Consider the following 111,443-nt stretch of genomic DNA (forward strand, 5'->3'; position numbering starts at 1 on the left):
GCCAGCAATGCCAGTGACTTGCTGTTGGCGGCAATGCCGACGCCCAGCGTGAAGTATTCGGGGTTGGTGGTGGCGCCCAGTTTCAGGCCCGCCCAGAGAATCAGCGGCACCGCCAGGCTCATCAGCAGCAGGAACAACGGCAAGCCCCAGCTGGCGCTGACCAGCGAACGTGGGTTGAGGTTTTCGGTGAAGGTCATGTGGTACATGTGCGGCATTACGATGGCCGAGGCGAAAAACACCAGCAGCAGCGTGCGCCATGGGCCTTCCTGCAATGGCGTGTGCAGCGCGGCCAGGGCGGTCTGGTTTTGCAGCAGCCACAGTTCCAGCTGTTGCGGGCCGTCGAATACCCCGTAGAGCGCATACAGGCCGACGCCGCCGATGGCGATCAGCTTGATCACCGATTCAAACGCGATCGCGAACACCAGCCCTTCATGTTTCTCACGGGTGGCGATGTGCCGTGAGCCGAAGAAAATCGTGAACAGGGTGATCAGCGCGCAGAAGCTCAAGGCCACGCGGTGTTGCACCGGCTCACGGGTGAGGATGCTGATGGAGTCGGCCACCGCCTGGATCTGCAACGCCAGTAACGGCAGCACGCCGATCAGCATGAAGATCGTGGTCAGCGCACCGGCCCAGGTGCTGCGGAAGCGGAACGCAAACAGGTCGGCCAGGGACGACAGCTGATAGGTGCGGGTGATTTTCAGGATCGGATACAACAGCACCGGCGCCAGCAAGAACGCCCCGGACACCCCGAGATAACTCGAAAGAAAGCCGTATCCATACTGATAGGCCAGGCCCACCGTGCCATAGAACGCCCAGGCGCTGGCATACACGCCCAGGGACAAGGTGTAGGTCAACGGATGGCGAATGATCGCCCGCGGAATCATTCCACGTTCACTGATCCAGGCTACCCCGAACAGCGCGGCCAGGTAGGCGGCGCTGATCAGCAGCATCTCGGTCAGGCTAAAGCTCATCGGCATCTTTTTGGCTCTGCAGGATGAAAGTCACGACGATCAGAATCAGCCAAAGCAGATAGGGCCGGTACCAGGCGCCTGTGGCGTCGATCCACCAATCCATGATGGCAGGAGAAAACAGGTAGATCCCGACGACCAAAAGCAGGACCAATCGATAGATGTACATGTTGGCCTCTGATTGAAAAACTGCGGCGATGGTAACGGATGGCTCGCAAGCTGCAAGCGCCTTCAGCGCAATTGCGCTTCGGCCAGCGTGAGTGTGCGCGGGATCTGTGGAGCATCCCAGTGCGCAATGCCCCAATCCAGCAGTTCCCGTGGGCTGGCGTGGTTCAGTTCGTCGCCCGCTGGCTGGCCCAGGGCGCGCAGTGCTCTTAACAGCAAAGGCGTGGCCTGGTCTGTGGTCAAGGGGGGGGAACGGTAGGATTTGCCCAGCTTGTTACCGTCCGGCTGGATGATCAGCGGCACATGCAGGTAACGCGGTTGGGGCAGGCCCAGCAGTTCCTGCAGATACAGTTGGCGCGGCGTGGAGTCGAGCAGGTCGGCGCCACGCACGATGTCGGTCACACCTTGCCAGGCGTCATCGAGCACCACTGCCAGTTGGTAGGCATAAAGTCCGTCGCGGCGGCGGATAACGAAGTCGCCTACATCACGACCCAGATGCTGTCGGAATTCGCCTTGTACACGGTCGGTAAAGTGGTACTCCAGCTCCGGCACCCGCAGGCGAATGGCGGCATCTTGCTGGTCGTGGCCGGCATTGCGGCACAGTCCCGGATAAATCCCGTTGTAGGGTTCCAGTTGCTTGCGTGAGCAGGTACAGGCGTAGGCCAGGCCGTGATTGAACAGTCGGTTGAGCACTTCTGCGTAGGCATCGTGCCGTTCGCTTTGTCGGACCAATTCCCCGTCCCATTCGAAGCCGTAACGTTCCAGGGCATTGAGGATTGCGGCCTGGGCGCCGGGCTCTTCCCGTGGCGGATCGAGGTCTTCCATGCGCATCAGCCAGCGGCCTTGATTGGCGCGGGCGTCGAGGTAGGAGGCGAGGGCGGCGACCAGGGAACCGAAGTGCAGGTGTCCGCTGGGCGTGGGGGCGAAACGCCCGATATAGGAGGAGGCAGTCATGGGGCGGATATTACGGGAAAACCAGCAAACGCCAGAAACAAAAATGGGGCGTTCGCACGCCCCATTTGTACAGCCCGGCGATGATTACTTGCCGACCTGTTTTTCCTTGATTTCAGCCAAGGTCTTGCAGTCCACGCACAAGTCGGCGGTAGGACGCGCTTCCAGGCGGCGAATACCGATCTCGACGCCGCAGGACTCGCACCAGCCATACTCTTCGTCTTCGATGAGTTGCAGGGTCTTGTCGATTTTCTTGATCAGCTTGCGCTCGCGATCACGGGCGCGCAGTTCAAGGGCGAACTCTTCTTCCTGGCTGGCACGGTCTGCCGGGTCCGGGAAGTTGGCCGCTTCGTCCTTCATATGGTCAACGGTACGGTCAACCTCTTGCATCAAGTCCTGTTTCCACTGCTTCAGGATCTTGGAGAAGTGTTCGCGCATGGGCTTGCCCATGTATTCCTCACCCTTCGATTCGACGTAGGGTTGGAAGCCGCTGATGCTCTGTTGCTTTGCTTGGGTGGGCATGAATGGACCGCCTCTCACTCTTCTAATCCATTGCGCAGGATTGCAACATCACCGACACCTGCCGGCCCTGCGGCTGCAAGCGGGCGAACTTACCAGATAGATTCGGGGTGCGCCACTCCCGGTTGTCGAGGCACCGTCTCCTGAGGGTTGCAAACCGCCGCAGGCCCCAGCAGGGCGGGCTTGTACGGTCTCGAATGTTGATTTTAGCTGTTTTGCAGGTAGTTGCTCGCCGTGCTTGCTACATGTCTTCGGGCAATAGAGCAGGTTTTGCGCGGCGGGTTGGGTAGAATCGGGGTTTGTCCTCACAGTTAAGGAAGGCTAATGGCTCAGCCCTACAGTGCGCGCAGTCGCGCTATCGAACCTTTCCATGTCATGGCGTTGCTGGCGCGGGCCAATGAATTGCAGGCCGCCGGTCACGACGTGATTCACCTGGAAATCGGCGAGCCGGACTTCACCACCGCCGAGCCGATCATCAAGGCCGGACAGGCGGCGCTGGCCAATGGCAAGACCCGTTATACCGCGGCCCGCGGGTTGCCGGAGTTGCGTGAGGCTATCAGCGGTTTGTACCAGCAGCGTTACGGGCTTGGCATCGATCCTGAACGCATTCTGATTACCCCCGGCGGTTCCGGTGCCCTGCTGCTGGCGAGCAGCTTGCTGGTGGACCCCGGTAAGCATTGGCTGCTGGCAGACCCCGGTTACCCGTGCAACCGTCACTTCCTGCGACTGGTGGAAGGCGCGGCGCAGTTGGTCCCGGTCGGCCCCGACGTGCGTTATCAACTGACCGCCGACTTGGTGGCTCGTCACTGGGATCAGGACAGCGTGGGCGCGCTGGTCGCTTCGCCCGCCAACCCTACCGGCACCATCCTGACGCGCGATGAGTTGGCAGGGCTGTCGAGCGCCATCAAGGCGCGCAACGGGCATTTGGTGGTGGATGAGATCTATCACGGCCTGACCTACGGCACCGATGCCGCCAGCGTGCTGGAAGTCGACGATGAAGCTTTCGTTCTAAATAGTTTTTCGAAGTATTTCGGAATGACCGGCTGGCGCCTGGGTTGGCTGGTGGCACCACCGGCGGCCGTGGGTGAATTGGAGAAGTTGGCGCAGAATCTCTACATCAGCGCACCGAGCATGGCACAGCATGCGGCCCTGGCCTGCTTTACCCCGGAAACATTGAATATTCTTGAGGATCGCCGGGCCGAGTTTGGCCGTCGTCGCGACTTCCTGCTGCCAGCCCTGCGGGAGCTCGGCTTCGGCATCGCTGTCGAGCCGGAAGGTGCGTTCTACTTGTACGCCGATATCAGCAAATTCGGCGGCGATGCCTTCGCCTTCTGCCGACACTTCCTCGAAACCGAGCATGTTGCGTTCACTCCAGGCCTGGATTTCGGTCGCTATCAAGCCGGTCACCATGTGCGTTTTGCCTACACGCAAAACCTTGATCGCCTACAGGAAGCCGTCGAGCGGATTGCCCGTGGCTTGCGGAGTTGGCAAGGCTGATGCGCTTTAATCCTCCCCTCGAAGAAGGCCGGCTGATCCGCCGCTACAAGCGTTTTCTCGCCGATATCGAAACCGTTACCGGCGAGTTCCTGACCATTCACTGCCCGAACACCGGCTCGATGTTCAACTGCATGCTGGAAGGTGGTCAAGTCTGGTTCAGCCGCTCCAATGACCCCAAGCGCAAGCTGCCCGGTACTTGGGAAATCAGCGAAACCCCGCAAGGGCGCCTGGCGTGTGTGAATACCGCGCGGGCCAATCAGTTGGTGGAAGAGGCGCTGCGGGCCGGGGTTATCACGGAACTCAATGGTTTTACCGCGTTGAGGCGTGAAGTTGCCTACGGTCAGGAAAACAGTCGGATCGATTTCCGTCTGGATTACCCAGCGGGCCCGGCGTATGTCGAAGTCAAAAGCGTCACCCTCGGTTTTGACGGGACCTCGACGGCGGCATTCCCCGATGCAGTGACCCAGCGCGGGGCCAAGCATTTGCGGGAGTTGGCGCATCTGGCACGTGAGGGTGTGCGGGCGGTGCAGTTGTATTGCGTCAACCTCTCGGGGATCGATGCGGTGCGTCCTGCCGAAGAAATTGATGCCGGTTATGCGGCCGCGTTGCGTGAGGCCAAGGCGGCGGGCGTCGAGGTGTTGGCCTATGGCGTGAGGGTGACGTCAGAGGAAATCTGCGTCGAGCGTCGCCTGGAAGTATTGCTCGGCGGTTAGATTTCTACCCAAAGACCCTGTTCGTCCTCGCGGCCGGGCAGGGCTGTCAGGCTCTGGCCGGCACAAGGCCCGGCGACGCACTCTCCGCTCTCGATCAGGAACAGCGCGCCATGGGTGGCGCACTGGATCAGGCTGGCGCTGGGGTCTAGAAACTGGTGCGGCTGCCATTCCAGCGGCACCCCGCGATGTGGGCAGCGGTTGATATAGAAGTAGGCAATGCCTTCGCGACGTACGGCAAACAGGTTGCGGCCGTCGATATCGAAACCGAGGCTGGCGTTGGGTGCGAGTTCGCTCGAGGTGCAGAGAAACTTCATGTCGATCCTTAAGTACCGTCGTTGGCGGGCTGCAAGGCTATCCTGATTTTACCGAAGAGCCCGGCGCTTGACGTGCAAATGCAAACAATTATCAAATGCCGGCTTCGCCCGTTAGCTGACTGGGCGCTCTGTACGATGTCAGGCAGCCTTGATCTGTCACATTGCGAGTGTTTCAGCGGGCTCACCCCTTGGAAGGAAACCCTTTTATGCGCCTGAGTGCCAGTGCTATCGCGCTCGTTGTCGGACTGCTGGTCAACGCTGGGGCCCAGGCCTCTGAACTGCCACAACGCTGGGTCAGTGCTGGTGGTGCGTTGTCGGAATGGGTGACGGCCCTGGGCGGTGAGTCAAAGTTGGTGGGCGTGGATACCACCAGCCAGCATCCGGAATCCCTCAAGGCGTTGCCGAGCATTGGTTACCAGCGGCAGTTGTCGGCGGAAGGCATTCTGAGCCTGCGTCCGCAGATCCTGGTGGGCACCGAGGAAATGGGCCCGCCGCCGGTGCTGGCGCAAATCCGCAACGCCGGTGTGAAAGTGGAGCTATTTTCGGCTGAGCCGGATTTGCCGACCCTGCAAGGCAACCTTCAGCATCTGGGCAAGTTGCTGGGCAGCGAAGCGAAGGCTGCCGAGCTGTTCAGCGACTATCAACAACAACTTGATCAACAAAAGAACTGGGTGACCAAGGCCCAATCCACACAAAAGGCACCCGGCGTCTTGTTGTTGCTGGGACATGCCGGCGGAAAACCGCTGATCGCCGGCAAAGACACGGCGGCTGACTGGATGTTGCAGCAGGCTGGTGGCCATAACCTGGCGACCCACAAGGGTTACAAACCTTTTTCCGTCGAGTCACTGGCGGGGCTCAATCCTGAGGTGCTGGTGTTTGCCGATCGCGCCTTGACCGGGGATGCGGCCCGCGCCGCGTTGTTCAAGGAAAACCCGATCCTGGCTTCGACGCCAGCGGCCAGGAGCGGACGCGTCTATGAACTGGACCCGACGCTCCTGGTGGGCGGGCTTGGGCCGCGCTTGCCGCAAAGCCTGGTGAAGCTGTCTGCCGGGTTCTATCCGTCTCAGGCTAATACCGCCCCATGACCACTCTGGTTAAACCGCGAACCCTGTTTATCGGCTTGAGTCTGCTGTGTGTATTGGCGATCTGGTTGTCATTGGCCCTGGGGCCGGTGAGTTTGCCGTTGATGGACACACTGCGGGCAGCCTTACGCTTGATGGGTGTGCCAATCGAGGCCCAAGGCCTGGAGCAGGCGGAGTTGATCCTCGGGCAGATTCGCCTGCCGCGTACGTTGCTGGGCCTGGCCGTCGGCGGGGTTCTGGCACTTTCCGGCGTCGCAATGCAGGGGCTGTTTCGCAACCCCTTGGCTGATCCCGGGTTGGTCGGGGTGTCCAGCGGTGCGGCGTTGGGCGCGGCGATTGCGATTGTCGGTGGTTCGTTTTTTGGTGGTTTGCCGGACGTCCTCGGGCCTTATCTGCTGTCGTTGTGTGCCTTCCTCGGGGGGTTGGGGGTAACAGCGCTGGTCTATCGCCTGGGTCGACGCAACGGCCAAACCAATGTCGCGACCATGTTGCTGGCGGGGATCGCCCTGACGGCGCTCGCCAGTTCGGCGGTGGGCCTTTTCACCTACCTGGCGGATGACGCCACCTTGCGCACCCTGACGTTCTGGAACCTGGGCAGCCTGAATGGCGCCAGCTACTCGCGGTTATGGCCGCTGCTGCTGGTCAGCGCTGGCGTAGCACTGTGGCTGCCGCGCCGGGCCAAGGCGCTGAATGCACTCCTGCTGGGTGAGTCGGAAGCCAGTCACTTGGGCATTGATGTTGAAGGCCTCAAGCGCGAACTGGTGTTCTGCACTGCACTGGGGGTAGGCGCGGCGGTGGCAGCGGCGGGGATGATTGGCTTTGTCGGGCTGGTGGTGCCGCATCTGGTGCGCCTGCTGGCGGGGCCGGATCATCGGGTGCTGCTGCCAGCCTCGGTGCTGGCGGGGGCGAGTTTGCTGTTGTTTGCCGATCTGGTAGCGCGACTGGCCTTGGCGCCGGCGGAATTGCCGATCGGCATTGTTACCGCGTTTATCGGTGCGCCGTTTTTTCTCTACCTGTTGTTGCGAGGGCGCGCCTGATGCTGCGAGTAGAAGACCTGCAGGTCCGCCGTGGGCGCAAAACCGTGTTGGCGGACGTCACCCTGGACCTGCTGCCAGGTGAAGTGCTTGGCGTGTTGGGCCCCAACGGTGCGGGGAAAAGTACGTTGCTCGGTGCGTTATGTGGTGAGTTGCAGCCCGACGAAGGCCGTGTGTGGCTGGATGAGCGTGAGTTGAAAGACTGGGGCGGAGCGCAGCGTGCCCAGCGCCTTGCGGTATTGCCGCAGACCTCAACCCTGGACTTTGCCTTTCGCGTCGAAGAAGTGGTGGGCATGGGGCGCTTGCCTCATCAGACTGGCCGGGTGCGTGACGATGAAATCATCAATGCTGCCTTGCAGGCTGCCGACGTCGGCCACTTGAGCGGGCGCAGTTACCTGGCATTGTCGGGCGGCGAGCGTCAGCGTGTGCACCTCGCGCGGGTGCTGGCGCAGCTATGGCCGGGTGAGGCGGGGCAGACCTTGTTGCTGGATGAGCCGACGTCAATGCTTGATCCGCTGCATCAGCACACGACCTTGCAGGCGATCCGCAGCTTTGCCGACCGGGGTGCTGCGGTGCTGGTGATCCTTCACGACTTGAACCTGGCGGCGCGCTACTGTGATCGTATCCTGTTGCTGGAGGATGGTCGGCCCCATGCGTTGGATACACCGGCACAAGTGTTCCGGCCTGAGCCACTGAAGGCGGTATTTGGGCTGGATGTGTTGGTGCAGCCGCATCCGGAGCGCGGCCATCCGTTGATCATTGCACGCTGAAAATCGCCGCAGCTTTTTATGGGCAAAAAAAGACCCGGCAGAGCCGGGTCAAATAACCGTGATTAGCCTGATGAGGAGATAATCTGAGAGTCCGAACCAATGGTCTTTCAGTTATCGGCTGATCTCGCGACCAGTTGTGATAATCATAACGATTCTCATTTGAGAGTCAACATTTGTTTTTGCGCCTCTCCAAATTTCCTCAAGCATTTGTTTGGAATCCCTGGAAACGTGAGTGCAGGTTGCCGTCTCAATTCTTTTGGCGTGCCGAAAGAGCGTCCAGCTGACGGTTTAAAGCTTCCTTGCGTTCAACGGGAATGTCATTCCAGTGCACATCCATCAGCGCGCCTTCAATGGCATACAACAACACTTTGGATGCCCTGAAACCGCGGGTGCGTACGGCACGGTACGCGTCGACTGCCCCCAGGCGGCGTAGGTCGGACGCACTGTGGATGCCCACCGCATGCAGCCATTGCGCCGACGTCTTGCCAAGGTTTTTCAGGTGTTGCAGCTCATCATTCATCAAGCCTCCTTGCGACGGCCGAATGGTTCGGTGGGTATCGTGACCAGGCAAGCCTGAAAGGAGTGTAGCGCTCAGTAGGAAAAGCGTAGTTCTTTGGTCGGCAACGACCTAAAAGCTTCTAAGGCAGGCGGGGATTTTGGCGTAGGAAAGGGTGAAGCCCCCCGGTACGCCTTGTGCGTAGCCGGGAGGCGATGCAGCGGTTTTACCGTGTGCGGTAGCGCAAGCGCGTGCCGAAATTGACGGACATCAGTATCTCGTCAGCGCTCAACTCAGGTGGGAAATAGGTGCCGGAGATCTGGGCATGCGCCAGGCTCGCGCCTTCCAGTGGGCTGTCACGTAAATCCAGGCCACGCAAGTCGGCGGAGCGGAAATAAGCGTCGGTGAAATCCACGCCTTCGGCATTCAGGTCGCGCAGGTCCAGGCCGCGAAAGTCGCCACCGCGCATATCGATGGTGCCGTCTTTCGGGCGCTCCTGGTTGAAGCCGCGGATGTCATCTTTATGCAGAAGCGCGTACAGCGGGGTATCAAGTAGCTTCGGATGGCTCACAATGGCGACTCCCGTGTTGGAATTATGACGCCATTATAGTGCCACTATTGCTCGGCCGTGAGCCCCGGAAGGCTACACGACCAAGAAATATTTCTTACAGGCCCGGCAGGCGCTGGCGAATATGTGCCACCAGTGCGTCCAAGGTTCCGCTTTCATTGGTTTCCACGCGTTTGCTCAGCAGTAGCTCTTCAGCACCGAGTGGGTCACGGGTGGACTGCTGCTCTTCGATGATGTTCAGGGTGGCGTCGGAAGGATCGTTCTTGTCCGCCTGACGCTGTGCCAGCCAAGCGGCAATAACAGCCTGTGGCGCATTGCAATCGAGGATCAGGAACGGTGCGCCGGTGGCCTCGGCGATCTTGGCTGCAGCGTCGCGTTGTTCACGCTTGAGGAAGGTCGCGTCCAGTACCACCGGGAAACCGGCGCGCAGTACGGTGTCGGCGATCTCGTTCAGGCGTGCGTAGGTGGCGGCGCTGGCGTCTGCGGCGTAGATCCCGGCCTGCGGCGTGTTCTCGACCTTCTGCTCGCCGAACAGGCGTTTGCGCTCCACGTCCGAACGTAGGCGAATCGCCCCCAATGCTTCTACGAGGCGCATGGATACATGGCTTTTACCCACGGCTGATACGCCGTGGGTGATGGCCAAGAAGCGCGATGGGATGGTGCTGTAGCTTTCCGCAAGGTTGGCGTAGTTGCGGTACTGGCGCAGGGTGGTAGCACGCTGCACGGCGTCCGCCTCGGAAGGCATGCTGAACAGCGCGACCTTGGCGCGTACCAGGGCGCGGTAGGCTTTATAGAAGTTCAGCACTTCCAGGCCTTGATAGTCGCCGGTCAGCTCCAGGTACTGGCTGATGAAGCGTCGCGCCAGGCTTTTGAGGCCACGGTCTTCCAAGTCCATCGCCAGGAAACCGGTGTCGGCATATACGTCGGTGAAGCGGAATGGCTCGTTGAACTCGATGCAGTCGAAGATCACCACGTGGCCATCAATCATCGTGGCGTTACCCAAGTGGATATCACCGTGGCATTCGCGGGTGAAACCATTGAGCTTGCGTTGTTCGAACAGTGGCTTGAGGCGCTCGAAGCTGCTTTCGGCCCAGGCCTGCAAGGCATCCAGTTGAGCCAGGTCGGCCTTGTCGCTGAGGAACGGGCGGATCTGCTCGAAGTTCTGCAGCACTGGCGCCATGACGTCGTGCGGGGTGCCGGCGGAGTGGGTGGCCGGCACTTTCGGGGCGTTCAGGTGAAAGTGCGCGATCTGCCTGGCCATTTCGTCGATGTGCGCGTTGGTCAATTCGCCGTTGGCTTGCAAGGTGCTGAGCAGTTGGCTCTGCGGGAACTGGCGCATTTTCAGCACGTAGTCGACCACCGGCCCGTCGCCACCCAATTGCGGTGCTTCGGCGCTGCCGGTGATTGGCAACACTTCAAGATACAAATCATCGGTCAGGCGCTGGTTGAGGCGCAGCTCCTCATTGCAGAAATGGCCGCGCGCTTCCAGGGTGGTGAAGTCGAGGAAGCCGAAATTCACCGGCTTCTTCATTTTATAAGCATAGGGCCCGGTGAGCAGGACCCAGGAAATATGGGTCTCGATGACTTGGAACTGATCCACCGGATGGGGAAACAGGGCCGGGTTTTGCAGGGCTGCAATCAGGGACTGGCTCACGGGCGATCCTTCAGAGTCTGGGAAAATTCATGGCGGGCATTATGGCTGCTACAGACGGTCGTGCAAACCGCTGTCCGGCTCATGTTGGTCATCAATAAAGTGCGTATAATCCGCCGCCATGACTCGTACCCGATCTCCCCGTTCCCGTAAAAAACCTCCTTCCCGCGGCCTGCGCCCTTGGCTGGGCTGGGCGCTTAAGCTCGGCCTGGTAGGGCTTGTAGTGATCGCCGGCTTCGCGGTTTACCTCGATGCTGTGGTCCAGGAGAAGTTCTCCGGCAAGCGCTGGACCATTCCGGCCAAGGTATACGCGCGCCCGCTGGAACTGTTCACTGGCCAGAAGCTCAGCAAGGAAGACTTCCTCACCGAACTCGATGCCCTGGGCTATCGCCGAGAGCCCGTGAGCAACGGCCCAGGCGCCGCTGCTGTCAGCGGTAACACCGTCGATTTGAACACCCGCGGCTTCCAGTTCTATGAAGGCCTGGAAAAACCCCAGCCGGTACGCGTGCGTTTCTCTGGCGACTATGTGGCCGAGCTGTCCTCGCTCAACGGCTCGAAGTTACCTGTGGTGCGCCTGGAACCCTTAATGATCGGTGGGATTTATCCGAAAAACCTGGAAGACCGCATCCTGATCAAGATCGATCAGGTGCCGCCTTACCTGCTGGATACCCTGATTGCCGTAGAAGACCGGGATTTCTACAGCCACTGGGGCGTATCACCCAAGTCCATCGCTCGCGCCGTGTGGGTCAATACCTCCGGCGGAAAGATGACCCAGGGCGGCAGTACGCTGACGCAACAATTGGTCAAGAACTTCTACCTGACCAACGAACGCAGCCTGACCCGTAAGCTGACCGAAGCCATGATGGCGATGCTGCTGGAGCTGCATTACAGCAAGCAGGAAATTCTTGAGGCGTACCTCAATGAAGTGTTCGTTGGCCAGGACGGTCAGCGTGCAGTGCACGGTTTCGGTCTGGCCAGCCAGTTCTTCTTCGGCCAGCCGTTGTCCGAGTTGAAACTGCATCAAGTGGCGCTGCTGGTGGGCATGGTCAAGGGGCCGTCCTACTACAACCCGCGTCGCAACCCGGAGCGCGCGCTCGAACGGCGCAACCTGGTACTTGATGTACTTGAGCAGCAAGGCGTCGCCACTCCTGAACAAGTCGCTGCCGCGAAGAAGATGCCACTGGGTGTGACTACCCGCGGCAAGCTGGCCGACAGCTCCTTCCCGGGCTTCATCGACCTGGTCAAACGCCAGTTGCGTGAAGACTACCGTGACGAAGACTTGACCGAAGAAGGCCTGCGGATCTTCACCAGTTTCGACCCGATCCTGCAAATGAAGGCTGAAGCTTCGGTCAATGACACCTTCAAACGCCTGGCAGGCCGTAAAGGCTCTGACGACGTCGAGGCGGCGATGGTGGTGACCAACCCGGAAACCGGTGAGGTCCAGGCCATGATCGGCAGTCGCCAGGCCAGCTTTGCCGGGTTCAACCGGGCGCTGGACGCGGTGCGGCCGATCGGCTCGCTGGTCAAGCCGGCGGTATATCTGACTGCTTTGGAAAAACCGAGCAAGTACACGCTGACCAGTTGGCTGTCCGATGACCCGTTGTCGGTCAAAGGTGCTGATGGCCAGATGTGGACGCCGCATAACTTTGATCGTCGCTCCCACGGTACGATTTTCCTGTACCAGGGCCTGGCGCATTCCTACAACATCTCGACCTCCCGTCTTGGCCTTGAGCTGGGCGTGCCGAATGTTCTCAAGACACTCGGTCGGCTGGGCATCACTCGCGAGTTCCCAGCGTTCCCGTCGATGCTGTTGGGTGCGGGTGCAATGAGCCCGATGGAAGTCGCGACCATGTACCAGACTCTGGCCAACGGTGGTTTCAATACGCCGATGCGCGGGATCCGCAGCGTTTTGACGGCTGAAGGCGAACCGCTCAAGCGTTATCCGTTCCAGATTCAGCAGCGCTTTGACCCGGCTTCGATCTACCTGATCCAGAACGCCATGCAGCGCGTTATGCGTGAAGGTACCGGACGCTCGGCCTACAACGTGTTGCCGGCCAATCTGACACTGGCTGGCAAGAGTGGTACCAGTAACGATTCCCGGGACAGCTGGTTCGCTGGTTTCAGCCAGGACCTGCTGGCGGTGGTCTGGCTGGGGCGCGACGACAACGGCAAGACGCCGTTCACCGGTGCCACCGGCGCATTGCAGGTGTGGACCAGTTTCATGAAGAAGGCCGATCCACTGCCGCTGAACATGCCGCAGCCGGACAATATCGTTCAGGCCTGGATCGATCCGCATACCGGGCAGGGTTCCGATGCCAACTGTCCGGGCGCGGTGCAGATGCCGTATATTCGCGGCAGCGAACCGCCACCCGGTGCAGCGTGCGGTGCCAGTGCACCCGCGAGCGCTGAATCGGTGATGGATTGGGTCAAGGGCTGGATGAATTAAGCAAAGAGGGTTTCACGTGAACAAGTTGTTGATTCCAGCTATTACAGTTTTGGCATTGCTCGGTGGTTGCGCCAGCGTGGAGCGTGGCTCTATTCCAGTGGTGGATTCCAGTACAACGGTGTCCAACAACGACCGGATCTCGGCCAATGGCGGCTTCCGTCAAACCGTCACCAACCGCCCAGTCCAGGCTAAGGCGCAAGCCGTGCCTCAGGATTCGGGCGTAGTGGTGATGATCCCGGGCGCCGGCGCAGCTACCTCGGCACCGATCAGTACTCAGCCGTGGACTCCAGGCCCGAGCACCTCGGGCCCGGCGGACTCTGCGCCGATTCAAACGGCGCCAATCAATCAGGGCACGTACAACATGCCGTCGACGCCAAGCGGGATTCCGTCCGCCAGCAGCGCCGGTGGCTTGTCGGCCGATGAGCAGTTGGACGGCCCGGTTCTGGCGTTGCTGACTACTGCTCAACAGCAGCAGTCGGGTGGCGACTTGAACGGCGCATCGTCGAGCCTCGAACGCGCCCAGCGCGTAGCGCCTCGCGAGCCGCAAGTGCTTTACCGCCTGGCTCAGGTGCGCATGGCCCAAGGCGATGCTCCGCAAGCAGAACAATTTGCCCGCCGTGGCCTGACCCTGGCCAATGGCCGTCCTGATCTGCAGGCCAGTCTGTGGAGCTTGATCGGTGACGCCCGTGAGAAGCAGGGCGATGCCGCAGGCGCTGCCCAGGCTCGGCAAAAAGCCAAGGTAAGCCTCTGATGGATGCACGCTTTCCGGCGATTGCCGAACAGTTGTTGTTGATCGAGCGCGAGCTGCGCTTGCAGGGCTGGTGGGACGAAGTGTCCCCCAGTGCTGAAGCCTTGAGCAGCGTTGAACCCTTTTCCGTTGACACCCTGGACTTTCACCAGTGGCTGCAATGGATTTTCCTGACACGGATGAAGCAGATCCTTGAACAGGACCTGCCATTGCCCAATACGTCGGGGATTCTGGAAATGGCCGAGATGGTTTACGCCGATCGTCCGCTCGAGAGCGTTGGCCTACGGACTGCGCTGAAAAAGTTCGATCAACTGATCGTCGACGCTCGTTAATTGCCTGGCTGCCGGTTTTTCCGGCAGTCTTGCGCATATTTCTACCGCTTTGCGCCATTCAGGCGAGTTTTATCCCTCCTCAAGCCGCTTTCTTCTACGTTCTCATGCGCTTAGTTGGAAAAAAGCGCAATTATTGCTTGACTTGGAGAGGCTGAAACAGAAGAATCCAAAGTCCGCTGTAGAGGGACTGCCAGAAGCAGACCCACTCAGCAGATCATGAGGCGCACACCCGCGCCGACCTGTTACACCCGCAACGCGTTACCTCGCGCTGGGTGGGAAAATCCCGCAACACTTGGGACGCTCCCAATACTTGCTCAGTCAGTGCTGACGTAGTCGGCGACCACCGTCGCTCATGCTCTGCTGAGAAGTAAACCTATTAAGACCCGTCGGTTTTTAACGGACGGTATTCTGGCGTTTTAGAGGTGAACAACGTGGAGCTTTTATCTGGCGGTGAGATGCTCGTCCGCTTTTTGCGTGACGAAGGCGTCGACTATATCTACGGGTACCCAGGCGGTGCTCTGCTGCATGTCTACGACGCACTGTTCAAGGAACCGGCTGTTACCCACATCCTGGTTCGTCACGAACAAGCTGCTACCCATATGGCTGACGGTTACGCCCGTGCCACCGGTAAAGCCGGTGTAGTACTGGTGACTTCCGGCCCTGGCGCGACCAATGCCATCACCGGCATCGCGACGGCTTATATGGACTCCATCCCGATGGTGATCATTTCCGGCCAGGTGGCGAGCACCATGGTTGGTACCGACGCATTTCAGGAAACCGACATGATCGGTATCTCCCGGCCGATCGTGAAACACAGCTTCATGATCAAGCATGCCTCGGAAATCCCGGAAGTCATGAAGAAGGCGTTCTACCTCGCACAGTCCGGTCGCCCGGGTCCTGTGGTGGTCGATATCCCGAAAGACATGACCAACCCGGCTGAAAAATTCGAATACATCTTCCCGAAGAAAGCCAAGCTGCGTTCCTACAGCCCGGCCGTTCGCGGGCACTCGGGGCAAATCCGTAAAGCAGCAGAAATGCTGTTGGCGGCCAAGCGTCCGGTGCTCTACTCGGGTGGTGGCGTGATTCTGGGCGGCGGTTCTGCACCGCTGACCGAGCTGGCCAAGATGCTCAACCTGCCAGTTACCAACACGTTGATGGGGCTCGGTGCTTTCCCGGGTTCGGACCGTCAGTTCGTCGGCATGCTCGGCATGCACGGCAGCTACACCGCAAACCTGGCCATGCACCATGCTGACGTGATCCTCGCCGTCGGTGCGCGGTTCGATGACCGGGTGATCAATGGCGCGAGCAAGTTTTGCCCGAATGCCAAGATCATCCACATCGATATCGACCCGGCATCCATCTCCAAGACCATCAAGGCCGACGTGCCTATCGTAGGTCCTGTGGAAAGCGTGCTGACCGAAATGGTCGCTGCGTTGAAGGAAATCGGCGAAGCCCCGAACAAGGACTCCGTTGCCAGCTGGTGGAAGCAGATCGACGAGTGGCGCGGTGATCGTGGCCTGTTCCCTTACGACAAGGGCGACGGCAGCGTCATCAAGCCACAGACCGTGATCGAAACCCTGTGCGAAGTGACCAAGGGCGATGCCTTTGTGACTTCCGACGTGGGCCAACACCAGATGTTCGCGGCGCAGTACTACAAGTTCGACAAGCCTAACCGCTGGATCAACTCCGGTGGCCTGGGCACGATGGGCTTTGGTTTCCCTGCGGCCATGGGTGTGAAGCTGAGCTTCCCGGATACTGACGTTGCGTGCGTCACCGGCGAAGGCAGTATCCAGATGAACATCCAGGAACTGTCGACCTGCCTGCAATATGGTTTGCCGGTGAAGATTGTCTGCCTGAACAACGGCGTGCTGGGCATGGTTCGCCAGTGGCAGGACATGAGCTACGGCAGCCGTCACTCCCATTCCTACATGGAGTCTCTGCCTGACTTCGTCAAATTGGTTGAAGCCTATGGCCATGTCGGCATGCGCATCACCGATTTGAAGGATTTGAAGCCGATGATGGAAGAGGCGTTCGCCATGAAGGACCGCCTGGTGTTCCTTGATATTCAGGTCGACACCAGCGAGCACGTCTACCCGATGCAGATCAAAGACGGCTCCATGCGCGATATGTGGCTGAACAAGACGGAGCGTACCTAATCATGCGGCACATTATCTCCCTGCTTCTGGAGAACGAACCGGGCGCTCTGTCACGTGTGGTCGGCCTGTTTTCGCAACGCAACTACAACATCGAAAGCCTGACTGTGGCGCCGACCGAAGACCCGACCTTGTCGCGCCTGACGTTGACCACCGTTGGCCATGATGAGGTGATCGAGCAGATCACCAAAAACCTCAACAAGCTGATCGAAGTGGTCAAGCTGGTCGACTTGTCGGAAAGTGCCCACATCGAGCGGGAGCTGATGTTGGTTAAAGTCAAGGCCACGGGGGCCCAGCGGGCCGAGATCAAGCGCACTACCGACATTTATCGCGGGCAGATCGTCGATGTGAGCGCCAGTGTTTATACCGTTCAACTGACCGGTACAAGCGACAAGCTGGACAGCTTCATCCAGTCGATCGGGACGGCCTCGATTCTGGAAACTGTACGCAGTGGCGTCACCGGGATTGCTCGTGGCGACAAAGTACTCAGCATCTAACTCAAATTTAGCGAATGGCCTTAAACGGCCTGGATATATAGAGGAACCTCATGAAAGTTTATTACGATAAAGATTGTGACCTGTCGATCATCCAGGGCAAAAAAGTCGCCATCATCGGCTACGGTTCCCAGGGTCACGCTCAAGCCTGCAACCTGAAAGATTCCGGCGTTGACGTGACTGTTGGCCTGCGTAAAGGCTCGGCCACTGTTGCCAAGGCTGAAGCTCACGGCCTGAAAGTGACTGACGTTGCTTCCGCTGTTGCTGCTGCCGACCTGGTCATGATCCTGACCCCGGACGAGTTCCAGTCCGCGCTGTACAAGAACGAAATCGAGCCGAACATCAAGAAAGGCGCCACCCTGGCCTTCTCTCACGGCTTCGCGATCCACTACAACCAGGTTGTGCCGCGCGCTGACCTCGACGTGATCATGATCGCGCCGAAAGCACCGGGCCACACCGTGCGTTCCGAGTTCGTCAAAGGCGGCGGTATCCCTGACCTGATCGCGATCTACCAGGACGCCTCGGGCAACGCCAAGAACGTTGCACTGTCCTACGCTGCCGGCGTTGGTGGCGGTCGTACCGGCATCATCGAAACCACCTTCAAGGACGAGACTGAAACCGACCTGTTCGGCGAACAAGCCGTTCTGTGCGGCGGTACTGTTGAACTGGTCAAAGCCGGTTTCGAAACCCTGGTTGAAGCTGGCTATGCGCCGGAAATGGCCTACTTCGAATGCTTGCACGAACTGAAGCTGATCGTTGACCTCATGTACGAAGGCGGTATCGCCAACATGAACTATTCGATCTCCAACAACGCCGAATACGGCGAGTACGTGACTGGCCCGGAAGTGATCAACGCCGAGTCCCGTCAGGCCATGCGCAACGCCCTGAAACGTATTCAGGACGGCGAATACGCCAAAATGTTCATCAGCGAAGGCGCAACCGGCTACCCTTCGATGACCGCCAAGCGTCGTAACAACGCCGCTCACGGTATCGAAATCATCGGCGAGCAACTGCGCTCCATGATGCCGTGGATCGGTGCCAACAAGATCGTCGACAAAGCCAAAAACTAAGTCGTACGTATCAAGGGAAAACGCGGCTTAGGCCGCGTTTTTTCGTTTGCGGGGCAGGTTCTGGTATAAAGCTGCATCGTTTGCGGGCGAACACTCGCCGCAAGTTTCTGTCGAAATTTTTCACACCGTTGCAAGGTAAAGTCCATGAGCGAACGTCCCGAAGAGCCAAACCAGGCCTCTGACGCCGAAAGCCTGCTACCGATCGATGAACATGTCGAAGAGGGGCACGATGCTGAAGGCCGTAAAGTCCGGCATCGTGGCATCTATCTTCTGCCCAATCTGTTCACCACTGCGAATCTGTTCGCGGGGTTCTACTCCATCATCAACTCCATGAGTGCCCAGAGTGCGTTGGCGGCCGGTGATGCTGCCGGGGCCAGCAAGTACTTTGGTTTTGCCGCGATTGCGATCTTCGTCGCCATGGTCCTTGATGGCCTGGATGGGCGTGTGGCACGCATGACCAACACCCAGAGTGCCTTCGGGGCCGAATATGACTCGTTGTCGGACATGGTTGCCTTTGGTGTGGCGCCGGCGTTGCTCGCATTCGCCTGGGCGCTGGGTGACATGGGCAAAGTCGGCTGGATGGTCGCCTTCATCTATGTGGCTGGCGCGGCGTTGCGTCTGGCACGCTTCAATACCCAGGTAGGGACTGCCGACAAGCGCTACTTCATTGGCCTGGCCAGCCCGGCTGCGGCGGGGGTGGTGGCCGGTATTGTCTGGGCATTCAGCGACTATGGTATCCAAGGCTCCAAGATGTCGTTCCTGGTGGCCCTGATGGTCGCGGCGGCCGGCATGTTGATGGTCAGCAACATCAAGTACAACAGCTTCAAGGAGCTGGACCTCAAGGGGCGCGTGCCGTTTGTAGCCATCCTGGCGGTCGTGCTGGTGTTCGCCGTGGTCTTCAGTGACCCGCCGCGAATCCTGCTGTTGGCGTTCCTTGTCTATGCCGCGTCCGGCCCGGTGCAGTACTTGCTGCATCTTCGTCAGCGCAAAACGTTGCCTTAATGTAATTTCCCCCATACTCCGCAGTCTATTGGTGCATCTGTCCTCCAAAGCTGCGGAGTTACCATGTTAATCAAGTTTCCCAAAGCGTCTGATTGCCAAGAATCGGACGTCACGCCTGAATCCCTCTATTTCTCTCGCCGCAGCTTGCTCGGTGGTGCGCTTGCCGGCCTTGCTGCCAGCAGCTTGCCGCGTTGGGCCAGTGCGGATGATGCTGCGCGATATGCGGATGTCGAACCGGGCAAGGCGCCCGGATGGTTTGCCGAAAAGCTGCCGAGTACGAAATGGCAGGCGGTCACCGTCAAGGATGAGGCGATCACTCCGTTCAAGGACGCGACCCACTACAACAACTTCTATGAGTTTGGTACGGACAAGGGCGATCCTGCGGCCAATGCCGGTTCGCTCAAGACCGAGCCATGGAGTGTGGTGATTGATGGTGAAGTCGCCAAGCCCGGGCGTTACGCGCTTGAAGACTTCATGAAGCCGTATCAACTGGAAGAACGAATCTATCGACTGCGCTGTGTAGAGGCGTGGTCGATGGTCATTCCGTGGATAGGATTTCCTATTTCGGAATTGCTCAAGCACGTCGAGCCGACTTCCAAGGCCAAATACATCCGCTTTGAAACCCTGCAAGATCCCAAGAGCATGCCGGGGCAGCGCTCCAACTTTGCCTTGATCGATTGGCCTTATGTCGAAGGGCTGCGATTGGATGAGGCGATGAATCCCCTGGCGATCCTGGCGGTAGGTATGTATGGGCGGGAGTTGCCAAATCAGAATGGTGCTCCGTTGCGGTTGGTGGTGCCCTGGAAGTATGGATTCAAGAGCGTGAAGTCGATCGTGCGCATCAGCCTCGTCAGTGAACAGCCGAAAACCACCTGGCAAAGCATTGCGGCAAGTGAGTATGGTTTTTATGCGAACGTGAATCCCACTGTCGACCATCCGCGCTGGACCCAGGCGCGGGAGCGTCGTTTGCCCAGTGGGCTGTTCAGTCCCAATGTGCGTGAGACGCAAATGTTCAACGGCTACTCCGATGAAGTCGCCTCTCTTTATACGGGCCTCGATCTGCGGAAGAACTATTGATGCGCTACCCGGTCTGGCGCATCGGCGTCTTTATAGCAGCGGCGGTGTGGCCGCTGTTCTGGTTGTACGAGGCCTGGAGCTTTGCGCTTGGGCCTGACCCTGGGAAAGTGCTGATGGATCGGCTTGGGCTTGGGACCTTGATTCTGCTGTTGATCACCCTCGGCATGACGCCGCTGCAGAAGCTCAGTGGTTGGGCGGGGTGGATTGCTGTGCGACGGCAGCTGGGGCTGTGGTGCTTTGCGTATGTGGTTTTGCATCTTGCGGCTTACTGCGTGTTCATCCTGGGGCTTGACTGGTCGCAGTTGGGGGTCGAGCTGCGAAAGCGACCTTACATTATCGTTGGCACCTTGGGGTTCCTTTCTCTATTAGTGCTCGCAGTCACTTCTAACCGCTACAGCCAGCGCCGCCTTGGTGCGCGCTGGAAGAAGCTGCATCGCTTGGTTTATGTGACTCTCGGGCTTGGCCTGCTGCACATGTTGTGGATCGTGCGGGCAGATCTAAAGGAGTGGGCTATCTATGCATCTGTAGGAGCGCTACTTCTATTGCTGCGTGTGCCGCCTGTAATGCGGCGGATTCCCCGTCTTATTGCTAAAAAACCATCTTCTGCAACAAAAGCGTAATTAACCCTTGACGGCAGATTCTGGAAGTCTATAATTCGCCCCACTTCCGGCGCAGTCGAAACGGAAAACTCCTTGGTAAACAAAGAGTTATGTAGGTTTCGACAGCGAGCTGCTTCAGATCATCGAAGCCCAGAAGGAGTTGATAGAGTCGTGTAGTTTGGCTCTGTTGACGGTTCGATCTTCTCGGTCGAAAGCGGAGAAAAAGAGGTGTTGACAGCAGCGTGTAACGCTGTAGAATTCGCCTCCCGCTAACGAGAGATCGGAAGCGCAAGTGGTTGAAGTTACAAAGGAAACTTTGAAAACTTCTTAAAAAAACCGCTTGACAGCAACAGAGGCTGCTGTAGAATGCGCGCCTCGGTTGAGACGAAAGATCTTAACCAACCGCTCTTTAACAACTGAATCAAGCAATTCGTGTGGGTGCTTGTGGAGTCAGACTGATAGTCAACAAGATTATCAGCATCACAAGTTACTCCGCGAGAAATCAAAGATGTAACCAACGATTGCTGAGCCAAGTTTAGGGTTTCTTAAAAACCCAAAGATGTTTGAACTGAAGAGTTTGATCATGGCTCAGATTGAACGCTGGCGGCAGGCCTAACACATGCAAGTCGAGCGGTAGAGAGAAGCTTGCTTCTCTTGAGAGCGGCGGACGGGTGAGTAATGCCTAGGAATCTGCCTGGTAGTGGGGGATAACGTTCGGAAACGGACGCTAATACCGCATACGTCCTACGGGAGAAAGCAGGGGACCTTCGGGCCTTGCGCTATCAGATGAGCCTAGGTCGGATTAGCTAGTTGGTGGGGTAATGGCTCACCAAGGCGACGATCCGTAACTGGTCTGAGAGGATGATCAGTCACACTGGAACTGAGACACGGTCCAGACTCCTACGGGAGGCAGCAGTGGGGAATATTGGACAATGGGCGAAAGCCTGATCCAGCCATGCCGCGTGTGTGAAGAAGGTCTTCGGATTGTAAAGCACTTTAAGTTGGGAGGAAGGGCAGTAAATTAATACTTTGCTGTTTTGACGTTACCGACAGAATAAGCACCGGCTAACTCTGTGCCAGCAGCCGCGGTAATACAGAGGGTGCAAGCGTTAATCGGAATTACTGGGCGTAAAGCGCGCGTAGGTGGTTCGTTAAGTTGGATGTGAAATCCCCGGGCTCAACCTGGGAACTGCATTCAAAACTGACGAGCTAGAGTATGGTAGAGGGTGGTGGAATTTCCTGTGTAGCGGTGAAATGCGTAGATATAGGAAGGAACACCAGTGGCGAAGGCGACCACCTGGACTGATACTGACACTGAGGTGCGAAAGCGTGGGGAGCAAACAGGATTAGATACCCTGGTAGTCCACGCCGTAAACGATGTCAACTAGCCGTTGGGAGCCTTGAGCTCTTAGTGGCGCAGCTAACGCATTAAGTTGACCGCCTGGGGAGTACGGCCGCAAGGTTAAAACTCAAATGAATTGACGGGGGCCCGCACAAGCGGTGGAGCATGTGGTTTAATTCGAAGCAACGCGAAGAACCTTACCAGGCCTTGACATCCAATGAACTTTCTAGAGATAGATTGGTGCCTTCGGGAACATTGAGACAGGTGCTGCATGGCTGTCGTCAGCTCGTGTCGTGAGATGTTGGGTTAAGTCCCGTAACGAGCGCAACCCTTGTCCTTAGTTACCAGCACGTCATGGTGGGCACTCTAAGGAGACTGCCGGTGACAAACCGGAGGAAGGTGGGGATGACGTCAAGTCATCATGGCCCTTACGGCCTGGGCTACACACGTGCTACAATGGTCGGTACAGAGGGTTGCCAAGCCGCGAGGTGGAGCTAATCCCAGAAAACCGATCGTAGTCCGGATCGCAGTCTGCAACTCGACTGCGTGAAGTCGGAATCGCTAGTAATCGCGAATCAGAATGTCGCGGTGAATACGTTCCCGGGCCTTGTACACACCGCCCGTCACACCATGGGAGTGGGTTGCACCAGAAGTAGCTAGTCTAACCTTCGGGAGGACGGTTACCACGGTGTGATTCATGACTGGGGTGAAGTCGTAACAAGGTAGCCGTAGGGGAACCTGCGGCTGGATCACCTCCTTAATCGACGACATCAGCTGCTCCATAAGTTCCCACACGAATTGCTTGATTCATTGAAGAAGACGATAAGAAGCAGCCCGAAATTGGGTCTGTAGCTCAGTTGGTTAGAGCGCACCCCTGATAAGGGTGAGGTCGGCAGTTCGAATCTGCCCAGACCCACCAATTTTGTGTGGGAAACGCCTGTAGAAATACGGGGCCATAGCTCAGCTGGGAGAGCGCCTGCCTTGCACGCAGGAGGTCAACGGTTCGATCCCGTTTGGCTCCACCACTACTGCTTCTACGTTATGAAAGCTTAGAAATGAGCATTCCATCGTTGTGATGGTGAATGTTGATTTCTAGTCTTTGATTAGATCGTTCTTTAAAAATTTGGGTATGTGATAGAAAGATAGACTGAACGTTACTTTCACTGGTAACGGATCAGGCTAAGGTAAAATTTGTGAGTAATTGCGAATTTTCGGCGAATGTCGTCTTCACAGTATAACCAGATTGCTTGGGGTTATATGGTCAAGTGAAGAAGCGCATACGGTGGATGCCTTGGCAGTCAGAGGCGATGAAAGACGTGGTAGCCTGCGAAAAGCTTCGGGGAGTCGGCAAACAGACTTTGATCCGGAGATGTCTGAATGGGGGAACCCAGCCATCATAAGATGGTTACCTTACACTGAATACATAGGTGTATGGAGCGAACCAGGGGAACTGAAACATCTAAGTACCCTGAGGAAAAGAAATCAACCGAGATTCCCTTAGTAGTGGCGAGCGAACGGGGACTAGCCCTTAAGTGGCTTTGAGATTAGCGGAACGCTCTGGAAAGTGCGGCCATAGTGGGTGATAGCCCTGTACGCGAAAATCTCTTAGTCATGAAATCGAGTAGGACGGAGCACGAGAAACTTTGTCTGAATATGGGGGGACCATCCTCCAAGGCTAAATACTACTGACTGACCGATAGTGAACTAGTACCGTGAGGGAAAGGCGAAAAGAACCCCGGAGAGGGGAGTGAAATAGATCCTGAAACCGTATGCGTACAAGCAGTGGGAGCAGACTTTGTTCTGTGACTGCGTACCTTTTGTATAATGGGTCAGCGACTTATTTTCAGTGGCGAGCTTAACCGAATAGGGGAGGCGTAGCGAAAGCGAGTCTTAATAGGGCGTCTAGTCGCTGGGAATAGACCCGAAACCGGGCGATCTATCCATGGGCAGGTTGAAGGTTGGGTAACACTAACTGGAGGACCGAACCGACTACCGTTGAAAAGTTAGCGGATGACCTGTGGATCGGAGTGAAAGGCTAATCAAGCTCGGAGATAGCTGGTTCTCCTCGAAAGCTATTTAGGTAGCGCCTCATGTATCACTGTAGGGGGTAGAGCACTGTTTCGGCTAGGGGGTCATCCCGACTTACCAAACCGATGCAAACTCCGAATACCTACAAGTGCCGAGCATGGGAGACACACGGCGGGTGCTAACGTCCGTCGTGAAAAGGGAAACAACCCAGACCGTCAGCTAAGGTCCCAAAGTTATGGTTAAGTGGGAAACGATGTGGGAAGGCTTAGACAGCTAGGAGGTTGGCTTAGAAGCAGCCACCCTTTAAAGAAAGCGTAATAGCTCACTAGTCGAGTCGGCCTGCGCGGAAGATGTAACGGGGCTCAAACCATACACCGAAGCTACGGGTATCATCTTCGGATGATGCGGTAGAGGAGCGTTCTGTAAGCCTGTGAAGGTGAGTTGAGAAGCTTGCTGGAGGTATCAGAAGTGCGAATGCTGACATGAGTAACGATAATGGGTGTGAAAAACACCCACGCCGAAAGACCAAGGTTTCCTGCGCAACGTTAATCGACGCAGGGTTAGTCGGTCCCTAAGGCGAGGCTGAAAAGCGTAGTCGATGGAAAACAGGTTAATATTCCTGTACTTCTGGTTATTGCGATGGAGGGACGGAGAAGGCTAGGCCAGCTTGGCGTTGGTTGTCCAAGTTTAAGGTGGTAGGCTGGAATCTTAGGTAAATCCGGGATTCTAAGGCCGAGAGCTGATGACGAGTTATCTTTTAGATGACGAAGTGGTTGATGCCATGCTTCCAAGAAAAGCTTCTAAGCTTCAGGTAACCAGGAACCGTACCCCAAACCGACACAGGTGGTTGGGTAGAGAATACCAAGGCGCTTGAGAGAACTCGGGTGAAGGAACTAGGCAAAATGGCACCGTAACTTCGGGAGAAGGTGCGCCGGTGAGGGTGAAGGACTTGCTCCGTAAGCTCATGCCGGTCGAAGATACCAGGCCGCTGCGACTGTTTATTAAAAACACAGCACTCTGCAAACACGAAAGTGGACGTATAGGGTGTGACGCCTGCCCGGTGCCGGAAGGTTAATTGATGGGGTTAGCTAACGCGAAGCTCTTGATCGAAGCCCCGGTAAACGGCGGCCGTAACTATAACGGTCCTAAGGTAGCGAAATTCCTTGTCGGGTAAGTTCCGACCTGCACGAATGGCGTAACGATGGCGGCGCTGTCTCCACCCGAGACTCAGTGAAATTGAAATCGCTGTGAAGATGCAGTGTATCCGCGGCTAGACGGAAAGACCCCGTGAACCTTTACTATAGCTTTGCACTGGACTTTGAATTTGCTTGTGTAGGATAGGTGGGAGGCTTTGAAGCGTGGACGCCAGTTCGCGTGGAGCCAACCTTGAAATACCACCCTGGCAACTTTGAGGTTCTAACTCAGGTCCGTTATCCGGATCGAGGACAGTGTATGGTGGGTAGTTTGACTGGGGCGGTCTCCTCCTAAAGAGTAACGGAGGAGTACGAAGGTGCGCTCAGACCGGTCGGAAATCGGTCGTAGAGTATAAAGGCAAAAGCGCGCTTGACTGCGAGACAGACACGTCGAGCAGGTACGAAAGTAGGTCTTAGTGATCCGGTGGTTCTGTATGGAAGGGCCATCGCTCAACGGATAAAAGGTACTCCGGGGATAACAGGCTGATACCGCCCAAGAGTTCATATCGACGGCGGTGTTTGGCACCTCGATGTCGGCTCATCACATCCTGGGGCTGAAGCCGGTCCCAAGGGTATGGCTGTTCGCCATTTAAAGTGGTACGCGAGCTGGGTTTAGAACGTCGTGAGACAGTTCGGTCCCTATCTGCCGTGGACGTTTGAGATTTGAGAGGGGCTGCTCCTAGTACGAGAGGACCGGAGTGGACGAACCTCTGGTGTTCCGGTTGTCACGCCAGTGGCATTGCCGGGTAGCTATGTTCGGAATAGATAACCGCTGAAAGCATCTAAGCGGGAAACTAGCCTCAAGATGAGATCTCACTGGAACCTTGAGTTCCCTGAAGGGCCGTCGAAGACTACGACGTTGATAGGTTGGGTGTGTAAGCGCTGTGAGGCGTTGAGCTAACCAATACTAATTGCCCGTGAGGCTTGACCATATAACACCCAAGCAATTTGAGTCGAAGAGACCAGATTGCGGTGTGTGAAGACGAAACGAACCGAAAGTTCGAGAAACTCACAAAACACCGAAGCTATCACATACCCAATTTGCTGAAGCGAGGCCAACTGGTCACGACTCAGTACCCGAATTTCTTGACGACCATAGAGCATTGGAACCACCTGATCCCATCCCGAACTCAGCAGTGAAACGATGCATCGCCGATGGTAGTGTGGGGTTTCCCCATGTGAGAGTAGGTCATCGTCAAGATTAAATTCCGAAACCCCTGATTGCTAACGCAATCAGGGGTTTTGTTTTGGGCGGTCAGAAACTTACCGACATGCTCGATATACAGCGGCCCCCCGACAAATTTGCACAGTTATTTCTGAACCAGAACACTAGAATAGGCACCTAACCTTTTTTAGAGTCCGAGCCCTATATGCCCGACCCGGTTGATGCCCTTGAGGTGTCAGACTTACCGCTGGACGAACTCGTGGCATGCCATGAGTGCGACTTGCTGATGCGCAAGCCGGAGCTTGCCCGCGGTGAAAAGGCCCAATGCCCACGCTGCGGCTACGAGCTGTACGCTCACCGCCACAACGTCGTTGAACGAAGCCTGGCGTTAGTGATTGCCGCACTGCTGTTGTACGTCCCCGCGAACTTTTTACCCATCATGCAGCTCAATCTACTCGGGCAGTCCTCGCAGGACACCGTGTGGACCGGCGTGGTCGGTCTGTTCGACACCGGTATGCAAGGCGTCGCCGTGGTGGTGTTCCTCTGCAGCATGGGCATTCCATTGCTCAAGCTCCTGTGCCAACTGGCGGTATTGCTGAGCATCCGCTGGAACATCGGCCGCAGCTACGGTCTGCTGTTTTATCGCATCTACCATCATCTGAAAGACTGGGGGATGCTCGAGGTCTACCTGATGGGCGTGCTGGTGGCGATCGTAAAGCTGGCCGACATGGCCACCATCACCGTTGGGCTGGGCCTGGCCTGCTTCGTAAGTCTGTTAATGGTCCAGATACTGCTGGAGGTGGTCATGTCACCTCACCAGATCTGGGAAGCGCTGTCAGGAGAGGATGCTCATGCGGGCGATTGATGCGGGCATTCTGATCTGTACCGAATGCCACGAACTGAACAAACAAGACCCGGACACCGACGAGCAAACCTGCACCCGTTGCGGCGCGCTGGTCCACGCCCGTCGTCCGAACAGCCTGACGCGCACCTGGGCGCTGCTGATCACGGCTGCCATCCTGTACATCCCGGCCAATTTGTTGCCGATCATGACCGTAAGCTCCCTGGGCCAAGGCGATCCGAGCACCATCATGTCCGGCGTGATCCAACTGATGCAGCACGGCATGTTCCCGATCGCCGCTGTAGTGTTCATCGCCAGCATTCTGGTGCCAACCTTCAAGCTGGTGGGCATCGGCTTGTTACTGTTCTCGGTGCAACGTCACCAACCACTTTCCGCGCAACAACGCATTATCATGTACCGCTTTATCGAGTTCATTGGCCGCTGGTCCATGCTGGATATCTTCGTGATTGCCATCCTGGTGGCGGTCGTAAACTTTGGGCGACTTGCCAGTGTCGAGGCCAATCTCGGTGCCGTGGCGTTCGCCAGTGTGGTGATCTTGACGATGCTTGCCGCAGTAACTTTCGATCCCCGACTGATTTGGGATAACACGGAGTCGGACGACGACCATGAGTGATTTGCCTAAGGCTAAAACCCGCCCAGCTTCCAACTGGTCGGCCATTTGGGTGCTGCCCCTGATTGCCCTGATCATCGGCGGCTGGTTGGGATGGCGTGCGTACAACCAGCAAGGTATCGAGATTCAGGTTCGCTTTGAAAGCGGCGAAGGCATCCAGGCCAACAAGACCGAAGTGGTCTACAAAGGCATGTCCGTGGGTAAGGTGAAAACCCTGGCCCTGGATGACGAAGGTAACAATCGCGGGGTGATCGCCACCATCGAGATGAACAAGGACGTGGAGCAATACCTCAAGACCAACACCCGCTTCTGGCTGGTAAAGCCGAGTGTCAGCCTGGCCGGGATCACTGGGCTGGAAACCCTGGTCTCGGGTAACTACATCGCTGCCAGCCCGGGCGATGGCGAGCCGACGCGCAAGTTCAAGGCCCTGTCCGAAGAACCGCCCTTATCCGACGCCAAGCCGGGCCTGCACCTGACGATCAAAGCTGATCGCCTCGGCTCGCTGAACCGCGGCAGCCCGGTGTTCTATAAGCAGATCCAGGTCGGCCAGGTCAAAAGCTACCTGCTCTCCGAAGACCAGACCACCGTTGAAATCAAGGTCTACATCGAGCCGACCTACGCCAGCCTGGTGCGCAAACACACGCGTTTCTGGAACGCCAGCGGCATCAGCATCGACGCCAACCTCTCCGGCGTAAAAGTGCGCAGTGAATCCCTGGCCAGCATCGTTGCCGGCGGTATCGCCTTCGCCACGCCAGAGAACCGCAAGGACAGCCCGCCGACGGACCCGAGCCTGCCGTTCCGCCTGTATGAAGACTTCGATGCAGCAGCCGCAGGCATCAAGGTCAAAGTCAAACTCACCGACTTCGAAGGTCTCCAGGCGGGTCGCACGCCGGTGATGTACAAAGGCATCCAGGTCGGCAGCCTGAAAACCCTGAAGATCGACCCGGACCTTTCCAGTGCCAATGCCGAGCTGACCCTCGACCCACTGGCCGAAGACTACCTCGTCCAGGACACCCAATTCTGGGTGGTCAAGCCGTCCATCTCCCTGGCCGGCATCACCGGGCTGGAAGCGTTGGTCAAAGGTAACTACATCGCCATCCGTCCCGGCGACAAGGGCAGCGCGCCACAACGGGAGTACGTCGCCCGGGCCAAGGCGCCGCCACTAGACCTGCGTTCCCCCGGCCTACACATGGTGCTGTTCACCGACAACCTCGGTTCCCTGGATGTCGGCAGCCCGATCCTCTACAAACAGGTCAAGGTCGGTTCCGTACAGAGCTACCAGTTCTCCCGCAAGAACAAGCAACTGGTGATCGGCGTCCATATCGAGAAAGAGTACGAAGGCCTGGTCAACGGCTCGACCCGATTCTGGAATGCCAGCGGCGTGACCCTGACCGGCGGACTTACCGGCGGCATCCAGGTGAAAAGTGAATCCCTGGCCAGCCTGATGGCGGGCGGTATCGCCTTCGAAACCCCGGAGCCGAATGTACCGCTGAAAAAGCGTATCCCGCGTTTCCGTCTGTTCCCGGACCGCGAAGCCGCCAACCAGCACGGTACGCTGGTGACCATCAAGGTCGACCGCGCCGACGGCCTGCGCCCAGGTACGCCGGTACGCTTCAAAGGCCTGGATGTAGGCAAGATCGAAAGCGTCGACTTGAGTGCCGACATGCAATCGGTCCTGCTCAGCGCGCGCATCACTCAAGTGGCCGATCGCATCGCCCGGGCCGGCAGTCAGTTCTGGGTGGTCAAGCCTGAACTCGGGCTGATGAAAACGTCGAACCTGGAAACCCTGGTGACCGGCCAGTACATCGAAGTACAGCCAGCGGTGAAAAACGCCGGCCCGCAAAAGAGCTTCGTTGCCCTCGACCAACCGCCGGAAGCTGTCCATCAGGAAGCGGGCTTGAGCCTGGTGCTCAGCGCTGCGCGTCGTGGTTCGCTGAAGGAAGGCGTGCCGGTGACCTATCGGGAAGTCACGGTAGGCAAGGTCACAGGCTACGAGCTGGGCCAGACCGCCGACCGCGTGCTGGTCCACATCCTGATCGAGCCGAAGTACGCGCCTCTGGTGCGCAGTGGCAGCCGGTTCTGGAACACCAGCGGCTTCGGTCTCGACTTCGGCTTATTCAAAGGCGCGACGGTACGCACCGAATCCTTGGAGACCCTGGTCGCCGGCGGCATCGCCTTTGCCACGCCAGACGGCGAACGCATGGGTAATGCCGCTCGGCCCCAGCAAACCTTCCCGCTGTTCGACAAGTTCGAAGACGAATGGCTGACCTGGGCCCCTAAAATCCCACTCGGCAAATAGACCGAGGCGCGGCCTTCGCGAGCAAGCCCGCTCCCACATTTGACCCAGTTCCCCCTGAAGGAACCCGATTGAATGTGGGAGCGGGCTTGCTCGCGAAGAGGCCCTCAAGAACACCAAAAAAAAGGCCGCGATCCAAAAGATCGCGGCCTTTTTGCATTTCAGCGCGGCTGATTAAACCTCATCCAACTCCGGCTCATCCGCCTGCACATTCACCGTCGCCTTCACCACATCGTGACGGCGGATGTACTTCCAGTCCGCTTCATCAATGTAGATCCCGTTCGGCCCGCTGCCGCCTTCCAGGTCAATCGCCACCTGGGCGGAAACCTGTGGCTTCACACTGGCCAGAATCGGTACGAAGCCCAGCTGCAAGCTGGTTTCCAGCAACGCCGCCTGGTTCTTCTCATCGATATCCGCGGCCTCATCGAGGTAGTACGGCAAGCGCACACGACCTGCCTGATCGCGGTCCATCAAGTGCAGCAACAAGTACATGTTGGTCAGCGCCTTGATGGTCATGGTGGTGCCGTTGGAGGCGGCGCCATCAATGTCGGTGTGAATGATCGGCTGGCCGTTGACCTTGGTGATCTCGAACGCCAATTCGAACAAGTCCTTGAGGCCCAACTGGTTATGGTTGGCCGCAACCAGGCGCGCCAGGTATTCCTTGGCTTCCTCGTTCTTGTTGTCCTGCTCGGCGCTCTGGCTCAGGTCGAAGACCGACAGGGTTTCACCCTCTTCATACTGACCGGCACTGTGGATGATCTGGTCGATATGCTTGAGGGCTTCCTTGTTCGGCGCGAGCACGATGCGGAAGCTCTGCAGGTTGGATACCTGACGCTTGTTGATCTCGCGGTTGAACAACGCCAACTGGTGCTCAAGGCTGTCGTAGTCGCTGCGGATATTGCGCAAGGTGCGTGCGATATCGGTGACCGCCGCACGCCGCGCCTTGCCCAGCGTCAGGGCTTCATCCGTACGGTGCGCGTAAGCGTTGATCAGCAAGTGCAGGCGGCGCTCCATATCGTCTTCACTGTCGAACTTGGCCACGCCCTTGAGGCGCACCTGTGCATACAGCGCGTCGATCTGGCCGTCAGCGCGCAGCAAACCTTGCCAACTGTCCTGATAGTCATTGAGCAGCGGCAGCAGGTTTTCCATGGAGTCGTCCACCGGGTCCATGAACGGCGTACCAAACGGCAAGTCCGCCGGCAGCAGCTGACGACGACGCAACGCGTCATCCAGCGTGCGCTGCTTGGCTTCCATATCACCAATCTGGCGGCCTACCAATTGCAGCTTGGCCGACAGTTGCTGGACGCGTTCGGTAAACGCATCGCTGGAGCGCTTCAACTCGTCCTGGGCTGCTTCCATCTGCGCCAGGCTTTCCAGCTTCTCGCCTTCTTCTGCGCTCAGGGTTTGCGAGCGGCGGAAATCTTCCAGCGCCTTCTGTGCGTCCAATACCTGTTGGTACAGGGCTTCAGTCTGGGTCTTGCTTGCCGCGCGGTCAGCCGCCACGGCTTGCTGGGTTTTCAGTTGCTTGAGTTCTTTTTCCAGGCGTTCTTTCTGGTCGCGCAACGCAGCGCGGTCAGCCAAGGCCTGCAATGCCGGCGGCTCGATATGCGAGATATCGATGGCCAATCCCGGCACTTCAAAACGCTCACCCTTGAAGCCATCGAGGATCTGCTCCAGGGATTTCACCCACAGGCCGTCTTCATCCAGGGTGATGCCATGCTCACCCAGCGGCAAGCTGAACAGCGAACTGTTGAACAAGCGCATCAGACGCTCGACATCCTGCTGCGAGAATTCTTCCCGCAGCTTGGCGTAGCTGTTGTTGTCGGCGTGATCGAGTTGTTGCTTCACCGACTTCAGGCGTTTTTCCAGGTCCCGCAGACGCTCGTCCAGATCCTCGGCACTGAACTGACGCGACTGCGCCAAGGCCCCGGCCAATTCATCGTGAGCATCCTTGGCGGCCAGCAGTTGTTGCTCCAGCACCTTGACGTCATCCACCAGGGCGAAGCGATGCTTGAGCACCGACAGCTCACCGAGCCAGCGCTGAATGCCGCTGATTTCCCGCTCCAGGCGCATCAACTCCTGAGTGCCGCCGCGCTGGTCGTTCTGCAGTGCGTCTTGCTCGTTGCGGTAATGCTCGGCCTGAATCGTCAGCTCTTCCTTGCGCGCACTGGCGTAGTCCGACCAAGTGCCCAACAACGAATCCAGCAGCGGCGACAGGCGATGCAGTTTGCCCCGCAGGATTTCCCGCTGTTTCACGCCATTGGACAGCGCTTCCACCAGCGGGCCGGCGGCTACCAATGAGTTGTAGTCCTGCTCCATGCGTCGTACATCACGGAAGGCTTCTTCACACGCCGCGATGTAATCGACACTGCCGGAACGCAGGCTGTGTTCGAAGGCATCGAGGAACAGCTGTTTCAACTTGGCCGCGGTAATTTCCCGCATGTGCAGCAAGTTGATAAACAACGCACGGAAGGTCTTCAGGCTCTGCTCGCTGGTGGAGCGCAGCGGAATCAGGGTCAGATCCAGCGGGATCGACGTGTGGCCGCCCACCAGCAAACGTCGCAGTTCATCCGGCTTGAGTTCATAGGCTTTCAGGCCTTCACGCTCAAGGTTGGTAAATAGCTCTTTCTGGCGCAGGCAGGTGTCGTTCTTCTGGTAGTGCGCCAGGTCCAGCTTGCCGGCGTAGGCAAAGAACTGGTGACCGAAACCACCGCCCGGGCCGCGACCAACCACGCCGATCACGTGCGGGCCGTGGGGCAGGGCCACTTCCACCAGGATGTAGCTGGTGTCGGTAGCAAAGTAGAAACGCCGGGATTGCTCCAGGGTGTACTTGCCGAAACTCATGTCCGACATGCGCGCCAGAATCGGGAACTGCAACGCGTTGATCGAAGCCGATTTGCCGAGGTTGTTCGCGCCGTACACCGACAGCGGTTCTTCCAGCGGGAACAAACCCAGGCTGTAACCGGCAGTGTTCAAAAGGGCGAAGCGGCGAATGCCGTAGCGTTCCTTGCTCATGCATCGGTCTCCTGTTCTTCGGCAATGGCACGGGCCAGGGCGTCTTCTTCGCTTTCGTCCGCGAAGTCACTCAAGTCCAGCGGGTCATCGGTCTTCAGCAGTTTTTCATCGCTGTCTTCGTCGATGATCACCGGGGCCGGCAACGGCAACACGCTGTGGATGCTCGCGGCCAGGTCGCGGTCCTGCTGGACCGAGAGGCACACATCGAGGAAGCGGTGCATCGGCGGCAGGAAGCGGTAGATACCGTTCTCTTCACCGGCAAAACCCAGCTGAGTCATGCGGCGCATGATTTTTTCTTCCAGTTCCTCGACGGTCTGCACTTCGGCCTGGATAAACAGGTCGCGGTACTTTTCCAGCAACGACGGCAGCTCATCACGGCCCAGGCTGCCACCGTCAAGCACGGCGATCGGGTCGCGGCCCTGGTCGGCCAGGTGCTCGACGATGATGAAGGTGAACAACGCCAGACGCTGGGCGGTCTTGTTGACCTGCGCGGCAGCCACGGCCGAGTCCGGCACGAAGTAGTAGAAACCCCGGGTGTCGCACACCAGCTCAAAGCCCAGGGCCTTGAACAGCGTGCGGTACTGGTCCTGGAAGTTCGACAGTTGGGCGTACAGCTCCGGGTCGCGGCGGCTGACGTGGTAACCCTTGAACAGCTCGCGAAAGATCGGCGCCAGCTGGGACAGTTCGGATAGATCAAGATGCATGAGGGGTGCTCGCAGAATTCCCGGCCGTATCAATACTGGCTGGAAGCAGGGCGAATGAGCGCAGGCTGACCTGGTGCTCGTGAGTGTGGTAATCCCGTCGTTCCAGACGTTCGCGCTTGAAGCGTTTCTCCCGCGACAGGCGTGAGAACCAGTACAGCAACTCGTCGGTTGCGCCGTCCGGTTCCTGCTCCAGCAGCCAAGTCATCAGGTCCGGCATCGGCAGCGCGTCTTCGCAGCGCTCGAGCATCTCCTTGACCGTGCGCGGCGCGCGAGGGGCTTCGCCCTTGTGGGATTTGTGCGCCTTGGGGAAACGCGCCGGCTTCGGTTCGAAGTTGGCCAGGGCGTACACATAGGCTTCGACTTGGCTGGCACTGCCGAGAAAGGTGCTTTGCGGCCGGGTGAACATCGGCATCGCCGCTTGCGGCACCGCGTCCAGGCCCTTGCGGCGAATCGCCGACAAGGCCAGCGCCGCGCCACGGGTCACGGCGTTGTGCCGGCGAGCTTCTTCACGCAACGGCAGCAGCAGTTCCCGGGCGTGACGCAAGGTCAACTGGGCGCTGGTCTGCATTTCGAGGATGCGCGCATGGGTGCGCAGCAGCATGTCGTCGTCCACCAGGTGGCCGAGGCGCTGCTGTTCGGTGAGCATGCGCAACAGCACGTTCTCGACCTTGCGCACGCCTTGTTCGAAGGCGCCGTCGGCGTTCACCAACTGAATCATCGGTTCGACGTATTCGTCCCAGGTCGCCAGTACTTCGGCGTAACGCTGGCGCAACGGGATCTGCCGGTCGCTGGTCTTGGCGCGGTCGGCTACGGCCGCGAGGGCCTGTTCGTCGTTGGCGAGTTTTTTCAGCACGTCCCGCACGCGCATGTCCAGCAGGCGCAGTTGGCGCGCCAGGTCATGGCCGTCACGGATGTCGAAGGCGTCCTGGATATAACCCGCCAGGCGCTCAAGGTGGCGCAGGTAGGCTTCGATCTCCAGGCACAGGCCTAGCCGGTGCTCCTTGCGAAGATACGCCAGGAAGTCGTGGATCTGTGCGTTGAGCTCGAAACGGTTCGGGCTCTTGGCGACAGGCACCAGGATATCCAGGCGAATCCACACGTCCAGCAGGCTGGTGATGTCCTGTGGCGTGCTGTCCAGTTGTTGGGCAGCCAGTTGGGCGCGCAGTTCGCTGAGGCTCAGGGTGCCTTGGTCGAAGTGTTCGCACAGTGGCTCAAGCAGGGCCCAGTGTTCGGCGAGGGCGCGCAAGACGCGCTTGGGTTCGATCATCGGAATGGCCGGCTGGTTAGCGATTAAAAGCAGCGATTGTACTGCATCGGGGGTGGGATTTATCCACAGCCGGTCGTGAGGCGCTCACCGGAACGATCAACTGCGGGCGATCTTCGTCGAAGGGCGGTAGAATCCCCGTTCTTTAGTTATCCACAAGTGGCCGACCTTTGCTTATCGAGTCCCGACGTCGCGCTTACTTGACCGCCATGCAGGTGGTCAACTGGCTGCCGCGCACTGAATTACCGTTCGCCGCCCCCTCGCGGCCCGAGCTGCTGGAGGCCCCGGAGCCGTTCGAGGCTTTCGGGCCTTCGGGTGAGGAGGCGGCTGCGCCGGTGCCGCTGGTCAAGCCCGTGGCAGAAACCCCGGTGGTCCGGCCAAAGGTCGAAGTGCCGCGCCCGTCGCCGGTGGCCAAGCCGGTCGTCGCCGAAGAGGCACCTGCCGTGGTCAAGGCTCCAGTCGTGCCTCCGCCGCGCTTTGCCCTGCAACTGCTGCGGGCCGGGCGTTGCCTGCTGCTGGTGGAGTTGCCGACAGGCGAGCGCTTCCAGACCCGCGACCCGGCCTATCTGCTGCTCAAGGACATGTTGCGCGCCGCCGGCTTGCCCGACAGCCCGCAAATCGTTGGTGAACCGGTGCGCTGGCCGCTGCTGGCCCGGGGCACCATGGATCAGGGGCCGGAAGCCGCGCGGGATTTTGTGCAAGGTTTTGTCTCGGCGCGCCTGGAAGACGAACCCTGCGTGTGCCTGTGGCTGATCGGCCTGCCCGCCGTGCGTTTTGCCGGTGAAGCGAATGCCGAGGCCTGGTACCGCGAACTGCAGGTCGAAGGCCTGGGCTCCGTCTGGGCTCTGCCGGGCCTGGAACTATTAATGGAAGAGCCACAGCGTAAGGCTGATGTCTGGCAAGCCATGCGCCGGCTGATGGCGCGCTGGAAAAGTACCGATGAGTGAAGCTTTATCTTTCCGCCCGATGACCGAGGCGGACCTCGACGCTGTACTGAAGATCGAATACGCAGCGTTCAGCCACCCCTGGACCCGCGGGATTTTTCTCGATGGGCTGGGCAAGTACCAGATCTGGCTGATGTTTGAAGGAGAGCAGCAGGTGGGCCATGGGGTGGTGCAGATTATCCTTGATGAAGCGCACTTGCTGAACATCACCGTCAAGCCGGAAAACCAGGGCCGTGGCCTGGGTTTAAGCCTGCTGGAGCACCTGATGTCCCGGGCCTACGAGGCCAAGGCGCGGGAATGTTTCCTGGAAGTGCGCGACAGCAACACCGGCGCGTTCCGGCTATATGAGCGTTACGGTTTCAACGAGATTGGCCGCCGGCGGGATTATTACCCCGCCGTCGGTGGTCGTGAAGATGCGGTCGTGATGGCCTGCACCCTGGTCGACTAAACGCAGTGCCCAATGTGGGAGCGTGTCAGCGGTTGCCGTCTACTGGATCGATATCGGCCAGTTCGGCCCCATCCAGGCCATTGCCGCCGCCAATCTCGTCTTCGTCGACGATGCTCAGGTCCCAATCGGCCTGTCCATCTTCACCTTCTTCCCGCGCATCCCGCGCACCATCCTCGCGGATCAGTGTTTCCGGGCTCATGTCATCATCGGTTGATTCATGATCAGCGGTGGAAGCCCCGGTCATCCCGGCCTCGCGTACCCGTTCGTCGGGCATCAGATGCTCGCGTTCGAGAGGTGGAATCTCGTCGCCGATCTCCGCCGTCGGTTCTTCCTCGTCAAAATCCAGTTCCCGCATGGAGCCCATACGGTCTTCGTTGTCATCAATCGGCTCCGGTTGGGTGGCGCCGAATGGACGTCGTGAATCAGTCATGGCGATTCCTCATACTGTGGGGCTTATAGTGTGTGGACAGGCATGGCTCCCCAAGATTCAAGTAATTACCGGCCGGCTATCTTTAATTATCGGCGTGACCCGGATGGGCGGTCGTCTGTCAAAGCTGCGCATCATTCCTGAGGCTTTCCCTGATGAACGAACTACAAGACCTGCTTGATAACAACGAACGCTGGGCAGATGCGATCAAACAGGAAGATCCCGAATTCTTCGCCAAGCTCGCCCGCCAGCAAACCCCGGAATACCTGTGGATCGGCTGTTCCGACGCCCGCGTACCGGCCAACGAGATCGTCGGCATGCTGCCAGGCGACCTGTTTGTGCATCGTAACGTGGCTAACGTGGTGCTGCACACCGACCTCAATTGCCTGTCGGTGATCCAGTACGCGGTTGACGTGCTCAAGGTCAAACACATCCTGGTGACCGGCCACTATGGCTGCGGCGGTGTACGCGCCTCGATGCAGGACAACCAGTTGGGCCTGATCGACGGCTGGCTGCGCACCATCCGTGACCTGTACTACGAAAATCGCGACGTGCTGGCCCAGTTGCCCACGGAAGAGGAACGCGTCGACCGCCTGTGCGAGCTGAACGTGATCCAGCAAGTGGCCAACGTCGGCCATACCAGCATTGTGCAAAACGCCTGGCACCGTGGGCAGAGCCTGTCGGTTCACGGCTGCATCTACGGGATCAAGGATGGCCGCTGGAAAAGCCTGAACACCACCATCAGTGGCTTCGAGCAATTGCCGCCGCAATACCGCCTGCGCCCGCTGGGAGCGGTCTAAGGGCTTTTGCGTTTGCGCCACTGCTCCATGAACTGTTGACCCTCGGCATTCAACGGCTCCTTCATGCCGGTGATCCAGCCCCGACAGTTGAGCTCGCCACACTGGCAGCGAAACTGTCGGAACAGCACGTCCTCGGTGTGGGCGTAATCCATGGTCAGCAGGGCGCCGGCGGGCACCGGCTGAACGGACCAGAGTTCCAGGTACGTCATGTCGAGAAATACGTTCGGGTTGCACGAGTGCGAAAGCAAGCCGCTGAACCACGGGTCGTACAGGTGAATACGCGAGGACATCTGCACCGTATGCAAGCGCCGCTCACTCAGTGCGTAGCCGGACACCTTGGCGATGCGCAGGCGGCTATCAAAGGCGACGCGCGTCTTGATCCCTTCGCCTGAACCCTCCCGGGTACGCACCACTTCATAGTCGCAAGCGCGGGGGGAGCCGTGTTCGGTGAGCACAGTGGCAAAGGGGTAAAGACAGCCACTCACAGCGGTTTTAGCCTGATCCATGGCTTGAGTTTTCATGACTCTCCAGGAGGGGGCTGCATCGACCTGCCGGTGGTGTCTGGACTGCCAGTCTTGCAACGGATGGGCGTCGCTCAAGACTCGCCGAAGTGAACGCCAATTTCTACTGTCAAATCTGACAGTAGAAATTGGCTATTTTTTCTGTAGGAAAACTCCCCCCCTATGCAGTTTGCGTCAAAGCGCCGGTGCATCAACCGCCGGTGCCGGCACTGCGCTTTTCAATTGCCTTAGCTGAGTCTTGATTGCGGGCTGGGCGCACTTGGCGTTCGCTTGTTCGGGCGTCAGTTCGCGGATCGAGGTGTAGAACAGTTCGCAGGTCTGCTCCTTGCGCGTTACCTGCCAGGTGTTCATACAGCCTTTGAGCTGCACATTCGGATCGCTGGCGGGCTTCTGACCCATCGAGGCCTGCCAGCAGGCGGCGCTCAAGTCCTGGCCCATCACCTTCAAGCCGGCCTCGTCGGCCTTTTGCTCGTCACCGTCATACGTGTCGGGGTTGGCGGCATACCAGATGTAACTCGGGTGGTTGGCCCCCAGCACGGCGACCTTGCTGCCATCGGTGGGGCTGATCTGCGCCAGGCCCAACACACCCACGGTTTGCCCGTATTGCTGCTTGATCCAGCTGCGCACTGGCGCCCCAAAAGCCACCATCGGCAATGCGCCGGCCGCGTGCAGGCTCAGCTCCTTGACCATGCGTGTCTGGTAGTCGGTGAAGTAACCGTACACACCTTCCAGGTCCTTGCCCGCCGTGGCGGGGGCGGCGATCGGCGCGATGTCGATGATGGTCTGGTATTCCGGCGTCTGGGTCGCCGGGATGCCGTTGGCCGTGAGCAAGGTCGCCCAGCGGTCGGTGGTGGCCGACTCCAGGTAGTCCTGGAAGTGGGTCAGGGAGTAATCCGGCGGGAAGTGCAGCAGCTCGATGCTCTTGCGGTTTTCCAGGGCCATGCCCAGCGGCAGGAACAGGTACCAGTTGAACTGCCACTTGCCATCGCCATTGAGCTTGCTGGCGCCCTGGTAAGCCAGGTCGGCGGTGTCGAGCAAGGTGGTCAGCGGCTGACCATAACCGTCCGGCACGCCGCTGAAGGTGGCAAGCACCTGGTCATGCTCGGTTTTTACACTGACTTTGCCCCGGCTGTAACCGTCTCGTTGCAGGCTTTGGTTCAGGTAGTGCTCGACGGTCTGTTCCAGCGTCCAGGGACGAAAGCAGATGACGCTGCAATTGTTCGGGTACGCGAACAACTGGGTGACCCGTTGCGGGGTACCCAGCGGTACGGTGATGTCAGCCTGTACGACCGCACTCAAGGTCAGTGCGGCCAGGGTGAAGGACAACCTGGAGAGTTTAAACATGGATGGTTCCCTGTCAGCGAAAGCCCGTCTGCGCGGGGTGAATGCCCACCCTCACACAGTAGCGGTTGACCGGGGAAAGCGCGTAGAAAAACTGCGCGCTTGTCGCTTTTGAGCAAGTGCGTCTACACCTTGAAGTGCAACGCATTGGTCAGGTCACCCATGGGTTTCTGGCCACGGGCGACCATCGACTCGTCCCGCAGCTTGATGCCGTCGAGTTTCTCCAGTTGGAACACCCGGGTGATCAGGCGCAGGATCGACGCTGTGTCATACACCGTATGGTCCACCGTGCCCTTGCGTGCGAATGGAGAAATGACCAGCGCCGGAATACGTGTGCCCGGGCCCCAGCGGTCGCCTTTCGGTGGTGCAACGTGGTCCCACCAGCCGCCGTTTTCGTCGACGGTGATGATCACCACCATGTTTTTCCACTGCGGGCTTTCCTGCAGCATTTTCAACGTACGGGTGATATGCCGGTCGCCCGAAGCCACGTCGGCGTAACCGGCGTGCATGTTCAGGTTGCCCTGGGGCTTGTAGAAACTCACCGCCGGCAGCGTGCCGGCTTGGGCATCGGCCATGAAGTGGTTGGTGCTCGGGTCGTCGCCCAGCCCGCCATCGCGCAGACGTTTCTTGCGCTCTACCGGGTTTTCCGGGCCTTGTTGCTTGAAGTAGTTGAACGGCTGGTGGTGGTACTGAAAACTCGGGATCTTCGGAATCGCTGCCGAATCCTTGTGCTCATCAATCGTCGCCTGCCAGGCGCCGCCATACCAGGCCCAGTCGACGTTCTTCTTCGACAGCTTGTCGCCGATGTGCTCGTGGGACTGTGGCACCAATACGCTGGGCAGGTCCGGCTTGGCGTAGTCCGGGCGTTCCGGGTCGCGGATCCAGGTGGGCCAGTAGGGCGGCGCCATGGTGTTCACCGCATAGCCATCCGGGGTCAATGCGCTCGGACCGAATTGCGGTGGGCCGGTCATGGCGCTGGCCGGGGATTTGTCCAGCGGCTTGAGGCGCGTGTCGGTCGGGTCGTCGCTCTGCAACGTGGCGATCTGCGACTTGGCCACTGAATTGGCGGCGTCCGGGTAGAACGGCACCTGGGCGCTGATCAGGTATTGGTGGTTGAGGTACGAACCGCCAAAGGCGCCCTGGAAGAAGTTGTCGCACAGCACAAACTCCCTGGCCACGTCCCACAGGCGCAGGGAATAGCGGGTTTGCGGGTAATGGCCGAAGGTCAGCGCACCCGAGTCGGCCCAGGCGACAAAACGGTCGTTCTTGCCGCCGTTGATCTGCATCTGGTTTTGATAGAACACGTGCCACAGGTCACGGGTGATCAAGGCCAGCGGCAGGTCTTCACCGTCCGGGCCTTTCAACGCGAAGGGGGCGTTGGGCAAGTGTTGCTGATATTGAGTGGCGCTGGGGTAGATCACCCCGTCGATGGTCTGCGGACCCAATTGGGTCACGCCGCCCCACACCTCAGGCAAGGTATCCAGCAGGCTGCCGTCGCGGTCGCGTTGCTGGTAGTCGGCGGGCTTGAGCGCGGAGAGCGGGCTTTCTACGCCGGGGAAATCGGCAAACAGATTGTTGAAGCTGCGGTTCTCGCCGTAGATCACCACCACGTTTTTCACGTTGTCGTGCAGGGCCTTGTCCAGTTCGGCAGGCGTCAGTTCGCGGTCGACCGGCGGGCCCGGCTGCTCAGCTGTGCCGCCGCAGGCGCTCAGGGTGGCTCCGACCCCCAGTACCGCCGCACTACCCAGAAAACGCCGACGGCTAGTGTCTATTGGCGGCTTTTCAGCATTATCGGAAGAAGGGCGATCTTGGTGCTCGTCACTCATTACTGGGGATCCCTACTGGATAGTTGTTGCAATATGTTTCGCGGAAACGGTATCAGCGGATTGTGACGGATGGAAGACACGAGTGGGATGACGCCAGCATGTTTACCCATCCCAAGCACTGCTAGACTGGCACGATATTGCATGCCTCGAGGTGAATCATGAAACCTTCAACCGCCCTTGATCTCAAGAGAGTGGCCGTGCGTGAAGTGGTCGGGCGCTTTCGCACCTCCAATCCCAGGGTATTCGGCTCTGTTTTACTCGGTACCGACAAAGAGGGCAGCGATCTCGATTTGCTGGTTGATGCACTTCCGGGTACCACGCTTTTTGACCTTGGCGGGCTTCAGGTTGAGTTGGAGGATTTGTTGGGGGTCAACGTTGACCTGCTGACGCCTGGCGACCTGCCATTGAAGTTTCGTGCCCAAGTCTTGGCAGAGGCCAGGCCTGTATGACGTCAAATCGTATTGGTGATTACCTGGAGCACATACGCCAGGCATCATCTGACGCGATTACCTTTGTCGACGGTTTGAGCAAGCCTGAGTTTTTTGAAGACAAGCGTACTCAGCAAGCCGTGATCATGAGTTTGATCATCATCGGCGAAGCGTCGACCAAAATAATGGATCAACATCCAGAGTTTGCAGCCGCCCAACCGCAGGTGCCTTGGCGCAGTATGCGAGGGATGCGCAACCGGATTGCCCATGGTTACTTCGATATAAATCTTGAAGTGGTATGGGACACGGTCCAGCACGCGCTACCTGAGCTGCTGAGCAACCTGCCAGCCGCACCCGCCTGAAGAGCGGGTGCAGCTTCGGAAAATTAAGGCATCACCGGCGGCAAATATTTAAGCGTCGTGCCCAACGCCCACAGCAGGAACAACACCAGCGGCGTATGCACCAGCAACTGCACAAACGAAAAGCCGATCAAGTCCCGCGCCTTCAGCCCCAGCACGCCCAGCAGCGGCAGCATATAGAACGGGTTGATCAGGTTCGGCAGCGCTTCGGCGGCGTTGTAGATCTGCACCGCCCAGCCCAGGTGATATTCCAGGTCATTGGCGACCTGCATCACGTACGGCGCCTCGATGATCCACTTGCCGCCGCCCGACGGGATAAAGAAGCCCAGCACCGCCGAGTACACGCCCATCAACAGCGCGTAGGTGTCGTGGGACGCGATCGAGGTGAAGAAGGTCGAAATATGGTGCGCCAGGGTCGCGCCGTCACTGCCTTTCACCACGGTCATCAACGCCGCAATCGAGCCATACAACGGGAACTGGATCAGCACCCCGGTGGTGGTCGGCACCGCACGGGCCACTGCATCGAGGAAGCTGCGCGGGCGCCAGTGCAGCAACGCACCCACCATCAGGAACAGGAAGTTATAGGTGTTGAGCCCCGAGATCGCGCTGATCGCCGGCTTGGTCGAAAACTCATGGAACAGCCACCCGGCCGCCAACAACGCCAGCAGGATGGTCAGCAACGGGCTGTGTTCCAGCCATTCGCCCGGGCGGGTTGGCGGATGCGGCTTGGGCAGGTTGAAGGCCGGGTCGACCCCGCAAGCCTTCGCGTCACGGGCGGAGTTCGGCCCGGGCGCGGTGGCGTAGGCGATGATCAGCGAGACCACAATCAGTGCCAGCAACAGCACGCCGGATTGCCACAGAAAGATCGTCTCCGTGAACGGAATCATCCCGGTGATCGACAGAATCGACGGCGGCAAGCTGGCCGGGTTGGCCTGCAACTGCGCCGCCGACGACGACAGCCCCAGCGCCCAAACGGCACCGAGGCCGAGGTAGGCCGCAGCACCGGCCGCGCGATAGTCCATGCGCAAATCCGTACGACGGGCCAGTGCACGCACCAGCAAACCGCCGAACACCAACGACAGGCCCCAGTTGAGCAACGAGGCGACCATCGAAATCAGCGCCACCCACGCCACGGCAGAGCGGCCGTTCTTCGGGATGCGCGCCAGGCGGTCGATCAGTTTCACGGCGGGTGGGGAGCTGGCGACCACGTAGCCGCCAATCACCACAAAGGCCATTTGCATGGTGAACGGGATCAAACTCCAGAAACCGTCACCAAAGGCCTTGGCGGCCTCGGTCGGCGCGGCGCCCATGCTCAGGGTCGCCACGGCGACAATAATCACGGCGAGGGCGGCAAACACCCAGGAGTCCGGAAACCAGCGCTCGGCGAAGTTTGAACAACGCAGGGCAAATCGGGCGTAGCGGCTGTCTTCGATAGCATCGGCCACGTTCAGTACCTCTATTTGTATTTATTATGGGGGGCGGCAGTTTTGCTGCATGTTCCTCTACGGCTATTCATTTGGGAATGTAGTTATCTTCATTGATCAATGAGTAAAGCAAATATATCCAGCGTGATTGCCTTCACTCGGGCCAGCTCATAACCTGCATTCCATTTTGTTTGCCTGCCGAGCTTTTCCATGACTGCCACCTCTTATCCACAGGCGCAGCGTTTCTCCCGCTCCGACTACAAAACCCTGGGCCTGGCCGCCCTGGGCGGGGCCCTGGAAATCTACGACTTCATCATCTTCGTATTTTTCGCGCTGACCCTCAGCCAGCTGTTTTTCCCGCCGGAAATGCCCGAGTGGCTACGCCTGCTGCAAAGCTTCGGCATCTTCGTCACGGGCTACCTCGCGCGCCCGCTGGGCGGAATCCTGATGGCGCACTTCGCCGATCACCTGGGGCGCAAGCGGGTGTTCAGCCTGAGCATCCTGATGATGGCGCTGCCGTGCCTGCTGATCGGGATCATGCCCACCTACGCACAAATCGGTTATTTCGCGCCCTTGATCCTGCTGGCGCTGCGCATCCTCCAGGGCGCGGCGGTGGGCGGGGAAGTGCCGAGTGCCTGGGTGTTTGTCGCCGAACACGCCCCGGATAATCATCGCGGCTATGCCCTCGGCTTCCTGCAAGCCGGGCTGACTTTCGGCTACCTGCTCGGCGCGTTGACCGCGACACTCCTGGCGCAGGTTTTCACCCCGGCAGAAATCCTCGACTACGCTTGGCGCTTCCCGTTCCTGCTGGGCGGCGTATTCGGCGTGATCGGTGTCTGGCTGCGGCGCTGGCTCAGTGAAACCCCGGTATTCCTGCAGATGCAGGCCCGCCGCCAGGCCGGCGCCGAACTCCCGTTGCGCACCGTGCTGCGGGAGCACCGCAGCGCGCTGCTGCCGGCGATGATCCTCACCTGCGTACTGACCTCGGCGGTCGTGGTGCTGGTGGTCATCACCCCGACCATGATGCAGAAAACCTTCGGCATGAGCCCCAGCCACACCTTCGCCCTGAGCGCGCTGGGCATCGTGTTCCTGAACATCGGTTGTGTGCTGGCCGGGCTGCTGGTGGACCGCATCGGCGCCTGGCGTGCGGTGTTGGTCTACAGCCTGTTGCTGCCGGTGGGGATTGCCGTGCTCTATGCCAGCCTGATTGCGGGCGGTGTGTGGTTGGGCGCGGCGTATGCGATTGCCGGCTTGAGTTGCGGGGTGGTGGGCGCGGTGCCGTCGGTGATGGTCAGCCTGTTCCCGGCGCAGGTACGGGTGTCGGGAATCTCCTTCACCTACAACATTGCCTATGCACTGTGGGCGAGTACCACACCGCTGATGTTGATCGCATTGATGCCCTCCAGCCCGTGGATCTGCGTGGTTTATTGCGTGGTAATGGGCGCGGTGGGCGCAGTGAGTGCGGCGCATTTTGGCAAGCGCCAACCCACCTGATCGTTCCCACGCTCTGCGTGGGAACGCCTCCCTGGACGCTCCGCGTCTGCTCTTGTGACGCGGAGCGTCTCGGATGCATTCCCACGCGGAGCGTGGGAACGATCATTACGTCAGGAAGTGCCACATCAGCAATGTGCCCACCAGGCCCACCACCGACACAATGGTCTGCAACACCGACCACACCCAGATCGTCTGCTTCAACTGCAAGCCGAAGTACTCCCGCACCATCCAGAAGCCGGCATCGTTGACGTGGCAGAAGAACACCGAGCCGGCACCAATCGCCAGCGCGACCAGTGAGCTTTGTGTCGCCGCCAACCCCGCCATCATCGGCGCCAGGATGCCCGCCGTTGTCGTGGTGGCGACGGTCGCCGACCCCGTCGCCTGACGCAGCGCCACCGCAATCAACCAGGCCAGCAACAGGTACGGCATATGCGCGCCTTCGGCCACCTTGCTGATGGTCTGGCTCACGCCGGCATCCAGCAGGGTTTGCTTCAACCCGCCGCCCGCGCCGATGGTCAGCAACAGCACCGCGATCGGCGCCAGCGCCTTGCGCAAGGTATTGCCGACATCGGCCCGCGGCATGCCGCTGGCCCAGCCCAGGCAAATCACTGCGGCAATCACCGCCAGGCCCAGCGCGATCAACGGCTCACCGAGGAATTTCAAGGTCAGTGCCACCGGGCTTTCCGGCGACATGGCGACCTTGGCCAAGGTACTGCCGAGCATCAGGATCACCGGCAACAAAATGATCAGCAGCGACACACCAAAGCTCGGCTGACGCGGCGCCTTGGGCGGCGCGCTGAACAGCGCGCCAATGTCGGCCGGCTCATCCACGTGCATGCGTTTGGACAGCCAGTTGCCGTACAGCGGGCCCGCCAGAATCACGGCCGGTACCGCCAGGCAGAAGCCCAGCAACATGGTCAGGCCCAGGTCGGCGTGCAATGCACCCACCGCAATCAGCGGCCCCGGATGCGGCGGCATCAAAGCGTGCAGGGTGGTCATTCCCGCCAGCGCCGGGATCGCGATTTTCAGCAGCGGCTGGTTCGAGCGCTTCGCCATCACAAAGATGATGGGCACCATCATTACTAGGCCCACTTCGAAGAACAGCGGCAAGCCAATCACCATCGCCACCAGCGCCATCACCCAGGGCAACGACTTGCCCTTGCCCAACCCCAGCAGGGTGGTGGCGATGCGGTCGGCAGCACCGGACTCGGCCATCAACGCGCCGAGCATCGAGCCCAGGGCAATGATGATCCCGGCTTCACCGAGGATCGCCCCGGCGCCTTTGCTGAACGCCTTGGCCACTTCTTCCGGCGGCAAGCCGGCGCCGACACCGGCGATAAACGTACCGATCAGGATCGACAGGAAGGGCGGCAGCTTGGTCGCGCTGATCAGCACAATGATGCTGGCGATGGCCAGTAATACGCAGAGCATGAGGCGGGTGTCGTGAACCATCCACGCGGCAGTCGATAACTCCAAAACGGGACTCCTTATCGAACAGGTTGGCTAATATGTTTCTTTTTGTTTCCTGCTCGAAAAGCATACCTGATACAACGGTTCCAGAGCGCTCATGTTCAATTTTGGTGCGCATGGCGTAACGCCCAACTGACGGCAGGATGACAATTTCGCAACCCATGCCGGTGGTTTTGACCTATAGCTCTATGATCAACCGGACCACCACCCACGAGGACATTTCATGAGTGCAGGACACAGCCACGCCCAAGTACGCGCCGGCCACGAACGGCTGTTATGGATCGCATTGGCACTCACCGGCAGCTTTATGATTGCCGAGGTGATCGGCGCCTTTATCACCGGCAGCCTGGCGCTGTTGTCTGACGCCGCGCACATGATGACCGACGCCTTGGCGCTAGGGATTTCCCTGGTAGCGATCCAGGTCGCCAAGCGCGCCGCCGACCGCAAGCGTACGTTCGGCTATGCGCGGTTTGAGATTCTGGCCGCGGCGTTTAATGCGCTGCTGTTGTTCGGCGTGGCGTTCTACATCCTGTATGAGGCGTATCAACGCTTGCAGGCGCCCGCTGAGATCCAGTCCACCGGCATGCTGGTGATCGCGGTGCTGGGGCTGATCGTCAACCTGATTTCCATGCGATTACTGAGTGCGGCCAGCGGCGAAAGCCTGAATGTGAAGGGCGCTTACCTGGAGGTCTGGAGCGATATGCTCGGCTCCGTCGGCGTGATCATTGCGGCGCTGGTGATCATGTACACGGGCTGGGGCTGGGTGGATTCGGTGGTGGCGGCGGCGATTGGCTTCTGGGTGCTGCCACGCACCTGGACGCTGCTCAAGGAAAGCATGAACGTGCTGCTGCAAGGCGTGCCGGACGGCATCGACATCGACAAGGTGGAACAGGCAATTCGCGGCGTTCCCGGGGTCAAGGATGTGCACGACCTGCACATCTGGGCCCTCACCAGCGGCAAAAATGTGCTGAGCACTCACTTGGTGGCGGATTCGGCGCAAGGCACCGAGCAACAGATCCTCAGCCAGGTGACGGAGTTACTGCATGAACAATTCGATATTTCCCACGCCACGATCCAGATCGAAGGCGAAGGTTTTCAGCATGACGAGCACGACGAGGTGCACGCCTGACCGTCATTCACGGTCTTCCAGCACATAACCCACGCCGCGCAAGGTATGGATCAACTTGCGCTCGAACGGGTCATCGATCTTCGCCCGCAGACGGCGGATCGACACTTCCACCACATTGGTGTCGCAATCAAAGTTCATGTCCCATACGAACGAGATGATCTGCGTGCGGGACAGCACCACGCCGCTCTGACGCATCAGCAAATGCAGCAGGGCGAACTCCTTGGTGGTCAGGTCGATGCGCTGCAAGCCGCGAAACGCCCGATGGCGGCCCTGGTCCAGTTCCAGGTCGGCCACCCGCAACACATCCGGCACCGGCGAGTGCACGCTGCGGCGCATCAAGGTCCGCACGCGCGCGAGCAATTCGGGGAATTCAAACGGCTTGACCAGGTAATCATCGGCGCCCAAGTCCAGGCCCTTGATCCGGTCGGCGAGGCGGCCCTGGGCGGTCAGCATCATGATCCGCGTGCTGCTGTTCTGGCGGATGCGTTGCAACACATCCCAGCCATCCATCAACGGCAAATTGACGTCGAGCATCACCAGGTCATAGGCATGCTGGCGAGACAAATGCAGGCCGTCGGCACCGGTGGCGGCACAGTCGACGATATAGCCACTTTCGCTCAATCCCTGATGTAAATAATCGGCGGTTTTAGGTTCGTCTTCGATGACCAGAATACGCATGTCGGGGATCCCGCTGGGCAGTGGAAAGTTGCCGGGAGCTTAAAGCAAAAGCCCGTGGTAGAGCCGTTGCTAACGGATTTGTAATGTTCTGGCCACTCCTCTGATAAGTACTGAAAGTTACATTGCCCACCTGTTAATTCATGGGCATGGAACTCTGGTTATGCCAACTTTTATAAGCACGTTCATTGGGCCCGCCGTTCTGTTGCTGATGACGGTTCAGGGCGTCAATGCGCAAACCTTGACCCTGGAATCGGCCCTGCAAACCGCCTTCGCCAACAACCCGGATATGGCCGCTGCACAGTGGGAAATCGACATCGCCCAGGGCGGTCGCCAACAGGCCGGTTTGATCCCGAACCCGGTCGCCTCCTGGGATGCCGAAGACACCCGCCGCAACTCGCGCACCACCACCGTCAAACTGAGCCAGACCCTGGAACTGGGTGGCAAGCGCGGCGCCCGGATTGATGTCGCCACCCGCGCCCAGGAAGCCGCGGCACTGACCCTGGAGCAGCGCCGCAACGGGCTGCGGGCGGATGTTATCGACGGTTACTACGGCGCGCTTCGGGCCCAGGAACGCCTCGACCTGGCCCAGCGCTCATTGGCATTGGCCGAGCGCGGCCTGGTGGTTGCCAACGGTCGTGTCACTGCCGGCAAATCGTCGCCAGTGGAAGCCACCCGCGCCCAGGTGCAGCTCTCGGAAATTCGCCTCGAATTCAACCGAGCGCAGATGGGCCTGACCGACGCCTATCGCCGCCTCGCGGCCAGTACCGGCGCGGCCAGTACCGACTTCCAGGCGGTCGCCCCCAAGCCCAGGCGGCACCTGCTTTACCGCCGACCGCGCAGTTGCTCGGGCGCCTGGAGCAAACCGTCGAACTGCGCCTGGCCGAGCTGCAAATCGTCCAGGGCGAGGCAGCCCTTGGCCTGGAAAAGGCCCAGCGCATTCCCGATCTCGATGTGTCCATCGGCAGCCAATACGACGCCAGCGTGCGTGAGCGGGTCAACGTGGTGGGTGTGTCGATGCCAATCCCGCTATTCAACCGCAACCAGGGCAACGTGCTCGCTGCCAGTCGCCGTGCCGACCAGGCCCGCGACCTGCGCAACGCCGCCGAACTGCGCCTGCGCACCGAAACCCGCCAGGCCCTGGACCTTTGGCAAACCGCGAATACCGAAGTGCGTTCGTTCAACCAACAGATCCTGCCCGCCGCCCAAAGCGCGGTGGACAGCGCCACCCGTGGCTTCGAGATGGGCAAGTTCAACTTCCTCGACGTGCTCGACGCCCAGCGCACCTTGATTGCGGCCCGCACCCAATACCTCGCGGCGACCGCCCAGGCCACTGACGCCTGGGTGCGTATCGAACGGATTTACGGCGACCTCGCCCGGTTTTGAATTTCCAGGAGCATTCCATGAACAACACACAAAGTAAGGCGCTGGCCATCGCGCTGGGGCTGATGCTGGCGTGGCCGGCCACCAGCATGGCGGCTGAGGCGGAAGAAGAAGGCAAGCTCGAACTGACCGAACAGCAGATCCAGGCCGCCGGCATTCAACTCGCTCCGGCGCAATCCCGGCAGATCAGCACCGTGCTTTCACTGCCAGGCGAGGTGCGTTTCGACGAGGACCGCACCTCCCACATCGTCCCGCGTGCTGCTGGCGTAGTGGAGTCGGTGAAGGTCAACCTCGGCCAATCGGTAAAGAAGGGCGAGCTGTTGGCGGTGATCGCCAGCCAGCAGATTTCCGATCAGCGCAGTGAACTGGCGGCCAGCGAACGCCGGGTTGTGCTGGCCCGCACCACCTTTCAGCGCGAGCGCCAGTTATGGCAGGACAAGATCTCCGCCGAACAGGATTACCTGCTGGCGCGCCAGGCGCTGCAAGAGGCCGAAATCGCCCTGAACAATGCCCGGCAAAAGATGAGCGCCCTGAGCGGCAGCGCCGTATTGGTCGGCGGCAATCGCTACGAATTGCGTGCGCCGTTTGATGGTGTGGTGGTGGAAAAACACCTGGGTGTCGGCGAAGTGGTGAGCGAGACCAGCAACGCCTTCACCCTCTCGGACCTGTCCCAGGTGTGGGTCACCTTCGGCGTGTTCCCCAAGGATTTGAACAAAGTCCGAGTCGGCAAACCGGTGAAGGTCACCTCCTCGGAAATGGGCACCGAAGTGCTCGGCACCGTGGCCTATGTCGGCAACTTGCTGGGGGAGCAAACCCGCACGGCCACCGTGCGCGTCACGGTACCGAACCCTGACGCTTCGTGGCGTCCAGGGCTGTTCGTCTCCGTGCAGGTTGCCACCGACACTTACCAGGCCAAGGTCACGGTCCCGCAGGAAGCGATCCAGACCGTCGAAGACAAACCCTCGGTGTTCGTGCGCACCGCCGACGGCTTCATGACCCGGCATATCGAACTGGGCGTCAGCGAAAACGGTTTCGTCGAAGTCCGCCAGGGCCTCGACGCCGGTGCGCAGGTGGCCACCGTCGGCAGCTTCATCCTCAAGTCCGAGTTGGGCAAGGCCTCGGCCGAGCACGCCCATTGACCCTGCGAGTGATTTCCCATGTTTGAGCGCCTTATCCAATTTGCCATCGAGCAGCGCATCATCGTGCTGCTGGCGGTGCTGTTGATGGCCGGTGTCGGCATCGCCAGTTATCAGAAATTGCCCATCGACGCAGTGCCGGATATCACCAACGTCCAGGTGCAGATCAACTCGGCGGCAGCGGGGTTTTCGCCGCTGGAAACCGAACAGCGCATCACCTTTCCCATCGAGACCGCCATGGCCGGGCTGCCGGGCTTGCAGCAGACACGCTCGCTGTCTCGCTCGGGCTTGTCCCAGGTCACGGTGATTTTCAAGGATGGCACTGATCTGTTCTTCGCTCGCCAATTGGTCAACGAACGCTTGCAGGTGGCGCGCGAGCAATTGCCCGATGGCATCGAAACCATGATGGGGCCGGTTTCCACCGGGCTCGGGGAAATTTTCCTGTGGACCGTGGAGGCGAAAGACGGCGCGCGCAAGGAGGACGGCTCAGCCTACACGCCGACCGACCTGCGGGTGATCCAGGACTGGATCATCAAGCCACAACTGCGCAACGTGCCGGGCGTGGCCGAGATCAATACCATCGGCGGCTTTGCCAAGGAATACCAGATCGCTCCGGACCCCAAGCGCCTGGCGGCCTACAACCTGACCTTGGGCGATCTGGTCACGGCGCTGGAGCGCAACAACGCCAACGTCGGCGCCGGGTACATCGAGCGTAGCGGCGAGCAATTGCTGATCCGTGCGCCGGGGCAAGTCGCGTCCATCGACGACATCGCCAACATCGTGATCACCACCTCCGACGGTACGCCGATTCGGGTGCGCAACGTCGCTCAGGTCGACATTGGCCGCGAGCTGCGTACCGGTGCCGCCACGGAAAATGGCCGCGAAGTGGTGCTGGGCACCGTGTTTATGTTGATCGGCGAAAACAGCCGCACCGTGTCCCAGGCGGTCGCGAAAAAACTCGAAGAGATCAACCGTTCGCTGCCTGAAGGTGTGGTCGCCGTCACCGTCTACGACCGTACCAACCTGGTGGAAAAAGCCATCAGCACCGTGAAGAAAAACCTCTTCGAAGGGGCGCTGCTGGTGGTGGCGGTGCTGTTCCTGTTCCTCGGTAATATCCGCGCCGCGCTGATCACCGCGATGGTGATTCCGCTTGCAATGTTGTTCACCTTTACCGGGATGTTTACCAACAAGGTCAGCGCCAACCTGATGAGCCTCGGCGCCCTGGATTTCGGGATTATTGTCGATGGTGCGGTGGTGATCGTCGAGAACGCCATCCGCCGCCTGGCCCATGCCCAGCAGCGCCACGGGCGATTGTTGACCCGCAGCGAGCGCCTGCATGAAGTGTTCGCGGCGGCCAAGGAAGCGCGGCGCGCGCTGATCTTCGGGCAACTGATCATCATGGTGGTGTACCTGCCGATCTTCGCCCTCACCGGGGTGGCCGGGAAGATGTTCCACCCGATGGCGTTCACCGTGGTGATCGCGCTGCTGGGGGCGATGATTTTGTCCGTGACCTTCGTACCGGCAGCGATTGCGCTGTTCGTCACCGGTAAGGTCAAGGAAGAAGAAAACCTGGTGATGCGCACCGCACGTCACGTCTACGCGCCGGTGCTGGATTGGGTGATGGCGCGCCGCCCGTTGGTGTTCGGCCTGGCGGTGCTGACCATCGTGGTGTCGGGTGCGTTGGCCAGTCGCATGGGCAGCGAATTTATCCCCAGCCTGAGCGAGGGTGACTTCGCCCAGCAGGCCATGCGCGTTCCGGGCACCAGCCTCACGCAGTCGGTGCACATGCAGCAACAGTTGGAAAAGACCTTGATGGCCGAGGTGCCGGAGATCGAGCGGGTATTCGCCCGCACCGGCACCGCGGAAATCGCCTCCGACCCGATGCCGCCGAACATCTCCGACAGCTACGTGATGCTCAAGCCGAAGGACCAGTGGCCCGACCCGAAGAAGTCCCGCGAGGCGATCATCGCTGACATCCAGCGCGCCAGTGCGATTGTGCCGGGCAGCGTGTATGAACTGTCGCAACCGATCCAGCTGCGCTTCAACGAGCTGATTTCCGGGGTGCGCAGCGACGTGGCGGTGAAGGTGTTTGGTGACGACATGGCGGTGCTCAACAAGACCGCCGGGGAAATCGCCGAGACCTTGAAAACCCTCAAGGGCGCCTCGGAAGTGAAGGTGGAGCAGACCTCTGGCCTGCCGGTGCTGACCATCAATATCGACCGCGACAAGGCCGCGCGTTTTGGCCTGAATGTGGGGGATGTGCAAGACACGATTGCCGTCGCCGTGGGTGGGCGCCAGGCCGGGACGATGTACGAAGGCGACCGGCGTTTCGACATGGTCGTGCGTTTGTCCGATGCACTGCGCACCGACATCGAGGGCCTGTCGCGGCTGTTGATCCCGATTCCGGCATTGGCGAATAACGCGGCGGGCCAGTTGGGGTTTATCGCGCTGTCGGAAGTCGCCAGCCTGGACCTGGTGCTCGGCCCCAACCAGATCAGCCGCGAAAACGGCAAGCGCCTGGTGATCGTCAGCGCCAACGTGCGTGGGCGGGATATCGGCTCGTTTGTCGAGGAAGCCGGGACGGCCATTGGCACCCAGGTGAAAATCCCTGCGGGCTACTGGACCACCTGGGGCGGTCAGTTCGAGCAGTTGAAGGAAGCCTCCGAGCGCCTGCGCATCGTGGTGCCGGTGGCGTTGCTGCTGGTGTTCGGGCTGTTGTTCATGATGTTCAACAACCTCAAGGACGGGTTGCTGGTGTTTACCGGGATTCCCTTCGCGTTGACCGGCGGGATCATGGCGCTGTGGCTGCGGGATATTCCGCTGTCGATCTCGGCGGGCGTGGGCTTTATCGCGCTGTCGGGGGTGGCGGTGCTTAACGGGCTGGTGATGATCGCGTTCATCCGTGGCCTGCGGGAGGAGGGGCGTTCACTGTCGGCGGCGATCAACGAAGGCGCCCTGACGCGTTTGCGCCCGGTGTTGATGACGGCCCTGGTGGCGTCGCTCGGGTTTATCCCCATGGCCCTCGCCACCGGCACCGGCGCCGAAGTGCAGCGCCCGTTGGCGACGGTGGTGATTGGCGGGATTATCTCGTCGACACTGCTGACCCTGCTGGTATTGCCGGCGCTGTATCACTGGGCGCATCGGCGTGAAGAGCAGGAAGACCGCCTGATGCCTGACCAATAACCTGTGGCGAGGGAGCAAGCTCCCTCGCCACAATGGTTTATTGACAGATAGCGTTGGCATGAAGGGGAAACACCAACCGAAACACAGTGAAATCTCCGGGCTCGCTGCTGACTTCTGCCCGGCCTTGATGCAGGGTCATGATCGACCGCACGATGGCCAGCCCCAGCCCGGTCCCCCCTTCGGAGCGAGCGCGGCTGCTGTCGACGCGGTAGAAGCGTTCGAACAGGTTCGGCAGGTGTTGCGCTTCAATCCCGGGGCCGGGGTTGCCCACCGACAGCGACACTTGGTGGGGGTGAGTCTCTACCTGCAACGAAATAGTGGAGGCGGATGGACTATGACGAATGGCGTTGGACAACAGATTGGAGATCGCCCGCTGAATCATCAAGCGGTCGCCATGCACGAAGGCATCGCCATCGAGGCTCAGGGTCAATTGCTTGTCTTCGGCACTCAAGGCAAACAGCTCCATCACCCGGCGCGCTTCATCGGCCAGGGACACCGGCGCAAACGAAACCCGCGCCGTAGGGTGGCTGACCTGTGCCAGGAACAGCATGTCGGAGACGATCCGCGCCAAGCGCTCCATCTCTTCAGTGCTGGATTCCAGCACCGCTTTGTACTCCTGCGGCGGGCGCTCCCGGGACAACGTCACCTGGGCCTTGCCCATCAAGTTGGTCAGCGGCGCGCGCAGCTCATGGGCCAGGTCATCGGAGAACTGCGACAGCTGCTGCACGCCGCCGTCCAGGCGCTGCAACATGAAATTGATGCCTTGCGCCAACTCGCCCAGCTCCTTGGGCAAGTTATCCACAGCCAGGCGGTGGGTCAGGTCCTGCGTGGTGACTTTTGCGGCGACGCGGCTGAACTGCTGCAGCGGCGCCAGCCCGCGTTGCACCACCCACCAGGCGCCGATGCCGATCAGCAGCAACAGCAGCGGCAGGGCGATCACGGTGGAACGCAGGTAGGCACTGAGCAGCGCCTGATCGTCCCTGCGATCCAGCGACAGCAGCACCCGCACGCGTTCACCGCTGGCCAGGCGCATCAGGCTGGAGGCACTGAGCACTCGGTTGCCGTTGTGGTCGTCCCAGTTCAGGTAACCGATGGTCTGGCGCGGCGCGAAGTCGGTCAGCAGCGGCTCCTGGGGTTTGGCACCGACGCTGAGCAGCACCACTTCATCGGGCGCGGTGCCGATGATGGTCAGGTAGAAATTATCGTGCCCCATCACCAGGTCCATCAGCGAGTGCGGGCGGGCGCGGATGTCGCGGGTGTCCAGGCCGAGGGCGAGGCTGTGCTGGATCTGTTCCATTTTGCTTTCCAGGCCCTTGCGCGCCAGCTTCTCCAGCTCGTGAGTCAGGGCCAGGTACGCCAAGGTCGCGAGCAACACCACCAGGCCGGCGCCCATCAGGCTCACCGTCAGCCCCAGGCGCATCGACAGGCTGCTGGCTTTCATTGGCGGGCCTCCAGCACATAACCCACGCCGCGAATGGTATGGATCAGCTTGACGTCGCTCTGGTCATCGACCTTGGCCCGCAAGCGGCTGATGGAGACTTCCACCACGTTGGTGTCGCAGTCGAAATTCATGTCCCAGACCAGGGAAATAATCTGCGTGCGGGTCAGTACTTCGCCGGACTGACGCATCAGCACATGCAGCAGCGCGAATTCCTTGGTGGTCAGGTCGATACGTCGGTTGCCGCGGTATGCGCGGTGGCGGCGTGGGTCCAGCTCCAGGTCCGACACCTGGAACACTTCCGGCACCGGTATGTGCTCACTGCGACGCAGCAGGGTGCGTACCCGGGCCAGCAACTCGGGAAACTCGAAGGGTTTGACCAGGTAATCATCGGCGCCCATGTCCAGGCCCTTGATCTTGTCGGCCAACCGGCCACGGGCCGTCAGCATCATCACCCGCTGGCTACTGTCGCGGCGCAATTGCTCAAGCACTTCCCAGCCATCCTTGGCCGGCAGATTGACGTCGAGAATCACCAGTTCATAGGCGTGTTGCGCGGCCAGGTGCAGGCCGTCCACTCCGCTGGCGGCACAGTCGACCACGTAACCGCTTTCGGTCAGGCCCTGCTGCAGGTAGGCGGCGGTTTTTTGCTCGTCCTCAACCACAAGGATACGCATGGGGGATTTACCTTTTATTGATAGAGAGAGACTGTGATTCGGATTTTCCGAAGCCTGAAGGCTGAAGTAGCTACAGGGTCAACCAGGCAGTTTGTGACTGGTTGTTGCGCTGCAAAACCGGCAGGCAAAAAAAACGCCCCATGCGGGGCGTAAAAAATTCATCTCTTTCCAAAGGAGCTACACAAAAGCTTCAGAGATGAATGTGCTCGGTGTGCGCCGTTCAGATCGACTGCTTCTGTGCGTCGGCGGGCGCGGTCTCGGCCACGGACTGTTCGCCGTGGACCTGCTGCTGTTGCTGGCGGAACTCGGCGAGGAACTGCCGGGAACGGTCGGCACCGTCGTCGGCCAATGCGAGGCTGGAAGTGGCGCCGAGAAAACTGATCAATAACAAGTGAGCGGGCTTCATGACTGTTCTCCAAATAAGGCGTGTGCCGTTAGTTGTAGCCAGTATAAGAAGCGCAACTTAACGAGAAGGTGAGGCGCATATTACAGTTCTGACAGGCTTCAAATTGTGAACAGATGTTAGTCAACGGCAAATGAATGTAAGCACCTGCCGTTGTGATCATTTAGAGAATCGCCAACGGATATTCGACAATCAGCCGAACTTCTTCCAAATCCGACTCAAAGGCACTTGAACGAACCGTCGCCTGGCGCAATCGCAGCGACAGGTCTTTCAAGTTGCCGCCCTGCACCACGTACTTGGCCTCGATATCCCGCTCCCAGCGGCGTTGGTCGGTCAACGGATCGCCGGCCGCGTCACGGCGCATGTACACCGCGTTGGCGTTGCTGTAGTCGGCGCCGGTGCCTTTGCCGTAGCGGGTCATGAAGGTCAGCCCGGGAATGCCGAAGGCCTGCATGTCGAGGTTATAGGCGAGCATCCACGAGCGTTCCTTGGGCGAGTTGAAGTCGCTGTACTGGATCGAGTTGTTGAGGAAGATCGAGTCGGACATGCGCAGGTAGTCAAAGTCGTCATCACCGTTGTTGCGCTGGTGGGACAAGGCCAGGCTGTGGGCGCCCACCTTGACCCCGAGCCTGGCGCTCCAGATGTTGTTATCGAACTCGCCCAGGCGTTTCTTGCCCTCGTCCACCGCCTTGTAATAGTTGAAGTCGCCAAACAGCGACACGTCATCGTTCAGCGGGTAGCTGGCGGCGCTGCCGAAGTAGTACTGGTCCCAGGCATCCTTCAGGCGGCTGGTGTACAGGCTGACGCTGAGGTGTTTATTCACCTGGTAGTCACCACCGGCATAGCCGATCCAGGGTGAATCCACCTTGCCCGCATAAAACGTCGCAAAGCCTTTATCCATGCCGCTTTGAGTGGGCTGGCTCATGCCGCTCAGGTGTCCGCCTTGCAGGCTCAGGCCTTCAATGCTGGTGTTTTGTGCGGTGACGCCACGAAAGCTTTCCGGCAATACCCGCGAGTCACCGTAGGCCACCACCGGGGTCAGCGGGAACACATCACCGGCCTTGATCACGGTATCCAGCAGGCGCATTTTTACGGCGCCGCCGAGCTTGCTGTAGCCGTCCTCGGGTTGGTTGTCGCTGTCTACCGGCAGCATGCCAAACGAGCCCTTGCCACCGCTGCGGCCGGTGCCGGAATCGAGTTTCAGGCTATACATCGCAAACGCGTCCAGGCCGAAACCCACTGAACCCTGAGTGAATCCGGACTCGAGCTTGCCGATAAAACCCTGGGCCCAGGCTTCCGAGTAGCCATTGCCGGTGGGGCTCGACTGGCCTTTGCGATCATCACGGTTGAAGTAGAAATTGCGAGCCAGCACGTTCAAGGTGCTGCCTTCGATAAACCCTTCGGGTTTGTCTTCCACGGCCATGCCTGAAAGTGGGGTGAGCCCCGCCAGGGCGGCAATCATGGAAAGGGAAAGTGTGCGGTTGGTACTCATGTAGCGCTCCTCGGTAGTGGCAGCTATTAGCTTCTTATCGATGGGGCATTCTTGTTTTAGTGGTGCCCGCGCAGATAGTTGCAAACACGAGATAACGACGAGGTGGCACACAGATTACAATTTTGGAATTTCAACAAGACATAACGGATAAGTAATCTTTCGGTAAACCTTACGACAGCCTTGGTTAGTTACTCTTGTTCTGAACTTTCAATCAATGAAATCAGACGAGGACGCCCTCATGAAAACCCTGAAAACCACTGTCGCTGCATTGGCCCTGATCTTTTCCGTCGGCGCGATGGCGGAAGGCGGCGGTGACCGCACCTTCGCCCAGATGATGCAAAACAATGAGCAAGCCATGGCCGCCTATGCCGCGAAAAAAGGCAAGGCGATGCCCGTGGTCCAGGACTATCGCTACGGCATGAAGCTGGACATTGCCAAGGTGGTCAACGTCACGCCGCCGATCCGTTCGTGCAACGCGGTACCGTCGCGCATGACCTATGAAGATTCCACCGGCAAGCTCAACACGCTCCAGTACCAGGTCATGGGCATCTGCCGTAACAACGGCAGTTGAGGGGCCGCAAAAATATAGTTGAGCAACGCACTAAAGCGCTCTTCAGAAAATGCCGGCAGCGCCGATGCAGGTCAGACCCACGTCCTTACTTGCCCACCGGTGCCTCCATGTTCAACACCCGTCTCAAGCAGGAGCTGTCTGCTCTTCGCGAAGAATTGTCCAGCCTGCAGCAAGTGAGAGAGAGCCTGGAAAGCGAAATGATGACCCTGACCCTGGATCCCGAAGGGCGTATCGAGTCGGTCAATGCCATCTTTCTTCAAGAGATGGGTTACCAGGGCAGCCAGCTGGAAGGCCGCTTGATCGAAGACCTGGTGCCGGCGCACGTCAAGCAGGACGCGTTTCAACTGCGCTTCAAAAACGCATTGGTGCGAGGCGAACATTTCGCCGGTACGGTGCGTCTGACGCGGGGCAACGGCAACGAGGCGTGGTTGCGCTCCATCGTGCAACCGGTGCGCAGCAGCGACGGACGTATCAAGCATATTTCGATGTTTTCCAGCGACCTGACCCGCACCATCGAGGCCTCCCGCGAGCACGAAAACCTGATCACCGCGCTGGTGCGCTCCACAGCGGTGATCGAGTTTGACCTCAACGGTAATGTGCTGACGGCCAACGACCGTTTCCTCAACGGCATGGGCTACAGCCTGGCGCAGATCCAGGGCAAACATCACCGGATATTTTGCGAACCGCAGGACGCCAACAGCGTCGAGTACCAGCAGTTCTGGAAGCGCCTGAACGCCGGGGAGTTCGTCGCCGGCCGCTTCAAACGCGTGGACAGCCACGGACGCGTGGTGTGGCTGGAGGCCTCGTATAACCCGGTGCTCGACGCCAATGAGCGGCTGTACAAAGTGGTCAAGTTCGCCACCGTGATCACCGACCAGGTCAACCAGGAACAGGCCGTGGCCGACGCGGCCAGCATCGCCTACAGCACCTCGCTGCAAACCGACAGCAGCGCCCAGCGTGGCACCACCGTGGTCACCCAGGCGGTGGACGTGATGCGCGACCTGGCCAAGCACATGCAGCAAGCGGGCGACGGCATTGAAGCGCTGAACGCCCAGTCCCAGGTGATCGGCAGCATCGTCAAGACCATCAGCGGCATCGCCGAGCAGACCAACCTGCTGGCGCTCAACGCTGCCATCGAAGCCGCCCGCGCCGGTGAGCAAGGCCGTGGTTTTGCGGTGGTGGCCGATGAGGTTCGGCAACTGGCGTCGCGTACCAGCAAGGCCACCGAGGAGATCGTCGGCGTGGTACGCCAGAACCAGGACATGGCCCGCGATGCAGTGGCGCTGATGACCGATGGCCGCCTGCAGGCCGAACAGGGCCTGGCATTGGCGGCCGAGGCGGGCACGGTGATCGTGGAGATTCAGGACGGTGCCCAGAAGGTGGTCAGCGCCGTTGGGCAATTCGCCAATCAGCTGAGCAGCTAGTCACCAGGGCTCATGCTTGAGGTATCGTAGGTTTTTTTTCCGAGCCTTTTGTCCATGAGCCCTAACCATCGCCGTCCCGTCCCACTGTCCAAGGCCTACCGCTTGCTCAACCATGGCCCGACCGTGCTGGTCAGCGCTGCGCACAATGGCCAGCGCAACATCATGGCGGCTGCCTGGGCCATGCCCCTGGATTTCGAACCGCCCAAAGTCGCCGTCGTACTCGACAAGGCCACCTGGACCCGGCACCTGCTGGAAGGCGCCGGCACCTTCGTGCTCAACGTGCCGTGTGCGGCCCAGGCGGATATCGTGCAGACCGTGGGCAACACCACCGGCAGCGAGACGGACAAGTTCGCGGCGTACGGCTTGCAGACCTTCAGCGGCGAACACACCGAAGCGCCGATGCTCGAAGGCTGCGTGGCGTGGCTGGAGTGCCGGTTGCTGCCGGAGCCGCATAACCAGCAGACCTATGATCTGTTCCTCGCCGAAGTGGTGGCGGCCGAAGCGGATGAGCGGGTGTTCAGCGACGGTCGCTGGCATTTTGAAGGGCACGATGCGCTGCGCACCTTGCACCACGTGGCGGGCGGGCATTTCCTGACGATTGGTGAGCCCATTGATGGGCGGCAGCTTTAAGCCCAGTGCCGAATTCTTCCGGTAGAGCCTGGTTTGTGGCAAGGGAGCTTGCTCCCGCTGGAGCGCGAAGCGGTCCCATTGCTTTCCTGCCAATACACTTGGTCGGTAGATATACGACTGCTTCGCAGCCGAGCGGGAGCAAGCTCCCTCGCCACAAAGGTTGTGTTACCACTGGGTTTTGCTGAGCGCCTCGGCAAACGCCATCAACTTCGGTGAGTACTGCCGCGATGGCGGATACACCAGGGATATCGCCCGACTGCGCCCGGCAAAATCCTCCAGCAAGGGCACCAGGCGCCCGGCCGCCAGGTCCTCCCGCACTGCAAAATCCATCACCTGGGCGATGCCAAACCCGCCCAGTGCGCCGTCCACCAGCGCATCGCCAATATCAAAGATCAACCGTCCCTCGACGCTCACGTCCTGCACCTTGCCCTCCAGCATGAACTGCCAGTCCACCAGCCGGCTGGTGCGCAGGTTACGTACGGTCAGGCAGTTGTGGTCCTTGAGTTCATCGACGGTTTGCGGCGTACCAAAACGCGCGAGATAAACCGGGGAGGCGACGGTGACCCAGCGCAGCGGCGGCAGTGCCCGGGCGATCAGGCGTTGGTCCTGGATATCGCCAGTGCGCAGCAAGGCATCAAAACCTTCGTCGACGATGTCCACCAGGCGATCAGTCATCACCGCTTCGATGCGCAGGTCGGGGTATTGCAGGGTCAGCTCGCCGATCACCGGCATCACCACTTTGCGGCCAAACAACGAGGGCGTGCTGATCTTCAGTAAACCCGAGGGTGAGGCGCGGCGGTCGAGCATCTGTCGTTCGGCTTCGGCCAGTTCAGCCAGCAGCGGTGCGCTGCGTTCATACAACATCTGGCCGTCGGGCGTGAGGCTGACGCTGCGAGTGTTGCGTTGCAGCAGGCGCACGCCCAGCTGGTTTTCCAGGCGAGAAATGGCCCGGGACAAGCCCGATTGGGTCAACCCCAAGTCTCCGGCAGCCCGGGTGAAACTGCGGGTTTCGGCGACGCGCACCAGCAGGCGAACAGCGTTCAGATCCATGATTAAAGTCATTACTGAAAGAGAGATAAGGCTATTTATCATCTGTTGGGCATGAAAGACACTGGCGTCTCTCACTTTTTGGCAGGACGCTGTGATGTCTTTATCTCGACCCTCAGGCTGGATGCTGTTGCTGCTGGCGACCGCGCAACTGATCATCGCCCTCGACGCGACCATCGTGTTTGTCGCGCTGCCGCAGATCGGCAGCCACCTGGGTTTTTCTGCCCAGCAATTGCAGTGGGTGGTCAGCGCCTACAGCGTGGCGTTCGGCGGTTTCCTGTTGCTGGGCGGTCGCGCCGCAGACCTGCTGGGCAAGCGGCGCTTGTACATCCTCGGCCAATCTCTGTATGCGCTGTCTTCCCTGGCGGCGGTGCTCGGCGGCAGCGCCTTGTTGCTGGTGCTGGCCCGGGCGGTACAGGGCGTGGGCGGGGCGCTGTTGTTCCCGGCGACGCTGGCGCTGATCAACACCCATTACGCCGAAGGGCCGGCGCGTAATCGTGCATTTGCGGTGTGGAGCGCGGCCTCGGCAGCGGGCCTGGCATTGGGCGCGTTGCTCGGCGGCGTGCTGACCCAGGCCTGGGGTTGGGAGGCGGTATTCCTGGTGAATGTGCCGCTGGCGGGTGCCTGCGCCCTGGCGGCGCGCTACTGGATTCCCGCCGATGGCGAGCGGGCCCGTGGGCGCAACTTTGATATCAGCGGCGCGCTGACCGTGACGGTGGGCGGCACGCTGCTGGTGTTTTCCCTGGTACAAGGCCCTGAGTGGGGTTGGGCGGCGCCGTCGACCCTGGGCTGCATGACCCTGGCGCTGGCGCTGCTCGGGTTGTTTGCCTGGATCGAACACCGGGGCCGTGATCCCCTGATGCCGCTGCGGTTGTTGGGCTATCGCGAGTTGCGCATGGCCATGGTGTTGACGGCGGTGTTCATGAGCAGTTTTGGCGTGCAGTACTACTTTCTGGCGGTGTATTACCAGCAGGTCTATGGCTACAGCGTGTTGCAGGCGGGCTTGGCATTTTTGCCGGCGACCCTGGTGTGCACCGGCGGTATCTGGCTGGCGGAACGTTCGTTGGCACGCCTGGGATTGCGCACCACCCTGGTCAGCGGCCAGTTGGCGGGTGCGGTGGGCATTGCCCTGGTGTGCCTGGCGTTGCCGAAGGGGGCGGGGTTCTGGTCGTTGCTACCTGGGATTTTCATCCTGAGCATCGGCCAGGGCATGACCTGGACGGCGATGTGGGTGGCCGCCGGCTTGGGCATCCGCCCGGGAGAGCAGGGTGTGGCGGCGGGCATGGCGTCCACCAGCCAGCAGATTGGCGGCGCATTGGGGTTGGCGTTGCTGGTGTCGCTGGCGAATGCCGGCGGGTCGACGGGGGCGGCGCAGGCGAGCGGGATTGAGCTGGCGTTGTGGTGGAGCGCGGCGATTGCCCTGGCGGGGGCGGTGTTGGCGTTAGCACTTAAAGAGCGAGCCCCAGCGTCGAATACGATTTCGGCAGCGACATAGTTCAAATGTGGGAGCGGGCTTGCTCGCGAAGGCGGTGGATCAGTCAATGCATTCAGTAGCTGAAACACCGCATTCGCGAGCAAGCCCGCTCCCACAGGTTGATCGCATTTCAAAGCGGGATTTCAGCGCCCGAGCATCTTCACCCAACGCGACGGCGGCATGCCGAAGGTGCTGCGGAATTGCCGGGTCATGTGGCTCTGGTCGGTAAAGCCGGCGGTCAGTGCGGCATCCACCAGTGATTGGCCCTGGCCCAACAAACTGCGCACCAGGTCCAGGCGGCGCATGGTCAGGTAGCGATAGGGGCTGGTCCCGAACAACAACCGAAAATCCCGCGACAACGCCCAGCGGTCGCGGTTGGCGTACTCCGCCATTTCATCGAGGGTGATCGGCCGGCCCAAGGCGCTGTGGATAAATTCCCGCGCGCGTTCGGCGGCGCGGTAGTCGAAGGTCTTGCGATTCACCGTGATGCCCGACGCGTTATTCAGCGCCTGGGCCAGGTCAAACATCGCGTCCTGTTCCTGCAACGGATCGATCGGGCAATCCAGGCTTTGCAGCAACACCTCACTGGCGCGGTACAGCCACGGGTCGCTGGACAGTCCGCCGGGGATGAACGGCAACGGCTTGCCGCCGAGCACCTGCTGGATCAGCGCCGGCTCCACGTAAATCATCCGGTATTTGAAACCTTCCTCGCTGCCGGCCCAGCCGTCATGCACTTCATCGGGATGGATCACCATGGTCCGCCCCGGCAGGCTGTGGGTCATGCCGCCGCGATAGTGAAAACTCTGCACGCCGAACAAGGTGCGGCCGATGGCGTAAGTGTCGTGGCGATGAGGGTCGAAGCCAAACCCGGCAAAATACGCCTCGATACGCTCCAGGCCACTGGCGTGGGGCGCGCGGTGCAGCCAGTCGAGAGAGGGTTTGATCATGGTGTCAGTCGCAGGTCGGGACGCAAATACGTTACCCCAGTGTGAGCGGGCTGTCTGCTGCGGTCTTGAATGATTGTGCCACTGCTGAAATTTTGGGGGGCAGTATCGGTTTTGTGTTCAGGTATCGCTAACCATTAAAAAATGATTGTTTTACAATAATTAATCGTATATTTTTCCGCCTCAAATTTCTGAGAGGCTTACCTATGAATTCCCAACGTCTTGCCCAGCTCAGCCAGCGCATGGCATTGCTTACCCTGTTGTTGATCGTCGCCATACTGCTGCTCAATACCGCCGCGTGGCTTTACCCGGTGCAAAGCGCTTCGTTCGGGTTTGGTTTCGCCCTGAGTGGTCAACAGATCGAGGGACGGGCGGAGATCGTTGCGACGTTCCCTTGGTGGCAGACAACGGGCGGCGTCCTGCTCTCCAGCATTCCCTTGATGGCGCTGGTGTCCGGTTTGAATCATTTGCGCCAGCTGTTCCAGAACTATGCTCGTGGGGAGTATTTTTCCTGCGCCGCCGCGCAGCACTTGGGTAAAGTAGGCCGGGCCGTGGCACTGTGGGTGTTGCTGGATTTTCTGTGTGAGCCCTTGCTCAGTGTCTGGGTCACGATGAACGAGCCGGTTGGCCAGCGGCTGCTCACCTTGAGTTTTACCCCGCCCAGCATCGTGGCGCTGTTTCTCGCCGGCTGCATCTCGGTGATCGCGCGTATCCTGTGGCAGGCCAGTGAAGTGGATTCTGAAAACCGCACGTTTGTTTGAGAACAGCATGTCTATTGTGATTGAGTTGGACGTTATGCTCGCCCGGCGCAAGGTCAAGTCCAAGGACCTGGCCGCCGCCATTGGTATCACCGAACAAAACCTGTCATTGCTCAAGCAAGGCAAGGTCAAGGGCATACGGCTGGCGACCCTGGATGCAATCTGCAAGTATCTGGAGTGTCAGCCGGGCGACCTGCTGGTGCATGAACCCGAACCTGAGCTGTAAACGGCAAGGATCTTTAATTCCCTGAAGGATGGATCAACCGATGCTTTTCCCAAGCCTGCCGTACGCCGCGCCTCTTCTGTCGCTGGCCTTGCTCTGGACCGTCGCGGTCGTGACGCCAGGCCCGAACTTTTTCAATACCGCGCAGTTGGCTGCCAGTTGCTCACGTCGCCATGGCGTAGTGGCGTCCGCTGGCGTGGCCACCGGCACCGTGATGTGGGGCCTGGCCGGCGGCTTGGGGATCAAGTCAGTGTTTACCGCAGCGCCGATGTTGTACCTCGCGTTCAAGATCATCGGTGGCTGCTACCTGATTTACCTGGGGTTGAAACTGTTCCGGCGCTCGGCACCGGCCATGGCCCAGAACCTGTTGCCCGACGAACCTCGGCGTTCGTTGTTTTCCGCCTGGCGCCTGGGTTTATTGGGCAACCTGTCCAACCCCAAGGCGGCGCTGTTTGTCGCGACGATCTTTGCGTCCACCATGCCCCCATCACCGTCGCCGATGCTGCTGACCCTGGCCGTGATCACCATGGCGACGCTGTCATTCAGCTGGTACACCTGCGTGGCGCTGGTGTTTTCCAGTGAACGGATGGCCAACGCCTACAGCCGCTCGCGCAAGTGGCTGGACCGGTTTGCCGGTGGTTGTTATGTGCTGTTCGGCGCCACGCTGGTAGCGAATCGCTGACGGCTCATGGTAAGAAGCCTTACTTTCAAATGTGAGGCCGATCATGAGCAAGCTGCGGGTAGGGATTATTTTTGGTGGCCGTTCGGCCGAGCATGAAGTGTCGCTGCAGTCGGCGCGCAACATCGTCGATGCACTGGACCGTTCGCGCTTCGAGCCGATCCTGATCGGCATCGACAAGGCCGGCCACTGGCACCTCAACGACACCTCGGGCTTCCTGCTCAACGAAGAAAACCCGGCGCTGATCGCCCTCAATCAATCCAATCGTGAACTGGCGGTCGTGCCGGGCAAGGCCAGCCAGCAACTGGTAGAAACCTCGAGCCAGGTCTCATTGGAACACGTCGATGTGATCTTCCCGATCGTCCACGGCACCCTCGGCGAAGACGGTTGCCTGCAAGGCCTGCTGCGCATGGCGGACCTTCCGTTTGTCGGCTCCGACGTGCTGGGCTCGGCGGTGTGCATGGACAAGGACATCAGCAAACGCCTGCTGCGCGATGCCGGGATTGCCGTGACGCCGTTCATTACCCTCAACCGCAGGAATGCGGCGGGTACCACCTTCGACCAAGCGCAACAGAAACTCGGATTGCCGATGTTCGTGAAACCGGCGAACCAGGGTTCGTCCGTGGGGGTGAGCAAGGTGGGCAGCGAGGCTGAATATCACGCTGCTGTAGAGCTGGCACTTGGGTTTGATGAAAAGGTGCTGGTGGAGTCGGCGGTAAAAGGCCGGGAAATTGAATGTGCTGTGCTGGGTAACGAGAACCCCATCGCCAGCGGCTGCGGCGAGATCGTGGTGCGCGACGGGTTCTATTCCTACGACAGCAAATACATCGATGACCAGGCAGCCCAAGTGGTGGTGCCGGCGGACATCAGTGTCGAAGCCAGCGAGCGCATTCGTGCGTTGGCCATCGAAGCGTTTGAAACCCTAGGCTGTGCCGGGCTGGCGCGGGTGGATGTGTTTCTGACGGATGAGGGTGAGGTGCTGATCAACGAAATCAACTCGTTGCCTGGGTTCACCCGCATCAGCATGTACCCGAAGTTGTGGCAGGCGGCTGGCATGAGCTACAGCGAGCTGGTGAGCCGCTTGATCGAGCTGGCGCTGGAGCGGCATGCGGGGCGCAAGGGGTTGAAGATTAGCCGGTAGACCAGTAACGCCATCAGGCGTTACTGAGGACTTCTCGAAAAACGTCTGGCCTGATGGCTGCTATGTGCAGCAAGGAACGTGCTGCGCCGGAAGGAGAACGGCGCCCTTGCTCCCATTCTTGAAGCGTTCGTACAGAGACCCCCAGCAGTTCGGCAAACTTGGGCTGTGACAACCCGGTCTTGCTGCGCGCCTCAGCCGCTTGGGTAATTTCGACGTGATGGACGTGACCATGACGCCCTTCCTTGACGTCGATAACGGCAGCCAGCAATTCCTCGCCGATGTTGCGCTTGGCGTCACGTTCCTTCAGCTGTTTCTCAGTGAGTGGCATGGTTCATCTCCTTGGCGATTTTGTAGAGGACATGCGCGGGAATATTCTCGGTGGCACCTTTGCCATAAATCAGCAAGGCAACTAGTAGTGCGCCGCACGCCAATTGCGTTGTGTAAATGATCCGTACTGAGCTGCTCTTGCCCCGGCCTTCCAAGCTCCAGCGTACTTTTCGGCAACCACCAGAACTTGGAATGACAGTACCTGAATCGGGGTGGTTGGCTAGAAAAGCCATAAAAATACCCCGTTCCTCTTCGGTCCAGTAATCGGGCCATAGCTTGCTGAATAATGGTGACTCGATGGTCGTTAACATGCAAAAATTCTACGTCTTTGACGTAGTCTCTGGCAAGAAGGGGCGGGGCCAGAAAATGTCAGCGGATGGAGAGGGATTCAAGAAACGTTGTTTCGCAAAAAATGACAGCCCACAGATTTTCTAAGGCTAATAGCTAAGAGAGCTGTGGGCGTCGTCCCATTACACTGCGCGAGCAACCCACGAGTACAACAACGTCTTCCTCTCCGTACTGTCATGGGTCCTTCTGCGATAACTCGCAAACGCCGGCGAGGTGCAATACGTACACACTTCGCTCACCTCAACCTGCTTACGTTTTATCCCTGCCGCCTCCAGCAAAATCAGTGCGTACCGGCTCAGATCAAACCACGCACTCAAATCCTGCCTCGGATCAGGCGGCGCAATCTGTGGCGTCAACAGTGGCCCTGGCTGCTCAAACGTCCACGGCGCATTTCCATCCCGCCACAAATGCCCCTGACTCGCCTGCAACTGCGCCACAAACTCACCACTCACCTCATAACAACAAGGCTTGATCGAAGGCCCAATCGCAATCCGCAACTGATCCAACGCGACACCCTCGGCGGTAAACCGTTGCATGGCATTGGCGATGATTCCGCCTTGCAGTCCTTTCCAGCCGCCATGTATCGCCGCGACAAATTCCCCGTCCTCCGAGGCCATCAGCAACGGCAGGCAGTCGGCGGTAATCACCGCAATCGGCTGCATATCCCGGCTGAAAACCCCATCGGCTTCAACCGTATTGGCTGCCAGCTCCGCGCGCCATTCAATGGTCGTGGCGCTGTGCACCTGCTTGCAGATGAACACCTCGTCAGGCCGCAATGGATCGTCAATCGAACAAAACCCATGATCGACGCCCATCAGGGCGCCGAGGTTATTTGCCTTGTGCACGCGCAGCTCTCCAGTGAGTCAACTCAATCCCCCAGCGCTTCGCCTTCACGGCGTGGATCAGCCCCGCCGATCAACGACGCTTTGCCCTGCGCATCGCGCACCCGGACTATCGCCTGGGCGCCGCTGGTCATGTCGATTTCGCTCAGGGCGTGGCCCTTGTCCTTCAGCGCCTGTTTCAACGATGCACTGAACAACCCGGCTTCCAGCTCGGTCGCGCCGTTGCGGCTGCCAAAGTTGGGCAGGCCGACGGCCGCTTGCGGGTCGAGGTTCCAGTCGAGCATGGCCACCAGGGATTTGCTCACATATTCGATGATCTGCGAACCGCCTGGCGAACCAACGGTAGCCACCAACTCGCCGCTCTGACGATCAAACACCAGGGTCGGCGCCATGGACGAACGCGGGCGTTTGCCCGGCTCGATCCGGTTGGCCACCGGCTGGCCGTTCTCTTCGGGAATGAAAGAAAAGTCGGTCATCTGGTTATTCAGCAAAAAGCCCTGGACCATCACATGGGAGCCGAACGCCGCTTCCACCGTAGTGGTCATCGACACCGCGCCACCTACGTCATCCACTGCCACCACTTGCGAGGTGGATATGCGCAACGGCGAGCGATCCGGCGCATAGGCCACTTCAATCCCGGCCGGCTTGCCCGGCTTGGCGACGCCCATGCTGCGCTCACCAATCAACGCAGCGCGGCTGGCCAGGTAATTCGGAGCGATCAGTCCTGCAACCGGCACCGGCACGTAGTCCGAATCGGCCACGTACTGGGCGCGGTCGGCGTAGGCCAGGCGGTCGGCCTCGGCGATCAGGTGCACCGCTTCGGGCACCGGCTCCAGGCCTGCCGGGGAACCGGTTTTCACCGGCTTCAACGGCGCGAGGGCCATGCGCGGGTCGCGGGCTTCCAGGGCCTGCAATGTGCCGAGGATCTGTGCAATAGCAATCCCGCCCGACGACGGTGGCGGCATGCCGCAGACTTTCCAGCGCTTGTAGTCAGTGCACAACGGCGCCCGCTCAACCGCGCTGTAACCCTTGAGGTCGGTCAGCGTCAGGCTGCCGGCGTTGCTGTTGCCCTGCACCTTGCGGGTGATTTCTTCGGCAATCGGGCCGTAGTACAGCGCGTCCGGCCCTTCCTTGGCGATGCGTTTGAAGACGTTGGCCAGCGCCGGGTTTTTCAGCAGCGTACCGGTGGCCTTCGGGCTGCCGTCGGCGTTCAGGAAGTACGCGGTCATTTCCGGCGAGCGGGTGATGTAGCGGTCGGCGGCAATCAGGCTGTGCAAGCGCGCAGAAATCGGGAAGCCCTGTTCAGCCAGGCGAATGGCCGGCTCGAACAGCGTCGCCCATTGCAGATGGCCGGTCTTTTTGTGGGCCATCTCCAAGGCGCGCAACACGCCTGGTGTTGCCACGGACCGCCCGCCAATCTGTGCCTCGGGGAAGGCCATCGGCGTACCGTCGGCCTTCAGGAACAACCGCTCGGTAGCGCCCTCCGGTGCGGTTTCGCGACCGTCGTAGGCGTGCACCTGCTTGCCGTCCCACAGCATGATGAACGCACCGCCGCCGATCCCGGACGACTGCGGTTCCACCAGCGTCAGTACGGCCTGCATGGCAATTGCCGCATCGATGGCCGAGCCGCCCTTGCGCAGGATTTCCCGACCGGCTTCGGCGGCCAGCGGGTTGGCGGCGGCGGCCATATGGCGCTCGGCGTGGCGGGTGCTCATGTCGGTGCGATAGCCCGAACCGAGTTCCGGGGCGGGCGGCAATTCAGGCGCGGTGGCGCTGTGGCAGGCGGCGAGGGTGAGGGCGGCGGTGATCAGCGAGAGGGTGGTAAGGCGTTGACGGTGGAAAATCGAAAGCACGCGATGACTCCGTTCATTTGAGAATGATCTGTTGTCCGTGTAGGGAATGTACCTCAGCGCTTTGGGAGAAGGGAGATTGATCTGTATTTGGTTGTGCGGTACAACTATATCCCTCCTCATTCGGGCAAGAGGTTTCCCCGTGAACCGTTCCAGGCCAGACCTTATCGATCAGATCCGCTGTGCCTCACGCCTCATGGTGCGAGAGCTGGGTTTCATGCAGCCGAAGTTGGCAGCCAGCCGTTATCCACCGTCTTCGGTGCACACGATTGTTGAAATCGGCGAGCGTGGCGCACTGACAGCGGCTGAACTGGTCACCTTGCTGGGCCTGGAAAAATCATCGGTGAGCCGTATGATTCGCAAGCTGATCGAGGCGGGCGAGCTGGAAGAATTTGCCAACGAGGACGATGCCCGGTCGAAAAAGCTGCGGCTCACCGTGCGAGGCCAAAAGACGTTAGATGACATCGAAACGTTTGCCCGGCGCCAGGTGGGCGAGGCCATTGGTGACTTGTCCAGCGAACAGCAACAGGCCGTCAGCCGTGGGCTTGATCAGTACGCCGCAGCCTTGCAAACCCAACGCACCGGCGCCCGGCAGCCAAGGCACTACAGCATTGCCCGTGGCTACCGGCCTGGGGTGATTGGGCGCATCGCGCAAATGCACGCCGAGTACTACGCCAAACACGCCAATTTTGGCCAGCCGTTCGAAAGTCTGGTGGCGGCGGACATGGCCGAGTTGATGGGACGCCTGGCCAACCCGCGCAACGAAGTGTGGGCGGTACTGGATGGAACGCAGATTGTGGGTTCGATTGCCATTGATGGCGAGGGCGAAAACGGCGAGGCGATCTTGCGCTGCTTCATCCTGGACCCGTCGGCACACGGCCAAGGCTTGGGCAAACGGCTGTTGCAAGAGGCGCTGGATTTCTGTGACGGGCACCGGTTCCCGGCGGTGCGGCTGTGGACGTTCAAGGGCCTGGATGTGGCGCGCAAGCTTTATGAAAGCGCAGGCTTTGTGCTGGAGTCGGAACAGGAGGGGCAGCAGTGGGGCAAGTCGGTGGTGGAGCAGTGTTTTGTGCGGCAAGGGGTTTGACGTAACGGCGCCCCAGTCAACGGGGCGCCGTTACGGCCTGAAGATCACTCGGATATTGCGAGGCACATCCGCCGGGTTGATCAACGCGGTCAACACATGATCGGCCCAAACCCCGTTGATCTTGAGATACGCCCGCGCCTCACCCTCCCGCTCAAACCCCAACCGAGCCAGCAGGCGCGCGCTGCGCTCATTCTCCGGGCGGTAGTTGGCCATAATTCGGTGCAGCTGCATGGCGTCGAACACATGGGCAATCGCCGCCGTCAGCGCTTCATGCATCAGGCCCTTTCCTTGGGCGGTCTCAGCCAGCGCATAACCCAAGTGGCAGGCCTGGAACGCACCGCGCACGATGTTGCTGAAGCTGCAGGCGCCGATGATTTGGTCCTGGCTGAATATCAGCAGGTGCAACGCTTCGCTGCTGGCGGTTTTGTCGGCCATGGCTTGGAGGCGTTCGGTGATGGCGTCCAGTTCAAAAAAGGCGTCGTCACGCGAAGGCTCCCACGGCTTCAGGAAATCGCGATTTTGCAGCAGGTACATTTGCATGGCGCGAGCGTGGGAAGGGTGGGCGCCCAGCAGTAAGAGGCGGTCAGTGCTGATGCCGGTAGCGGGGAATGTCATGCGTCACCTTCTTGTGGTTTGCCAGCCGGGCTATCCTGGCGTTTCAGTCGTACAGAATCCAGCCAGGCTGGCGTTCACATAATTCTTACCCGGGCACAGCTATGATGCTCGTCCTTATGCAATAAGCCTGATAGGGCAACCCATTATGAATGTGAGCGTTTTCTACGCGTTGGCTGCTGCGGCGCTGTTCGGCGCCAGCACTCCGCTTGCCAAGCTCTTGGGGGTGGATACGCCGCCCATCCTGTTGGCAGGGCTGCTCTATCTGGGCAGCGGCCTGGGCCTGGCCATCGTTCGGTTTGCCCGCGACCACGGCTGGAAACGGCCCGGCCTTGCAGCCGGAGAGTGGCCCTGGTTGATGGGCGCCATTGTCTTTGGGGGCGTACTTGCGCCTGTGGCGCTCATGTATGGTCTCACCCGTACAGCGGGCGCCACCGCATCGCTGATGCTCAATCTTGAGTCAGTGCTCACGGCCGTGCTGGCGTGGGTCGTGTTTAAAGAGAACGCAGACCGCCGGATTGTGATCGGCATGATCGCCATTGTATTGGGCGGGCTAGTTTTGTCGTGGCCGCAAGGGACGGCGACGGCACATGATTGGACGGGGCCGCTGGCCGTGGCGTTTGCCTGTTTTTGTTGGGCCATCGACAATAACCTGACCCGTAAGGTCTCTGCCTCAGACGCGCTGTTTATCGCCGGGAGCAAAGGCTTGGCGGCGGGTGTGGTCAATTGCTGTTTGGCGTTGGCCGTCGGGTCGCAACTGCCAGCCGTGGCCACGCTGGGGTCCATCATGGTGGTTGGGCTGTTGGGGTATGGCGTGAGTTTGGTGCTGTTTGTGCTCGCTCTGCGCGGGCTTGGCAGTGCGCGCACCGGCGCCTATTTTTCCACGGCGCCCTTCCTGGGCGCGGTCATCTCGATTCTGATCCTGGGCGAGTGGGTCTCGCTGATGTTCTTGCTCGCTGCCGCCTTGATGGCCATCGGGGTGTGGATTCACTTGATGGAACATCATGCCCACGAGCATCAGCACGATCCTCTTACGCACGGCCATCGCCATACACACGACGAGCACCACCAGCATGTGCACGGCTTTGAGTGGGACGGTACCGAACCACATAGTCATGCGCATGAGCACGCACCGATCCTGCACAGTCATGCGCATTTTCCCGATGTGCACCATCGGCATAAACACTGACTTTTCCAGGGAAATAGGGGGGTGTGCTTTTCTTCAGGCATAAAAAAACGGCCTACCTTTCGGTAAGCCGTTTTTAGTACTTGGTGGCTACACAGGGACTTGAACCCCGGACCCCAGCATTATGAATGCTATGCTCTAACCAACTGAGCTATGTAGCCAAGTGGCGCGCATTATTCGCGGAGAACGGGAAAGCGTCAAGCGCTTTTTTTGAAAATTTATCTACGCTATCAACTGTTTAACGGGAAACACCGGGTTTGGTGACGAGCGGTTGGGGTTTGCGCAGGTCCCAAGGCGGCGAAGATCAAAAGGTGGGAGCGGGCTTGCTCGCGAATGCGGTGTGTCAGTCAGCAGAGGTATTGGCTGGTCCACCGCATTCGCGAGCAAGCCCGCTCCCACAGTTGATCTGCGGTGTTCTGGCGTTCGTGCGTCAGGTTTTGCGCGGGTGCAGGCACTCTATCGAGCGGTCAACCATGGCTTTGGCCATTTCCAGCAGGTGCCACACGGCAAGCACTTTGGCACGCTCGGGGCTTTGCAGTTGTTCGCCACAGTCGAGCGCGGTGGCCGAGGCGCTGTGCAGCAGGTCGGCGGTGTAGAGCAGGGAGTCTTCGAAGCTGATTTCGTCGCTGATGGCGTAGAAGTTTGTCGAGGGTTGCGGTGGGTCGGTGGGCAGGTAGTGGTCGAGCGCTCGGTTGAAGGCGGCGCGGTCTTTGGCTTGGTCACGGGGTGGATCGGGGACGATCTTGAACATGGTGTAGCTCCTATTGACCTGAAGAAGCTGCCACCGTCGCTGCTAAACGAGAAGGGTGGCGGCTGTACGCGGGTTAGCAGACCAGTCAATAGGAAAACCGGCGCACCCGAAGGTGCCCCACGCACAGCCACCATAAACTGGGGCGTAAAGCGTGTGCCTATTGAGTTCAGGCTGCTAAACCCGATCACTGAAAACCAGTGACGGACCGAAGACTAGTCACCGACTCCCCCAGGCACAAGGCCGAAAGATTCTCTAGGAAACGTCCCGCAAATTAAAGGGATTCATCTTGCTGGCTCTTTACAAACCATTTAGCGCCATGCGCCAGGGGGCAGTTCAGAGCGTAGGAACGATCAAGATCAAAAGGTGGGAGCGGGCTTGCTCGCGAATGCGGTGTGTCAGTCAGCAGAGGTATTGGCTGGTCCACCGCATTCGCGAGCAAGCCCGCTCCCACAGTTGATCTGCGGTGTTCTGGCGTTCGTGCGTCAGGTTTTGCGCGGGTGCAGGCACTCTATCGAGCGGTCGACCATGGCTTTGGCCATTTCCAGCAGGTGCCACACGGCGAGGACTTTGGCGCGCTCGGGGCTTTGCAGTTGTTCGCCACAGTCGAGCGCGGTGGCCGAGGCGCTGTGCAGCAGGTCGGCGGTGTAGAGCAGGGAGTCTTCGAAGCTGATTTCGTCGCTGATGGCGTAGAAGTTTGTCGAGGGTTGCGGTGGGTCGGTGGGCAGGTAGTGGTCGAGCGCTCGGTTGAAGGCGGCGCGGTCTTTGGCTTGGTCACGGGGTGGATCGGGGACAATTTTAAACATGGCATAGCTCCTGATTAACTTGGAGCCGTACCGTTCGCGACTAAACGAAGGGTGGCGGCTGTACGCAGGTTAGTCGACCGGCTAATCAGGAAAACCCGGCGCACCCGAAGGTGCCCTGCGCACAGCCACCATGAGACCTCATGAAAGCATGCGCCTGATATAAGTCCGGGCGACTAAACCCGATCACTGAAAACCAGCGACGGACCGAAGACTAGTCACCGACTCCCCCAGGCACAAGGCCGAAAGATTCTCTAGGAAACGTCCCGCAAATTAAAGGGATTCATCTTGCTGGCCCTTTACAAGCCATGACCGCTGCATCGATTCACCTACTCGTTAGCCTGCTAACGGGATAGCCTTCCTGCACCCAAAAGTGGCACATTGTCGCACCTGCACCTGTGCATCCATCTGCTGTACGGAAAACCTCCCATGGCTCTGAGCAATTCCCAGCCCTCCGTGGCTACGGCGCCTGCCGCCGGGCAAACCAGCCCTTTGGTGATGCGTGTAATCGGCGCGGTGGCGCTGGCGCATTTGATCAATGATTTGATCCAGTCGGTACTGCCTTCGATCTACCCGATGCTCAAGGCCAATTACGGCCTGACGTTCACCCAGGTCGGCCTGATCACCCTCACGTTCCAGCTCACCGCTTCCCTGCTGCAACCGTGGGTGGGTTATTACACCGACCGCCATCCCAAGCCGTACCTGCTGCCCTGCGGGATGATCTGCACCCTGGTGGGCATCTTGATGATGTCCCAGGTGGGCAGCTTCCCGTTGATTCTGCTGGCAGCAGGCTTGATCGGGATCGGCTCGTCGACCTTCCACCCGGAAGCGTCCCGCGTGGCGCGCCTGGCGTCGGGCGGGCGTTATGGCCTGGCGCAGTCGACCTTCCAGGTGGGCGGTAATGCGGGCTCCGCGTTCGGCCCGTTGCTGGCGGCGGCGATCATCATTCCGTTCGGCCAGGGCAATGTGGCCTGGTTCGGTCTGTTCGCGGTATTTGCATTGTTTGTGCTGTATGCGATCAGCCGCTGGTACGCGCACCACTTGAATCTGTTCAAGCTCAAACAAGGCCAGGCGGCCACCCATGGCCTGTCCAAAGGCCGGGTGCTGAGTGCGTTGGTGGTGCTGGGGCTGCTGGTATTTTCCAAGTACTTCTACATGGCCAGTTTCACCAGTTACTTCACCTTTTACCTGATCGAGAAGTTCGACCTGTCGGTGGCCAGTTCCCAACTGCATCTGTTCCTGTTCCTGGGGGCGGTGGCGGCGGGTACGTTCTTTGGCGGGCCGATTGGCGACAAGATCGGCCGTAAGGCGGTGATCTGGTTCTCCATCCTCGGTGTTGCGCCGTTCACCCTGATTCTGCCCCACGTGGACCTGTTCTGGACCAGCATTCTGAGTGTGGTGATCGGCTTTATTCTGGCCTCGGCATTCTCGGCAATTGTGGTGTATGCGCAAGAGTTGGTGCCGGGCAATGTGGGGATGATCGCCGGGGTGTTCTTCGGTTTGATGTTCGGTTTTGGCGGGATTGGTGCAGCACTGCTGGGGCACCTGGCAGACATCCACGGCATCGAGTACGTGTACACGCTGTGCTCGTTCCTGCCGCTGTTCGGGGTGTTGGCGATTCTGTTGCCGCGTACCAAAAAGGCCTGATATCGGGTCAGTCGAGTCGGGCAGATATCCTTGCTGCCCAACGCTTGCGTCAAACGGGTAAATCAACTGCTCCTGCAAAGGGTGTCGGCGTTGCGCCGGTGCCCTGATTTACGGTTGTAGCGGGTTGTAGGTGGCTCGCTTCAACTGTTCCCGCGCCCGGGACAAGCGTGAGCGCACGGTGCCAATGGGGATGTCCATGGCGTCGGCGGTGTCCTGGTAGCTGCCGTCGGTTTCCAGCGAGGCGTAGAGGGTTTTACGCATTTCCAGTGGCAAGTGGGTAATCGCCCGCAGGGTTCTTTCGAGCCTGCGGTTGATCTCGAATTGCCAGTCCAGGTTGTTGTTTTCTTCCTGCCCATGCCACAGCGCTTCATCGAACTCGCAATGCACCGGTTTGGCATACAGGCGCCGGAAGTGATTGCGGATCAGGTTCTGGGCAATCCCGCACATCCAGGTGCTGAGGGTGGCCTGGCCGCCGAAGCGGTCCCGGTTACGCCAGGCCTCCAGGTACGTCAGTTGCAGAATATCGTCTGCATCTTCCGGGTTCAGCACGCGTTTATGGATGAAACGGCGGAGTTTCTTGTGGTGGTCTTCCGACAGGTTCTGGATGGAGCGGTGCGGGTCAGGTGTAAGGTGAACTAGAACATCGACTGGGATATCCATGAATTTTTCCTCAGGGTAGACACGATCGAAATAATTCCGACGGGAACCCCCTTAGCACTGCCTGTGCCAAGCGATAAATATGTATAACTTGTTGATATATAAGATGAAATATCTTGTTTTGGTGTCTTTTCATGCAAGGCTTTGCACAAACCTCCAGAGGTTTGTGCCGGTTTTTTCATAAGCCTCTGAATCGCCGGCAAGATGGAACCGTAATGGGTTTGCCCTCCACACAAGGACACGAATCTCCCTGTCCTGGCATTCCCCATGAAAGTCGATCCCCACGTTGATGTGCAAAAGCCCCAGAGCCTGGATCAGCCTGCGCCTGCAAGGGTTGATAACCGCCCACCTTCCCAGACGAGCACCCCGCCGATCGGCGATGACCTCGGTTCGCTGTTCAACCAAGAGGTCGAGCTCAACAGTCGCGCGCTAGGACGGCGGCAGATAGGGTTGCGCGTTATGCCGGTGGAGCAACTGGCGCAACTCTATGAACAGTTGGGGCATCCGGCTCAGGCAACGCTAGCGACCATTGCGCGAAGTGTCAGGGTTCAATTGCTGGTGAGCCCCAGCGTCGAGAAGTTTCTGGAGATCACCGGCAATGACCCGGCCCGGGCCTACGTGGTGCTCCAGCAAGTGGCCGCCCAGGCCGATGCCGAGGTGCGCAGCAACGAGGCGAAACTGGCTCGCGAGGCGCTGGTGAAGCTGGAGATGCGCTTCAAGCCGCAGATCCAGGCGGGCCTGAACACGGCGCTGGCGCTGCAAGCCAGCAGTGATGACCCACACCTGCGCCAGGCGGTGCGCAGTGTGTATTACGCCAGCGTGGTCACCCGGCAATCCCTGGCAACGATGCTGCAGGCGCTGTTGGGGTTGTTTGGCGGCGAAGACCTTGGCCAGGGGCTGAAGCTGATGCGTCGCGCCCTGGCCGACGACATTGCGGCGCTGACGCCGTCGATCGCCTCGGCCAAATTGCTCACGCTACTGGTGGGGTTGCGTGGCTGCGACCAACTGGGTGGCATCTTGTGCAATTGCCGGGACCTGATCGAGCGCCTGGCCCTCACCTATCCCGAGGTGACACGGGACGCAGTGGCCCTGCTCCAACGCTTGCTGGGTTACTCGAACACCGGGATTGCGACTGCCGAGATCCAGCGCCTGGCCATTGAATTGGGCGGGCTTGATGTACTCAACCAGTTGATTTCACTCAACAGTGTTTACCCGATGCTCAAGAGCCTGCCGCTGGCCGTGTGGCGTGATAACAGGGGCCGTGAGGACTGCCTGAACAGCTTTTTGCTGGTGATGGACGAATACGCACGCACCGAGCGCGGGACCCGGCAGGGTATGGCCCCGCAGGGCCCCGATGCATGAGCGCATTACGGGTCATCAATGGGGTGCTGCTGAAGGTTGCACAACGTGCCGAAGTCATGGGCGCGGTGGTCATCATGGCCATTGTGTTTATCTTTATTGTGCCGCTGCCCACTTGGCTGGTGGACATCCTGATTGCCCTGAATATCTGTATCTCGTGCCTGTTGATCGTGCTGGCGTTGTACCTGCCGGGGCCGCTGGCGTTTTCTTCGTTTCCGTCGATCCTGTTGCTGACTACCATGTTTCGCCTGGCCCTCTCGATTGCTACCACGCGATTGATCCTGCTGGAGCAGGATGCCGGCGATATCGTCGAGGCTTTCGGCAATTTCGTGGTGGGTGGCAACCTGGCGGTAGGGTTGGTGATCTTCATGATCCTGACCATCGTCAACTTCCTGGTGATTACCAAGGGTTCGGAGCGTGTCGCTGAAGTGGCGGCGCGGTTCAGCCTGGATGCCATGCCCGGCAAGCAAATGTCTATCGACAGTGATTTGCGTGCCGGCCTGATCGATGGCGAGCAGGCCCGGGACAAACGCGAGCAATTGTCCCGCGAGAGCCAGCTGTTCGGGGCCATGGACGGGGCCATGAAGTTCGTCAAGGGCGACGCCATCGCCGGGCTGATTATCGTGGTGATCAACTTGCTGGGCGGGTTCTCCACCGGCATGTTCCAGCACGGCATGAGCGCTGGCGATTCCATGGCGCTGTACTCGGTTCTGACCATCGGTGATGGCCTGATCGCGCAGATTCCCGCGCTGCTGATTTCCTTGACCGCGGGCATGATCATCACCCGTGTGGCGCCGTCCGGGCGTAACAAGGGCGCTAACAACATGGGCGCCGAGATCGCCCGGCAAATGACCAGCGAACCCAAGAGCTGGATCATCGCCTCGGTCGGCATGCTCGCCTTTGCGGCGCTTCCGGGGATGCCGACGGTGGTGTTTATCCTCATCTCGCTGATCACCGGTTCCCTGGGTTACTTCCTGGTGCGCCAGCGCCAGAAGCGCGAGCAGCCGGAGCAAGCGGGCGCCGATGCGGTCGCCCCGCAAGACAACGGTGAAGAAGACCTGCGGGGCTTTGATCCATCGCGGCCTTATCTGTTGCAGTTCCCGGCAGCCTTGTACGGCAGTGCACAGGTGGCGCAGGTCACCCACGGTATTCGCCAGGCGCGCAATGGCCTGGTCACGCAAATTGGTTTGACGCTGCCGCCGTTTGAAGTCGAGTTTGCACCCGCACTGGCCGAGGATGAGTTCCGCTTCTGCGTGCATGAAGTGCCGATGATCAAGGCCACCCTGGGACACCGGGTAGCGGTGGCCCTTGACACCTTGGCCACTGAGCCCGAAGAGGCCGCCAAGGGACTGCCTGAGCGCGACGAACAGGAGTGGGTGTGGCTGGCGCCCGACGATCCACTGCTCGACGACGAGCACTTGGAGCGCTTCACCGCAGAGAGCTTGATCATCGAACGCATGACCCGGGCGATGCTGCTGAGCGGGCCGCAGTTCCTCGGAATTCAGGAGAGCAAGTCGATTCTCAGTTGGCTTGAATTCAATCAGCCGGAGCTGGTGCAGGAACTGCAACGCATCATGCCGCTTTCACGTTTTTCGGCAGTGTTGCAGCGCCTGGCCAGCGAGGGCGTGCCCCTGCGGGCCGTGCGGCTGATCGTGGAGGCCTTGATCGAATACGGCCAGCATGAGCGTGAGCCGGATGCCTTGGCCGATTACGCGCGCATTGCCCTCAAGTCGCAGATTTTCCATCAGTACAGCGAAGCCGATGGCCTGCATGCCTGGCTGTTGTCGCCCCACAGCGAAAACGTGCTGCGTGATGCGTTGCGCCAGACCCAGACCGGGGTGTTCTTTTCCCTCGACAACGACAGCAGTGCGGTGTTGGTCAGCCTGCTCAAACAAGCCTTTGCCGTGCGGGCCAAGAGCAAGAGCGTGCTGTTGGTCGCGCAGGATCTGCGCAGCCCTTTGCGTACCTTGCTGCTGGAAGAGTTCAACCATGTGCCGGTGCTGTCGTTTGCCGAGCTGGGTAGTTCCTCCAAGGTGAAGGTGCTGGGGCGCTTTGATCTGGGTCAGGACGATCTGTTGCGCGGCGCAGTGGCATGAGGGCTTGATGATGTTTGAGTTGCGCGTGCTTGATGGCCAGCATCAGGGGGCGGCGTTGCCGTTGTTTGGCGAGCAGTGGAGTATGGGGGCCCATCCTGATACCGACCTTTCCCTGTACGACCCCGGCATCGCCGAGTGGCACGTGTGGTTGCGCCTTGCCGGCGGGCAATGGCTGGTGCAGGCCGAGCAAGGGCTGGTGCAGAACGTCGATGGCCAGTTCGTCGCTCAGATCAGTGACTTGCCACTCAACGTGCCTTTCTCGATTGGCCAGATTCGACTCTGCGTCACCCGGGCCGATCAGCCCTGGCCGAAGGCGCCTGTGGTGACGGCGCCGGAGCCGGCACCGGCCAGTGAGGCGCCGCCGACGCTGACCTTGTCCTCGATCTCGAGGTCGCAGCAGAAGCGCTTGATCAGCCTGGTGGTGGTGGGTGCAGTCATCATCACGGCGATCGGTATGGTCACCAATGGCGAGCGTCAGGCACAGGCATCGCTGATGCCGCCAGTGGTCAGCAAGCATGAGCTGGGCTCGCCCTACGAGGTGCGTCAGCAGTTGCTCAAGATGCTCGGCGAGCGAGAGTTGGGCCACCGCATCAGCCTGCAAGTGATCAATGGCCAAGTCACCCTCAGCGGCGATGTTTCCCGGGATGAGGTGGAATTGGTGTCGCGCATGCTCAGCCGTTTTGGCGAGCAGTTCGATACCTCGGTGCCGGTGCTCAGCCGTGTCAGCGAACACAGCAGTGTATTGCCCTTCAAGATTCTGCAGATCGTCGGCGGGCCCAACGGGCACGTGGTTCTGGACCAGGGCAGCCGCTTGTTCGTCGGTGATGAGGTGGAAGGTTTACGACTGGTGATGATCGACAACACCAAGGTGGTATTCGACGGCGTGCAACGGATCGAGGTGCGCTGGTGAGCGAGGAGATGCGGGCTCGTCTTGAGGCCTGGCAGCAGCGCCAGGCGAGTGCATTGGCCAGTTTTGCGCCGGTGGCGGTGCGCGGTCGTATCCAGCGGGTCAACGGCATGTTGCTGCAATGCCGGTTGCCTCAGGCGCGCATTGGCGACTTATGCCAGGTCGAAAAAACCGTGGGCGACTACATGCTCGCCGAGATCATCGGGTTCGATCAGCAGGATGCAGTGCTCAGTGCCCTGGGCAACCTGGAAGGCGTGCGGGTGGGCGCCAGCGTGCAGCGCCTTGGGGTGCCGCACCGGGTGCGGGTGGGGGACGATCTGCTGGGGCGGGTGCTGGACGGTTTTGGCCGGCCGATTGCGGGCGAAGGGCCGAGTGCCTTTGTCGAGGATGACGCCGCGCAGGCGAGCCCTGTGCTGTGCGAGGCGCCATTGCCCACTGAGCGTCCGCGGATCAACCGCGCGTTGTCCACCGGGGTGCGTTCGATCGACGGGTTGGTGACGCTGGGGGAAGGTCAGCGTGTCGGCCTGTTCGCCGGTGCCGGTTGCGGCAAGACCACCTTGCTGGCCGAGATCGCCCGTAACGTGGAGTGCGATGTGATTGTGTTCGGCCTGATCGGCGAACGCGGCCGTGAGCTGCGCGAGTTCCTCGACCATGAGCTGGACGATCAACTACGGACCAAGGCCGTGCTGGTGTGTGCGACTTCCGATCGTTCCAGCATGGAGCGGGCGCGCGCCGCCTTTACGGCGACGGCCTTGGCCGAAGGGTTTCGGCGCAAGGGCAAGCGCGTGTTGCTGTTGATTGACTCCTTGACCCGATTCGCCCGGGCCCAGCGTGAAATCGGCCTGGCTGCCGGTGAGCCGTTGGGCCGTGGCGGCCTGCCGCCTTCGGTGTACAGCCTGATGCCGCGCCTGGTGGAGCGCGCCGGGCTGACCCGCGACGGGGTGATCACCGCCATCTACACCGTGCTGATCGAGCAAGACTCGATGAACGACCCGGTGGCCGATGAAGTCCGCTCGCTGCTTGATGGCCATATCGTGCTGTCCCGCAAGCTGGCCGAGCGCGGCCACTACCCGGCAGTGGACGTGTTGGCCAGCCTCTCCCGAATTTTAAGCAATGTGGCCGAGCCCACGCATATCAAGGCCGGCACCGGATTGCGGCGGTTGTTATCGGCCTACCAGCAGATCGAGCTGATGCTCAAGCTGGGCGAGTACCAGCCTGGCAGTGATGCCCTGACGGACTTGGCGGTGAACAGCCGGCAGGCGGTCGATGGTTTCCTGCGTCAGGACTTGCGTGAGCCGGCACCGATGGATACCACCCTGGATCTGCTGATGGAGCTGACCTGCGATGTCCCTTTCTGAAATCGACACCCTGCGGCGCCTGCGCAAGCATCGGGCTGATCGCGCCGAACGCACGTTGCGGGCGGCCAAGCGGCTTCAACAAGCGCTGCTGTTGCAAATCCAGCAGGCACAGGAAGTGCTGGAGCACACCCGCGAGGAGGAAACGCGCAAAACCGCAGAGCTGCTAGGCAAGCATCAAGGGCAAGTGATCTCGTTTCGCGACCTCACGTCCTGGAATACCCAGGAGCGCAGCTTCTCGGCCGACACCCGGCGCGAGGAAGGGCAGTTGCATGCGTTGCACGGCCAGCAGGAGGAGCAACTCACTCATATCGACAGCGCACAGCGGCACGTTAGCCAGTGTTTGCGCGAGGTTGAAAAACTCCAGGAGCTATCCCTTTTGTTGGTGCAGGAAGAGAACGATGACACAAGTTCCAGCGAACAAACCTGAGCGCCCGCGTCCGCGCGAGCCTCGGGATGAGCGTGAGCCCGGTACGGGGGCGTTCGTGCCCGTGGAGCAGAGGCTGTTATTTACCCAACTGTTTACCCGCGACCGTGAGGGCGGCGGCTACGGTTCCTCTCGCACGACGCTGACGGCGCCAACCGAGAGGCTGATGATCGAGGCAATGACCGAGCAATTGGCGCCTCGTATACAGGCCGCTGCGCAGTGGCCGTTGCAAGCGATGCTGTACCTGCCCCGGCTGGGGCGGATCAACGCGAGCGTGCGCCGCGAACAAGGCGCCTGGAGCGTTGAGCTGACGGCTGAGGAAACGTACACCGCACGTTGGCTGCCCGGCGTGCGGCAACGCCTGGAAGACGGCCTGGCCGGGGCGCTGGCGCAGCCGGTGCACGTGCACCTGGCAGATGTGTCCTCGGCATGATCATGCCGGTTTTGAACGTGCCTGTGGTCAACGCAAACACCGTGGCGGCGCAGCGCCGATTGGGGCGCGGCATGCGCATGGCGTTTCGGGTCTCGGGGCAGCACGGTGAGTTGCTGATGGCGCCCGGCCGTGCACCCACGGGTGCCAAACCGCAGTGTTTCGAGAGTACCAGCGGGGCGCTGGCATTCGCCGAGCCTGGACCGTTGTTCAGCCTGCTGGGGGAGTGCCCTGTGACATTGGCAGAGGCCGGCAATGACCCGGATTCCTGGTTCTGGGAATTGTTCCACCATCACCTGAGCCCCGAAGTGCGGACGCTGTTCGGTTACCTGCGGTTGCTGCCTGCCCCCAGGACGTTGACGTTCGGCTGCCGGTTCACGGTGACGCTGGGTGCGTCCCGCGTGGTGAGTTACCTGTGGCTGGCGCCCGAGACCTTCCTGGCGCTGTGCGACGCCGGCCCCTGGCGACCCATTGCCGCGCCGCTGCCTGCGTCGTTTCAACTGGCGCTTGCGGTGAAGCTGGGGCGCCTGCGTCTGCCGATTCAGCAGGTGCGCCACCTGCGTGTGGGTGATGTGGTGATGCTTGAACAACCCCTGTTCGACCCACAGGGCAATGGCCAGCTGCACGTCGGCAGGCACCGGCTGCACGGTTGTATTGATGATGAATCCGGGCCGTTGTGCCTGACGCTTATTTCGATCGAGGAAACGTCCATGGACGAGGATTTTGCAACACAGCAATACCCGGTGCAGGAGGGTGACCAGCCCGTGATGGACGTCTTCGGCCATGAGCCCTTCGACGAGTTGAACATGGCCCTGGATGTGCGCTGTGGCACCCTGAGCCTGACGCTCGGCGAACTGCGTAACCTGGCCCCTGGCGCGGTGCTGGGCATCTCCGGTTACGCCCCGGGTATGGCCGGGCTCTATTACGGCGACCGGCCGATCGGCCAGGGGCAGTTGGTGGAAGTGGACGGGCGCCTGGGCCTGCAGTTGTCACGTGTGATTTTCGCTCGATGACGCTTCAGGGGATTGACCCCCTTGTACTGGCATTGTTTCTCGGCGCGTTGTCGTTGATGCCGATGTTGTTGATCATCTGCACGTCCTTCTTGAAGATCGTCATCGTGCTGATGATTACCCGCAACGCCATCGGCGTGCAGCAGGTGCCGCCGAGCATGGCCATCAACGGAATAGCCTTGGCCGCGACGATATTTATCATGGCGCCCGTGGGCTATGAAATCGCCCAGAACGTCAAGGCGGCGCCTGTGGACATGAGCAATGTCCAGACGCTGCTGGAGACAGGGCGTGAGGCCATACAGCCGTTGCGCGCATTCATGCTGCGCAACACCGACCCGGATGTGTTGACCCACCTGCTGGAAAACAGCGCGCGCATGTGGCCACCTGAAATGGCGCAAAGCACCCAGCGCGAAGACCTCATCCTGCTGATCCCGGCGTTTGTGTTGTCGCAGTTGCAGGCGGGGTTCGAGATCGGTTTTCTGATCTACATTCCATTCATCGTCATCGACCTGATTGTCTCCAACCTGCTGTTGGCCCTGGGGATGCAGATGGTCTCGCCCATGACCATTTCCCTGCCGCTCAAGCTGCTGTTGTTCGTCATGGTTTCCGGGTGGTCGCGATTGCTCGATAGCCTGTTCCTTTCTTACCTCTGAGTGACCTATGGAACCGATCGTGCTGTTCAAGCAGGGCATGCTGCTGGTGGTGGTGCTGTCGGCGCCGCCGTTGATCGTGGCGGTGATCGTCGGTGTGCTGACCTCCCTGGTGCAGGCCCTGATGCAGATCCAGGACCAGACGCTGCCCTTCGGCATCAAGCTGGTGGCGGTGGGCATCACCCTGGTCTTGACTGGCCGCTGGATCGGTTTGGAGTTGATCCAGCTGATCAACCTGATGTTCGACATGATCGCCCGTTCGGCATTGAACTGAGGGACTGCGCGTGCTGCTTTATCTTGAGTATTTGCCCAGCCTGCTGGTTGCCATGGCGCGCATTTATCCCTGTGCACTCCTGGTGCCAGCGTTCAGTTTTCAACATATCCGCGGCATGCCCCGGCACGTGATCGTGATGGTGATGGCGTTGATTCCGGCGCCCGGTATTCATGCCGTCATGAGCGGCCAGGATTACTCCGCGCTGATGATCATCGGGCTGATACTCAAGGAAGCGACCCTGGGTTTTTTGCTGGGGATCTTGCTGGCCATGCCGTTCTGGATGTTCGAGTCGGTGGGCGCGCTGCTGGATAACCAGCGCGGAGCCTTGGCGGGTGGCCAACTCAACCCGTCGCTGGGGCCGGATGCCACACCCATCGGGCACCTGTTCAAACAGTTGGTGATTTATCTGCTGATCGTGGTGCTGGGGCTGAGTGTGTTGACCCAGGTGATCTGGGACAGCTACCTGATCTGGCCGGCCACCGCCTGGCTGCCGCTGCCGGCCATCAATGGCTTCAGCGTTTTCCTCGGCGTGCTGGGCGATACCTTTACCCACATGATGCTGTACGCCGCGCCGTTTATTGCGGTGCTGCTGTTTCTCGAATTCGGCTTCGCGGTGCTGGGCCTGTACAGCCCGCAGCTGCAGGTTTCCACCTTGGCAACGCCGGTCAAGTGCCTCGCCGGGCTTGGGATTTTGCTGCTGTATTTTCCATTGCTGCAGGATTTGATCGTCACCCGCATGGCGCAGTTGGCAGACCTCAAACATTCCATCGGCCTGATGTTTCAGGGGGTTGCACCATGAGTGACTCGGGGGAGAAAAAACACGCCGCCACCCCAAAGAAACTCAAGGATCAGCGCAAGAAAGGCCAGGTCGCGCAAAGCCAGGATGTCGGCAAGTTATTGGTGCTGACCGCCTTGAGTGAAATCGCCCTGTTCACCGCTGAAACCAGCATGCAGCGCTTCCAGCAATTGATGATGCTGGCGATGTCGGGCATCGGCCGGCCTTTTGTGCGGGCCCTGGAAGAGGTGTTGCTGGAAGGCCTGCTGATGTTTTTTTCGTTTGCCCTGTTGATGGCCGGGGTGGCGATTGCCGTGAAGCTGATCAGCAGCTGGTTGCAGTTCGGCTTCCTGTTCGCGCCGGAAAGTTTGACGCCGAACTTCAGTCGCCTGAACCCGCTCAGCCAGATCAAGCAGATGTTCTCCGCCCAGTCGGTAATGAACCTGTTGATGGGACTGGGTAAGGCGCTGTTGCTGACCCTGGTGCTGTACGTGGTGATCGGGCCGTCGTTGTCGGCGTTGATCAACCTCGCCACCAGCGATTTGCAGAGCTATATCCTGGCACTGATCACCTTGTTCCGTCACTTGCTGCACGCCTGTCTGGGGTTGCTGCTGGTGCTGGCGTTGATCGATATGGCGTTGCAGAAACATTTCTTCGCCAAGCGCATGCGCATGACCCAGGTGGAGGTGATGAAGGAATACAAGGACATGGAAGGCGACCCCCACGTCAAGGGCCAGCGGCGTCAGTTGGCCTATCAACTGGCCCAGGAAGAGCCGAAGGTCAAGCTGCCCAAGCTGGAAGAGTCCGACATGCTGGTGGTCAACCCGACGCACTTTGCCGTTGCGCTTTACTACCGCCCTGGGAAAACCCCGCTGCCGATGTTGGTGGACAAGGGCACGGACGCCGGGGCCCGTAAACTGATCGATCGGGCCAAGGCTGCCGATGTGCCGGTGATCCAGTGCGTGTGGCTGGCGCGTACGCTCTATGAGAAGAAACTGGGGGCCCCCATTCCCCGGGAGACGTTGCAGGCGGTGGCCTTCATCTACCGGACGCTGCGTGAGCTGGACGATGAGGCCAAGCGCGACACCTTGCATTGGCCGGAACTCGAACAGCGTTAACGCGGGCGGCGTACATCCAGCGCTTCAAGCTTGGCCAGGGACAGTATCCGGCTGACGGTGTCATTGAGCGCCGCACCGTCCACCGGTAAGGCGTGCCAGATCACCAGCGCGCCCTTGGCATCCAGGTAGACAAAGCACCCGTCGAACGCCAGCGCATGTTCAAAGCGCCGCTCAAGCACGTGCTGCAACTGCCCGGCCTGTAAGGCCTCGGGTGCAATCTGCAAGGCCAGGCCCCGCTGGGTACCGGCCTTTATCGGGAGCAGGGTAATGCCTGGAGAGAGGGGGCAGGTGAGCGTCATTGCCGCTCACCAACTGGTCCAGGAAAACCTGGCGATGTTGATCATCGTCGGGTAATCCCATGGGGTTCACCGCTCCAGGGATATGGTCTGATAATCCGAGCGTTCGCCGGCAGGGCCGGGTTCTACGCGCATCTGTGGCGGCCACCAGACCACCATTTTATTGGCGCTGGATTGCGGACGTGAGCAGGAGTCGCCCTTGCACGTTGGCGTGCAACCGACGATGAGCAGCGTGAGGCCAATCAAGGTGACGCAGGACAGTGGTCGTTTCATTATGGGGTGCTCCGGGCTGGCGTGAGCAGGGAAGGGCGGGGCACGCCGATGTGCTCATCTTTGATGACAGGGCGCATGGCGATAAACACTTCAGCCTCTTCACCCGGCTTGAGCCAGGCACGTGGCCAGACGCTCACCGCCAGGGTCTGGGAGTTGCTGCATTCCTTTTCATCGATGCGCACGTGGCGATTGAACTGGTTGCGCAGCACCACCACGGCCACGTTGAACTGCGGGCCGGTATACCACTGGGTGCGCTCGGTATTGAGGGCCAACAGGTCCCGGGTGGCGCACAAGGTATCCAGGCCAAGTGGCATCGGCGCCGCCTTGAAGGCCTTGGGCACTTGGCCGCTGACGAGGTGAGCCAGGGTGCTGGTGATGTCGCTGCGCTTGATCACCGGTTGATGCTCCGCATAGCGCCTTGCCAGAGGCTTGAGCGCCGCCTGCAGTTCGGCCTGGTCTTCCTGGGGCAAGTAACGTGAAGGGTCGGCCTGATCGCCGATGACTCGCGGGGTCAGGATAAACAGACGCTCGCGCCGGTTGTTCTGGCGTTCGGTGGAGGAAAACAGTGCCTTGCCCAGCAACGGTATGTCGCCCAGCAGCGGTACCTTGTTCTGCTTGTCGGTGCGTTCGGTGACATGGAACCCACCCACCACCAGCGAGCGTTTTTCCGCCATCACCGCCTGGGTGCTGACCTTGCCCCGGCGCACATCAGGGCCGATGCGCTCGGGGTTGGACTCATCGAAGTTACCGTCCTCGATATCCACCACCAGATGGATCTGGTGCTGCCCGCGGGAGGTGATCACCCGGGGCACGACCTGGAAACTGGTGCCTACCGTGATGGGCAGGATGTTGGCGACTTCTGTGCCGGCCGTCAGGTATTGGGTGCGGTTGAAGTCAATCACCGCCGGCTGGTTTTCCAGGGTGAGCACTGACGGGTTGGACACCATCGTCGCCAGGCCACGTTGTTCCAACGCGCGTATGTCGGCATAGAAACGGTCACGGTGTGCGATCGACAGCTGCGAGGAGGTCCCGGGGGCCATGCTTACGCCGCCACGAAAGCGGCTGTTTTGAAAGCCCCAGTTGACCCCGAATTCGCGCAATTGGGTGCGTTCGATATCGAGGATGATTGCGTCGATTTCCACCAGCTTGCGGGCGACGTCGAGTTGAGCGATCAGCTCGCGGTACATCGCCTGGCGTTCCGGCAGGTCATAGATCAGCACGGCGTTGTTGCGCACGTCGGCCTCGACCCGGATTCTGCTGGCGGACACCGGCGCCCGTGGGGTGAGCGACAGGCCGCTGTCCAACTGCCCCGGGTTGATTGCCGGGCCGAGCATCTGCCCCAGCATCGGGTTGCCCAGCCGTGGAAAGCTCGGCGTGATGGGCGAGGGTTGTGAGGCTGAGGCTGGGCGCTGGCTAAGAGTCGAGAGGGTGGAGGCGGGGCGAGGTTCCAACAAACCGCGCAGCATGCTGGCGACGCCGGGAATGGTCAGCTTTTCACCGCGATAATCAATCGGGCGGTCCGCTGCGTTGGCGAACTTCAGCGGGTAGGTGAGGATGCTCTGCTTTTCGTCGGGAGATTTGCGCTGGCTGCTGAATTGCTTGATCTGCTCAATGTAGCGCTTGGGGCCCGAAACCAGTACCACGCCATCGTCGGACAACTCACCCCAGCCAAACCGGCTGTCCAGCAGGCCAATATCGGTCAGGGCCTGCTTGAGGTCGGCGAGGGTCTCGGAAGAGACTTCCAGGCGCGCTGATTCCTGTTGGTCCAGGGTGCTGATGTACAGGGTGTTGTTGTACAGGTACCACTGGAAGCGATGCTCCACGCCCAGCCTGTCGAGCAGCGATTGCGGGGTATTGGCGCGTATCTTGCCGTTGACGTTGCCTTCCAGCAGGCCGTCGATTTGCAGTTGTGTGCCAAACGACTGGGCGAAATCTTCCAGTACTTCCCGCAGTGGCTTGTGTTCGGCTTCATACGCGTAGGCGGTGTTTTTCCATTCACTGGGGACGGCGGCCAAGGTGCTTTCCAACGGGGTCAGCAACCAGGGCAGCAAGATCAGGCCACGCCAATGGGCTCGTTTTGTGCGATCTGCAGGCGAGTCGGCGCGCAAGCGAGGGAGCTTGTAATTCTTGTTAGACATGATCGTTCTCTGAATTAGTACGGCAGCGAGCGTAGGGACGTGGGCATGGGTTTCCGGGTTGGGGCTGCGAGGCGTGCGACGATGGCGCGCCAGGTGTCACGCTGGTTGAGCAGAGCTTCGAGACACCCCAACAGGCGCTTCTCGTCGGCCCCCTCCCGCAGGCACTGGACGAGCCAGAGCACGCCACTGGCCGGCTCCAGGGCAAGTGCGCCGTGAAAGTGATTCAGGCTGGCGCCTCCCAGGCGCATCAAGGTTTGCAGGCGTAAGGTGTCCGGGCGACTTTGAGTCAGCTGGACACTCAGTTGCACGGTGTTCGATATACGCTGAAAAATAATCTCGTCATCGTCTTCGAACAGTCTGAGCTGGCCTTCTGTACCGTTCACCCAGCGAGTAATCAGCGACTGCAACTTACTGCACGCCGTCGAGCACAGTCTTGAACAGTGAGTGTTGGACGCGGACCTGTTCGTGAAACGCGAACGAAGAGAGGCGTTCTTGTTTAATGAGATCGCCGAAATAGGCCATGTCCACGTTGTCGATTTCCGGCTCATTGGCGATGGCGGCAACACGATTGGTATCGGTGTTGAGTTGTCTTAAAAGTTGGCTTCTCAAGTTCCCGTAAAAATTCATAGATTTCACTCCAGATGTGTTTGAGCTGTGTGGTTTGCCTCCGACTGTCAGTTCCATCCACATTGAGTTTTTTGTAACACACAGAGGGGCTGTCGACGGCAGTGTCATTCACTGTGCTTGCCGGCCTTGGGTGCGAGCAAAATGTCGCGCATTGAGAGCCAGTCGATACGAAAGTCCCCTTCATCCGTTTCCAGTACGAGCGTCTGGGGTTTGATCAACTCCTCAGTACGAACTATCCAGGGAGTGGCCCCATGCCTGGCCAGGCAGCGCTCCACGGTCTCACGCTCAAGTGGATGGCAGAGGAGAGTCGCCTTGACCGCCGGCATTTGTGCGGCCATCAATTGTTTGATCAAGGCGCTGACGCGTTGCGCTGGTGCGACATCATCCAGCAGGCAGAGCAGGGCCTGGTTGGCGATGGACGTCGCATATTGTTCGAGGTTGTCGCTCAGCATTTGATGCTGGCTCTCCCATTGTTTGAGCTGGGAGTTGGCGCGCTGCCAGAACTCCACGCTGGCCTTTTGATGCAGTTCTTCGCGTTGCTCTGCTGCCAGTAGCAGCAGGTGCTCAGCCTGGACTTTTGCGCGCTCCAACAGTTGATTGGCCTGGGCACTCTCCTGAATTTCTTCTCGCGTGATCAACAGGCGTGTCGGGCCAGGCGTTCCATCGTGCAGGGCAATTTTGTGTCGGCGTAACATGATGGGGGCAGTTCCGTCAGGGGAGGCGTTCGTCGTTTGTCGTCGTCGTGACACGCCAGACGACTGCTTGCCAGAGGATATCGAGCCGGTTGTGGACGTCGTAAAAGTCGGCGTTTTTTTGCTCCAGTGCCAGTACACGATGACGCGCAAAGCGCAGGCGAAGTCGCTGCCAGACAGTGGGTTCGACCCACGCACGCAGTAGCTGCAGTGGGTCGTCGTCGTGGGACAGTACCGTGTTTGGATTCAGTGCCTTCGATAGGCTCAGGCACCACAGGTGCTGGTTTTCGCTCAACACCCCGTCAATCGGGCGATGGCAGGTATCACTCAGCAGCGCCAGCATCAGTTCGAGCTGCGCTTTTGATGCGAGGGCCAGTCGAAGCACCGTGACGTGGGGTGTGGCGGGCAGGCAGGGCGGGATACCCAATGTTGTGCTCGCCAAGGCGTGATTGCTGCGACAGAGTGCGTCCAGAGCGCGATACTTGTCGGCGACGTTCCAGTCCGCATGTGCAGACCTCCATGGGAAGGCCCACCACTGAACCCAGTTCAGTTGTTCAGTCATTGGGTGGCCGAGCTCGGGCAAGTGCCGTTTGCTGAAGCCGCTTACGCCACAACACCGCTGCTATGATCGCCAGAACCAGACCTGCCAGTGACAACGCGATACTGTTCCGCCAAAACGCCAGATCATTTTCTGGAATGAGGAAGGGCCCGAAGTAGCTCAGGCGTTGCTGCTCCTGATAGGCTGCGGCAGGTACGAAAATCACCGTCAGCTTTTGTGAGTTATCCACAGCTGTGGTCATGCCGGGAATGCTACTGGCGACCATCCTGCGAACGCGTGCGCGGATATTGTCGGGGTCCAGCCGTGGGTCATGCTTGATGAATACCGAAGCAGATGCCGGTTGTACAGGTTCGCCAGGCGCTATGCGTTCAGGCAGCACAACGTGCACTCGGGCCACAATCACCCCGTCAATGTTTGACAAGGTGGCTTCCAGCTCTTGGGACAAGGCATAGATATAGCGGGCGCGCTCTTCAAGCGGAGTGGAGATAACGCCTTCCTTACGGAAGGTATCTCCCAGGGTGGTACGGGCAACCCTGGGTAACCCGACAGCCTCCAGCGTACGTACGGCACGGCTGATGTCAGTGGCGTTGACCCGTACGACAACACCATCTTTGGCGGGGATCTTTTGCGCGCGTATGTGCTTGTCTGCCAGTTCCGCGATGACTTCATTGGCTTCCTGCTCAGAGAGTTGGCGATGGAGTTCGACGCGTTCACCGCAGCCGCTGAGCATGAGCGTCAGACATAAGATGAACCCGGTGGCCAGTGGACGGATCATTTTTACCTACTGTAAATTTCCGACTTTTTCGACAAGTTGTATGGCTTTCCCGATACTTTTCGTGGCTGCGTGGTTTAACAACACCGTGTTGGAGAGCTCGGTGGAATATTTAAGTTTTTCTTTTTCGTTGTGGGTGGTGTTGAAGGCTGTCAGGGTTTTGCTCATACGGTTTGTCGACTTGACCAACAAGGCTGACGCCTCTGTCAGGATATTCGAGATGTTCCTTGGCGCGACGGTATTAACGGGAAGCGTCGAGTGCTCCACCTTTGCTTCGAAAAAATGTGCATCTTCGGTTTTTTGTGAGGGGGAGGAGGCTGGCTGAATCCAGGAAGTTGTAGTAACTCTGGTGTTTTCTAACGAAACATCATTTTCTGTCTGCATACAAAGCTCCTTGGGCCGGAATAAAAAAACCGCACCTGCCTAAAGGCAGGGCGGTCTGTTGGTTAGCGAATTGCTTCAATATTTTTTTTCTTTTCGGTAATTTTAAAAGCCTCGATACCGTCTTTGAGCGACTCCCGGGCTTCTGCTTTTCTTAACTGCTTGAGGTCGTCGTTTTCACCGCCGCCGAAGCCCTGAGACGGATAGGTATTTGCCGGGGCGGTATCACTGATACGGGACATATGGTTACTCCATTATTTCGAATGAAAAGGAAAGTACTCGTGGCCGTACTTGGTGTGTACGCACCTTTGTTGGGCGTTCACGTTAGCTCTAGCAAGGCCCGTAGCTTGTGTGGTTGTAGCGACGGTGGCGTTCCACATTTCATAAGGGCCGCTGTATCTGAATATTTCTCGCTGCACCGGGCACTAGTCCAGTGATATAGCCAGTTGCTTCATGCGGTAATAGAGCGTGCGTTTTGCAACCCCCAGTTCAACGGCCACGCCATCAACACATTGGCCGTGACGGCGAAGCGACTCTTCAATCAGCGTTTTCTCGATTTGCTGCAGCCGTTCCTTGAGGCAGGTTTCTGTCTTTTGATGGCCCGCCACCGACTCTGAAAGCGGTGGCAGACCCAACACAAAACGCTTCGCCGCCGAACGCAGTTCACGAACGTTGCCCGGCCAGGGATGGCACAGCAACCGTTGCAGCAGCGCACTGTGGGGAGAGGGTGCGGGGCACTTAAAGAACTCTGACTCTTCGCGGACCATGTTCAGGAATAACGGCACAATCCGCTCACGCCGTTCCCGCAGGGGCGGCAGCTGGATATCGACCACATTCAGGCGAAAGTACAGGTCGCGCCTGAACGCTCCCTGTTCGACCATCTCATGCAGTGATTGCTGTGCGGAGGCGATGACCCGCATATCCACCGGAATGAACCGCGTGGAGCCCAGGCGTTCAACGCCCCGGCACTCCAGCACTCGCAGCAGCTTGGCCTGCAGGTTGAGAGGCATGCTGTCAATTTCATCGAGGTACAACGTGCCCAAGTGGGCGGCTTCGACAAACCCTGCCCGGGATTGCATCGCACCGGTATAGGCGCCGCTGTTGACCCCAAACAGTTGGCTTTCAGCCAGGCTTTCCGGTATCGCGGCGCAGTTGACGGCAACAAAGTTGCCCTTTCGGCGGGACAGCAGATGTATGCGTTGTGCCAAGGTATCTTTACCTGTCCCGGTTTCGCCCAGCAGTAGCATATCGATATTAAGTGTGGCGGTATTATGGATAGTGGCTTCAATGGCGGGGCATTCGGTAAGGGGGGAGTCTGTCACATCCTCATTGTGATAGGAGGCCGGCATATTGTTGTTGCTCCAATATTGGGTCGCATCACTGTTGTTAGACTTTGTTAGTCCTTTCGAATGCCGGGAAGTAAATCGGAAAACATCTGCTTTGTCATCTTGGGCAAGAGGTCAAAAGGCGGCCCTAAGTGTGTAGAAAAGATTAAGAGTAGGCGGAGTAAAAAGAAGGCAACTCGTTTTTTTAGTTTGATTTCTCATTCTGCGAAGGATAAATCCTAAAGTGGCTGGAGAGTTTTGGAGTCTGAAGGGTTTTTGTCGCCAAGTGATGGGGTATTGGTTTTGTAAGTGTTTTTGTTTTTTAATATATAAAGTTAACGAATGTGTCTTACTGCCGGGTTGTTCAATGCAAAACTGTTCGCCCACAAAAAAGCCGATGCACTGCATCGGCTTTTTTGTTTGCGGCATGGGCCGCAGTTGACGCTTACACGTTGAAGCGGAAGTGCATCACGTCGCCATCCTTGACGATGTATTCCTTGCCTTCCAGGCGCCATTTACCGGCTTCCTTGGCTCCGGCTTCACCCTTGAACTGGATGAAGTCGTTGTAGGCGATGACTTCGGCGCGGATGAAGCCTTTTTCGAAGTCGGTGTGGATCACGCCAGCGGCTTGCGGGGCAGTGGCACCGACCTTGACGGTCCAAGCGCGGACTTCTTCAACACCGGCGGTGAAGTAGGTCTGCAGGTGCAGCATTTCGTAGCCTGCGCGGATCACGCGATTCAGGCCAGGCTCTTCCAGGCCCAGGGCCTCGAGGAACATGTCCTTCTCTTCGCCGTCTTCCAGCTCGGCGATTTCCGCTTCGATCTTGTTGCAGACCGGTACGACCATCGCGCCTTCTTCTTCGGCAATGGCCATGACCACGTCGAGCAGCGGATTGTTCTCGAAACCGTCTTCAGCCACGTTGGCGATGTACATCACAGGCTTGGTGGTCAGCAGGTGGAAGCCCTTGATCACGGCCTTTTCGTCGGCGCTCATGCTCTTCATCAGGCTGCGTGCCGGCTTGCCCAGGGTGAAGTGGGCAATCAACTGCTCCAGCAAGGCTTTCTGGACCACTGCGTCCTTGTCGCCGCCCTTGGCGTTACGGGTGACCTTTTGCAGTTGCTTCTCGCAGCTGTCGAGGTCGGCGAAGATCAGTTCCAGGTCGATGATCTCGATGTCGCGTTTCGGGTCGACGCTGTTGGAGACGTGAATTACGTTCTCGTCTTCGAAGCAGCGGACCACGTGCGCAATGGCATCGGTCTCACGGATGTTGGCGAGGAACTTGTTGCCCAGGCCTTCACCTTTCGACGCGCCGGCTACCAGGCCTGCGATGTCGACGAACTCCATAGTGGTCGGCAGGATGCGCTTTGGATTCACGATGGCCGCCAGGGCGTCCAGGCGTGTATCGGGCATCGGCACGATACCGGTGTTCGGCTCGATGGTGCAGAAGGGGAAGTTCTCCGCCGCAATCCCGGATTTGGTCAGGGCGTTGAACAGGGTGGACTTGCCGACGTTAGGTAGGCCGACGATGCCGCAATTGAATCCCATGGTGTTTCCCCTCGGGTAAAGAGTCAGGCCTTCTGGCTGTGCAGGTTTTTCATCGCACGGTTCCATTCACCGGCGAAGATATCCGGCAGCACGCCGAGGGCAAAATCGATGCTGGCATCGAGTTTTTCCTGTTCGGCGCGTGGCGCACGACCCAGGACGAAATTTGAAACCATACTGGCAACGCCCGGGTGGCCGATGCCAAGCCGCAAGCGGTAAAACGTATTCTGATTGCCCAACTGCGCGATGATGTCCCGCAGGCCATTATGCCCGCCATGGCCGCCGCCTTGCTTGAGCTTGGCAACGCCGGGTGGCAGGTCAAGTTCGTCATGGGCCACCAGGATTTCTTCGGGTTTGATCCGGAAGAAGCCCGCAAGCGCCGCGACAGCCTGGCCGCTGCGGTTCATGTAGGTGGTGGGAATCAACAGACGAACATCCTGACCCTGATGCGAAAAGCGTCCGGTCAGGCCGAAATATTTGCGATCGGCCGTAAGGTTTACACCTTGTGCGTGGGCGATGCGCTCAACAAAAAGGGCCCCCGCGTTATGCCGGGTCTGTTCGTATTCGGCGCCTGGATTTCCCAGGCCAACGATCAGTTTAATGGCAGTCACGACAGGGGCCCTTCTTTTGGAGTTGTGGATAACATCGCCGTGGGTGCGGCGAAAGTGAACGACAAAAACTCATTAACCGTTAGAGGCCAACTTCGCATTCTCGCCCGCTTTCTCGCTACGTTCCGGTCCGCGATGTTTCCTCAAGCTCCGGCATTACAGAGTGAATTACTCTGCAGCGCCTTCTTCAGCTTCTGGTGCAACGCGTGGAGCGTGTACGTTTGCAACAGCTTTGTCATCACCGTGAGCCAGTGCAACAAACTCAACGCCTTTAGGGGCCTTGAGGTCGGACAGGTGGATGATGTCGCCGATTTCAGCAGCCGACAGGTCGACTTCGATGAACTCAGGCAGGTCTTTCGGCAGGCAGGTCACTTCGATCTCGGCTACAACGTGCGAGATTTCGCCGCCTTTCTTGACCGGAGCTTCTTCACCAACAAAGTGCACAGGCACGATAGCGGTCAGTTTTTGACCGGCTACAACGCGAATGAAGTCAGCGTGCAGTACGTGGCCCTTGGCTGGGTGACGTTGCAGTGCCTTGATGATGACGTTCTGCTTCTTGCCACCAACGTTCAGCTCGATGATGTGGCTGTAGGCCGCGTCGTTTTCGAGCAGTTTGGCGATTTCTTTAGCCAGCATGCTGATGGATTCAGGGGCTTTTTCGCCACCGTAAACTACAGCTGGAACCAGGCTTGCGAGACGACGCAGGCGGCGGCTCGCACCTTTCCCCAGGTCGGAACGCAGTTCAGCATTCAAAGTAAATTCGTTCATGTTGTATCTCCAAAATAACCACATTCGCCCTAGCGTTTGCGACCAGCGCTAAAGGCGATATGGGCAAAAAAGCCCCGCCCCAACAGAATGCTGGGGCGGGGCGCTTTTCGTCAGGTTGATGCAGCTAAGGTTTGACCCTTAACGGAACATCGCGCTGATCGATTCTTCGTTGCTGATGCGGCGAACCGCTTCGGCAACTACCGGTGCGATATCCAGTTGACGGATACGCGAACAGGCTTGAGCGGCAGCGGACAACGGGATGGTGTTAGTCACCACCAGTTCGTCCAGCATTGAGTTCTCGATGTTCTCGATCGCTCGGCCCGACAGCACAGGGTGTGTGCAGTAGGCGAAGACTTTTGCTGCACCGTGCTCTTTCAAGGCTTTCGCCGCGTGGCACAGGGTGCCGGCGGTGTCGACCATGTCATCAACCAGAATACAGGTACGCCCTTCGACATCACCGATGATATGCATCACTTCAGAGTGATTGGCTTTCTCACGGCGTTTGTCGATGATCCCGAGATCCACGCCCAGGGATTTGGCAACAGCCCGTGCACGCACGACGCCACCAATGTCCGGGGACACGATCATCAGGTTTTCAAAGCGCTGGTCTTCGATGTCATCCACCAGGACGGGGGAGCCGTAGATGTTATCTACCGGAATATCGAAGAACCCCTGGATTTGGTCAGCGTGCAGGTCAACCGTGAGAACACGGTCGATGCCTACCACGGTCAGCATGTCAGCAACGACTTTCGCGCTGATAGCCACACGTGCGGAACGCGGACGGCGATCCTGACGGGCATAACCAAAGTAAGGGATTACAGCTGTGATTCGAGTCGCTGAGGAGCGGCGGAAGGCATCAGCCATCACGACGAGTTCCATCAGGTTATCGTTGGTCGGAGCGCAAGTCGGCTGAATAATGAAGACGTCTTTACCGCGAACGTTTTCATTGATCTCGGCTGTAATTTCGCCGTCGGAGAATTTACCGACAGAGATGTCACCGAGAGGGATATGCAGCTGACGTACAACACGCCGAGCCAGATCGGGGTTAGCATTCCCCGTAAAGACCATCATCTTGGACACGCGCAGTACCTAGAGGCTGAGGGTAACCTGGATGAGTATAGAAAATGGCAGGGGCGGCTGGATTCGAACCAACGCATGGCAGGATCAAAACCTGCTGCCTTACCGCTTGGCGACGCCCCTGTATCTGTTGCAACGAGTACCCAGTACTCGGTTCCTTTAGAGCAGACTTTGCAGCTTGCGATGCAACATCGAAACGTTGCTTCCCTTTGCTACAAACCCCGTAAGGGTCTCTGTAAGAAGGGCCGAGACTTTATCAGCTTCAGCTTTGCTTGGGAAGCCCCCAAACACACAACTTCCAGTTCCGGTTAATTTTGCTTCGGTAAATTTACCTAACAAATTCAAAGCGTTACGTACATCTGGATAACGCCTTGCTACAACCGGTAAGCAGTCATTTCGACTGTTTCCCTTGGGAACGGGGCGCACTTTAATGGGAGGAGAGTTACGTGTCAACAGTGGATCTGAAAAAATTTCTGCTGTACTTACAGATACTTGCGGAACAAGCACGACATACCACGGCTCTTCGGGGTCTACAGGGGTGAGTTTCTCCCCCACGCCTTCGGCAAAAGCAGCGTGCCCACGCACGAAAACCGGGACGTCCGCGCCCAGTGTCAGGCCCAGCGCCGCCAGGCGATCGTGGTCCCAACCCAGCTGCCACAAGTGATTCAGGCCGAGCAAAGTTGTCGCGGCATTCGAGCTGCCGCCACCGATGCCGCCGCCCATGGGCAGGATTTTTTCGATCCAGATGTCGATGCCCAACGGGCAACCGGATTGTTCCTGAAGTTTTTTCGCGGCCTTCACAATCAGGTTGCTGTCGTGAGGCACGCCTTCGAATTCGGTGTGCAGTTGAATCACGCCGTCATCGCGAACGGCGAAAGTCAGCTCATCGCCGTAATCGAGAAATTGAAAAATAGTCTGCAGCTCGTGATAGCCGTCTTCACGGCGACCGAGAATGTGCAGCATCAAATTCAGTTTGGCCGGAGAGGGCAGGGTCAGACGTTGCGCGGTCATGTCACTGCCCCAGTTTGCGAGGTTGCCAGTCCTTGATCACCAGCGTGACGTCAAGGTCGGTGCCATGCAGCTTGATGCGCTCGGGCAGCCAGTAACCGTTCTGTTGCACATAGCTCAGGTACTCGACCTGCCAGCCATCCTGTTCCAGCGAAGCCAGGCGGCTGTCGCCATTGAGGCTCAGGCGGCTCTTGCTGTCTGGCGCCGGAAGACCGCGTACCCACCACACCAGGTGCGATACGGGGAGTTTCCAGCCCATCTGTTCTTCCAGCAGGGCTTCCGGCGTCGGCGCCTCAAAGCGGCCCTGATTGGCCACTTCCAGGCTGACTTGCCCCGGTCGGCCGGTCAGGCGTGCCGCGCCGCGACCCAGCGGGCCGGACAGGCGAATGTCGTAATAGTCCTGGCGTTGCAGCCAGAACAAGGTGCCGCTGCCCGAATCTTTCGGGGCGCGAATGCCGACCTTGCCCTCGATCTGCCAGCCGTCAAGGCTGCTCAGTTGATCCTTGTGCTGCTGCCATTGCGCCGGGTTGCCCGGGCCTTCGACAGATTCACGGGTGCCGAGGCCGGAACAGCCGGCGAGCAGGGCGATAAAGCTGAATACGATGACGTGGCGCAAAAACATAAAATTAAAGGGTCTCGGATCCGGTCAGGCGCTTGATGGTACTGCGCAGGATTGGGCTTTCGGGTTGTTCCTTGAGGAACTTCTCCCAGATTTGTCGCGCTTCACGCTGCTTGCCGTTGGCCCAGAGCACTTCGCCCAGGTGTGCGGCCACTTCCTGGTCGGGGAAGCGCTCCAGCGCCTGGCGCAGCAAGCGTTCGGCTTCGTCCAGGTTACCCAGGCGGTAATTCACCCAGCCGAGGCTGTCGAGTACGGCCGGGTCTTCCGGGTTCAGCTGGTGAGCCTTTTCAATCAGCTCCTTGGCTTCGGCGTAACGCGTTGTACGGTCGGACAAGGTGTAACCCAGGGCGTTCAGTGCCATGGCGTTGTCCGGATCGCGCTTGATGATCAGGCGCAGGTCTTTTTCCATCTGCGCCAGGTCATTGCGTTTTTCCGCCTGCATGGCGCGGGTGTACAGCAGGTTCAGGTCGTCCGGGTATTGCAGCAAGGCTTGCTGGAGGATTTTCCAGGCGCGATCGCCTTGCTTGTTGGCCGACAAGGTCTCGGCCTGGATCAGGTACAGCTGGATCGCGTAGTCCGGCTCGGCATCCCGTGCGGCAGCCAGGCGTTTTTCGGCCTCGTCGGTGCGGCCGTTGCTCATCAGGATATCGGCCTGGCGCAGTTGGGCCGGCAGGTAATCATTGCCAGGACCAACTTGGGCGTATTCAAGCAGCGCGGCTTGCGGGTCGTTGCGTTCTTCAGCGATGCGACCCAGGTTCAGGTGCGCCGAATCAACGTGGCTTTCGCGGGCGATCAAGTCTTCCAGGTAGCCCTTGGCCTCATCCCATGCCTTGGCTTCCAGGCACACCAGCGCCAGGGAGTAACGCAATTCGTCATCGTCCGGGTATTGCTGGACGAGGTTGGCGAACTGAACCTTGGCATCTTCCATGCGGTCCTGTTCAACCAGCATGCGCGCATAGGTCAGCAGCAGGCGTTTGTCGCCCGGGTACTTCTTGATGCTTTTTTCCAGCAGCGGAATCGCTTCCTTGCCGCGGTTAAGGTTTTGCAGCAGGCGGGCGCGCAGCAGGATCGGTGCTATCTCGCCGTCTTCCGGCGGGTGTTGCTCCAGCAACTTCAGCGCGGCCTCGGACTCATCATCCTGTTGCAGCAACAGCGCCTTGCCGAAAATCAGCTGACTGTTGTTCGGGTGTTTTTGCAGCAGACGGTCGAAACTCTTCATCAGGCCGTTGCGGGTGTCCTGATCGGTGTCGGCGGCCGACAGCGCGAGGAAGTCGAAATGTGTGTCGCCCTTGCCCTGCAGGACTTTCTCCATATAGACCATGGAGTCGTCATAGCGCCCGGCGCGGGCCAGTTGAATGGCGGCTGCCCGTTGCGCCTCGAGATCGTCAGGAGCGTTTTTCGCCCAGATCAGCGAGGTGTCCAGGGCGGCCTGATCGGCGCCCAGGTACTCGGCGATACGAAACGCGCGCTCGGAAATCCCCGGATCCTGAGTATTGATGGCCTGGGTCACGTAGTTATCCAGGGCAATGTCGAAACGATTGCGCTGGCCGGCCAGCTCCGCGCTCAGCAGACTGAAGACCGTTTCTTCACTGAACGAGGAATAAACCTTGGGCTTTTCAGGGGCGGGGGTGCTGTCTTCTACCGGCGGCGTACCGTCCGGCGACACGGGTGCCATGGCCTGGCAGCCGCTGAGAAAGACAAAAGCAAGGAGCAACGCGGAAGATCTATTCATATAGGAAGAGGACGACTAACCTGCGGTCGGATCATCATGACACAAGCCTTCGGCCAAACATAACCGAGTCTCAGTGGATGCCTTTATAGACACAAGGCATTAGGACAATAGCCTACGGTGGTTGTTCTGAATCATTCGAAGTAGGACAATTGTCGGCTTCCCGACATCATCAGCGATATTGAATGGCCTTCCTTGCACTCGGTATTAACCACAAGACTGCTTCTGTAGACGTCCGCGAGCGCGTGGCTTTTACTCCCGAGCAGTTGGTTGAGGCCTTGCAGCAGCTCTGCCGGCTCACCGACAGTCGCGAAGCTGCGATCCTTTCGACCTGCAATCGCAGCGAGCTCTATATAGAGCAGGAGCATCTTTCAGCGGATGTGGTGCTGCGCTGGCTGGCCGATTACCACCATTTGAGCCTTGATGAACTGCGCCAAAGCTCATATGTGCACGAAGAGGATGCGGCAGTTCGTCACATGATGCGCGTCGCCTCCGGGCTCGATTCGCTGGTGCTGGGTGAACCGCAGATCCTCGGCCAGATGAAATCGGCCTACGCCGTGGCCCGCGAGGCCGGCACCATCGGCCCGTTGCTGGGGCGTTTGTTCCAGGCCACCTTCAATTCCGCCAAGCAAGTGCGCACCGATACCGCCATCGGTGAAAACCCGGTGTCCGTGGCGTTTGCCGCCGTCAGCCTGGCCAAGCAGATTTTCAGTGACTTGCAACGCAGCCAGGCCCTGCTGATCGGCGCCGGCGAGACCATCACCCTGGTCGCCCGTCATCTGCATGAGCTGGGGGTGAAGCGCATCGTTGTCGCCAACCGTACCCTGGAGCGCGCCAGCATTCTGGCCGAGCAGTTCGGTGCCCATGCGGTGTTGCTCTCGGATATCCCGGCCGAACTGGTGCGCAGCGATATCGTCATCAGTTCCACCGCCAGCCAGTTGCCGATCCTTGGCAAGGGCGCGGTGGAAAGCGCCCTGAAACTGCGCAAGCACAAGCCGATTTTCATGGTGGATATCGCTGTTCCTCGGGATATCGAGCCTGAAGTCGGCGAGTTGGACGACGTTTACCTCTACAGCGTCGACGACCTGCACGAGGTGGTGGCCGAAAACCTCAAGAGCCGCCAGGGCGCAGCCCAGGCCGCCGAGGAGATGGTCAGCACCGGTGCTGACGACTTCATGGTGCGCCTGCGTGAATTGGCGGCAGTGGACGTGCTCAAGGCCTACCGTCAGCAAGGCGAACGCTTGCGGGACGAGGAATTGATCAAGGCCCAGCGTATGCTCGCCAACGGCAGCAGCGCCGAAGACGTGCTGATGCAACTGGCGCGCGGCCTGACCAACAAATTGCTGCACGCCCCCAGTGTTCAGTTGAAAAAGCTTACCGCCGAAGGCCGCCTCGATGCGCTGGCCATGGCCCAGGAACTCTTTGCCCTCGGTGAGGGCGCGACAGAAAGCTCTTCGGATAAAAAACCGCAATGAAAGCGTCACTGCTCAATAAACTGGACGTCCTTCAGGACCGTTTCGAAGAACTGACCGCCCTGCTCGGCGACGGCGAGGTCATCTCCGATCAGACCAAGTTCCGCACCTATTCCAAGGAATACGCGGAAGTTGAGCCGATCGTGGGCACCTATAAACAGTTGCTCAAGGTTCAGGCTGACCTCGAAGGCGCCCAGGCGCTGCTCAAGGACAGCGACCCGGACATGCGCGAAATGGCCGTTGAAGAAGTGCGAGAAGCCAAGGACAAGCTGATCGAACTGGAAGGCGACCTGCAGCGCATGCTGCTGCCCAAGGACCCTAACGACGGGCGCAACGTGTTCCTCGAAATCCGCGCCGGCACCGGCGGTGACGAGGCGGCGATTTTCTCCGGCGACCTGTTCCGCATGTACTCGCGGTATGCCGAACGTCGCGGCTGGCGGGTGGAGATTTTGTCCGAGAACGAGGGCGAACACGGCGGCTATAAAGAAGTCATCGCCCGGGTTGAAGGCGAGAATGTCTACGGCAAGCTGAAGTTCGAGTCGGGCGTGCACCGCGTGCAGCGGGTTCCGGCAACGGAATCCCAGGGCCGCATCCACACTTCGGCGTGCACCGTGGCCGTGTTGCCCGAGCCTGACGAACAGGAAGCCATCGAGATCAACCCGGCAGATCTGCGGGTCGACACCTACCGCTCATCGGGCGCCGGTGGCCAGCACGTGAACAAGACCGACTCGGCGATCCGCATCACTCACTTGCCTTCGGGCATCGTGGTGGAATGCCAGGAAGAACGTTCCCAGCACAAGAACCGTGCGCGGGCCATGTCCTGGCTGTCGGCCAAGCTCAATGACCAGCAGACCAGCGCTGCCGCCAACGCGATTGCCAGCGAGCGTAAATTGCTGGTGGGTTCGGGCGACCGGTCCGAGCGTATCCGTACCTACAACTTTGCCCAGGGCCGGGTCACTGACCACCGCGTCAACCTGACGCTGTACTCCCTGGACGAAATCCTTGCCGGTGGCGTTGATGCGGTGATCGAGCCATTGTTGGCCGAATACCAGGCCGACCAGCTCGCGGCGATAGGTGAATAAATGACCATTATCGCCAGCCTGTTACGCGCCGCCGACCTGCCGGACTCGCCCACTGCGCGCCTGGACGTGGAGTTGCTGCTGGCGGCTGCCTTGGGCAAGTCCCGCAGCTACCTGCACACCTGGCCGGAAAAAATCGTCAGCAGCGAAGATGCACTGACCTTTGCCGACTACCTGCAACGCCGCCGCACCGGCGAACCTGTGGCCTACATCCTCGGCCAGCAAGGCTTCTGGAAGCTCGATCTGGAAGTGGCGCCGCACACGCTGATCCCGCGTCCGGAAACCGAGATGCTGGTGGAAGCCGCTCTCGAATTGCTGCCTGCCACACCGGCCAAGGTCCTCGACCTCGGCACCGGTAGCGGCGCGATTGCCCTGGCCCTGGCCAGCGAACGCCCGGCCTGGCAAGTCACTGCCGTCGACCGTGTGCTGGAAGCCGTGGCCCTGGCCGAACGCAACCGCCAGCGCCTGCACCTGAATAACGCCACGGTGCTGAACAGCCATTGGTTCAGCGCCCTTGAAGGCCGTACCTACAACCTGATCATCAGCAACCCGCCATATATCGCCGATACCGATCCGCATCTGGTGGCCGGTGATGTGCGCTTTGAGCCGGCCAGCGCGCTGGTGGCCGGGCATGACGGCCTGGACGACCTGCGGCTGATCATCGCCCAGGCGCCCGCGCACCTCGACGCTGCTGGCTGGCTGTTGCTGGAACACGGATACGACCAGGCGGCCGCCGTGCGCGACCTGCTGCTGAGTGAAGGCTTCGAAGACGTCCACAGCCGCATCGACCTCGGTGGCCACGAGCGCATCACCTTGGGGCGCCGGCCGTGATGAATGATCAGGAGCTGTTGCGCTATAGCCGACAGATTCTGTTGCAGCATGTCGACATCGAAGGCCAGTTGCGCCTGAAAAACAGCCGCGCGCTGATCGTCGGGCTCGGTGGTCTTGGTTCGCCGGTAGCGCTGTATCTGGCGGCGGCGGGTGTAGGTGCGCTGCATTTGGCGGATTTCGACACGGTCGACCTGACCAACCTGCAACGCCAGATCATCCATGACACCGACAGCGTCGGCCTGAGCAAGGTCGATTCGGCGATTCGCCGCCTGAGTGCGATCAATCCTGAAATACAGTTGATCGCCCATCGCAGTGCGCTGGATGTTGATTCCCTCGCGGCTGCCGTGGCGGCGGTCGACGTGGTGCTCGACTGCAGCGACAACTTCTCCACCCGCGAAGCGGTCAACGCTGCCTGTGTTGACGCCGGCAAGCCTCTGGTCAGTGGTGCGGCGATTCGCCTGGAAGGCCAGCTGTCGGTGTTCGACCCACGGCGCGCCGAAAGCCCGTGCTACCACTGTTTATACGGGCACGGCAGCGAAACCGAACTGACCTGCAGTGAAGCCGGCGTGATCGGCCCGTTGGTGGGCTTGGTCGGCAGCCTGCAGGCCCTGGAAGCCTTGAAGTTGCTGGCCGGTTTCGGCGAGCCGCTGGTGGGGCGGCTGTTGTTGATCGACGCCCTGACCACGCGCTTCCGCGAGCTGCGGGTCAAGCGTGACCCCGGTTGCAGCGTCTGCGGCAGCCACCATGGTTAAGGACGCGCCGATCGGTGTGTTCGACTCCGGCGTCGGCGGCCTGTCGGTGCTGGACGAAATCCAGCGTCTGCTGCCCCATGAATCGCTGCTGTACGTAGCGGATTGCGGGCACATCCCCTACGGCGAGAAAACCCCGGCCTTCATCCTTGATCGCTCGCGACGGGTGGCGGAGTTCTTTCGTGAGAAGAGCGCCAAAGCCTTTGTGATTGCCTGCAACACGGCGACTGTTGCCGCAGTCGCCGACTTGCGCCAGGACTATCCCGACTGGCCGCTGGTAGGTATGGAGCCTGCGGTCAAACCCGCCGCCGCCGCGACCCGCAGCGGCGTGGTCGGGGTGCTGGCGACCACCGGCACCCTGCAAAGCGCCAAGTTCGCCGCCTTGCTCGACCGCTTCGCCACCGATGTTCGGGTGATCACCCAGCCGTGCCCGGGCCTGGTGGAGCTGATCGAGACCGGCGATTTGAGCAGCCCGGCCTTGCGTGTGATGTTGCAGGGTTATGTCGAACCGTTGATCGCTGCCGGTTGCGACACCATCATCCTCGGCTGCACCCACTACCCATTCCTCAAACCACTGCTCGCCGAGATGCTCCCGCCGACGATCATTCTGATCGACACGGGCGCGGCCGTAGCGCGTCAGTTGCAACGCCTGTTAAGTGATCGCGAACTGCTGGCCACTGGCAATCCCGTGCCGGCACAGTTCTGGACCAGCGGCGATCCAGAGCATCTAAGAAAAATCCTACCTACCCTATGGAATTTTCCCGGCGTTGTGCGTAGCTTTGGCCTGTGAAAATTTCGTGAAATAACCGAATTACTGACTGAACTTCTGCATAAACGGCGACTTCTATAGCAAGTTAGCCTGTACAAAATCATACAACTTCGTTCGTAAAGGATGTTTCTTATGAAGCGCTGGTTCTGTTTGGCCGCGATTGCGGCCGCTGTGGTGGGGCACTCTTTTTCAGCGCAGGCGGCAGGCCTGGAATTTGGAGTGGGGAGTACCAGCGATTCGACCATGACTTATCGGTTGGGGCTGACATCTGATTGGGATAAAAGCTGGTGGCAGACCGATACGGGCCGCGTGACCGGGTACTGGAGCGGAGCCTACACCTACTGGGACGGTGACAAGCGCGCCAGCGTCAGCAGCCTTTCGTTCTCGCCGGTTTTTGTTTATGAGTTTGCCGGGGAAAGGGTGAAACCGTACATCGAGGCTGGGGTTGGCGTGGCCGTGTTCTCCCGCACAAGGGTCGAAGACAACAACATCGGCCAGGCTTTCCAGTTTGAAGACCGACTGGGCTTTGGTCTGCGCTTTGTCGGTGGGAGTGAAGTGGGTATTCGGGCTACTCATTACTCGAATGCCGGGATCAGCAGCAATAACGATGGTGTCGAGAGCTATTCGTTGCACTACACGATGCCACTGTAATTCTTCAGAACACCGCAAAACCATTGTGGGAGCGGGTTTGCTCGCGAAAGCGGCGTATCAGCCACGAATCAGTTGACTGACACACCGCTTTCGCGAGCAAGCCCGCTCCCACATTTGCTCATCGTTGGTTTTTCAAAATCAGCGATACACCGTCGCAAGCCCCTGGCGCTCATCGATGCACTCCGGTGCGCCCATCTCGAACTCCCGGCAGATCAGCGGCCGCTTCTCATAAATCGTGCACATCATCGTGTCGCGATCCAGCGCCGCGCACCAGCCATCATCCAGGCGCAGCATGACTTCGCCGCCCCAATCGTCGGTATCGATAAAGCGGTCAGGCACGCCGGTGTCGGTGATCAGCATGACTTCCAACTGGCAGCAGCACGCGGCGCAGGTGGAGCAGGTGACGGCGGGTTCGGCGATTTGCGTGTGGGGGATGTTGGTCATAGGCGCGCAGTGTAAGGCAAGCGGCTCATAGGTGTGTGAAAGGCCTGACGGACGTCAATGTGCCAACTGCCTGGCGACCCAATGCAACAATGGAAAAATCATCCCCCAGAGTAACGCCAGGCCGATGACTGTCGGCACGGTGCCATAGCCGAAACTCACCCCGGCCAGTTGGCTGCCCGCGTAATAGGACAACGGCCCGCCCACCGCCCCCAACAAACTCGCACGCCACCAGGGCTGCGCGCTCCAGGCCAGGCAATGGCGCAGCGTGGTCGCCAGCAATGCCCACAACAGGATCAGCCACAATGGCGCCAACGGCCCGGGCAGGCTGAAATGAAACACGCCGAATGCACGTAGCACGGTGTCGATCACGGTGCCCAACAAGGTGACGGCAAGAATCACCTGGCCTTCCGCTGACCACGAACTTATCCACAGCAGGTGGATTACCAGCACCGCCAACCCCACCAACAGCCACAGACTGTCGCCGCCCAACACACAGGCAAACCAACCGCACTGAAACAGCACGGCATTCGCCAGCGGTTTAAGCATCAAAGCGCCCGAGCAGAGGCTGGGTCAGGGCCGCCGGCTTGGCCAGGAGCATTTGTGCCGTGCCGATGGTGCGCTCCATAAAGCCGCCCTCGCAGTAGCACAGGTAAAACTCCCACAGCCGCAGGAAATATTCGTCGTAGCCCATTTCCGTCAGGCGGCTGTGGGCGCGGCGAAAGTTCTCATGCCACAGGCGCAGGGTTCGTGCGTAATGCAGGCCGAAATCCTCCATGTGCAGCAGGTTCATGTCGGTGTCGCGGCTGACGATCTCGAGCATTTTCTGCACGCAGGGCAGGGCGCCGCCGGGGAAAATGTAGCGCTGGATGAAATCCACGCTGCTCTTGGCCTGTTCGTAGCGCTGCTCGCGAATGGTGATGGCTTGCAGCAACATCAGGCCGTTGCTCTTGAGCAACTGAGCGCATTGTTTGAAGTAGGTCGGCAGGAAGCGATGGCCCACGGCTTCGATCATCTCGATGGACACCAGTTTGTCGTACTGCCCGCTCAGGTCGCGGTAGTCCTCCAGCAGCAACGTCACCTGATTCTGCAAACCCAGGGCCTCGATGCGTTTTTCAGTGTAGGCAAACTGCTCTTTGGACAAGGTCGTCGTGGTGACCTTGCAGCCGTACTGCTGCGCGGCATAAATCGCCATGCTGCCCCAGCCGGTGCCGATTTCCAGCAGGTGGTCGGACGGTTTCAGCGCGAGCTTCTGGCAGATGCGCTCCAGCTTGTTCAACTGTGCCTGTTCCAGGGTGTCGTCGGCGGTGAGGAACTGTGCGGCCGAATACATCATGGTCGGGTCGAGGAATTCTTCGAACAGGTCATTGCCCAGGTCGTAGTGGGCGGCGATGTTCTTCTGCGAGCCCTTACGCGTGTTGCGGTTGAGCCAGTGCAGGCCTTGGGTGAAGGGCCGCGCGAGTTTGGCCAGGCCACCTTCCAGTGCATCCAGCACGTCGAGGTTGCTGACCATCACCCGCACCACGGCCGTCAGGTCCGGGCTGCTCCAGTAGCCATGAATAAATGCCTCGCCTGCGCCGATGGAACCGTTGGCTGCCACCAGCCCCCACACGGCCGAATCGAGGATCTGGATTTCCCCCAGCAGGTGCGCTTCCCGTGCGCCGAAGACTTGTCGCTCACCGTCCTCAATCACCACCAACTGGCCGTGGCGCAGTTGGCCGAGCTGGCGCAGCACCGCTTTGCGCAACAGTGCGGCGGTCATGCCGTTGACGTTCAAGCGATTGGATTTGACCGATAAGCTAGGGGATTTCATGGCGGCGATCCTTGGTGTACCCGACTGCGGTGCGAGAAGCGCCTTCGGCGGCGTGATGGGAAAAAATCGGCGTGCGTTTAAGCAGAAGGCGCAGGGCCTGCCAATAAATGGCCAGGCAGGTCTTGGCGGTCATCCACGGAAAGCGCCACAAGTAACGGTGCAGGCTGGCGCGGTTCAGCGCCTCGCGTTGCAGGCTCAAGGTGGCGTCGAAAACTTTCAGCTCGCCCTGCCAGTCGGCCATGTGTACGCCGAGTTTCGCGGCGGGCGGGCTGAAGCTCATGCGGTATTCCAGGTCCCGGGGCAAAAATGGCGAGACATGAAAGGCCTTGGCCACGGCGAAGTGCTGATGCTCACCGGCAGGCAGCGCCATGGCCGGAAGCACGTAGTGATAGCGTTCGCGCCACGGGGTGTTGGTCACTTCGCACAGAATCGCGGCCAAGGTGCCATCGGCCTCGAAGCAGTAGAAGAAACTCACCGGATTAAAAGCCAGGCCCCAACTGCGAGCCTGGGTCAGAAGGCAGATTGCGCCCAGTGGGATGCGCCCCAGGGCCTTGCCGACTTCTTGACGTACGGCATCGGTCAAGCTCATGCCGTGACGGGTAAATTCACGCAGGTAATCCTGCTGGCGAAACGCGAACGGCGCCCAGCGGTCGCCGGCCAATGGCGACAAGCCGAAGACTTCGTGCTGTTCGCTGAGGTCCAGGTACAGCAGGCCGATCCGATAGCGGAAGGCGTGGCCCTTGGGCGTAAAACGCCGATGGGCGATCCAGCCGCTGTACAGGGCGCTGTTCACAGGGTTTCCCCAAATGCCTTGGCCACCCGCAACGCGCTGACCACGCCGTCTTCGTGGAAACCGTTGGCCCAATACGCGCCGCAATAATAGGTGTGCTGCGTGCCGTGCAATTCTTCCCAGCGCGCTTGAGCGGCCACGGCGGCCAGGCTGTATTGCGGGTGGGCATAGGTGTAGCGGGAGAGGACTTTGAGCGGGTTAATCATCGCCGTCTGGTTGAGGCTGACGCAAAAGGTGGTGGTGCTGTCGATGCCCTGCAGGATGTTCATGTCGTAGGTCACGGCAGCCTGTTTTTGCGTGCTGCTGTTCAGGCGGTAATTCCAGCTTGCCCAGGCCAGTTTGCGCTCGGGCAGCAAGCGGGTGTCGGTGTGCAGGACTACGTCGTTGTCGGCGTAGGGCAAGGCGCCGAGGATCTGTTGCTCGGCCAGGCTCGCATCCCCCAGCAACCCCAGGGCCTGGTCGCTGTGGCAGGCGAACACCACTTTGTCGAATGCATCGCTGCCTGCCGCGCTGTGGATAACCACGCCGATCGGTGTGCGCTCAACCCGGGTGACGGGGCAATTGAGGCGAATTTTTTCACGGAAAGATTGGGTCAGCGGCTCGATATAGCGGCTGGAGCCGCCTTCGATCACGCACCACTGTGGGCGGTTACTCACCGATAGCAAGCCGTGGTTCTTGAAGAACCGCACGAAGAATTGCAGGGGAAACCCGAGCATGTCAGCCAGGGACATCGACCAGATCGCAGCGCCCATCGGCACGATGTAGTGCCGGATAAATCGCTGGCCGTAGCCGCCCGTTTGCAGGTACTCGCCCAGGGTCATCTCGGCGCTGATGCGTTGCTCTTGCAGGTCCAGCGGCGCCTGGCGGTTGAAGCGCAGGATGTCGCGCAACATGCCCCAGAACCCCGGCGA

The 111,443-nt window shown here is 59.7% G+C and carries 107 protein-coding genes, 4 tRNA genes, 3 rRNA genes and 4 pseudogenes (2 of these 118 running past the window's edge); 61 read left to right on the top strand and 57 right to left on the bottom strand.

The features are described from left to right. The 4 genes from JFU58_RS13890 to dksA all read right to left on the bottom strand — a co-directional run. Positions 1 to 977, bottom strand: the beginning of a protein-coding gene (locus tag JFU58_RS13890) for a sensor histidine kinase (protein WP_167410169.1). The gene continues 1,978 nt to the left of window position 1, outside the view; 977 of the gene's 2,955 nt are visible here — the first part of the coding sequence; its start codon is at positions 975 to 977; its stop codon lies beyond the left edge, outside the window. Beyond that, positions 961 to 1,137 carry a hypothetical protein gene (locus tag JFU58_RS13895; protein WP_003176118.1) on the bottom strand — a complete coding sequence of 59 codons (177 nt, stop codon included), beginning with the start codon at positions 1,135 to 1,137 and terminating at the stop codon, positions 961 to 963. The genes JFU58_RS13890 and JFU58_RS13895 overlap by 17 nt, the downstream gene beginning before the upstream one ends. A gap of 62 nt (positions 1,138 to 1,199) precedes the next feature. Further along, entirely contained in the window at positions 1,200 to 2,087 is an 888-nt protein-coding gene (gene gluQRS, locus JFU58_RS13900) for a tRNA glutamyl-Q(34) synthetase GluQRS (protein ID WP_017478581.1), read from the bottom strand. An 84-nt stretch (positions 2,088 to 2,171) separates the two neighbouring features. Next, entirely contained in the window at positions 2,172 to 2,606 is a 435-nt protein-coding gene (gene dksA / locus JFU58_RS13905) for an RNA polymerase-binding protein DksA (protein WP_010174401.1), read from the bottom strand. Between the two features lie 321 nt (positions 2,607 to 2,927). Between dksA and JFU58_RS13910 the strand changes: the two genes are divergently transcribed. Beyond that, positions 2,928 to 4,100 (top strand): pyridoxal phosphate-dependent aminotransferase, encoded by a 1,173-nt coding sequence (locus JFU58_RS13910; protein ID WP_201140939.1) that lies wholly within the window; start codon positions 2,928 to 2,930, stop codon positions 4,098 to 4,100. Next, positions 4,100 to 4,813, top strand: a complete 714-nt coding sequence (gene sfsA / locus JFU58_RS13915; protein WP_201140940.1) for a DNA/RNA nuclease SfsA — start codon at positions 4,100 to 4,102, stop codon at positions 4,811 to 4,813. The genes JFU58_RS13910 and sfsA overlap by 1 nt, the downstream gene beginning before the upstream one ends. Here the strand turns inward: sfsA and JFU58_RS13920 are convergent. Next, positions 4,810 to 5,127 carry a Rieske (2Fe-2S) protein gene (locus JFU58_RS13920; RefSeq protein WP_201140941.1) on the bottom strand — a complete coding sequence of 106 codons (318 nt, stop codon included), beginning with the start codon at positions 5,125 to 5,127 and terminating at the stop codon, positions 4,810 to 4,812. The genes sfsA and JFU58_RS13920 overlap by 4 nt on opposite strands. Before the next feature lie 206 nt (positions 5,128 to 5,333). On the opposite strand from JFU58_RS13920, the gene JFU58_RS13925 reads away from it, so the two are divergent. The 3 genes from JFU58_RS13925 to JFU58_RS13935 are packed head-to-tail and all read left to right on the top strand — an operon-like array spanning position 5,334 to position 8,013. Then, positions 5,334 to 6,212: a heme/hemin ABC transporter substrate-binding protein gene (locus JFU58_RS13925; protein ID WP_201140942.1), complete on the top strand. Its 879-nt coding sequence runs from the start codon at positions 5,334 to 5,336 to the stop codon at positions 6,210 to 6,212. Further along, positions 6,209 to 7,246, top strand: a complete 1,038-nt coding sequence (locus tag JFU58_RS13930) for a FecCD family ABC transporter permease (protein ID WP_063033196.1) — start codon at positions 6,209 to 6,211, stop codon at positions 7,244 to 7,246. Before JFU58_RS13925 ends, JFU58_RS13930 begins: the two co-directional genes overlap by 4 nt. After that, positions 7,246 to 8,013: a heme ABC transporter ATP-binding protein gene (locus JFU58_RS13935; RefSeq protein ID WP_063033195.1), complete on the top strand. Its 768-nt coding sequence runs from the start codon at positions 7,246 to 7,248 to the stop codon at positions 8,011 to 8,013. Before JFU58_RS13930 ends, JFU58_RS13935 begins: the two co-directional genes overlap by 1 nt. A gap of 247 nt (positions 8,014 to 8,260) precedes the next feature. On the opposite strand, the gene JFU58_RS13940 is transcribed toward JFU58_RS13935, so the two are convergent. The 3 genes from JFU58_RS13940 to JFU58_RS13950 all read right to left on the bottom strand — a co-directional run bounded on the left by JFU58_RS13940 (position 8,261) and on the right by JFU58_RS13950 (position 10,731). Continuing rightward, a complete protein-coding gene (locus JFU58_RS13940) occupies positions 8,261 to 8,533 on the bottom strand; it encodes a TfoX/Sxy family protein (RefSeq protein ID WP_010174414.1) in 273 nt (90 codons plus the stop codon). Positions 8,534 to 8,735: 202 nt separating this feature from the next. Beyond that, positions 8,736 to 9,080 (bottom strand): pentapeptide repeat-containing protein, encoded by a 345-nt coding sequence (locus JFU58_RS13945; RefSeq protein ID WP_017478588.1) that lies wholly within the window; start codon positions 9,078 to 9,080, stop codon positions 8,736 to 8,738. A gap of 94 nt (positions 9,081 to 9,174) precedes the next feature. Continuing rightward, a complete protein-coding gene (locus JFU58_RS13950; RefSeq protein ID WP_201140943.1) occupies positions 9,175 to 10,731 on the bottom strand; it encodes an AAA family ATPase in 1,557 nt (518 codons plus the stop codon). Positions 10,732 to 10,849: 118 nt separating this feature from the next. On the opposite strand from JFU58_RS13950, the gene mrcB reads away from it, so the two are divergent. From mrcB to JFU58_RS14035, 17 genes are all read left to right on the top strand, one after another. Then, a complete protein-coding gene (mrcB, locus tag JFU58_RS13955; protein ID WP_093201957.1) occupies positions 10,850 to 13,174 on the top strand; it encodes a penicillin-binding protein 1B in 2,325 nt (774 codons plus the stop codon). 16 nt (positions 13,175 to 13,190) lie between these two features. Further along, positions 13,191 to 13,925: a hypothetical protein gene (locus tag JFU58_RS13960; RefSeq protein WP_177025807.1), complete on the top strand. Its 735-nt coding sequence runs from the start codon at positions 13,191 to 13,193 to the stop codon at positions 13,923 to 13,925. Continuing rightward, positions 13,925 to 14,254: a YqcC family protein gene (locus tag JFU58_RS13965; protein ID WP_201140945.1), complete on the top strand. Its 330-nt coding sequence runs from the start codon at positions 13,925 to 13,927 to the stop codon at positions 14,252 to 14,254. The genes JFU58_RS13960 and JFU58_RS13965 overlap by 1 nt, the downstream gene beginning before the upstream one ends. Positions 14,255 to 14,685: 431 nt before the next feature. Continuing rightward, the gene (locus JFU58_RS13970) at positions 14,686 to 16,410 is read left to right on the top strand and encodes an acetolactate synthase 3 large subunit (RefSeq protein ID WP_003212127.1); all 1,725 of its coding nucleotides are present in this window, start codon (positions 14,686 to 14,688) and stop codon (positions 16,408 to 16,410) included. A 2-nt stretch (positions 16,411 to 16,412) separates the two neighbouring features. Continuing rightward, complete coding sequence (ilvN, locus tag JFU58_RS13975; protein WP_003176102.1) at positions 16,413 to 16,904, top strand: acetolactate synthase small subunit; 492 nt, start codon at positions 16,413 to 16,415, stop codon at positions 16,902 to 16,904. Between the two features lie 50 nt (positions 16,905 to 16,954). Then, complete coding sequence (gene ilvC, locus JFU58_RS13980) at positions 16,955 to 17,971, top strand: ketol-acid reductoisomerase (protein WP_003212125.1); 1,017 nt, start codon at positions 16,955 to 16,957, stop codon at positions 17,969 to 17,971. A 144-nt stretch (positions 17,972 to 18,115) separates the two neighbouring features. Then, positions 18,116 to 18,973 (top strand): CDP-diacylglycerol--serine O-phosphatidyltransferase, encoded by an 858-nt coding sequence (pssA, locus tag JFU58_RS13985; protein WP_003212123.1) that lies wholly within the window; start codon positions 18,116 to 18,118, stop codon positions 18,971 to 18,973. 63 nt (positions 18,974 to 19,036) lie between these two features. Then, a complete protein-coding gene (gene msrP, locus JFU58_RS13990; protein ID WP_201140947.1) occupies positions 19,037 to 20,050 on the top strand; it encodes a protein-methionine-sulfoxide reductase catalytic subunit MsrP in 1,014 nt (337 codons plus the stop codon). Continuing rightward, positions 20,050 to 20,670 carry a protein-methionine-sulfoxide reductase heme-binding subunit MsrQ gene (msrQ, locus tag JFU58_RS13995; RefSeq protein ID WP_177071922.1) on the top strand — a complete coding sequence of 207 codons (621 nt, stop codon included), beginning with the start codon at positions 20,050 to 20,052 and terminating at the stop codon, positions 20,668 to 20,670. The genes msrP and msrQ overlap by 1 nt, the downstream gene beginning before the upstream one ends. A gap of 544 nt (positions 20,671 to 21,214) precedes the next feature. After that, positions 21,215 to 22,751 (top strand): 16S ribosomal RNA (locus JFU58_RS14000). An 82-nt stretch (positions 22,752 to 22,833) separates the two neighbouring features. After that, positions 22,834 to 22,910, top strand: a tRNA-Ile gene (locus tag JFU58_RS14005). A gap of 30 nt (positions 22,911 to 22,940) precedes the next feature. After that, positions 22,941 to 23,016: transfer RNA gene (locus tag JFU58_RS14010), tRNA-Ala, on the top strand. Between the two features lie 234 nt (positions 23,017 to 23,250). Then, a 23S ribosomal RNA gene (locus tag JFU58_RS14015) occupies positions 23,251 to 26,144 on the top strand. Positions 26,145 to 26,297: 153 nt separating this feature from the next. Next, positions 26,298 to 26,413, top strand: a 5S ribosomal RNA gene (gene rrf / locus JFU58_RS14020). The 16S, 23S and 5S rRNA genes sit together here with 2 tRNA genes alongside, the layout of an rRNA operon. A gap of 169 nt (positions 26,414 to 26,582) precedes the next feature. Next, the gene (locus JFU58_RS14025) at positions 26,583 to 27,242 is read left to right on the top strand and encodes a paraquat-inducible protein A (RefSeq protein WP_063033189.1); all 660 of its coding nucleotides are present in this window, start codon (positions 26,583 to 26,585) and stop codon (positions 27,240 to 27,242) included. Beyond that, on the top strand, positions 27,229 to 27,852 hold the full coding sequence (locus tag JFU58_RS14030; RefSeq protein WP_003214366.1) for a paraquat-inducible protein A: 624 nt from the start codon (positions 27,229 to 27,231) through the stop codon (positions 27,850 to 27,852). The genes JFU58_RS14025 and JFU58_RS14030 overlap by 14 nt, the downstream gene beginning before the upstream one ends. Further along, the gene (locus JFU58_RS14035; protein WP_063033188.1) at positions 27,845 to 30,148 is read left to right on the top strand and encodes a PqiB family protein; all 2,304 of its coding nucleotides are present in this window, start codon (positions 27,845 to 27,847) and stop codon (positions 30,146 to 30,148) included. The genes JFU58_RS14030 and JFU58_RS14035 overlap by 8 nt, the downstream gene beginning before the upstream one ends. 171 nt (positions 30,149 to 30,319) lie before the next feature. On the opposite strand, the gene mksF is transcribed toward JFU58_RS14035, so the two are convergent. Genes mksF through mksB form a run of 3 tightly spaced genes read right to left on the bottom strand, consistent with a single transcriptional unit; the run spans position 30,320 to position 35,131 of the window. Further along, the gene (gene mksF, locus JFU58_RS14040; RefSeq protein ID WP_063033187.1) at positions 30,320 to 33,160 is read right to left on the bottom strand and encodes an Mks condensin complex protein MksF; all 2,841 of its coding nucleotides are present in this window, start codon (positions 33,158 to 33,160) and stop codon (positions 30,320 to 30,322) included. After that, positions 33,157 to 33,864, bottom strand: a complete 708-nt coding sequence (gene mksE / locus JFU58_RS14045) for an Mks condensin complex protein MksE (protein WP_093201930.1) — start codon at positions 33,862 to 33,864, stop codon at positions 33,157 to 33,159. The genes mksF and mksE overlap by 4 nt, the downstream gene beginning before the upstream one ends. Continuing rightward, a complete protein-coding gene (gene mksB, locus JFU58_RS14050) occupies positions 33,854 to 35,131 on the bottom strand; it encodes an Mks condensin complex protein MksB (RefSeq protein WP_003214377.1) in 1,278 nt (425 codons plus the stop codon). The genes mksE and mksB overlap by 11 nt, the downstream gene beginning before the upstream one ends. Positions 35,132 to 35,337: 206 nt before the next feature. On the opposite strand from mksB, the gene JFU58_RS14055 reads away from it, so the two are divergent. Both JFU58_RS14055 and rimI read left to right on the top strand, forming a co-directional pair. Next, the gene (locus tag JFU58_RS14055) at positions 35,338 to 36,075 is read left to right on the top strand and encodes a hypothetical protein (RefSeq protein WP_063033184.1); all 738 of its coding nucleotides are present in this window, start codon (positions 35,338 to 35,340) and stop codon (positions 36,073 to 36,075) included. After that, the gene (gene rimI, locus JFU58_RS14060) at positions 36,068 to 36,520 is read left to right on the top strand and encodes a ribosomal protein S18-alanine N-acetyltransferase (protein ID WP_003214382.1); all 453 of its coding nucleotides are present in this window, start codon (positions 36,068 to 36,070) and stop codon (positions 36,518 to 36,520) included. The genes JFU58_RS14055 and rimI overlap by 8 nt, the downstream gene beginning before the upstream one ends. 25 nt (positions 36,521 to 36,545) lie before the next feature. On the opposite strand, the gene JFU58_RS14065 is transcribed toward rimI, so the two are convergent. Further along, positions 36,546 to 36,950: a serine kinase/phosphatase gene (locus tag JFU58_RS14065; RefSeq protein ID WP_201140949.1), complete on the bottom strand. Its 405-nt coding sequence runs from the start codon at positions 36,948 to 36,950 to the stop codon at positions 36,546 to 36,548. A 152-nt stretch (positions 36,951 to 37,102) separates the two neighbouring features. On the opposite strand from JFU58_RS14065, the gene can reads away from it, so the two are divergent. Then, on the top strand, positions 37,103 to 37,747 hold the full coding sequence (gene can / locus JFU58_RS14070) for a carbonate dehydratase (RefSeq protein WP_003214385.1): 645 nt from the start codon (positions 37,103 to 37,105) through the stop codon (positions 37,745 to 37,747). Here the strand turns inward: can and JFU58_RS14075 are convergent. From JFU58_RS14075 to acpA, 3 genes are all read right to left on the bottom strand, one after another. Continuing rightward, positions 37,744 to 38,268 (bottom strand): SET domain-containing protein-lysine N-methyltransferase, encoded by a 525-nt coding sequence (locus JFU58_RS14075; RefSeq protein WP_201140951.1) that lies wholly within the window; start codon positions 38,266 to 38,268, stop codon positions 37,744 to 37,746. The two genes, can and JFU58_RS14075, sit on opposite strands and share 4 nt — an antisense overlap. Before the next feature lie 174 nt (positions 38,269 to 38,442). After that, positions 38,443 to 39,612, bottom strand: a complete 1,170-nt coding sequence (locus tag JFU58_RS14080) for a hypothetical protein (protein ID WP_063033181.1) — start codon at positions 39,610 to 39,612, stop codon at positions 38,443 to 38,445. 122 nt (positions 39,613 to 39,734) lie between these two features. Continuing rightward, the gene (acpA, locus tag JFU58_RS14085; RefSeq protein ID WP_201140952.1) at positions 39,735 to 41,435 is read right to left on the bottom strand and encodes an acid phosphatase; all 1,701 of its coding nucleotides are present in this window, start codon (positions 41,433 to 41,435) and stop codon (positions 39,735 to 39,737) included. Positions 41,436 to 41,593: 158 nt separating this feature from the next. Between acpA and JFU58_RS14090 the strand changes: the two genes are divergently transcribed. Continuing rightward, on the top strand, positions 41,594 to 41,884 hold the full coding sequence (locus JFU58_RS14090) for a nucleotidyltransferase family protein (RefSeq protein ID WP_076014916.1): 291 nt from the start codon (positions 41,594 to 41,596) through the stop codon (positions 41,882 to 41,884). Then, a complete protein-coding gene (locus JFU58_RS14095; RefSeq protein WP_093201916.1) occupies positions 41,881 to 42,225 on the top strand; it encodes a HepT-like ribonuclease domain-containing protein in 345 nt (114 codons plus the stop codon). The genes JFU58_RS14090 and JFU58_RS14095 overlap by 4 nt, the downstream gene beginning before the upstream one ends. A 23-nt stretch (positions 42,226 to 42,248) precedes the next feature. Here JFU58_RS14095 and JFU58_RS14100 read toward each other — a convergent pair whose 3' ends face one another. Beyond that, the gene (locus JFU58_RS14100) at positions 42,249 to 43,667 is read right to left on the bottom strand and encodes a short-chain fatty acid transporter (protein ID WP_177026458.1); all 1,419 of its coding nucleotides are present in this window, start codon (positions 43,665 to 43,667) and stop codon (positions 42,249 to 42,251) included. A gap of 189 nt (positions 43,668 to 43,856) precedes the next feature. On the opposite strand from JFU58_RS14100, the gene JFU58_RS14105 reads away from it, so the two are divergent. Next, positions 43,857 to 45,140, top strand: a complete 1,284-nt coding sequence (locus JFU58_RS14105; RefSeq protein WP_201140953.1) for an MFS transporter — start codon at positions 43,857 to 43,859, stop codon at positions 45,138 to 45,140. A gap of 105 nt (positions 45,141 to 45,245) precedes the next feature. On the opposite strand, the gene JFU58_RS14110 is transcribed toward JFU58_RS14105, so the two are convergent. Then, positions 45,246 to 46,616: a GntT/GntP/DsdX family permease gene (locus JFU58_RS14110; protein WP_063033177.1), complete on the bottom strand. Its 1,371-nt coding sequence runs from the start codon at positions 46,614 to 46,616 to the stop codon at positions 45,246 to 45,248. Between the two features lie 217 nt (positions 46,617 to 46,833). On the opposite strand from JFU58_RS14110, the gene JFU58_RS14115 reads away from it, so the two are divergent. After that, the gene (locus JFU58_RS14115) at positions 46,834 to 47,739 is read left to right on the top strand and encodes a cation diffusion facilitator family transporter (RefSeq protein ID WP_063033176.1); all 906 of its coding nucleotides are present in this window, start codon (positions 46,834 to 46,836) and stop codon (positions 47,737 to 47,739) included. Positions 47,740 to 47,742: 3 nt separating this feature from the next. Here JFU58_RS14115 and JFU58_RS14120 read toward each other — a convergent pair whose 3' ends face one another. Further along, positions 47,743 to 48,417 (bottom strand): heavy metal response regulator transcription factor, encoded by a 675-nt coding sequence (locus tag JFU58_RS14120; protein ID WP_008437506.1) that lies wholly within the window; start codon positions 48,415 to 48,417, stop codon positions 47,743 to 47,745. Between the two features lie 160 nt (positions 48,418 to 48,577). Between JFU58_RS14120 and JFU58_RS14125 the strand changes: the two are divergent. The 3 genes and pseudogenes from JFU58_RS14125 (at position 48,578) to JFU58_RS14135 (ending at position 54,116) form a co-directional block, all read left to right on the top strand. Further along, positions 48,578 to 49,800: pseudogene (locus tag JFU58_RS14125) on the top strand (TolC family protein). Between the two features lie 17 nt (positions 49,801 to 49,817). Further along, positions 49,818 to 50,936 carry an efflux RND transporter periplasmic adaptor subunit gene (locus tag JFU58_RS14130; protein WP_201140954.1) on the top strand — a complete coding sequence of 373 codons (1,119 nt, stop codon included), beginning with the start codon at positions 49,818 to 49,820 and terminating at the stop codon, positions 50,934 to 50,936. 18 nt (positions 50,937 to 50,954) lie between these two features. Further along, positions 50,955 to 54,116, top strand: coding sequence for a CusA/CzcA family heavy metal efflux RND transporter (locus tag JFU58_RS14135; RefSeq protein WP_201140955.1), 3,162 nt, complete (start codon positions 50,955 to 50,957; stop codon positions 54,114 to 54,116). Positions 54,117 to 54,153: 37 nt separating this feature from the next. On the opposite strand, the gene JFU58_RS14140 is transcribed toward JFU58_RS14135, so the two are convergent. The 4 genes from JFU58_RS14140 to JFU58_RS14155 form a co-directional block, all read right to left on the bottom strand. Further along, a complete protein-coding gene (locus tag JFU58_RS14140) occupies positions 54,154 to 55,557 on the bottom strand; it encodes a heavy metal sensor histidine kinase (protein WP_201140956.1) in 1,404 nt (467 codons plus the stop codon). Further along, the gene (locus JFU58_RS14145) at positions 55,554 to 56,228 is read right to left on the bottom strand and encodes a heavy metal response regulator transcription factor (RefSeq protein WP_063033171.1); all 675 of its coding nucleotides are present in this window, start codon (positions 56,226 to 56,228) and stop codon (positions 55,554 to 55,556) included. Before JFU58_RS14145 ends, JFU58_RS14140 begins: the two co-directional genes overlap by 4 nt. A gap of 220 nt (positions 56,229 to 56,448) precedes the next feature. Beyond that, positions 56,449 to 56,634: a hypothetical protein gene (locus JFU58_RS14150; protein WP_063033170.1), complete on the bottom strand. Its 186-nt coding sequence runs from the start codon at positions 56,632 to 56,634 to the stop codon at positions 56,449 to 56,451. A gap of 160 nt (positions 56,635 to 56,794) precedes the next feature. After that, a complete protein-coding gene (locus JFU58_RS14155; RefSeq protein ID WP_201140957.1) occupies positions 56,795 to 58,123 on the bottom strand; it encodes an OprD family porin in 1,329 nt (442 codons plus the stop codon). Between the two features lie 238 nt (positions 58,124 to 58,361). Between JFU58_RS14155 and JFU58_RS14160 the strand changes: the two genes are divergently transcribed. The 4 genes and pseudogenes from JFU58_RS14160 (at position 58,362) to JFU58_RS14170 (ending at position 60,748) form a co-directional block, all read left to right on the top strand. Continuing rightward, positions 58,362 to 58,694, top strand: a complete 333-nt coding sequence (locus JFU58_RS14160; protein ID WP_063033168.1) for a DUF2790 domain-containing protein — start codon at positions 58,362 to 58,364, stop codon at positions 58,692 to 58,694. 107 nt (positions 58,695 to 58,801) lie between these two features. Further along, a pseudogene (locus tag JFU58_RS32615) lies at positions 58,802 to 59,578 on the top strand (PAS domain-containing protein); the annotation flags it as partial. A gap of 108 nt (positions 59,579 to 59,686) precedes the next feature. Continuing rightward, positions 59,687 to 60,118 (top strand): annotated as a pseudogene (locus tag JFU58_RS32620) (methyl-accepting chemotaxis protein); the annotation flags it as partial. A gap of 54 nt (positions 60,119 to 60,172) precedes the next feature. After that, positions 60,173 to 60,748 (top strand): flavin reductase family protein, encoded by a 576-nt coding sequence (locus JFU58_RS14170; protein ID WP_201140958.1) that lies wholly within the window; start codon positions 60,173 to 60,175, stop codon positions 60,746 to 60,748. 165 nt (positions 60,749 to 60,913) lie between these two features. On the opposite strand, the gene JFU58_RS14175 is transcribed toward JFU58_RS14170, so the two are convergent. Next, a complete protein-coding gene (locus JFU58_RS14175) occupies positions 60,914 to 61,798 on the bottom strand; it encodes a LysR family transcriptional regulator (protein ID WP_201140960.1) in 885 nt (294 codons plus the stop codon). Between the two features lie 121 nt (positions 61,799 to 61,919). Here JFU58_RS14175 and JFU58_RS14180 point away from each other — a divergent pair, with 121 nt between their 5' ends. Further along, complete coding sequence (locus JFU58_RS14180) at positions 61,920 to 63,290, top strand: MFS transporter (RefSeq protein ID WP_201141240.1); 1,371 nt, start codon at positions 61,920 to 61,922, stop codon at positions 63,288 to 63,290. A 122-nt stretch (positions 63,291 to 63,412) separates the two neighbouring features. On the opposite strand, the gene JFU58_RS14185 is transcribed toward JFU58_RS14180, so the two are convergent. Then, the gene (locus JFU58_RS14185) at positions 63,413 to 64,216 is read right to left on the bottom strand and encodes an AraC family transcriptional regulator (RefSeq protein ID WP_076014932.1); all 804 of its coding nucleotides are present in this window, start codon (positions 64,214 to 64,216) and stop codon (positions 63,413 to 63,415) included. Positions 64,217 to 64,419: 203 nt separating this feature from the next. On the opposite strand from JFU58_RS14185, the gene JFU58_RS14190 reads away from it, so the two are divergent. The 4 genes from JFU58_RS14190 to ddlA are packed head-to-tail and all read left to right on the top strand — an operon-like array spanning position 64,420 to position 67,014. Further along, on the top strand, positions 64,420 to 64,974 hold the full coding sequence (locus JFU58_RS14190) for a DUF2975 domain-containing protein (RefSeq protein ID WP_201140962.1): 555 nt from the start codon (positions 64,420 to 64,422) through the stop codon (positions 64,972 to 64,974). A gap of 7 nt (positions 64,975 to 64,981) precedes the next feature. Beyond that, positions 64,982 to 65,197 carry a helix-turn-helix domain-containing protein gene (locus JFU58_RS14195; protein ID WP_010177071.1) on the top strand — a complete coding sequence of 72 codons (216 nt, stop codon included), beginning with the start codon at positions 64,982 to 64,984 and terminating at the stop codon, positions 65,195 to 65,197. A 40-nt stretch (positions 65,198 to 65,237) separates the two neighbouring features. Next, on the top strand, positions 65,238 to 65,876 hold the full coding sequence (locus JFU58_RS14200; RefSeq protein WP_201140964.1) for a LysE family transporter: 639 nt from the start codon (positions 65,238 to 65,240) through the stop codon (positions 65,874 to 65,876). 43 nt (positions 65,877 to 65,919) lie between these two features. Further along, positions 65,920 to 67,014 carry a D-alanine--D-alanine ligase gene (gene ddlA, locus JFU58_RS14205; RefSeq protein ID WP_201140966.1) on the top strand — a complete coding sequence of 365 codons (1,095 nt, stop codon included), beginning with the start codon at positions 65,920 to 65,922 and terminating at the stop codon, positions 67,012 to 67,014. A gap of 13 nt (positions 67,015 to 67,027) precedes the next feature. Here the strand turns inward: ddlA and JFU58_RS14210 are convergent, their stop codons facing one another. The 4 genes from JFU58_RS14210 to ggt form a co-directional block, all read right to left on the bottom strand. After that, positions 67,028 to 67,342 carry a helix-turn-helix domain-containing protein gene (locus tag JFU58_RS14210; RefSeq protein WP_017478621.1) on the bottom strand — a complete coding sequence of 105 codons (315 nt, stop codon included), beginning with the start codon at positions 67,340 to 67,342 and terminating at the stop codon, positions 67,028 to 67,030. Next, the gene (locus tag JFU58_RS14215; protein ID WP_201140968.1) at positions 67,329 to 67,652 is read right to left on the bottom strand and encodes a transcriptional regulator; all 324 of its coding nucleotides are present in this window, start codon (positions 67,650 to 67,652) and stop codon (positions 67,329 to 67,331) included. Before JFU58_RS14215 ends, JFU58_RS14210 begins: the two co-directional genes overlap by 14 nt. 159 nt (positions 67,653 to 67,811) lie before the next feature. Beyond that, entirely contained in the window at positions 67,812 to 68,534 is a 723-nt protein-coding gene (locus JFU58_RS14220; RefSeq protein WP_201140970.1) for a polyphenol oxidase family protein, read from the bottom strand. A gap of 23 nt (positions 68,535 to 68,557) precedes the next feature. After that, positions 68,558 to 70,384, bottom strand: a complete 1,827-nt coding sequence (ggt, locus tag JFU58_RS14225) for a gamma-glutamyltransferase (RefSeq protein WP_201140972.1) — start codon at positions 70,382 to 70,384, stop codon at positions 68,558 to 68,560. A gap of 193 nt (positions 70,385 to 70,577) precedes the next feature. Between ggt and JFU58_RS14230 the strand changes: the two genes are divergently transcribed. Continuing rightward, positions 70,578 to 71,468 (top strand): bifunctional helix-turn-helix transcriptional regulator/GNAT family N-acetyltransferase, encoded by an 891-nt coding sequence (locus tag JFU58_RS14230; RefSeq protein WP_207198332.1) that lies wholly within the window; start codon positions 70,578 to 70,580, stop codon positions 71,466 to 71,468. 30 nt (positions 71,469 to 71,498) lie between these two features. On the opposite strand, the gene JFU58_RS14235 is transcribed toward JFU58_RS14230, so the two are convergent. Next, a complete protein-coding gene (locus JFU58_RS14235) occupies positions 71,499 to 72,083 on the bottom strand; it encodes a GNAT family N-acetyltransferase (protein ID WP_201140976.1) in 585 nt (194 codons plus the stop codon). Positions 72,084 to 72,228: 145 nt separating this feature from the next. On the opposite strand from JFU58_RS14235, the gene JFU58_RS14240 reads away from it, so the two are divergent. Beyond that, entirely contained in the window at positions 72,229 to 73,269 is a 1,041-nt protein-coding gene (locus tag JFU58_RS14240; RefSeq protein ID WP_201140978.1) for a DMT family transporter, read from the top strand. An 81-nt stretch (positions 73,270 to 73,350) separates the two neighbouring features. On the opposite strand, the gene JFU58_RS14245 is transcribed toward JFU58_RS14240, so the two are convergent. The 3 genes from JFU58_RS14245 to JFU58_RS14255 all read right to left on the bottom strand — a co-directional run bounded on the left by JFU58_RS14245 (position 73,351) and on the right by JFU58_RS14255 (position 74,820). Then, a tRNA-Met gene (locus tag JFU58_RS14245) sits at positions 73,351 to 73,427 on the bottom strand. Positions 73,428 to 73,696: 269 nt separating this feature from the next. Next, positions 73,697 to 74,017, bottom strand: a complete 321-nt coding sequence (locus JFU58_RS14250; protein ID WP_063033154.1) for a DUF6124 family protein — start codon at positions 74,015 to 74,017, stop codon at positions 73,697 to 73,699. Positions 74,018 to 74,499: 482 nt separating this feature from the next. Then, the gene (locus JFU58_RS14255; RefSeq protein ID WP_063033154.1) at positions 74,500 to 74,820 is read right to left on the bottom strand and encodes a DUF6124 family protein; all 321 of its coding nucleotides are present in this window, start codon (positions 74,818 to 74,820) and stop codon (positions 74,500 to 74,502) included. A gap of 426 nt (positions 74,821 to 75,246) precedes the next feature. Here JFU58_RS14255 and JFU58_RS14260 point away from each other — a divergent pair, with 426 nt between their 5' ends. After that, the gene (locus JFU58_RS14260) at positions 75,247 to 76,464 is read left to right on the top strand and encodes an MFS transporter (RefSeq protein ID WP_063033153.1); all 1,218 of its coding nucleotides are present in this window, start codon (positions 75,247 to 75,249) and stop codon (positions 76,462 to 76,464) included. A 108-nt stretch (positions 76,465 to 76,572) separates the two neighbouring features. On the opposite strand, the gene JFU58_RS14265 is transcribed toward JFU58_RS14260, so the two are convergent. Next, a complete protein-coding gene (locus JFU58_RS14265) occupies positions 76,573 to 77,124 on the bottom strand; it encodes an RNA polymerase sigma factor (RefSeq protein WP_063033152.1) in 552 nt (183 codons plus the stop codon). A gap of 264 nt (positions 77,125 to 77,388) precedes the next feature. On the opposite strand from JFU58_RS14265, the gene sctW reads away from it, so the two are divergent. From sctW to sctU, 11 genes are read left to right on the top strand one after another with little or no spacing between them, the layout of a single operon-like run. Then, positions 77,389 to 78,483, top strand: coding sequence for a type III secretion system gatekeeper subunit SctW (gene sctW / locus JFU58_RS14270; RefSeq protein WP_201140980.1), 1,095 nt, complete (start codon positions 77,389 to 77,391; stop codon positions 78,481 to 78,483). Further along, a complete protein-coding gene (sctV, locus tag JFU58_RS14275) occupies positions 78,480 to 80,576 on the top strand; it encodes a type III secretion system export apparatus subunit SctV (RefSeq protein ID WP_201140982.1) in 2,097 nt (698 codons plus the stop codon). The genes sctW and sctV overlap by 4 nt, the downstream gene beginning before the upstream one ends. Before the next feature lie 10 nt (positions 80,577 to 80,586). Then, complete coding sequence (locus tag JFU58_RS14280) at positions 80,587 to 81,486, top strand: FHA domain-containing protein (protein ID WP_172834584.1); 900 nt, start codon at positions 80,587 to 80,589, stop codon at positions 81,484 to 81,486. 8 nt (positions 81,487 to 81,494) lie between these two features. Next, complete coding sequence (locus JFU58_RS14285) at positions 81,495 to 82,841, top strand: FliI/YscN family ATPase (protein ID WP_201140984.1); 1,347 nt, start codon at positions 81,495 to 81,497, stop codon at positions 82,839 to 82,841. Next, positions 82,828 to 83,268, top strand: coding sequence for a type III secretion system stalk subunit SctO (gene sctO, locus JFU58_RS14290; protein ID WP_177026481.1), 441 nt, complete (start codon positions 82,828 to 82,830; stop codon positions 83,266 to 83,268). The genes JFU58_RS14285 and sctO overlap by 14 nt, the downstream gene beginning before the upstream one ends. Further along, positions 83,240 to 83,698 carry a type III secretion system HrpP C-terminal domain-containing protein gene (locus JFU58_RS14295; RefSeq protein ID WP_063033146.1) on the top strand — a complete coding sequence of 153 codons (459 nt, stop codon included), beginning with the start codon at positions 83,240 to 83,242 and terminating at the stop codon, positions 83,696 to 83,698. Before sctO ends, JFU58_RS14295 begins: the two co-directional genes overlap by 29 nt. Continuing rightward, complete coding sequence (locus JFU58_RS14300) at positions 83,695 to 84,708, top strand: FliM/FliN family flagellar motor switch protein (RefSeq protein WP_201140986.1); 1,014 nt, start codon at positions 83,695 to 83,697, stop codon at positions 84,706 to 84,708. Before JFU58_RS14295 ends, JFU58_RS14300 begins: the two co-directional genes overlap by 4 nt. Beyond that, positions 84,705 to 85,358 (top strand): type III secretion system export apparatus subunit SctR, encoded by a 654-nt coding sequence (gene sctR, locus JFU58_RS14305; RefSeq protein WP_201140988.1) that lies wholly within the window; start codon positions 84,705 to 84,707, stop codon positions 85,356 to 85,358. Before JFU58_RS14300 ends, sctR begins: the two co-directional genes overlap by 4 nt. 7 nt (positions 85,359 to 85,365) lie before the next feature. Then, on the top strand, positions 85,366 to 85,629 hold the full coding sequence (sctS, locus tag JFU58_RS14310) for a type III secretion system export apparatus subunit SctS (RefSeq protein WP_010177045.1): 264 nt from the start codon (positions 85,366 to 85,368) through the stop codon (positions 85,627 to 85,629). A gap of 10 nt (positions 85,630 to 85,639) precedes the next feature. Beyond that, positions 85,640 to 86,428: a type III secretion system export apparatus subunit SctT gene (sctT, locus tag JFU58_RS14315; RefSeq protein WP_177026483.1), complete on the top strand. Its 789-nt coding sequence runs from the start codon at positions 85,640 to 85,642 to the stop codon at positions 86,426 to 86,428. Beyond that, positions 86,425 to 87,522 carry a type III secretion system export apparatus subunit SctU gene (gene sctU / locus JFU58_RS14320; RefSeq protein WP_063033142.1) on the top strand — a complete coding sequence of 366 codons (1,098 nt, stop codon included), beginning with the start codon at positions 86,425 to 86,427 and terminating at the stop codon, positions 87,520 to 87,522. Before sctT ends, sctU begins: the two co-directional genes overlap by 4 nt. Here the strand turns inward: sctU and JFU58_RS14325 are convergent. From JFU58_RS14325 to JFU58_RS14415, 19 genes and pseudogenes are all read right to left on the bottom strand, one after another. Beyond that, positions 87,519 to 87,882 (bottom strand): annotated as a pseudogene (locus JFU58_RS14325) (transcriptional regulator). The gene sctU and the pseudogene JFU58_RS14325 overlap by 4 nt on opposite strands. A 5-nt stretch (positions 87,883 to 87,887) precedes the next feature. Further along, the gene (gene hrpT / locus JFU58_RS14330) at positions 87,888 to 88,091 is read right to left on the bottom strand and encodes an HrpT family type III secretion system protein (protein ID WP_201140990.1); all 204 of its coding nucleotides are present in this window, start codon (positions 88,089 to 88,091) and stop codon (positions 87,888 to 87,890) included. Then, positions 88,091 to 90,229, bottom strand: coding sequence for a type III secretion system outer membrane ring subunit SctC (sctC, locus tag JFU58_RS14335; RefSeq protein ID WP_201140991.1), 2,139 nt, complete (start codon positions 90,227 to 90,229; stop codon positions 88,091 to 88,093). The genes hrpT and sctC overlap by 1 nt, the downstream gene beginning before the upstream one ends. A 14-nt stretch (positions 90,230 to 90,243) precedes the next feature. Next, a complete protein-coding gene (locus tag JFU58_RS14340; RefSeq protein WP_242488268.1) occupies positions 90,244 to 90,537 on the bottom strand; it encodes a type III secretion protein in 294 nt (97 codons plus the stop codon). Positions 90,538 to 90,637: 100 nt separating this feature from the next. Continuing rightward, complete coding sequence (locus JFU58_RS14345; RefSeq protein ID WP_063033138.1) at positions 90,638 to 90,856, bottom strand: hypothetical protein; 219 nt, start codon at positions 90,854 to 90,856, stop codon at positions 90,638 to 90,640. Between the two features lie 104 nt (positions 90,857 to 90,960). Then, a complete protein-coding gene (gene sctL, locus JFU58_RS14350; RefSeq protein ID WP_063033137.1) occupies positions 90,961 to 91,551 on the bottom strand; it encodes a type III secretion system stator protein SctL in 591 nt (196 codons plus the stop codon). A gap of 16 nt (positions 91,552 to 91,567) precedes the next feature. Then, complete coding sequence (locus tag JFU58_RS14355; RefSeq protein ID WP_063033136.1) at positions 91,568 to 92,110, bottom strand: hypothetical protein; 543 nt, start codon at positions 92,108 to 92,110, stop codon at positions 91,568 to 91,570. Beyond that, positions 92,103 to 92,882 carry a type III secretion system inner membrane ring lipoprotein SctJ gene (sctJ, locus tag JFU58_RS14360; RefSeq protein WP_093201781.1) on the bottom strand — a complete coding sequence of 260 codons (780 nt, stop codon included), beginning with the start codon at positions 92,880 to 92,882 and terminating at the stop codon, positions 92,103 to 92,105. Before sctJ ends, JFU58_RS14355 begins: the two co-directional genes overlap by 8 nt. A 6-nt stretch (positions 92,883 to 92,888) precedes the next feature. After that, positions 92,889 to 93,263: a hypothetical protein gene (locus JFU58_RS14365; protein ID WP_201140992.1), complete on the bottom strand. Its 375-nt coding sequence runs from the start codon at positions 93,261 to 93,263 to the stop codon at positions 92,889 to 92,891. 62 nt (positions 93,264 to 93,325) lie between these two features. After that, positions 93,326 to 93,502 carry a hypothetical protein gene (locus JFU58_RS14370; protein WP_063033133.1) on the bottom strand — a complete coding sequence of 59 codons (177 nt, stop codon included), beginning with the start codon at positions 93,500 to 93,502 and terminating at the stop codon, positions 93,326 to 93,328. 183 nt (positions 93,503 to 93,685) lie between these two features. After that, positions 93,686 to 94,609, bottom strand: coding sequence for a sigma 54-interacting transcriptional regulator (locus tag JFU58_RS14375; RefSeq protein WP_063033132.1), 924 nt, complete (start codon positions 94,607 to 94,609; stop codon positions 93,686 to 93,688). Positions 94,610 to 95,030: 421 nt separating this feature from the next. Beyond that, on the bottom strand, positions 95,031 to 96,131 hold the full coding sequence (ychF, locus tag JFU58_RS14380; protein WP_017475978.1) for a redox-regulated ATPase YchF: 1,101 nt from the start codon (positions 96,129 to 96,131) through the stop codon (positions 95,031 to 95,033). A 23-nt stretch (positions 96,132 to 96,154) separates the two neighbouring features. Next, on the bottom strand, positions 96,155 to 96,739 hold the full coding sequence (pth, locus tag JFU58_RS14385; protein ID WP_017475979.1) for an aminoacyl-tRNA hydrolase: 585 nt from the start codon (positions 96,737 to 96,739) through the stop codon (positions 96,155 to 96,157). 165 nt (positions 96,740 to 96,904) lie between these two features. Continuing rightward, entirely contained in the window at positions 96,905 to 97,504 is a 600-nt protein-coding gene (locus JFU58_RS14390) for a 50S ribosomal protein L25/general stress protein Ctc (protein WP_017475980.1), read from the bottom strand. 138 nt (positions 97,505 to 97,642) lie between these two features. Then, positions 97,643 to 98,584: a ribose-phosphate pyrophosphokinase gene (locus JFU58_RS14395; RefSeq protein WP_003208392.1), complete on the bottom strand. Its 942-nt coding sequence runs from the start codon at positions 98,582 to 98,584 to the stop codon at positions 97,643 to 97,645. Positions 98,585 to 98,629: 45 nt separating this feature from the next. Beyond that, positions 98,630 to 98,704, bottom strand: a tRNA-Gln gene (locus JFU58_RS14400). Positions 98,705 to 98,740: 36 nt separating this feature from the next. Further along, on the bottom strand, positions 98,741 to 99,592 hold the full coding sequence (ispE, locus tag JFU58_RS14405) for a 4-(cytidine 5'-diphospho)-2-C-methyl-D-erythritol kinase (protein ID WP_063033131.1): 852 nt from the start codon (positions 99,590 to 99,592) through the stop codon (positions 98,741 to 98,743). 1 nt (position 99,593) lies between these two features. Next, entirely contained in the window at positions 99,594 to 100,211 is a 618-nt protein-coding gene (gene lolB, locus JFU58_RS14410; protein WP_063033130.1) for a lipoprotein insertase outer membrane protein LolB, read from the bottom strand. Between the two features lie 4 nt (positions 100,212 to 100,215). Beyond that, positions 100,216 to 101,940 carry a tetratricopeptide repeat protein gene (locus JFU58_RS14415; RefSeq protein ID WP_063033129.1) on the bottom strand — a complete coding sequence of 575 codons (1,725 nt, stop codon included), beginning with the start codon at positions 101,938 to 101,940 and terminating at the stop codon, positions 100,216 to 100,218. Between the two features lie 182 nt (positions 101,941 to 102,122). Here JFU58_RS14415 and hemA point away from each other — a divergent pair, with 182 nt between their 5' ends. The 6 genes from hemA to JFU58_RS14445 all read left to right on the top strand — a co-directional run bounded on the left by hemA (position 102,123) and on the right by JFU58_RS14445 (position 107,488). Further along, a complete protein-coding gene (hemA, locus tag JFU58_RS14420; protein ID WP_008432265.1) occupies positions 102,123 to 103,412 on the top strand; it encodes a glutamyl-tRNA reductase in 1,290 nt (429 codons plus the stop codon). Next, a complete protein-coding gene (gene prfA / locus JFU58_RS14425; RefSeq protein ID WP_003208405.1) occupies positions 103,409 to 104,491 on the top strand; it encodes a peptide chain release factor 1 in 1,083 nt (360 codons plus the stop codon). Before hemA ends, prfA begins: the two co-directional genes overlap by 4 nt. Beyond that, positions 104,492 to 105,319 (top strand): peptide chain release factor N(5)-glutamine methyltransferase, encoded by an 828-nt coding sequence (gene prmC / locus JFU58_RS14430; RefSeq protein WP_093201760.1) that lies wholly within the window; start codon positions 104,492 to 104,494, stop codon positions 105,317 to 105,319. Beyond that, on the top strand, positions 105,316 to 106,071 hold the full coding sequence (locus JFU58_RS14435) for a molybdopterin-synthase adenylyltransferase MoeB (protein ID WP_093201756.1): 756 nt from the start codon (positions 105,316 to 105,318) through the stop codon (positions 106,069 to 106,071). The genes prmC and JFU58_RS14435 overlap by 4 nt, the downstream gene beginning before the upstream one ends. Beyond that, positions 106,064 to 106,858 carry a glutamate racemase gene (murI, locus tag JFU58_RS14440; RefSeq protein ID WP_093201752.1) on the top strand — a complete coding sequence of 265 codons (795 nt, stop codon included), beginning with the start codon at positions 106,064 to 106,066 and terminating at the stop codon, positions 106,856 to 106,858. Before JFU58_RS14435 ends, murI begins: the two co-directional genes overlap by 8 nt. 111 nt (positions 106,859 to 106,969) lie before the next feature. Next, a complete protein-coding gene (locus JFU58_RS14445) occupies positions 106,970 to 107,488 on the top strand; it encodes an acyloxyacyl hydrolase (RefSeq protein WP_063033125.1) in 519 nt (172 codons plus the stop codon). A gap of 138 nt (positions 107,489 to 107,626) precedes the next feature. Here JFU58_RS14445 and JFU58_RS14450 read toward each other — a convergent pair whose 3' ends face one another. The 5 genes in view from JFU58_RS14450 to JFU58_RS14470 are tightly spaced (at most 54 nt apart) and all read right to left on the bottom strand, a layout consistent with a single transcriptional unit that may run on beyond the window. Next, complete coding sequence (locus JFU58_RS14450) at positions 107,627 to 107,932, bottom strand: YkgJ family cysteine cluster protein (protein WP_063033124.1); 306 nt, start codon at positions 107,930 to 107,932, stop codon at positions 107,627 to 107,629. Between the two features lie 54 nt (positions 107,933 to 107,986). Further along, positions 107,987 to 108,478 carry a DUF2878 domain-containing protein gene (locus JFU58_RS14455; protein ID WP_063033123.1) on the bottom strand — a complete coding sequence of 164 codons (492 nt, stop codon included), beginning with the start codon at positions 108,476 to 108,478 and terminating at the stop codon, positions 107,987 to 107,989. Beyond that, positions 108,471 to 109,742: an SAM-dependent methyltransferase gene (locus tag JFU58_RS14460; RefSeq protein WP_093201743.1), complete on the bottom strand. Its 1,272-nt coding sequence runs from the start codon at positions 109,740 to 109,742 to the stop codon at positions 108,471 to 108,473. Before JFU58_RS14460 ends, JFU58_RS14455 begins: the two co-directional genes overlap by 8 nt. After that, entirely contained in the window at positions 109,729 to 110,535 is an 807-nt protein-coding gene (locus tag JFU58_RS14465) for a DUF1365 domain-containing protein (RefSeq protein ID WP_093201738.1), read from the bottom strand. The genes JFU58_RS14460 and JFU58_RS14465 overlap by 14 nt, the downstream gene beginning before the upstream one ends. Next, on the bottom strand, positions 110,532 to 111,443 hold the 3' portion of the coding sequence (locus JFU58_RS14470) for an FAD-dependent oxidoreductase (RefSeq protein ID WP_201140993.1). Its footprint extends 336 nt past the window's final position; 912 of the gene's 1,248 nt are visible here — the last part of the coding sequence; the start codon falls outside the window, past its right edge; its stop codon occupies positions 110,532 to 110,534. Before JFU58_RS14470 ends, JFU58_RS14465 begins: the two co-directional genes overlap by 4 nt.

The organism is Pseudomonas sp. TH34 (assembly GCF_016650865.1).
Classification (GTDB): Bacteria; Pseudomonadota; Gammaproteobacteria; order Pseudomonadales; family Pseudomonadaceae; genus Aquipseudomonas; species Aquipseudomonas yamanorum.

Excerpts from the sequence above, each read along its gene's own strand:
- dksA (WP_010174401.1), bottom strand. The coding sequence starts at position 2,606 with ATGCCCACCCAAGCAAAGCAACAGAGCATCAGCGGCTTCCAACCCTAC.
- JFU58_RS14415 (WP_063033129.1), bottom strand. The coding sequence starts at position 101,940 with ATGAATAGATCTTCCGCGTTGCTCCTTGCTTTTGTCTTTCTCAGCGGC.
- JFU58_RS14365 (WP_201140992.1), bottom strand. The coding sequence starts at position 93,263 with ATGCAGACAGAAAATGATGTTTCGTTAGAAAACACCAGAGTTACTACA.
- JFU58_RS13925 (WP_201140942.1), top strand. The coding sequence starts at position 5,334 with ATGCGCCTGAGTGCCAGTGCTATCGCGCTCGTTGTCGGACTGCTGGTC.
- JFU58_RS14240 (WP_201140978.1), top strand. The coding sequence starts at position 72,229 with ATGAATGTGAGCGTTTTCTACGCGTTGGCTGCTGCGGCGCTGTTCGGC.
- JFU58_RS13965 (WP_201140945.1), top strand. The coding sequence starts at position 13,925 with ATGGATGCACGCTTTCCGGCGATTGCCGAACAGTTGTTGTTGATCGAG.
- JFU58_RS14160 (WP_063033168.1), top strand. The coding sequence starts at position 58,362 with ATGAAAACCCTGAAAACCACTGTCGCTGCATTGGCCCTGATCTTTTCC.
- sctJ (WP_093201781.1), bottom strand. The coding sequence starts at position 92,882 with ATGATCCGTCCACTGGCCACCGGGTTCATCTTATGTCTGACGCTCATG.
- JFU58_RS14030 (WP_003214366.1), top strand. The coding sequence starts at position 27,229 with ATGCGGGCGATTGATGCGGGCATTCTGATCTGTACCGAATGCCACGAA.
- JFU58_RS14210 (WP_017478621.1), bottom strand. The coding sequence starts at position 67,342 with ATGCCACTCACTGAGAAACAGCTGAAGGAACGTGACGCCAAGCGCAAC.
- JFU58_RS14295 (WP_063033146.1), top strand. The coding sequence starts at position 83,240 with ATGACACAAGTTCCAGCGAACAAACCTGAGCGCCCGCGTCCGCGCGAG.
- JFU58_RS13910 (WP_201140939.1), top strand. The coding sequence starts at position 2,928 with ATGGCTCAGCCCTACAGTGCGCGCAGTCGCGCTATCGAACCTTTCCAT.
- prfA (WP_003208405.1), top strand. The coding sequence starts at position 103,409 with ATGAAAGCGTCACTGCTCAATAAACTGGACGTCCTTCAGGACCGTTTC.
- JFU58_RS14375 (WP_063033132.1), bottom strand. The coding sequence starts at position 94,609 with ATGCCGGCCTCCTATCACAATGAGGATGTGACAGACTCCCCCCTTACC.
- JFU58_RS13895 (WP_003176118.1), bottom strand. The coding sequence starts at position 1,137 with ATGTACATCTATCGATTGGTCCTGCTTTTGGTCGTCGGGATCTACCTG.
- sctO (WP_177026481.1), top strand. The coding sequence starts at position 82,828 with ATGTCCCTTTCTGAAATCGACACCCTGCGGCGCCTGCGCAAGCATCGG.
- sctR (WP_201140988.1), top strand. The coding sequence starts at position 84,705 with ATGACGCTTCAGGGGATTGACCCCCTTGTACTGGCATTGTTTCTCGGC.
- JFU58_RS14185 (WP_076014932.1), bottom strand. The coding sequence starts at position 64,216 with ATGATCAAACCCTCTCTCGACTGGCTGCACCGCGCGCCCCACGCCAGT.
- JFU58_RS14175 (WP_201140960.1), bottom strand. The coding sequence starts at position 61,798 with ATGGATCTGAACGCTGTTCGCCTGCTGGTGCGCGTCGCCGAAACCCGC.
- JFU58_RS14055 (WP_063033184.1), top strand. The coding sequence starts at position 35,338 with ATGCAGGTGGTCAACTGGCTGCCGCGCACTGAATTACCGTTCGCCGCC.
- JFU58_RS14230 (WP_207198332.1), top strand. The coding sequence starts at position 70,578 with ATGGTGCGAGAGCTGGGTTTCATGCAGCCGAAGTTGGCAGCCAGCCGT.
- JFU58_RS13935 (WP_063033195.1), top strand. The coding sequence starts at position 7,246 with ATGCTGCGAGTAGAAGACCTGCAGGTCCGCCGTGGGCGCAAAACCGTG.
- JFU58_RS14080 (WP_063033181.1), bottom strand. The coding sequence starts at position 39,612 with ATGTTTAAACTCTCCAGGTTGTCCTTCACCCTGGCCGCACTGACCTTG.
- JFU58_RS14255 (WP_063033154.1), bottom strand. The coding sequence starts at position 74,820 with ATGTTTAAAATTGTCCCCGATCCACCCCGTGACCAAGCCAAAGACCGC.
- lolB (WP_063033130.1), bottom strand. The coding sequence starts at position 100,211 with ATGTTTTTGCGCCACGTCATCGTATTCAGCTTTATCGCCCTGCTCGCC.
- msrQ (WP_177071922.1), top strand. The coding sequence starts at position 20,050 with ATGCGCTACCCGGTCTGGCGCATCGGCGTCTTTATAGCAGCGGCGGTG.
- JFU58_RS14075 (WP_201140951.1), bottom strand. The coding sequence starts at position 38,268 with ATGAAAACTCAAGCCATGGATCAGGCTAAAACCGCTGTGAGTGGCTGT.
- hrpT (WP_201140990.1), bottom strand. The coding sequence starts at position 88,091 with ATGAAACGACCACTGTCCTGCGTCACCTTGATTGGCCTCACGCTGCTC.
- acpA (WP_201140952.1), bottom strand. The coding sequence starts at position 41,435 with ATGAGTGACGAGCACCAAGATCGCCCTTCTTCCGATAATGCTGAAAAG.
- JFU58_RS14285 (WP_201140984.1), top strand. The coding sequence starts at position 81,495 with ATGCGGGCTCGTCTTGAGGCCTGGCAGCAGCGCCAGGCGAGTGCATTG.
- JFU58_RS14300 (WP_201140986.1), top strand. The coding sequence starts at position 83,695 with ATGATCATGCCGGTTTTGAACGTGCCTGTGGTCAACGCAAACACCGTG.
- rimI (WP_003214382.1), top strand. The coding sequence starts at position 36,068 with ATGAGTGAAGCTTTATCTTTCCGCCCGATGACCGAGGCGGACCTCGAC.
- sctV (WP_201140982.1), top strand. The coding sequence starts at position 78,480 with ATGAGCGCATTACGGGTCATCAATGGGGTGCTGCTGAAGGTTGCACAA.
- JFU58_RS14155 (WP_201140957.1), bottom strand. The coding sequence starts at position 58,123 with ATGAGTACCAACCGCACACTTTCCCTTTCCATGATTGCCGCCCTGGCG.
- gluQRS (WP_017478581.1), bottom strand. The coding sequence starts at position 2,087 with ATGACTGCCTCCTCCTATATCGGGCGTTTCGCCCCCACGCCCAGCGGA.
- JFU58_RS13930 (WP_063033196.1), top strand. The coding sequence starts at position 6,209 with ATGACCACTCTGGTTAAACCGCGAACCCTGTTTATCGGCTTGAGTCTG.
- JFU58_RS14390 (WP_017475980.1), bottom strand. The coding sequence starts at position 97,504 with ATGAACGAATTTACTTTGAATGCTGAACTGCGTTCCGACCTGGGGAAA.
- JFU58_RS14370 (WP_063033133.1), bottom strand. The coding sequence starts at position 93,502 with ATGTCCCGTATCAGTGATACCGCCCCGGCAAATACCTATCCGTCTCAG.
- JFU58_RS14120 (WP_008437506.1), bottom strand. The coding sequence starts at position 48,417 with ATGCGTATTCTGGTCATCGAAGACGAACCTAAAACCGCCGATTATTTA.
- JFU58_RS13920 (WP_201140941.1), bottom strand. The coding sequence starts at position 5,127 with ATGAAGTTTCTCTGCACCTCGAGCGAACTCGCACCCAACGCCAGCCTC.
- JFU58_RS14200 (WP_201140964.1), top strand. The coding sequence starts at position 65,238 with ATGCTTTTCCCAAGCCTGCCGTACGCCGCGCCTCTTCTGTCGCTGGCC.
- sctW (WP_201140980.1), top strand. The coding sequence starts at position 77,389 with ATGAAAGTCGATCCCCACGTTGATGTGCAAAAGCCCCAGAGCCTGGAT.
- JFU58_RS14135 (WP_201140955.1), top strand. The coding sequence starts at position 50,955 with ATGTTTGAGCGCCTTATCCAATTTGCCATCGAGCAGCGCATCATCGTG.
- JFU58_RS14065 (WP_201140949.1), bottom strand. The coding sequence starts at position 36,950 with ATGACTGATTCACGACGTCCATTCGGCGCCACCCAACCGGAGCCGATT.
- JFU58_RS14130 (WP_201140954.1), top strand. The coding sequence starts at position 49,818 with ATGAACAACACACAAAGTAAGGCGCTGGCCATCGCGCTGGGGCTGATG.
- mrcB (WP_093201957.1), top strand. The coding sequence starts at position 10,850 with ATGACTCGTACCCGATCTCCCCGTTCCCGTAAAAAACCTCCTTCCCGC.
- sfsA (WP_201140940.1), top strand. The coding sequence starts at position 4,100 with ATGCGCTTTAATCCTCCCCTCGAAGAAGGCCGGCTGATCCGCCGCTAC.
- sctC (WP_201140991.1), bottom strand. The coding sequence starts at position 90,229 with ATGTCTAACAAGAATTACAAGCTCCCTCGCTTGCGCGCCGACTCGCCT.
- JFU58_RS14455 (WP_063033123.1), bottom strand. The coding sequence starts at position 108,478 with ATGCTTAAACCGCTGGCGAATGCCGTGCTGTTTCAGTGCGGTTGGTTT.
- ychF (WP_017475978.1), bottom strand. The coding sequence starts at position 96,131 with ATGGGATTCAATTGCGGCATCGTCGGCCTACCTAACGTCGGCAAGTCC.
- ddlA (WP_201140966.1), top strand. The coding sequence starts at position 65,920 with ATGAGCAAGCTGCGGGTAGGGATTATTTTTGGTGGCCGTTCGGCCGAG.
- JFU58_RS14355 (WP_063033136.1), bottom strand. The coding sequence starts at position 92,110 with ATGACTGAACAACTGAACTGGGTTCAGTGGTGGGCCTTCCCATGGAGG.
- ilvN (WP_003176102.1), top strand. The coding sequence starts at position 16,413 with ATGCGGCACATTATCTCCCTGCTTCTGGAGAACGAACCGGGCGCTCTG.
- JFU58_RS14460 (WP_093201743.1), bottom strand. The coding sequence starts at position 109,742 with ATGAAATCCCCTAGCTTATCGGTCAAATCCAATCGCTTGAACGTCAAC.
- JFU58_RS14145 (WP_063033171.1), bottom strand. The coding sequence starts at position 56,228 with ATGCGTATCCTTGTGGTTGAGGACGAGCAAAAAACCGCCGCCTACCTG.
- JFU58_RS14215 (WP_201140968.1), bottom strand. The coding sequence starts at position 67,652 with ATGTTAACGACCATCGAGTCACCATTATTCAGCAAGCTATGGCCCGAT.
- mksB (WP_003214377.1), bottom strand. The coding sequence starts at position 35,131 with ATGATCGAACCCAAGCGCGTCTTGCGCGCCCTCGCCGAACACTGGGCC.
- JFU58_RS14260 (WP_063033153.1), top strand. The coding sequence starts at position 75,247 with ATGGCTCTGAGCAATTCCCAGCCCTCCGTGGCTACGGCGCCTGCCGCC.
- JFU58_RS14265 (WP_063033152.1), bottom strand. The coding sequence starts at position 77,124 with ATGGATATCCCAGTCGATGTTCTAGTTCACCTTACACCTGACCCGCAC.
- can (WP_003214385.1), top strand. The coding sequence starts at position 37,103 with ATGAACGAACTACAAGACCTGCTTGATAACAACGAACGCTGGGCAGAT.
- hemA (WP_008432265.1), top strand. The coding sequence starts at position 102,123 with ATGGCCTTCCTTGCACTCGGTATTAACCACAAGACTGCTTCTGTAGAC.
- JFU58_RS14025 (WP_063033189.1), top strand. The coding sequence starts at position 26,583 with ATGCCCGACCCGGTTGATGCCCTTGAGGTGTCAGACTTACCGCTGGAC.
- sctU (WP_063033142.1), top strand. The coding sequence starts at position 86,425 with ATGAGTGACTCGGGGGAGAAAAAACACGCCGCCACCCCAAAGAAACTC.
- sctS (WP_010177045.1), top strand. The coding sequence starts at position 85,366 with ATGGAACCGATCGTGCTGTTCAAGCAGGGCATGCTGCTGGTGGTGGTG.
- JFU58_RS14105 (WP_201140953.1), top strand. The coding sequence starts at position 43,857 with ATGACTGCCACCTCTTATCCACAGGCGCAGCGTTTCTCCCGCTCCGAC.
- JFU58_RS14235 (WP_201140976.1), bottom strand. The coding sequence starts at position 72,083 with ATGACATTCCCCGCTACCGGCATCAGCACTGACCGCCTCTTACTGCTG.
- mksE (WP_093201930.1), bottom strand. The coding sequence starts at position 33,864 with ATGCATCTTGATCTATCCGAACTGTCCCAGCTGGCGCCGATCTTTCGC.
- JFU58_RS14190 (WP_201140962.1), top strand. The coding sequence starts at position 64,420 with ATGAATTCCCAACGTCTTGCCCAGCTCAGCCAGCGCATGGCATTGCTT.
- ilvC (WP_003212125.1), top strand. The coding sequence starts at position 16,955 with ATGAAAGTTTATTACGATAAAGATTGTGACCTGTCGATCATCCAGGGC.
- JFU58_RS14035 (WP_063033188.1), top strand. The coding sequence starts at position 27,845 with ATGAGTGATTTGCCTAAGGCTAAAACCCGCCCAGCTTCCAACTGGTCG.
- JFU58_RS14450 (WP_063033124.1), bottom strand. The coding sequence starts at position 107,932 with ATGACCAACATCCCCCACACGCAAATCGCCGAACCCGCCGTCACCTGC.
- JFU58_RS14195 (WP_010177071.1), top strand. The coding sequence starts at position 64,982 with ATGTCTATTGTGATTGAGTTGGACGTTATGCTCGCCCGGCGCAAGGTC.
- prmC (WP_093201760.1), top strand. The coding sequence starts at position 104,492 with ATGACCATTATCGCCAGCCTGTTACGCGCCGCCGACCTGCCGGACTCG.
- JFU58_RS14345 (WP_063033138.1), bottom strand. The coding sequence starts at position 90,856 with ATGAATTTTTACGGGAACTTGAGAAGCCAACTTTTAAGACAACTCAAC.
- JFU58_RS14150 (WP_063033170.1), bottom strand. The coding sequence starts at position 56,634 with ATGAAGCCCGCTCACTTGTTATTGATCAGTTTTCTCGGCGCCACTTCC.
- JFU58_RS14140 (WP_201140956.1), bottom strand. The coding sequence starts at position 55,557 with ATGAAAGCCAGCAGCCTGTCGATGCGCCTGGGGCTGACGGTGAGCCTG.
- JFU58_RS13940 (WP_010174414.1), bottom strand. The coding sequence starts at position 8,533 with ATGAATGATGAGCTGCAACACCTGAAAAACCTTGGCAAGACGTCGGCG.
- JFU58_RS14090 (WP_076014916.1), top strand. The coding sequence starts at position 41,594 with ATGAAACCTTCAACCGCCCTTGATCTCAAGAGAGTGGCCGTGCGTGAA.
- JFU58_RS14280 (WP_172834584.1), top strand. The coding sequence starts at position 80,587 with ATGTTTGAGTTGCGCGTGCTTGATGGCCAGCATCAGGGGGCGGCGTTG.
- ispE (WP_063033131.1), bottom strand. The coding sequence starts at position 99,592 with ATGACCGCGCAACGTCTGACCCTGCCCTCTCCGGCCAAACTGAATTTG.
- JFU58_RS14095 (WP_093201916.1), top strand. The coding sequence starts at position 41,881 with ATGACGTCAAATCGTATTGGTGATTACCTGGAGCACATACGCCAGGCA.
- JFU58_RS14170 (WP_201140958.1), top strand. The coding sequence starts at position 60,173 with ATGAGCCCTAACCATCGCCGTCCCGTCCCACTGTCCAAGGCCTACCGC.
- JFU58_RS14115 (WP_063033176.1), top strand. The coding sequence starts at position 46,834 with ATGAGTGCAGGACACAGCCACGCCCAAGTACGCGCCGGCCACGAACGG.
- murI (WP_093201752.1), top strand. The coding sequence starts at position 106,064 with ATGGTTAAGGACGCGCCGATCGGTGTGTTCGACTCCGGCGTCGGCGGC.
- mksF (WP_063033187.1), bottom strand. The coding sequence starts at position 33,160 with ATGAGCAAGGAACGCTACGGCATTCGCCGCTTCGCCCTTTTGAACACT.
- JFU58_RS14445 (WP_063033125.1), top strand. The coding sequence starts at position 106,970 with ATGAAGCGCTGGTTCTGTTTGGCCGCGATTGCGGCCGCTGTGGTGGGG.
- pssA (WP_003212123.1), top strand. The coding sequence starts at position 18,116 with ATGAGCGAACGTCCCGAAGAGCCAAACCAGGCCTCTGACGCCGAAAGC.
- msrP (WP_201140947.1), top strand. The coding sequence starts at position 19,037 with ATGTTAATCAAGTTTCCCAAAGCGTCTGATTGCCAAGAATCGGACGTC.
- JFU58_RS14180 (WP_201141240.1), top strand. The coding sequence starts at position 61,920 with ATGCTGTTGCTGCTGGCGACCGCGCAACTGATCATCGCCCTCGACGCG.
- JFU58_RS14250 (WP_063033154.1), bottom strand. The coding sequence starts at position 74,017 with ATGTTCAAGATCGTCCCCGATCCACCCCGTGACCAAGCCAAAGACCGC.
- sctL (WP_063033137.1), bottom strand. The coding sequence starts at position 91,551 with ATGTTACGCCGACACAAAATTGCCCTGCACGATGGAACGCCTGGCCCG.